Origin of the sequence: Pseudomonas sp. EA_105y_Pfl2_R69 (assembly GCF_963970915.1) — a bacterium.
Lineage (GTDB): Bacteria > Pseudomonadota > Gammaproteobacteria > Pseudomonadales > Pseudomonadaceae > Aquipseudomonas.
In genome coordinates, this window is the sequence record NZ_CAXAOO010000002.1 from 56336 (window position 1) to 168583 (window position 112248).

The following is a 112248-nucleotide window of genomic DNA, read 5'->3' on the forward strand; positions in this document are numbered from 1 at the left end:
AGACGTTTGCCAGCTTGTTCGATTTGCTGAACTGCATGTAAGGAATCCCGAATGGTGAAACGCCGCTGAATTACCCTGCAAAAGACTCGAACTGGCGGGCCTTGGCAGGGTGTAACGCCGGTGACAGACTGGGGTCGAATGATACGTGTCGGCCCGACCTTGGCAAAGGTACTGGTCGGGCTTTTTTGTGCTCGGCACATCCATGTGCTTCACCCCTTCGGGGCTGGCACGCCACTCTGCGGGCCGTTGCCACGCGACGTTAAACATCGCTTCCGGCGATTTTTATATATGAGGATTTTGTCCATGGACAAGCTGGAAAAACCCCTGGAAGCCTGGCGCGAAGAGCTTTCCGAGGAGCAGTTTCATGTGTGTCGCCTGGGCGGTACCGAGCGCGCCTTTACCGGCCAATACCACGACAGCAAGGTGCCGGGCATCTACCACTGCGCCTGCTGCGGCACCGAGCTGTTCGATTCGGCGGCCAAGTTCGACTCCGGCAGCGGCTGGCCCAGCTATTTTCAGCCGGTGAGCTCGGAGGCGATCGCCAGTCTGGACGATTTCAGCCATGGCATGCACCGCATCGAGGTCAAGTGCGCCAAGTGCGACGCGCACCTGGGCCATGTGTTTCCCGATGGCCCGGCACCGACGGGGCTGCGCTATTGCATCAACTCGGCATCGCTCAAGCTGGTACCCAAGGCTTAGCGTCATGGCACAGGCCTGCTATCAGCGGGCCTTATTGCACGGCAATTAAATTGCATACAATTTAATTGCTCGCTATTTTGTGTCCACTTCATTCCATCAAGGTAATCACCATGAGCAGCGAACTCTTCGATATTCCGGTCACCACCATCAAGGGCGAGCAGAAAACCCTGACCGACTTCGGCGGCAAGGCCATCCTGGTGGTCAATACCGCTAGCAAGTGCGGTTTCACCCCGCAGTACAAGGGCCTGGAAAACGTCTGGCAGCAGTACAAGGATCAGGGCCTGGTGGTGCTGGGCTTTCCCTGTAATCAGTTCGGCAAGCAGGAGCCGGGTGACGAAGGTGCTATTTCCGAGTTCTGCGAACTGAACTTCGGGGTTAGCTTTCCGCTGTTCAAGAAGGTCGACGTCAATGGCAGCGATGCCCATCCGCTGTTCGTCAAATTGAAGAAAAATGCGCCGGGCCTGCTTGGCAGCCAGGGCATCAAGTGGAACTTCACCAAGTTTCTGCTCAGCGCCGACGGCCAGGTGATCAAGCGTTTCGCCCCGACCACCAAGCCCGAAGACCTGACTGCCGAGATCGAAGCGCTGCTGAAATGACTCCGGCCAACCTGCAGGTGGACGAAGGGCTGCAGCTGGACAACCAGCTGTGCTTCAAACTCTATGCCGCCTCGCGGGCGGTGATACGTGCCTACAAGCCGATGCTCGATCGACTCGGCCTGACCTACCCGCAGTACCTGGCCATGCTGGTGTTGTGGGAGTGGCAGCAGCAGCCACCGGCGCAACCCACGGTCAAGGCTCTCGGCGAGCGTCTGCTACTCGACTCCGGCACCCTGACGCCTCTGCTCAAGCGTCTGGAGGCCCAGGGCCTGCTGCTGCGTCGGCGCTCGGCCAGCGATGAGCGTGAAATGCACCTGGGACTGACTGCGGCCGGTTGCGCCTTGCGTGAGCAAGTACTGCCGTTGAAGGAGCAACTGCTCTGCGAGCGCGGGGTCGATCCGCATGCGCTGGCGGCGTTGCGCGGTCAGGTGGGTGGGTTGCTCGAGCGGCTTATGCTATTGCCTTAGCGGGCCGTGGGTGCCACGGCACGGCGCGCAATAAGCGCTCAATTGACCCTGGCAGTCAGCCACTGGTCGAGCAGGGCGGCCAGATCTTCCTTGCGGAAGGGCTTGGCCAGGTAGTCGTTCATGCCGGCGGCGCGGCAGCGTTCACGCTCGTCGGAGAGCGCGTTGGCGGTCAAGGCGATGATCGGCAGGTGCTGGTGCTCGGGGTGCTGGCGAATATGGCGGGTGGTTTCATAGCCGTCCATGACCGGCATATTGCAGTCCATAAGTACCAGGTCGACCGGCTGTGTCTCCAGCACGGTGAGGGCTTCGCCGCCGTGATTGGCCAGCAACACCTCGCAGCCCAGCTTGCCGAGCATGCCCTTGGCGACCAACTGGTTGACCTGATTGTCCTCCACCAGCAGAACCCGTGCCTGGCGGCTGTTCTCCGGCTCGAGCGGTTGCTGTGTGGTGCTGGGCTCGTGTTGCCCCAGGTTGCGCCGCAGTGCTTGCAGCAAGACCTGGCGGGTCAGCGGGCGGGCCAGCTGTTCGATGGGGGCGAGGGCCTGGGCCTGGGCGCTGGAGAGAAAGTTGCCATAGGCGTTGACCAGCAGGATGGGCTGGCGATACGCCGTGCGCAGCTGCTGCAGGCGCTGCGGGCAGTCGCTGATCAGCAGGTCGGCGGCGTGACCCTCCAGTTTGGCGTCGGGATCCAGGTGCACATAATCCAGCCCCCAGGCCGGTAGCAGGCTCGCCAGTTGCTCGCTGAGGCCCGAGCTGGCGGGGCTGACGACCAGGGCGCGGCCCGTCAGTCGGGGCAGCTGCTCGGCGGTGGCTTGGGTGGGGAGTGGCAGATCCATGCAGAACTGGCTGCCGAAGCCCTCCTTGGTCTCCAGGCTCAATTGCCCCTGCATGGCTTCGCAGAGCCGTCGGGTCAGGGCCAGGCCCAGACCAGTGCCGCCGAATTGCCGGGTGATGCCGACCCCGGCCTGGGCGAAGGGGTGGAATATTCGCGTCTGGGCTTCCTCGGCGATACCGATACCGGTGTCTCGGACGACGATCCGCACCCCCTGTGGCAGTGCGCTGACGCTGATGTCGACACGGCCGAAGCGGGTGAATTTGAGAGCATTGGACAGCAGGTTGCTGACGATCTGCCGGACCCGGGTCGGGTCGCCCAGAAGCAGGGTGGGAAGCTGTGGGTCAATCAGGCAGGTCAGCTCTACCCCGGGTGCGGCATTCTGCGAGAGCAGGTTGGCGGTGTCCTCGACCAGGCTGGCGAGGTCGAAGGGAATGCTTTCCAGTTCGAGCTGGCCGGCCTCGAATTTCGACAGGTCGAGGATGTCGTTGAGCAACTCCACCAGCACCTTGCCGGAGTCGTGGGCAATCGACAGTTGCTGGCGTTGCTCGTTGTTCAGCGGGCCATCCATGGACAGGGCGAGCATGCCCAGCAGGCCGTTGAGTGGGGTACGGATTTCGTGGCTCATATTGGCCAGAAAGGCCGAGCGCGCCTGGGCCATGTCCAAGGCGGTGCGGCGCGCCTGTTCGAGCTCGCGGTTGGAGTCGAGCAGCCGGGTGTTGGTGGCTTCCAGTTCGGCGGTGCGCGCCGATACCACGTCTTCCAGCTGCGCCAGGTACTGGGTCAGGCGGCTTTCGGCCTGTTCGCGCTGTTCGATCTCGCTGGCAATGCTGCTCAGCTGACGGTTGGTCACGTCGACCAGCACGCCGATTTCGTCGCGCTCGTGGTTGGGCGGATAAGGCAGCTTGCGGGTCTTGGGGCTGCGTAGATCGCGTTCGCTGAGGGCACTGATAAAGCTAGTCAGCGGTTTGGTCAGCATGAAATAGAACAGCACCAGCAGGATCAGCGAGAGCAGCAGGCTGCGGGCGAAGCCGGTCAGCAGAGTGAGTAGCGAGCGGCGCAGGAAGTGGCTGCCGAAGGCATAGGTGTCCACTTCCAGGCTCAGGCTGCCGAGGGCCTCGGTGGGGGAGTGGCTGACGAACAGGGCGGTCTCGAAGTGCCGGCGTGGTCCGAACATGAAGTCGCTGAGCATCCGGTAGCGGCTTTGCATGGCGGGACGATTGACCGTGGCCAGGGTCAGCTGGTTGTTGTCGATGATCTCGGCGCTGATGACAGCCGGCGAACGCAGCAGGCCCAGCACCAGCTCCTGGGCCAGCTCGGCGTCTATGTTGTAGGCGATCCGCGCGGCCGGGTTATGGCTGATCTCCAGCAGCGCATTAATCTCGCGATTGATGGAGGCATCTTCGCTGGCATAATCGATGCCGACCTGCAGCACGCTGAGCACTGTGCCGAGGATAAACGCCACCAACACGGTCAGGCCGGCCTGCTTGAATGACAGGCGTTGGGTGAGCGCTATATCCATATGGGCGGGTCGTTCTCGTGTGAATCGCCTGCCAAGCATAGCCCATCTGTTTTACCTGACGGCAGCCCCCGGGCGGCCCTGAATATTCTGGAGTGTGTCGTGGATTCCCGTTTAAGCACTTTTTTACAGGGAGCCGAGCAGCTGATGCTCAGGCTCGAGCCTTGGTTGCCGGTGCAGCGCAGTGCAATCGACTGGCAGCAGAGTCTGGCTGCCCGCTGGCAGCGCGAAGGGCGCGGTGGTTATCTGCAGCCGCTTAAGGTCAGCCTCGACCTGCACCTGAGCGATCTGATCGGGGTGGATCGCCAGTGCGAGCAGCTGGCGCGCAATACCCGGCAATTTATCCGTGGCCTGCCGGCCAATCACGCGCTGCTCTGGGGCGCGCGTGGTACGGGCAAGTCGTCCCTGGTGCGGGCGCTGCTGGCCGAACAGGCAGTGGCGGGGCTGCGCCTGATCGAGATCGAGCGCGATCATCTGGCCGACCTGCCACGGGTGGTCGAGCAGCTGGCTGGATTGCCGCAGCGTTTCGTGCTGTTTTGCGACGATCTCTCGTTTGAGGCCGGCGAGGGCGATTACCGCATGCTGAAAACCGTGCTGGATGGCTCCCTGGAGCGCGCCCCGGACAATGTCCTGCTGTACGCCACCTCCAACCGCCGCCATCTGCTACCGGAGAAGGAAAGCGACAATGCAAACTGGCAGCGGGTCGATGGCGAACTGCATCCCAATGAGGCGGTAGAGGACAAGATTGCGCTCTCCGATCGCTTCGGCCTGTGGCTGTCCTTCTATCCCTTTACCCAGGCGCATTTCCTTGCCGTGGTGCGCCACTGGGTCGAGGTGCACGCTGTACAGGCCGGGCTGAGCTGGGAGTGGAACGAGGCCCTGGAAAAGGCCGCCATACGTTGGGCGCTGGGGCGCGGTAATCGCAATGGTCGCTGCGCCTATCAGTTCGCCCGGGACTGGGTCGGCCTGCAACTGCTGAGTCAAGACGATGATTGATCTGCAACAGAGCGGCCGGGGGCTCGATGGCTACCCGCTACTATTCGCGCAACTGCAGGCGTTACTGGCCGATGAGCGCGACTTTATTGCCAACGCCGCGCAGTTTTCCGCGTTCCTGTTTCAGGAACTGGCCGATCTGAACTGGGCCGGCTTTTACCTGGCCCGGGGTGAGGAATTGGTCCTGGGGCCCTTTCAGGGGCGAGTGGCCTGCGTGCGGATCCCCTTCGGTCGTGGGGTGTGCGGCGTGACGGCGGCCACTGGGCAGAGCCAGCGGGTTGAGGATGTGCATGCTTTTGCCGGGCATATCGCCTGCGACAGCGCCACCGCCAGCGAGCTGGTGCTGCCGCTGATCAAGGCTGGACGGCTGATCGGCGTACTCGACCTGGACAGCCCCAGGCCGGCGCGCTTTTCGGTTCAGGATCAGGTCGCTATCGAGCGCTTGGCTGAGATATTCCTGCAGCTGACGGACTGCTGAGCCGTCAGCTGGATGGGTGGCGGTTGCGTCCGAGTGGCCTTAGGCCTTGCTGGCCATCTTGGCCAGGGTGCGCTGCTCGCCGGGGAGGATTTTCTGCAGCGATGGCCGCGCCTTGATCCGGCCATGGAAGGCGGTCAGGTTGGGCCAGCGCCGGGCGTCCAGTTGCTCGTCGCCGTGTTCCATGTTGATCAGCTGGCAGGCCAGCGCCAGGTCGGCCAGGGTCAGGCTGTCGCCGACCAGGAACTGGGCGCTGCCCAGGCTTTGCTCGAGGTAGTCGAAGTGTGCCGGCAGTTTCTCGCTGAGGGCTTTTTGCACTGCCTGCTCGTCGCAGGGTTGCCCCATGCTGGGTTTCAGGGCGCGATTACGGAACAGGGTAAAGGTGCACAGAGGCCCCAGTTCGTAGTCGGCGTATTTCTCCAGCCAGCGCACCCGGGCGCGCTGCTCGGCGCTCTGCCCGAGCAGTGGCGGTAACTGCGGGTACTTATCCTCGATGTACTGGCAGATCACGCTGGAATCGGCGAGGCTGAAATCGCCATCCTTGAGTGCCGGAATCCGTCCCAGGGGGCTGAGCTCGCGGTACCAGTCCGGTTGGCCGAAGGGCAGGATAATTTCCAGCTGATAGTCCAGGGCTTTTTCGTCCAGCAGCAGCCTTACTTTACGCACGTAGGGCGACAGCGGGGCACCGTAAAGCGTCAGGCTCATAGCGGATCTCGTCTAGGTTTGGAGGCGGGCAGCAGTGAACGTGCCGGCTGCGACCTCAGTCGTAGATATTCTTTTTCTTCCAGTCTTCTTCGCTTTCCAGTGATTCCAGGCCCTGGTTCAGTTCACTGGCCTGAGCGTCAGCGGGCTGGGTCTTGTCCAGCACCATGGTATTGGCACGTGCCAGTTGCTCCTCGAATTTCTTCAACTCGTTCTGATAGCGGGCGGGATCGTTCTGTTTACGCAGGTATTGCGCGCCGCGTTCGAAGGCCAGGCGCGCCTGGCCCGGCTGGCCTTGCTGCAGCGCCTGCTGGCCGAGGTTGCTGAAGAATTCGATATGCACCTGGGTGAGCATATGGCGAACTTCTTTCAGCCAGTGTTTGGCTTCGTTGGCTGGTAGCAGGCCTTCCTGAGCCGAGCGGGTCATCTGGCCGTGGAGGTTTTCCAGCTGGTAGCGGATTTCCTTGGCCTTGGCCTCGGAGTGGATCTGCTGCGGCGGATTGTTGACCGGTATCGATTCGCCGAGGGCGATCAGTTTGCGCAGCTCGTCGGTGCGCGTCTTGAGTGCGCTGCTGTTCTTGTCCAGTGGCAGCAGGCGTTCGCCGAAGTGCAGTTGCAGGCGGCTGAGCAGGAGTTTCAGGGCGGGCGTCATCAGCTGGCCGGGCAGGGTTTCCGCCAGGTCCTGGCTGCGCCGCAGGCGATCGCTGAGGTCGGCCTTGAGACGGGCCTTCTCCAGTTTGTTGTTCTCGACCATATGATTGATGTAGGCGATGGCCATCAAGAGGGCGATGCCGGCGACAATCATTATGGTAATCACGAGTGGGGACATGGGTGCAGCCTCTCGAACACCGGTTTTTCGTTCGAGTGTAGTGCGTTAGCCCTGAGGCTGATAGAGCGGCATCATATTCAGGACTGAAGTCGTTGATTTATAAAATTTTTTACAGAGAGGTTGACGATCCCTGCAAGGCTCCATAGAATGCGCGCCACTTCGTAGCGCAATGCCTTAGGGCCTAGCCTGCGAAAGCCGGAATAAAGTGGTGTATATTCCGGGCAGTGTCCCCTTCGTCTAGTGGCCTAGGACACCGCCCTTTCACGGCGGTAACAGGGGTTCGAGTCCCCTAGGGGACGCCACTTCTTCAAGAAGTGGGTTGTTATAAAGCGGGAATAGCTCAGTTGGTAGAGCACGACCTTGCCAAGGTCGGGGTCGCGAGTTCGAGTCTCGTTTCCCGCTCCAGATTCAGGGCATCTGCTTCGGCAGGTGGCCGACAAGTTCCAAGGTCCCCTTCGTCTAGTGGCCTAGGACACCGCCCTTTCACGGCGGTAACAGGGGTTCGAGTCCCCTAGGGGACGCCATTTTTAGTACCAAGCTGTATTGCGGGAATAGCTCAGTTGGTAGAGCACGACCTTGCCAAGGTCGGGGTCGCGAGTTCGAGTCTCGTTTCCCGCTCCATATAGACGAAAACGCCGCTCATTGAGCGGCGTTTTTGTTTCTGCTGTTTCTTGCGCCCAGACAAGGCTATATCGCCAATCGGTGTGGTGCCCTGATGCTGCGGTGGTCTTATGTAGGGTGCGCTGTGCGCACCAAGAACCCGCGATCTGGGCTGGTGTGCACAGCCGACCATTGCCGAGTCTATTGGCAGGGCATCCCGAAAAAACCTGGTGCAACACCTAGCCGGTAAATAGCCACTCCATCCCTAGAACGTTCTACCGTCGAGGCCCGGGCCCTCGTGCCGCTGCCCCGGCCCCTCTCCGTGATCGCTACTGTCAGGCGCGCATGCGGCGGAGCTCCCCGTTCAGGGCTTTGATAATCGTGTAGCACATCACCAGCATCACGATGGAGAATGGAATCGCCGTGGCGGTCACTCCCGCCTGAAGTGCCGACAGTCCGCCACCGATAAGCAGTACGATCGCAATCAACCCTTCCACCGTTGCCCAGAACATGCGTTGGGGGCGGGGGGCATCTATCTTGCCGCCAGCCGTGATGGTATCGACCACCAGGGAGCCGGAGTCGGAGGAGGTGACGAAGAAGGTCAAGGCCAGAATGATTGCACAAGTCGAGGTCAGGCCTGGCAGTGGCAGCTCATTCAGCATACCGAACACCGACAACTCGGGGCGGTAATTGTCGATGACATAGTCCTTGACCAGACTGGTGCCGGGGTCGGCATAGAGTTGATCCAGTGCGATGCCGCCAAAAACACCCATCCAGATAAAAATGAACAGGCTGGGAATCAGCAGCACGCAGATCACGAACTCCCTGACCGTGCGCCCGCGCGACACTCGGGCGATGAACATCCCGACGAACGGTGCCCAACTGATCCACCAGGCCCAATAGAAGACGGTCCAGCCTTGTCGATAGGAGTCATCGTCGCGACCGAAAGGGACCGACAGGGGAATCAACTCTCTTGTATAGGTCACCAGACCAGTCCAGAACCCGTTCAGGCCTACGAGGGTGGGGCCGGCGAACAGTACAAACAAGAAGAACAGCACGGCCATGAACATGTTGATCTCGGAGAGCTTCTTCACTCCTCCATCGAGCCCGCGCCACACCGATACCAGTGCCACGGCCGTCACCAGCACGATCACGATGACCTGTGTGGTGGTGGAGACGGCCAGGCCGAAGACGAAATTCATCCCCGCATTGGCCTGTTGTGCCCCCAGCCCTAGTGCCGTGGCAAGCCCAAACAGGGTAGAGAAGACTGCGAGAATATCGATCACATCGCCCCACCAGCCCCAGACGCGGTCGCCAAGAACCGGAAAGAACACCGAGCGAATGGAAAAGGGCAGCCCCTTGTTATAGGTGAACAGGGACAGTGCCAAGGCCATGACCACATAGACCGCCCAGCCGTGGATGCCCCAATGAAGAAAGGTGCCGGCCAGCCCCATGGCGCTGGCTTGCGCGATAGCCTCCGGGTTCAGCGTGCCATCAGCCCCGAAAGGCGACGGCACGCCCAGAGGCAGGGAAACGTTGGCATGGTAGACCGGCTCCAGAACGCTGAAGAACAGCAGGCCGATACCGATGCCAGCGGTGAACAGCATGGCGAACCAGGACAGATAGCCATAATCCGGTCGGGCATCGGGCCCGCCCAGCCTGACCGACCCGTGGGGCAGCACAATGAGCACCAGAGAGAACAGGACGAAGATATTCACCACGATAATGAAATACCAGTCCAGAGTGCCTGTTGAGAAGCTGACGATGGCCTGGAAGATGCTGCTCGCTCTCTCGGGAAACGCCAGGGTGAGTACGATGAAAATAATAGAAGCGAGTGCCGATATGGCAAAGACCCGGTTGTGGATATCGAAGCCTATGGGGCCCAGTGTCCCCTTAATATTGTCTTGGCCGATCGTGTAATCCGTTTCCATGTCGCTGGCGAAAGACGCCGATTTTTTTGGGAAGCTCATGGGCTTTTTATCCTACATATTTAAGTCTGGGAAATCGGAGATGCTTTTCAACCAGTAGTTCTTATGGACACGGTCCGGTCGAGTGCTGAAATGAGGCCTGCCGCTTTCAGTGAAGGACTTTTGGGGCGTTGTTTGGAGCGTAGCATCGCCTCCCAGCTCTGGCCGGAGTCGCCCCTGGCTGTGTGAAAACAGCGAACTGCGGTCCTCCAGAGCTGCGCGCTTGCCCCCTATTACAGGTCGATGATTTCCCGCTCGGTCATGCGTTTGATGTGTTCCTCGCTGTCCTCGCGCAGCGACTTGAGAAGCCCCAGCATCATGGCCAGCAGCACGAAGGTGAAGGGCAGTGCGCCGGCGACCGATGCCGCCTGCAGCGACTTCTTGTCCTCTGTGGAGCTTCAGTTTCACCTTCCTCAGTCCGGCACTGGAAATATCCCTCCATCCGCCCTGATGGGGGTACTGCTCGTTGGGTATCGGGCGTTTCCTGAGTGAGAACGTTGTTTCGGATTAGGGCAGGAATTCTGTTGTTGCAATCGTTCTGGCGCAGGGCAGGTAGGTAGTGCCATTGGTTTTTTTTATGTCTACAGGTGCTACGAAAGTGATGATGCCCAGCGCTGTCAGGCGCTGTAAACCGGGCGTGGGCTAATGAGTAGGATTAGATTTACTAATGTCGTGGTGAGCGATGCGACTGGCGCGGAGGGGGGCGCACTGTGTTGTACTGGTCGTTGCTGTTTTAGATTTTATGGCCAGGATTTAGTCCGCAAGAGCATCTCGGTTTTCCGAGGCGCAAACACGTCTATCTACCTTCCTGTTCGTAGCGGCCCGCTGTATCTGAGCCTGGTAACGGATGTCTACTCTCGAAAGATCGTTGGCCACCATGTACACGAAGGCATGCATGCTGAATCTGTAGCAACGGCCTTCAAGCAGGCACTTCGAAGGCGCTGCCGGAGCCATACCTTGGTTCATCACTCGGATCGTGGCATCCAATACTGTTCAGCGCTTTACCAGTCGCTGCATGAGCGCCATGGCGTCAGGTGTTCAATGACCGATGGGTACGATTGCTACCAGAACGCGCTAGCTGAGCGAATCAACGGAGTCCTCAAAAACGAGCTGCTATTGAGTGGCCCAGAAGACCTGAGACAAGCCCGGGAGATGGTGGGAGAGGCGGTGCTGATTTACAACACGGAGCGGCCTCACATGGCCCTGAAAAACAAAACGCCCGATGCTGTGCATCGGGCGTTTTGAGGTCTGTCGGCCTACCTGAAAAGGTGTAAACCTATTTCAGGACTAGACACTATCTATACCGTGATCCAGCTATGGTGGCGATACGAAGTCCAGCCCAGGCGCGTCGCGCTCCAGTTCGGCCTGCTCGACCAACCATGACCAGAACGCCTCGGCATGGGCGGACATGTATTGATGGGCAGGGCGGGCCAGGTAAAAAGCCTCCGAAGTCGGGACGCGCTGCGCGAAGGGGGCCACCAGGTGCCCGCTGGCAATCATCCCGGCGACCAGGGAAGTGCGCCCTAGTGCCAGTCCATGGCCAAGCGTCGCCATTTCCAGCGCCGTGATCAGAGTGTCGAACTGCATGCCTTGGGAGGGGTCGACGTGGTGGAAACCGGTTTGATTGAGCCAGTAGCCCCAGCCCTCCTCGTAACCGATCACATGCAGCAGGGTGTAGGCCTCCAGCGCTTCAGGCGACTCGGGCGGCTTCTCGCCATTGCTCAGCCGCGGGCTGCACACCGGGAACAGTTCGTCCCAGGTCAGGCGGCTGGACTTCAAGCCTGGCCAGACGCCCTGGCCGTAGCGGATCTCCAAGTCTGCATCCTTGCTCCGCTCATCCCGCCAGATATTGCTGGTGAAGCGCAGGCCGACCTCGGGATAACGCGCGCGAAAGCGGGCGAGCCTGGGTGCGAGCCAGGTGGTGAAGAACACCAGGTTGACCCGCACCGTCAGCAGGCGCTTGCGCCCCTGGCCGAATAGTTCGTCCGTCGCAGCCGCGAGGCGCTCGACGGCTTCGTGCACCACCGGCATATAGGCCTGGCCGGCTTCAGTCAGCTCGAGGCCCCGCGGTAGACGCTTGAACAGGCCGACCCCAAGTTGCGATTCCAGCCCCTTGACTTGCTGACTGATCGCCGCCTGAGTGAGATTCAGCTCGGTTGCCGCCTGGGTGAAATTCAGGTGGCGAGCCGAGGCTTCAAACGATCGCAGCCAGTTCAAGGGGGGAAGCCTTTTTTTCATCGTAAACACTCGGATTCAGTTCCCTGCGACTTCCGTGTCATTTATCAATTGGCCCAACTCAGCGGCGGCCTCGCGTAGCAGCGGAGTATATGTCAGCAACTCGTCCAGGCTCTTGCTGATCAACGGCGCGTGCGCGAACAGGCAGGCGAACAGCCTTCCGTCGCGGCCGGTGATCGGTACGGCGCAGGCCACCAGGCCATCGACGAACTCTTCATTGTCGGTGCCCAGGTCGTCTGCTCGCGTTTTCAGCACGGCGGCTTCAAGAGCAGCAGTGCAGGTCAGGGTATTGCGTGCATAGCGACGCAACGGCAGGTTGTTGATGATGCGCTGGCGCCGCTCCCTGGGCAGTGAGCCGAGGTAGAGTTTGCCGCTGGCGGTGCACCAGATCGGCGTATGGCTGCCGACCGGCAGGTGTATCTGCAACGGCCGTTCGCTCTGCACCCGGTCGTAATAAATCATCTCGCAGCCATTGGGGATGGCGATGCCACAGGTCTCGCCGATCTCTGCGGTCAGGCGCTTGAGGATGGCCTGGCGCGGCGCCTTGAAGCGCCCGCTGTACAGCACGCCCAGGGCGATATCGAACATGCGGTCGCCCGGCACGATGAGGCCGCGCATATTGATCTGTACGTAGCCGTCGCCTTCGAGCTGGCTGAGCAGGCGATGGATGCTGGGCTTGGGGATATCCAGCTGATAGGCGAGGTCGGCCGGCGACAGGGGGCGCCCGGCCCTGGACACCGCCTCGATGATCTCCAGCACCCGGCCGATCGAAGAGCCTTTCTCTCGCGTTGTGGTGTTCACGTGCTGTCTCCACTGTATGACGGGCAAGTGCTGAGCAGAACGGAAAAGGCCACGCCCCTTGCGTGGACGTGGCCTCTGCCCTGCAGCAGTTGCTGGCTGCAGCTTACTTCATCGTCGGCATGGAGAACGAGACGCCCTCGCGCACCCCGGCCGACGGCCAGCGCTGGGTGATGGTCTTGCGCTTGGTGTAGAAGCGCACGGCGTCCGGGCCGTAGGCGTGCAGATCACCGAACAGCGAACGCTTCCAGCCGCCGAAGCTGTGGTAGGCGACCGGCACCGGCAGCGGCACGTTGATGCCGACCATACCGACCTTGATGTGGTCGGAGAAGTAGCGCGCCGCCTCGCCGTCACGGGTGAAGATGCAAGTGCCGTTGCCATACTCATGGGCATCAATTAGATCCATGGCTTCGCGCATGCTGTTGACGCGCACCACCTGCAGCACCGGGCCGAAGATTTCTTCCTGGTAGCTGAGCATCTCCGGGTTTACGTTGTCGATCAGCGTGCCGCCGACGAAGAAGCCGTTCTCGTGCCCGGCCACCTGCGGATTGCGGCCGTCGACCACGATCCGGGCACCTTGCTCCTCGGCGCTGTCGATATAGCCAACCACCTTCTGCTGATGGGCCTTGGTGATCACCGGGCCGAAGTCGTTGCTCTTCTCCGAGTAAGCACCAACCTTGAGCGACTGCATGGCCTGCTGCATCTTCTCGATCAGCGCATCGGCGGCCGCATCGCCCACGGCGACGGCCACCGACAGCGCCATGCAGCGCTCGCCGGAGGAGCCAAAGGCGGCACCCAGCAGCTGGTTGACCGCGTTGTCCATGTCGGCATCGGGCATCACGATGGCGTGGTTCTTCGCCCCGCCCAAGGCCTGGCAGCGCTTGCCGTTGGCATTGGCGGTCTTGTAGATGTACTCGGCGATCGGCGTCGAGCCGACGAAGCTGACGGCCTGGATGCGTTCGTCGCTGAGCAGCACGTCCACCGCTTCCTTGTCGCCGTTGACCACGTTCATCACGCCATCGGGTAGACCGGCTTCCTGCAGCAGCTGGGCGATGAACAGGGTGGAGCTGGGGTCACGTTCGGACGGCTTGAGGATGAAGCAGTTGCCGCAGACGATGGCCATGGGGAACATCCACAGCGGTACCATCGCCGGGAAGTTGAACGGGGTGATGCCGGCGACCACGCCCAGCGGCTGGAACTCGCTCCAGGAGTCGATGTTGGGGCCGACGTTCTTGCTGTGCTCGCCCTTGAGCAGCTCGGGGGCACCGCAGGCGTATTCGACGTTCTCGATGCCGCGCTGCAGCTCGCCCAGGGCGTCGTGGGAAATCTTGCCATGTTCTTCGCCGATCATCTGCGCGATGCGCTCGGCGTTCTGTTCGAGCAGCTCCTTGAAGCGGAACATCACCCGCGCGCGCTTGATCGGCGGGGTGTTGCGCCACTCGGGGAAGGCGGCTTCGGCGGCGGCGATGGCCTGCTCGACGGTGGCCCTGGAGGCCAGCGCCACCTGCTTGGAAACCTCGCCGGTGGAGGGGTTGTACACGTCCTGCAGGCGCGCGGCGTCGCAGACGATCTGGCCGTTGATCAGGTGTCCTACTGTGTTCATCGCAACTGTTCCTCGATAAGTGTTTCAGGCGGCGGGTTCGCCACCGCTAGTGGCTGATAGAAAGGGGCTTACCAGAGCTGCTTGTACAGCTCGACGATCTCTTCGGCGCTTGGCACGCGCGGGTTGTTGTTCGGCGAACCGGAGGCCAAGGCCTGTTCGGCCATGACCTGCAGCTGGTCGAAGAACTGTTGTCGGTCGATGCCGAACTGCGCAGGCGTCGGTACCTGCAGCTCATCGTTGAGGGCGCGCAGCTCGGCGAGCAGCTTGGCGTTGGCTTCCTCGGTGCTGTCCTGAGCACTGGCCACGCCCATGGCGCGGGCACAGTCGGCATAACGCGCGGCGGCGGCCGGGATGGAGAACTCGGTGACGCTGGGCAGCAGCATGGCGTTGGACAGGCCGTGGGGCACATGGAAGTGCGCGCCGATGGGACGACTCATGCCATGCACCAGCGCCACCGAGGCATTGGAGAAGGCCACCCCTGCCAGGGTCGAGCCGAGCATCATCGCCTCGCGGGCGGCCTTGTCCGCACCGTCGTGGTAGGCGCGGCGCAGGTTCGGGCCGATCAGGCGCATGGCCGCCAGGGCCTGGCAATCGCTGTACAGGCTGGCCTTCTTGCTGACGTAGGCCTCCATGGCGTGGGTCAGGGCATCGATGCCGGTGTCGGCGGTGATACGCGACGGCAGGCTGAGAGTCAGGCTGAAATCGATCAGCGCCGCCACCGGCATAAAGCCGATGCCGACGCAGAGCATTTTCTCGTCGGTCTTCTCGTCGGCGATGATGGTCACCCGGGTCACCTCCGAGCCGGTGCCGGCGGTGGTGGGCACGGCGATGATTGGCAAACCGGCCTCGGTGACGATGCGCGGGAACTTGTAGTCGCGCATCTCGCCGCCATGCTTGGCGAGAATGGCGATGGCCTTGGCACTGTCGATCGGGCTGCCGCCGCCGAGGGCGATGATGCAGTCGTAGTCACCGCTACGGGCCTTCTCCACGCCGGCCTGGATCGAGGCCACGGTCGGCTCCGGCACCGTCTCGTCGAACACTTCGGCCTTGATGTCCTGGCTGGCGAGGCGCGCCTGGATGGCGGCGGCGTAGCCCAGCTTGACCATCATCTTGTCGGTGATGATCAGCGGCCGTTGGCAACCGAGGTTGGCCAGTACGACGGGAATGTCCTGACTGGCGTTCTCGCCAATCTGCATGATGCGGGGGAGGATCACTTGAGTAGACATGGCGACTCCACTATTTCCAGATGACAAGCAGCGGGGCATGCGTGCTGCACGCCCATGCTGGTTTGTTGAGTAAGGGGGCTGCCGCGAAGCTGAACTCGCGGCCCGGTGCAATTCAGATGCCGCTGGTCTCGATTACCGGGGCCTGGCGGGAAGCCGCTGGCCCGGGTGCCGTTGTAGCCGCAGCCGGAACGACGGCATGACCATCCCTGGGTTCTTGACTCAGGGCCTTGTAGAAGCCGTAGGTGGCCAGTAGCGCCACCACCGAGAACGGCAAGGCCGCCACGATCGAGGCTGTCTGCAGGGCCTTGAGCCCGCCGGCAAACAACAGCACCGCAGCCACGGCACCGATGGCCATGCCCCAGAACACCCGGTAGCGAGCCGGCGGGTGCTCATCGCCCATGCAGATCAGGGTGCAGATCACCAGGGTCGCCGAGTCGGCCGAGGTGACGAAGTAGGTCACCAGCATGATGGTGCAGATGCCCGACATCAGCAGGGTCAGCCACTGGCCCAGATCCATAAACTCGATGGTCTTGAACAGCGCCATGGTGATGTCTTCATTGACCGCCGCGGTCACGCCACCGGCACCGAACAGCTCGATGAAGATCGCGCTGTTGCCGAAGATGGTGATCCAGAAGGCGGACAGTACGGTGGGTGCGATCAGCACGCCGAGGACGAACTCGCGAATGGTGCGGCCCTTGGAGATGCGCGCGATGAACATGCCAACGAAGGGAGCCCAGGCGATCCACCAGCCCCAGTAGAAGATGGTCCACCAGCCCTGCCACTGACCTTTAGGATCGGGGTCGACCCAGAAACCCAACTGCACGGCATTGGCCAGGTAGTCGCCCATATTGGACGCAAATGCGCCGAGCAAGTAGGCCGTAGGACCGAACACCACGAACAGCGTCAGGATCACGATGGTCAGGTGCATATTCAGCTCGCTGAGCAGGCGAATGCCCTTTTTCACACCACTGAGTACCGAGGCGGTAGCAATCACCGAGATCACCGCAATCAGGATCACTTGATTGGTGATCGATACCTCAACCCCCATCAGGTACTGCAGCCCCGCGTTCATCTGCTGGGCACCCAAGCCAAGGGATGTGGCAATACCGAACACGGTGCCGAACACCGCCAGCAGATCGGCCGCATGCCCCCACGGGCCATAGATGCGCTCGCCCAGCAGCGGATAGAGACTGGAGCGAATCGACAGCGGCAGGCCCTTGCGGTAGGCGAAGTACGCCAGCATCAGGCCAAATACGGCAAACAAGCCCCAGCCATGCAGCCCCCAGTGGAAGATCGAGATACGCATGGCCACTTGCGCCGCTTCTGCGGTCAGCTTCTGCTCTTCGCCGAAAAATGGCGTGCCCTGAAAGTGATAGATGGGTTCGGCAATACTCCAGAACAGGATGCCGATGCCGATGCCAGCACCAAACAGCATGGAAAACCAAGAGAAATTGCTGAACTCCGGCCTGTCGCCATCATTGCCCAAGCGGATACTGCCAAATCGACTGAAACTCAACCACACCGCGAAGAATAGAAAAAAACTCATCACGCCGATGTAGTACCACGCCAAGTTAGAAGCAATAAAGCCTTTCGCCGCGCTGTAGATGCCTCCCGCATATTCGGGATCCATCACGGTAAACAGGACAAAGGCAATAACCAATAGCGCCGCGCCGATTGACATGATCGGATGGGCACCAGCGAGCAAGCCGCCAGCGGGCATGCCTTTTATTCTATTAGTCATTATCTGTCCCTCTGCATGAGCGACTTAGGGCAAACTTTTTTATATTTGTTTTCATCTTTCACCTTTCAGCTGTTGGTTAACCCTCGGGCCAGTGAGGGTTAAGTTGACCCTGTGAGAAAAACTAACCTCGACATGGGGGATAGCCTTATCCACACGAGCGCCGACTCCGCATGAGCGGGCGGCGCAGGTGGCTCTTATTAGCTGCGCCAACAGTATCGTTCAGCAGTCGAAACCCATGAAAACGATACGAAACCTATTGTTATGAAGATAGAAATCGATGAGAAGCAATAAATTGCCAGCCTATGCCCCGCTATTTTTTATGGCTCGACCAGCCAAACCGATACCTGGCCACAGCCACTGGAACCGCAGGCAAGTAATTCTTCGCCGGCCATTCGCCTAACCAAGCGGGGGGTTATGCAGCCATAAGGAAAAGCCCGTCTAAGACCAATTTTTTATTGCTGGCTGCGCTATTTTTTCATTTCTAGAATCGGCATCAACGAAGTCGATCAGGCCGCGCTCGACAGCCAGCCGATTTGTTTCACTGCGAATAGACAAGGGCAAGGCAAAGGTCCCGTGCAAATCAAAGTACTTCGGCCAGGCGTTCAGGCTCACCCATGGTGAACCGGGAGCTGGGCAATAAATTACAAACTAAACAATTCCACTCGGCTGTTTAACTGCAACCGACTGGATCGCTCTCAGAGGGATAAACTGCAATGAACAACAACAATCAATTGCCTTTAGTTGGTGTCCGCGTCGTCGACTTCGGTCAGCAGATCGCCGGTCCGGCCGTGGCCATGACCCTGGCTGACCTGGGCGCCACCGTGGTGCACATCGATCCGCCCGAAGGCCCGCAGTGGGACCATCCGGCCAATGCCGTGCTCAACCGCAACAAGAGCTGCCTGCGCCTGGACCTCAAGAGCGAAACCGGGCTGGCCCAGGCCCTGGCACTGATCGACCAGGCCGACATCGCCATCGAGAGCTTCCGCCCCGGGGTCATGCAGCGGTTGGGCATCGACTTTGCCAAGCTGCGCGAGGCCCGCCCCGAGCTGATCACCCTGTCGGTGCCAGGCTTCGCCAGCAACGACGAGCTGCGCCGCGACTGGAAGGCCACCGAGGCTGTGGTCGCCGCCACCGCCGGTGCCTTCACCGACATGGGCTTCAACCGCGTGCTGCTGGGCCTGAACCCGAGCTTCTCGCCGCTGCCGCTGGGCTCGGCCTACGCCACCACCCTGGCCGCCGCCTCCGTCGCCCTGGCCCTGCAGGCCCGCGAACGCACCGGCCGTGGCGATGCCATCGAAGTACCGGTGATCTCCGCCCTGATGGAAGGCCTGTCGTACAACTCCTACGTCATCGAAGGCCTGCCCGAGCGCTACAAGACCATGCGCGAGCTGGAGATCGAGCACCGCAAGGCCAACAACATCGCAATGGACCTCAGCTACGCCGATCTGCAGGAGTACTTGGACCCGTTCTACCGCACCTACCAGTGCGCGGACGGGCGTATGTTCTATTGCGTCTGTCCCTCGCACCGCAACCATGCCAAGCGCGCCCTGATCGCGCTGGGCATCTACGACGAACTGGTCGCCGAAGGCTTGCCGGAAGTCAACGACCTGCATGCACCTATCAGCGAGTGGGACGGTGAAACCTCCATCGGTGTCTACCCGCTGCCGAAGAAGTGGGCCGATATCATCTCGGCGAAGATGAAGCAGGCCTTTCTGACCAAGACTTCCGAAGAGTGGGGCAGGGTCTTTGGCGAAGGCCAGATTCCCGGTGCGCCTCACCGTACCACCCAGGAGTGGATCAACCATGAGCACACCAACGCCGCGGGCCTGATCGTCGAAGTCGATGACCCGGAGTACGGCCTGATGAAGCAGCCCGGCCCGTTCGCCTGGCTGGAAGAGTGCGCCGCGCAGATGATCACGCCACGCCCGCGCCGCAACGTCAGCTTCGAGCAGGCCCTGGCCGAGCTGAGCGCAGTGGCCGCCGCACACCCGGCCACCTATCCGCTCGGCGCCGCTGTACGGCCCGCCAGCAACGCCGGCTGGCTCGACGGCCTGCGTATCCTCGACCTGACCAACGTGATCGCCGGCCCGCACTCCACCGCGTTTCTCGCCCGCTTCGGTGCCGAGGTGATCAAGCTCGACCCGGTCAAGCCGCTGTACGATCCGCTGATTGGCACCCTGTTCACCTTCCAGACGGGCATGGGCAAGCGTAGCGCCTTGGTCGACATCATGAGCGAGGAGGGCCGTGAGGTATTCAACCGCCTGGTGCGTTCGGTGGACATGGTGGTGATCAACGCCCCCGAGCGTCAGCTCAAGTCCCTGGGGCTGGACCACGCCAGCCTGCAGGCGGTCAACCCGGGCGTACTGTTCTGCCGTCTCGATTGCCTGGGCGGCCCTCTGCCCGGCCCGAAGACCGACTACATCGGCTACGACGACATCATCCAGGCGCACAGCGGGATCATGAGCCGTTTCGGCGGGCCGGAAACCCCGGAAGAGCACGCCCACCTCGGCACTCTGGACGTCAACTGCGGCTTCGCCGCCGGCCTGGGCATGGCGGTGTCGATCTACCACAAGCTCAAGACCGGTCAGCCGACCCGTTCGCGCACCTCGCTGTCGGCCGTCACCAACTTGGCGCAGCTGTCGTTTGCCTTCGACTACGCCGGCCGCGCGCCCTTCAACGAGCCATCCGGCCGTGAAGTCCTGGGCCACAACGCGCTGTCGCACTTCTATAAAACAGCCGAGGGCTGGCTCTACCTTGACTCCAAGGCGTCCGAACTGCCCCAGCTGGAGCGGGTCGAGGGGCTGGAAGGCATCAGCCAGGCCGCGGATGTCGGCGCCTTCCTGAAGAGCGCACTGCAGGCCGCACCGGCTGCTTACTGGGCAGAGAAGCTGCAGGCCGCCGATATCGCCGCCGCCGTTCCGCAGTCCATCGAATCGCTGCGCGAGCAGTACAGCCGTGAGGGCGATGGTAGCGTGGGTATTGACAAGGGCAGTTTCGCCTTCTCGATCCACCACAACCACCCAAGTGGCCACTGCCTGACCCAGATCGACCACCTGGCGATCCGCCCGGCCGAGGCCAGCATCAAGGCTGTTTCCCTGCCTGAGCGCTGGGGGCATTCCACCCGCGAAGTCCTGGCCGATGCCGGTTACAGCGCGGCGCAGATCGAGTCGATGATCGAGCGCAACATCGCCAGCTTCGGCTGGGCCAAGGAGTTCCTGCCCAGCTAGATTCAAAGCTTGTAAAATCGGGGTTTGTAAAAAATAGCGCAACAGCGCAACGGGTATGTGGCGGCGATCGCAGTAAGCGAGCGTGTTTCACAAACGCTCAATCCCCTGCATAGCGGGCGGGACCTAGGTCTCGCCCGTTTTGTTTGAGTCGTCAAGAATAACGCCCGTCCAGAATCGGTCGAGCACGTAGGGGGGATGTCGATCATCGCTCGCCCGCAAAACACTCTGCGAATCATCGTCTCGGGGCTTGGTTTTATTAAAAAAGCCCGCCGGTTATGCCGAGCGGGCTTTTGTGTTTCCGGCTGCCGCTTAGTGCTTGCTGCCTTGGGCGGGCATGGCCAGCAACTGCTTTTCCTGATTCCAGTCGAAGGGTTCGTCGTTCTCCTGGGCGTAGAAGCGCCGCTCCTCGAGGGCCTGGTACATCTCGATTTCTTCGTCGGGCATAAAGTGCAGGCAGTCGCCACCGAAGAACCACAGCAGGTCGCGGGGGACCAGGTGGGCGATCTGCGGGTAACGCTGGAAGATCTGGCTGATCAGGTCCTGGCCCAGGTAGAGGCTGGCTTCCGGATCGCTGGGCAGGTCGGCGAGCAGTTCGTCGTAGCGCTCCAGATACATGGCGTGGCTGTCATCGAGAATCTGCTCGGCTTCGCCCAGGGCGACCAGAATGGTGCGCAAATGGTTGAGCAGGGCGAGGTGGTGGTCGATGTGGGCGTTGGCCATGGGGCAATCCTGTAGGTAAAACGGGCGCGCAAGTATAAGGCTCGCGTCGCCCGCTGTCCTGTCGGCCTGCTTAGCGGACCTTGCCGGTACCCAGCGTCAACTCCTCCTTGGCGAAATCGTCGACATCGATCACCACTCGGCGCGCCGCCTCGGCCTGCTGCAGCGCGTGGCCTTCTTCGTCGCTCAATACCCCGGCGCTAACCGCGGCTTCGATCAGGCTTTGCCCTGGCAGCGGCTGTACCTGGTCCGCCTTGACGGCTTTGTGCAGCTTTTTCTGCAGCGGTTGTACCTCGCGCAGCAGGTTCATGGCGTATTGCAGGGCACCCACCGGGTCCTGTTCGGCTTGCGGGCGGTAGCAGCCTTCGAGCAGTTCCTCCAGGGCCGGGTCGCCGCTGTTGCGGCCGATGATCTCGGCGATCTGTGCGTCCAGTTCGTCGCTGGGGCCTTTATGGCGACGGCCGAAGGGCAGGACCAGCACGCGCAGGACGCAGCCAAGGATTTTGTTGGGGAAGTTGCCGAGCAGCTCTTCCAGTGCCTGTTCGGCCTTGCTCAGGCTTTCTTCCACGGCCCAGCGCAGCAGGGGCTGGGAATGCTCCGGGTAGCCCAGGTCGTGGTAGCGCTTGAGCGCCGCCGAGGCCAGATACAGGTGGCTGAGGACATCGCCCAGGCGCGCGGACAGGCGCTCGCGGCGTTTCAGTTCGCCGCCCAGCAGCATCATGCTGGTGTCGGCGAGCAGGGCGAAGGCCGCGGCCAGACGATTGAGGGCGCGGAAGTAGGGACGGCTGATACGGTCCCCCGGCACCTGGCTGAAGACGCCCAGGCCGAGGCTGAGCACCAGGCTGCTGGCGGCGTTGCTGACGGCGAAGCCGATATGTTGCAGCAGCAGTTGGTCGAACTCCTGCAGCGCCTGGTCCTGGTCTTCGCGGCCGGCCAGGGCCATTTCCTTGAGTACATAGGGGTGGCAGCGAATCGCCCCCTGACCAAAGATCATCAGGTTGCGCGAAAGGATATTGGCCCCCTCCACGGTGATAAAGATCGGCGCACCCTGCCAGGAGCGGGCCAGGTAGTTGTTGGGGCCCATGACGATGCCCTTGCCGCCGTGCACGTCCATGGCGTGACTGATGCAGTCGCGGCCGCGTTCGGTCAGGTGGTACTTGAGGATCGCCGAGAGCACCGAGGGCTTCTCGCCCAGGTCCACAGCGCCCGCGGTGAGAATGCGCGCGCTGTCCATCAGCCAGGCGTTGCCGCCGATACGCGCCAGGGCTTCCTGGATGCCTTCGAAGGCGGATAGCGGGACGTTGAACTGCTCGCGGATCTGGCTGTACTGGCCGGTGGTCAGGCTGGTGAACTTGGCCGCGCCAGTGCCGACTGCCGGCAATGAGATGGAACGACCCACGGACAGGCAGTTCATCAGCATCATCCAGCCCTTGCCGAGCATTTCCTGGCCGCCGATCAGGTAATCCAGCGGGATAAACACATCCTTGCCGGCGTTCGGGCCGTTCATAAAGGCTGCGCCGAGGGGCAGGTGGCGGCGGCCGATCTCGACTCCAGGCGTTTCGGTGGGTACCAGGGCCAGGCTGATGCCGAGGTCTTCCTCCTCGCCGAGCAGATGCTCGGGGTCATAGGCCTTGAAGGCCAGGCCGAGCAGGGTGGCGACCGGGCCGAGGGTGATATAGCGCTTCTCCCAGTTCAGGCGCAGGCCGATGACTTCCTCGCCTTGCCATTGGCCTTTGCAGATGATCCCGGTATCCGGCATGGCACCGGCGTCGGAGCCGGCCAGGGGGCCGGTGAGGGCGAAGCAGGGGATGTCCTCGCCGCGGGCCAGACGCGGCAGGTAGTGGTCACGTTGCGCGTCGGTGCCGTAGTGCAGCAGCAGCTCGGCAGGACCCAGGGAGTTGGGCACCATCACGGTGGACGCCAGGTCGCCGGAACGGGTGGCCAATTTCATCGCCACCTGGGAGTGGGCGTAGGCGGAAAAGCCCTTGCCGCCGTATTGCTTGGGGATGATCAGGGCGAAGAAGCCATGGCTCTTGATGTGCGCCCAGGCTTCGCCGGGCAGGTCCATCTGCTGGCCGATCTGCCAGTCGCTGACCATGGCGCAGAGGTCTTCGGTGGGGCCGTCGATAAAGGCCTGTTCTTCTTCGCTGAGTTGCGCCTTGGGGTAGGCGAGCAGGGTGTCCCAATTCGGTCGGCCGCTGAACAGTTCGCCGTCCCACCAGACTGTGCCGGCTTCGATGGCATCGCGTTCGGTGGCCGACATCGGTGGCAGCACCCGCTTGAACCAGGCGAACAGCGGTGCGCTGAACAGGCGGCGGCGCTGTTCCGGCAGGGCCAGGGGCAGGGCCACGGCCAGCAGGACCAGCCAGAGCACGGCCATCAGCCAGACGGGGGCATGACTGAAGATACCCATCAGCAGCAGGTAGCCGGCTGTTACACCGAGGGCGGTCCAGGGCGGCGTTCGGCGATGGGCCAGATAGGCCACGCCAAGGACCAGAACGAGTAACCAGATAACGAGCATGAGAATCCTCCGTGATGACAAGGTGCCGAATAACACCTTAGCAAGCTTAGTCGCCGAGTGTGGCGACAAGAGCGGTGAGCTTGGCCGAATCGTCGTGACATGGGCACGATCAGCCGTCTTAGACTGCAGTCACAGTCATGGAGGAAGTCTGATGCGTGAGTACCTCGAGCCCGGCCGCTTCATCGATAGTGACCACCCTGCGCTGGTGGAGTTCGCCGAAAATACCCGGGGTGCCAGTCGCGACCCGCGCCAGCAGGCGATCAGTCTGTATTTGGCGGTGCGCGATCGGATTCGCTACAACCCCTATGTATTCAGTCGTGATCCCGAGAGCCTGAAGGCCAGTCAGGCGTTGCTGGCGGGGGAGAGCTACTGTGTGCCCAAGGCCAATCTGTTGGCCGCCTGTGCCCGGCATTGCGGCATCCCGGCGCGTATCGGCCTGGCCGATGTGCGCAACCACCTGGCCACTGCGCGCCTGCTCGAGTTGCTGCGCAGCGAGGTGTTCGCCATGCACGGCTACACCGAACTGTACCTCGATGGGCGTTGGGTCAAGGCCACGCCGGCCTTCAACGAGGCGCTATGCCGGGTGTTTGGGGTTGCTCCGCTGGAGTTCGATGGCCTGACGGACAGCGTATTTCACCCCTTCAACCAGAAGGGCGAGCGTTATATGGAGTACCTGCACGACCATGGCCAGTTTGCCGATGTGCCGGAGCAGTTGTTCTTCGGCCATCTCGCGAGCTGCTACCCGCACCTGTTCGCCGACGGTGCGCCAGCGCTGATGGGAGATTTTCAGGCGGAGGCCGGTACCTGAGCCGACAAGGTTTCGCACGGTTTCCGATTGCGCCTGTGGCCTGTCGGGGTCACGGGCGTGCGGCTTGCCGGCAGCCTCTGGGGCGTTGTATTGATGGCTTCGATAGACACCATCGAGACAGCGGGGTTTTTTCTTTCCCTGACGCTGTTAGGCTGCGGCCCAGTCATTAACTTGGCCACAGCCTCGGGTTTTGCCGTGAAAGGGCTGCGGCGGCCACCGTGCAGACGCTAGACTTGGCTGGGCCATGCGCTGGCGTCGGGGCGCGGCTTCTTCTCGAATTATCTTCTTATCGGGTGCGCGCATTTTTATGAGTACCGCTCTGTCCATTCGCCAGTTGAGCAAGACCTATGGCAACGGCTTTCAGGCCCTGCACGGCATCGACCTGGATGTCGCCGAGGGCGACTTCTTCGCCTTGCTCGGCCCCAACGGTGCCGGCAAGTCAACCACCATCGGCATTCTTTCCACCCTGGTGACCAAGTCCAGCGGTACGGTCAATGTGTTCGGCCATGATCTGGACAAGCAGCCTTCGGCGCTCAAGCGTTGCCTGGGCGTGGTGCCGCAGGAATTCAACTTCAACCAGTTCGAGAAGGCCTTCGACATCGTCGTGACCCAGGCTGGCTACTACGGCATCCCCGCACGCATCGCCAAGGAACGCGCCGAGCAGTACCTCAACCAGCTCGGCCTGTGGGGCAAGCACAATGTGCCGTCGCGCGAGTTGTCCGGCGGCATGAAGCGCCGCCTGATGATCGCCCGCGCCCTGGTCCATCAGCCGCGCCTGCTGATTCTCGACGAGCCCACCGCGGGGGTCGATATCGAGTTGCGCCGCTCGATGTGGAGCTTTCTCACCGAGCTCAACCAGCAGGGCATCACCATTATTCTCACCACTCACTATTTGGAAGAGGCCGAGCAGCTGTGCCGCAACATCGGCATCATCGACCACGGCCGGATCGTCGAAAACACCAGCATGAAGACGCTGTTGAAGACCCTGCATGTGGAGACCTTCCTGCTCGACCTCAAGGAGTCCCTGTTGGTGCCGCCGCAGCTGATCGGCTACCCCGCGCAACTGCTCGACCATCACACCCTGGAGGTGCAGGTGGACAAGGCGCAGGGCATCACCGAGCTGTTCCACCAGTTGGCCCGGCAGAATGTCGAGGTGCTCAGCCTGCGTAACAAGACCAATCGTCTGGAGGAGCTCTTCGTCTCCCTGGTCGAGAAGAACCTGGTCAAGGAGGCGGTATGAGCACGGCTTATCTGAATAGCGAATTCGCCGCCAACATGGTGGCCCTGCGTACCATTGTTTACCGCGAAATCCGCCGCTTCACCCGCATCTGGCCGCAAACCCTGCTGCCGCCAGCGATCACCATGGTTTTGTACTTCGTCATCTTCGGCAACCTGATCGGCCGGCAGATCGGCGATATGGGCGGCTTCAGCTATATGGAGTACATCGTGCCGGGGCTGATCATGATGTCGGTGATCACCAACTCCTACGGCAACGTGGTGTCGAGCTTCTTCGGCAGCAAGTTCCAGCGCTCCATCGAGGAATTGATGGTGTCGCCGGTGTCACCGCATATCATCCTTACCGGCTATGTGATCGGTGGCGTACTGCGCGGCTTGGCGGTGGGATTTATCGTCACGCTGCTGTCGCTGTTCTTCACCAAGCTGCAGGTCCATCACCTGGGTATCACCGTGCTGGTGGTGCTGCTGACCGCGACCATCTTCTCCCTCGGTGGCTTCGTCAACGCGGTGTTCGCGCGCAACTTCGACGATATCTCGATCATCCCGACCTTCGTCCTGACACCGCTGACCTACCTGGGCGGGGTGTTCTATTCGATCAGCCTGCTGCCGCCGTTCTGGCAGACCCTGTCGCTGGTCAACCCGGTGCTGCATATGGTCAACGCCTTCCGTTACGGCATCCTCGGCGTCTCGGATATCCGCATCGGCGTGGCCGTCGGCTTTATGCTGGTGGCCACCGCGCTGCTGTATGGCGTATGCATCCGTCTGCTGGTGAGTGGTCGCGGTATGCGCCAGTAACGTGGGCTGTCCGGGGGGCTGTTCTCGTCTGATTGCGAGCGTGAATGCAACGGCAACAGACCCTAATATAGGGAAACATGTTTAACGGCTGATTGTCGCGGCCCCGCCGTTAGACTTGGCCTCTACAAGACAATAGGGGTCGTATATGTTTTCCCGTCCGCAGGCGTTTCTCTGCTCGGTCCTGTGGCTGCTCGTTGCGGCCGCTGCGCCGGTATTGGCCAATCAGGGCCCCCTGGTTGAAGTGGTGCAGGCAGAAAAAACCCTGGTGCGCGACGAGTTGATTACCTTCGGCTCCCTGCGTTCGGACGAGTCGGTGATGATCCGTCCGGAAATCCCCGGCCGCCTGGCGGCCCTGCATTTTCGCGAAGGGCAGAGCGTCGAAGCCGGTGCCTTGCTGATCAGCCTGGACGATGCCATTGCCCGCGCGGAGCTGGCCCAGGCCCAGGCCAATCTGTCTCTGGCGGAAAAAAGTCATCAGCGTGTGCAGATGCTGTTCAAGCGCGGTGCCAGCAATGCCCAAGCGCTGGATGAAGCCAGTGCCCAGCAGCAAGCCGCCCGCGCCAGCCTGGCGTTGGCCCAGGCGCGCCTGGACAAGACCCGGATCCATGCACCCCACGACGGGGTTCTGGGTCTGCGCCATGTCAGCCCGGGCGATTATCTGGAGGCGGGCCAGGATATCGTCAACCTGGAGGTGCTCGATCCGCTCAAGGTCGACTTCCGCATTCCGCAGAAGGCGGTCAGCCAGATTCGCCTTCGGCAAACCATCGAAGTCAGCCTCGACGCCTACCCGGGCGAGCGCTTCAGGGGCGCGATCTACGCCATCAATCCGCGTCTGGATGAAGCCGGACGCAGCCAGGCGGTGCGTGCCCATATCGATAATGCCGATGGTCGTTTGAGCCCCGGGCAGTTCGTCAAGGTGTTGGTGATTCTTGCCGAACGCCCCGATGCCCTGGTGATCCCCGAGGAGGCGGTGATGCCGGTAGGCGAGCAATTGCTGGTCAACCTGGTGGTGGACGGCAAGGTCGAGCTGCGCGAGGTCAGGCTGGGCAAGCGCATGGACGGTAAGGTCGAGGTGCGCGAAGGCCTGCTCGGAGACGAAGTCCTGATCAGCGCCGGCTGGCAGAAGGTGCGCGCGGGCATGGCGGTACGCAGCAAGGTGGTGGAGCCCGCACCATGACCCTGTCGGACATCTGCATCCGCCGGCCGGTGTTCGCCACCGTGCTGTCGCTGATCGTGGTGCTGCTCGGCCTGATGGCCTATCAGCGCCTGAGCGTGCGCGAATACCCCAACATCGACGTGCCGATCGTCACGGTCAATGTCAGCTATGCCGGGGCCAGCCCGGAGATCATGGAGTCCCAGGTCGCCCAACCGATCGAGGACGTGCTCTCGGGCATCGAGGGGCTGGATTTCGTCAGTTCCATCAGCCGTTCGGAAAACACCCAGATCACCGCCCAGTTCAAGCTGGGGGCCAACAGCGACGAAGCGGCCAACGATGTGCGCGACCGCCTCGGTCGGGTGCGCGGGCTGCTGCCGGACGAGGTCGACGAGCCCATCGTGCAGAAGGTCGAGGCCGATGCCCAACCGGTGATCTGGCTGGCGTCCTACAGCGAGCGCTACAACGCCATGGAGATCACCGATCTGCTGGAGCGGGTGATCAAGGACCGCCTGCAGACCATCCCCGGCGTCGCCGAGGTGCAGATCCGCGGCGGCCGCACCCTGGCCATGCGTATCTGGCTCGACCCGGAAAAGCTTGCCGCGCACAACCTCACGGTACAGGACGTGGAAGACGCCCTGCGCCAACAGAACGTGGAAATCCCGGCCGGGCGCATCGAGTCGCAAGAGCGCGAATTCACCGTGCTCTCGGAAACCGACCTGAATACCCCGGAGCAATTCAATCAGCTGATTCTCGATGACTCGCAGGGCTACCTGCTGCGCCTGGCCGATGTCGGTTATGCGGCGATAGGCCCGCAAAACGAGCGCAGCATCGTGCGCTTCAAAGGCCGCCCTGCGGTGTCCATGGGGGTGATCAAGCAGGCCACGGCCAACCCGCTGGATATCTCCGACGGCTTGAGCGCGGCCCTGCCGGAGGTGCGTACCCTGCTGCCGGACGGCATGAACCTGGTGGTGGCCCACGACAGCTCGCTGTTTATCCGCGAGTCGATCGACAACGTCTTCATCACCATCTGGGAAGCGGTGGCGCTGGTCATCCTGATCATCTTCATCTTCCTCCGTTCGCTGCGCGCTACCCTGATTCCGCTGGTGACCATCCCGGTGTCGCTGATCGGTGCCTTCGCCCTGATGAGCCTGATGGGCTTCACCATCAATACCCTGACCCTGCTGGCCATGGTGCTGGCCATCGGCCTGGTGGTGGACGACGCCATCGTCATGCTGGAGAACATCCACCGGCATATCGAGGAGGGCATGGCCCCGGTGCAGGCGGCGCTCAAGGGCAGCCGCGAGATCGCCTTCGCGGTGATCGCCATGACCCTGACCCTGGCCGCGGTGTTCACCCCCATCGGTTTTATGCAGGGCAGCACCGGTAAGCTGTTCACCGAGTTCGCCTGGACCCTGGCCGGTGCCGTGCTGGTCTCGGGTTTCGTCGCCCTGACCCTGACCCCGATGATGTGCGCAGTGCTGCTCAAACCGCACCAGGCCGGCGAGCGGCACAACCGGTTGTACAACCTGATCGAGGATTTTCTCAACGCCCTGACCCATGCCTACAAGCGCTTGCTGGCCCGTGCCCTGGCCGTCTGGTGGCTGGTGCTGGGGGTGCTGGTGCTAGCCCTGCTGGCCTGCCTGCTGCTGTTCGCCGGCCTGAAGTCGGAACTGGCACCCACCGAAGACACCAGCACCATCATCGGCGTGTTCAACGGCCCGGACGGTGCCACCATTGGCTACACCGGACGCTATGCGCGGCAGATCGAGGCGGCCTACGAGAGCATTCCGGAGACCAATCGCTATATGGTCATCGCCGGTTTTCCCACCGTGGCCCAGGGCATTTCCTTTATGAAGCTGGAAGACTGGGGCGATCGCTCGCGCAGCCAGTTCGAGATCCGCAACGAGCTGCTACCCAAGTTCCAGGAGATCGCCGGGGTGCGGGCCTTTCCGGTCAACCGGCCGCCGCTCGGGCAGAGCGCACGCAATCAGCCGGTCAATTTCGTGATCCGCTCCTCGCTGGAATATGCCGAGTTGCAGGGCTACGTCGATCAGCTGGTGGACGGCCTGCGCGACTATCCCGGCCTGGAAAGCCTGGACAGCGACCTCAAGCTCAATGCGCCGCAGCTCAAGGTGACGATCAACCGCGAACAGGCGGTGGCGGTCGGCACGGACGTGGCGACCATCGGCCGCAGCCTGGAAAGCCTGTTCGGTAGCCGCCAGGTGACCCGCTTCAAGCAGAACGGCGAGCAGTACGACGTGATGGTGCAGTTGCAGGACGTCGACCGCAGCAACCCGCAGGACCTCGACCGCGTCTATGTGCGCGGCCGCGACGACAGCATGGTGCAACTGTCCAACCTGATCGAGGTGCGCGAAACGGTGGCACCGCGCGAACTCAACCACTTCAACCAGTTGCGGGCGGTGACGGTGAGCGCCAACGTCGGTTCCGGCTACACCTTGGGCGAGGCCCTGGCACACCTGGAAATCACCGCGCGCGGGGTGTTTCCGGCCGAGACCCAGTACGACTACACCGGTACCTCGCGGGATTTCAAGGAGTCCAGCGCCGGTATCGGGCTGATCTTCGCCCTGGCCCTGGCCTTTATCTTTCTGGTGCTGGCGGCGCAGTTCGAGAGTTTCAGCGACCCACTGATCATCCTGTTCAGCGTGCCCCTGTCGATGGCCGGTGCCTTGCTGGCCCTGACCTTGTTCGGCGGCACCCTGAATATCTACTCGCAGATTGGCCTGGTGACCCTGATCGGCCTGATCACCAAGCACGGCATCCTCATCGTTGAATTCGCCAACGTGTTGCTGCGTCAGGGCCATGAACTGCGCGGCGCGGTGATAGACGCCTCGGTCCAGCGCCTGCGGCCGATCCTGATGACCACCGGGGCCATGGTGCTGGGCTCCTTGCCCCTGGCGATCGCCAGCGGTGCGGGGGCGGAAAGCCGTCAGCAGATCGGCCTGGTAATCGTCGGCGGCCTGCTGGTCGGCACTTTCTTCACCCTGTTCGTGATTCCGACCCTGTATCTGCTGCTGCGCCGCTGGCGGCCGCTTAAACAGCAGGAGTTGGAGGTCGCCGAGGCGTAGGGTGCGCCGTGCGAACCACTGCTGTCGCTTCAACCCAGACCGTAGGGTGGATGACGCTTTACCCATCCACCAGCGACGATGGTGGATGAAAAAGGCGTCATCCACCCTACAGGGTTGCGCCGCTGGCGGCCGTTCAAACTGCAGGAAGCGCAAATGGTAGCGTGGTAGGGGCGTAGGATGGGTATCGCGAAGCGATAGCCATGCCGCTCTGATGGGTTACGCCGCGCAGAACATGCTGTCTGCCTGGCACTATCCAAGCGGCTAACCCATCATACGGATTGGCGCCGCGTCAGCCGTAGGGTGGATGACGCTTCATCCATCCACCAACGACGATGGTGGATGAAAAGGCGTCAGCTACGTGCCCCGATCCACCCTACACAATCCTGGTAGCCGGTAAGCGGTGCGTCAGCTCACCTTAAGCACCAGCTTGCCGAAGTTCTCCCCGCTAAACAGCTTGAGCAGGGTTTCCGGGAAGGTCGTAAGGCCTTCGACTATATCTTCCTTGGACTTCAGCTTGCCGCTGGCCAGCCAGCTGCCCATCTCCGCAGCCGCTTCGGCGAAGCGCGGGGCGTAGGTCATCACCACCATGCCTTCCATGCGTGCACTGTTGACCAGCAGTTGCAGGTAATTGGCCGGACCTTTCATGGATTCCTTGTTGTTGTACTGGCTGATCGCGCCGCAGATCACCACCCGCGCCTTGAAGGCCAGACGCGTCAGCACGGCATCGAGGATGTCGCCGCCGACGTTGTCGAAATACACGTCCACGCCCTTCGGACATTCGCGTTTCAGCGCGGCATGCAGGTCTTCGTTCTTGTAGTCGATGGCACCGTCGAAGCCCAGTTCGTCGATCAGGAACTTGCACTTGTCCGCGCCGCCGGCGATGCCGACCACGCGGCAGCCCTTGAGCTTGGCGATCTGCCCGGCAATGCTGCCCACCGCGCCGGCCGCGCCGGAGATCACCACGGTTTCACCGGCCTTCGGCGCGCCGACATCGAGCAGGGCGAAGTAGGCGGTCATGCCGGTCATGCCCAGGGCAGACAGGTACAGCGGCAGTGGTGCGCGCTTGGGGTCGACCTTGTAGAAGCCCTTGGGTTCGCCGAGGAAGTAGTCCTGTACGCCCAGGGCACCGTTGACGTGGTCGCCGACGGCGAAGTCCGGGTGTTGCGAGGCGATCACCTGGCCGACGCCGAGGGCGCGCATCACTTCGCCGATGCCGACCGGCGGGATATAGGACTTGGCATCGTTCATCCAGCCGCGCATGGCCGGATCGAGGGACAGGTAGAGGTTTTTCACCAGGATCTGCCCGGGGCCGGGTTCGCCGATGGCGCTTTCCACATAGCTGAAGGTGTCGCGGCTGGGCAGGCCGATCGGGCGTTGGGCGAGGAGAAATTGGCGATTCAGGTTGGCAGTCATGGTCGTTACTCGGTGAGCGGAAAGACTTGTGATAGCCCCTGCTGGCCCGATGGGCAAGGTTTGCCCTTGGGCCGAATGGCGGTCAATCCATTAGGGTGATAGCGACCCCGGGATCTTAATCATTATTTTGCATGGAGCCATAACCGCTGCCCGAATAGTGCTGCCGCCCGGGGCGCTGCTCTGACTAGACTCGGCACAGACTTTCACGCCTTGCGAGGACACACAGATGAGTTTGAGCTTTTCCGGCCAGGTTGCCCTGGTCACCGGCGCTGCCGCCGGTATCGGCCGCGCGACGGCCCTGGCGTTCGCCAACGAAGGGATCAAGGTAGTGGTTTCCGATGTCGACGTGGCAGGCGGCGAGGGCACTGTCGAACTGATCCGTGCCGCCGGTGGCCAGGCCACTTTCGTACGTTGCGACGTGACCCGCGATGCCGAGGTCAAGGCGCTGATGGACGCCACGCTCGCCGCCTACGGCCGCCTGGACTATGCCTTCAACAATGCCGGCATCGAGATCGAGAAGGGCAAGCTGGCCGATGGCAGCGAGAGCGAGTTCGACGCCATCATGGGCGTCAACGTCAAGGGCGTGTGGCTGTGCATGAAGCACCAGATTCCGCTGCTGCTGGCCCAGGGCGGCGGTGCCATCGTCAACACCGCTTCGGTCGCCGGCCTCGGCGCGGCACCGAAGATGAGCATCTACGCCGCTTCCAAGCACGCGGTGATCGGCCTGACCAAGTCGGCGGCGGTGGAGTACGCGAAGAAGAAAATCCGCGTCAACGCGGTGTGCCCGGCGGTGATCGATACCGACATGTTCCGCCGCGCCTACGAGGCCGACCCGAAGAAGGCCGAGTTCGCCGCCGCCATGCACCCGGTCGGGCGCATCGGCAAGGTCGAGGAAATCGCCACCGCGGTGCTTTACCTGTGCTGCGATAACGCCGCCTTCACCACCGGCCAGGCTCTGGCGGTGGATGGCGGGGCGACGGCGATCTGATCGGTCAAGTTTGACACCCTGCACAAGGGCAGCGTCTAGCTGCCCTTGTGCAGGGTTATGTGCGCTCTATACGCTCGCAACGGTAGGGTGCGCCGTGCGCACCAAGAGCCCGCAGGTTGCGCGGGCGTGCGCGACCTTAGTGAATCGGTAGCTCAACCCCTTCGAACAACTCCTCCAGCTCGATCTTGGTATGGCACTGCACGGCCTTGGCCAGCACGTCGCGGGTCAGGTGCGGGGCGAACTTCTCGATAAAGTCGCACATAAAGCCGCGCAGGAAGGTGCCGCGGCGAAAGCCGATCTTGGTCACGCTAGCTTCGAACAGTTCGCTGGCATCCAGCACCACCAGGTCCGGGTCGAGTTTGGCGTCGACCGCCATCTTGGCCACGATGCCCACCCCCAGACCCAGGCGCACATAGGTCTTGATCACGTCGGCATCGGCGGCGGTGAACACCACCTTGGGCGTCAGGCCGCGATGGCTGAAGGCTTCGTCCAGTTTGGAGCGGCCGGTAAAGCCGAACACATAGGTGACGATGGAGTATTCGGCCAGGGCCTCCAGGGTCAGCTTCGGCAGTTTGCTCAGCGGATGCCCCTGAGGTACCACCACGCAGCGGTTCCAGCGGTAGCAGGGCATCATGATCAGGTCGTTGAACAGCTCCAGGCCTTCGGTGGCGATGGCGAAGTCGACGGTGCCGTCGGCGGCCATTTCGGCGATCTGCATCGGCGTGCCCTGGTGCATATGCAGGGCGACATCCGGGTATTGCTTGATAAAGCTGCTGATCACCGGGGGCAGGGCGTAGCGCGCCTGGGTATGGGTGGTGGCAATCGACAGGGTGCCTTTCTTCTCGTTGGAGAATTCCTGGGCAATCTGCTTGATGCTTTCGACCTTGCGCAGGATTTCCCCGGCGGTGTTGATGATCCGTTCGCCGGCCGGGGTCACCCGCGTCAGATGCTTGCCGCTGCGGGCAAAGACCTCCACGCCCAGTTCGTCCTCGAGCAGACGGATCTGTTTGCTGATGCCCGGTTGCGAGGTGTAGAGGCTCTGCGCTGTGGCGGATACGTTGAGGTCGTGATGCGCGACTTCCCAGATATAGCGCAGTTGCTGAAGCTTCATAAAAGTCCCTCAAAGCTGGTCGGGGCCGTTCAGGTTACCGGCGTGTTTTTATATAACCATATTAATGGTTCAAGCCTTAAATCTAGACCAGATATTTAAATGTGCCGTTTTATTCGCCTCGCACCTGTTGTTAACGCCCTGTCGGTAACCTCGGTGGTTCGTAGTGGCCTGCTATAGCTCTCCGCGGCTGCGGTGTTGCAGCATGGGCACCAGGTAAACCGGCGCTTCGGAGAGCTGCACCAGGCGCGAGGCCGTGCGCCCCAGCGGGATGTCCATATCCGTGCCGTGGCTGTGGCTACCCAGGACCAGCAGGTCCACCCCGAGCTGCTGCATCTGCTCGAGAATCACCAGTGGCGGGTCGCCTTGCACCACGCGTACCGCCTTGATCAGGTCGAGGTCCTGGCAGGTCTCGCCCACTTCGTCGCGAAACCCCTCCAGCACCCGCTGTTCGATACTGGCCATAACCGTACTCAGGCCATTCTTGCGCAGCTCCTTGAGCCTGGCCTCGTCGAGGTAGGTCTGCAGCACCGACTCGGCAAACAGGCCCATGGGTTCCACGGCATGGATCACATAGAGATTGGCATGGAAGGCACGGGTCAGCGCCAGGGCGTGCTGCAGTACATAGGGCGCATAAAGACCCAGATCGGTTGCATAGAGAATCGTGCGGATCATCCGGCCTCCTTGACTGCCTGAGGGGCGGGCCTGATTTGAGCTTAGCAGCGCCTTAGATAAGTCCAAGAAAGCGCCGCTATTGAGGACGAATGGTTATATACGCAGGGACGACTGTGTGAGGCCTTTGTAGGTAGCAGCGCTTAGAACGTGTTTACGATCTCGCGAGCTAGAGCCATACAAGGCGCTACGTTAGTAACAGCCTCCGGCTGGTCAAAACAGGCGAGGAAGCGGAGTTTACTGGTGTAAATGAGCATTACTCGTTTCACTCGCCCTTCGGGTCGCGCTGAAGCGCGTTAGTCGCAGGCGGCCTGCCGAGCCTGTTTTTAACGCAGTAGGGCCGACGCGCAGCAGATCGTAAGCATGTTCTTACGGTTGCGGTTCGTTACTGACGCCATGGGGCACATGGCCGGTGGCGACCACCTCGCGGGCCTTTTCGCAGTGGCCGGCCTGGTCATCGAAGAACACGTCGGCCCCGAAGGTCTCCAGGATCGCGGCTTTTTCCAGGCCGCCGAGGAAGAAGGACTCGTCCAGACGGATATTCCATTCGCGCAGGGTGCGGATCACTCGCTCGTGGGCCGGGGCCGAGCGGGCGGTGACCAGGGCGGTGCGAATCGGGCACTGCTCTTCCGGGAATTCCTGCTGCAGGCGGTGCAGGGCGGCGAGGAAGGGTTTGAACGGGCCGCCACCAAGCAGTTCGCGCGCCGACTGACGTTCGTGGCTCTGGAAGGCCTCCAGGCCGGCCTGCTGATAGACCCGCTCGGACTCGTCGGAAAACAGCACGGCGTCGCCGTCGAAGGCGATCCGCAGTTCGTTGCTGGCCGCGCGCCGGGCACCGCCGGAAAGAATGGTGGCCGCACCGAAACCGGCGACCAGGGCGCTGCGTACGTCTTCGGCGTGGGTGGAGAGAAACAGCTGACAACCGAATGCGGCCAGGTAGGGATCGGGGCTGCGGCCGCCGACAAAGGCGGCGCGGGAGATGCCGAGGCCATAATGCTGAATCGAGTTGAAGGCGCGCAGGCCGGTGTCGGCGCTGTTGCGCGAGACCAGGATCACCTCCACACGTTGTTGTTGCAGGGCCTTGTTGAGGCTCAGGAGTTTTTCCACCAGGGGAAAGGCGTCGCCCGGCGTGAGGATTTCGTCCTCGTGCTCGATCTGGTACTGGCGGTAGGCCTCGACGCCCTGGCTTTCATAGATGCGGTGGCTTTCGCTGAGGTCGAACAGCGCCCGCGAGGAAATCGCCAGCACCAGCTTGTCGCCTAATCCCTTGCTCATGGCGTTGTTCCTATCGCGGACGTTGTTCGAGAAAGCGCAGGGCCTGGTAGAGCATCTCGGTGCGCGGCATGGCGCAGCCCGCCTGTGCGGCGGCGGCCAGGGGCACGGCGTAGATGGCGTGCAGTTCCATGGGCCTGTGCAGGGCAAAGTCGTGGTACATGCTCGGCAGGTAGTCGGGCATACGGTCGGTGGCGGCCAGCAGCTTGCCGGCAAAGCCGGGTGGCAGTTGATGGCCACAGGCGGTGGCGGCGTCCACCACTTCCTGCATGATCGCCTCGATCAGCGTGCGACTGTCGGCATTGCCCATCAGCGCTGTGGTGTCGCTGCCCAGCAGCACGGCCAGGCCGTTGTAGGGCGCGTTCCACACCAGCTTCTGCCAGCGCGCCTGGTCCAGTTCGGCCATGGCGCTGGAGTCCAGGCCCGCCTGTTTGAACATCGCCACGCCGGTATCGAGGATTGCCTGGCGGCTCTCGGCCGCGCTGGCCGGCCCCGAGTGATAGCCCAGGTTGATCGCCCCCAGGGCCTGATGCTCGACCACCCCCGGGGCGCTGCGATGCACGCAGATATAGCAGAGGCCGCCGAGCAGATGCAGGCTGTCCGGCAGCAGCGGGCGCAGTTCCTCCTCAACCCCCAGGCCGTTCTGCAGCAGCACCACCTTGGCCCCGGGCGCGGCGGCCTGGGCGATAGCCGGGGCCAGTTCGGCATTGCTGGTGGTTTTCGCGCCCACCAGCAACCAGTCGCAGGCGGGCATCTCGGCGGCGCTGCGGTAGGCCTGCACCGGTTGCAGGCTCAGGGCACCGTGCACGGCGCTGTTCAGTTGCAGGCCCTGGCGGGCCACCGCATCGAATTCGCTGCGCAGCAGAAAGTGCACGTCGAAGCCGGCGCGGGCCAGCATCAGGCCATAGAAACCACCAATGGCACCGGCACCGATAATGCCGATACGGGGAGACGCATTCATCAAGCAAGCTCCTCAGTTGGGCGCGACAGGGGATTGTCCAGCGCCTGTGTTAAGTCGACGCAACGCAGCTGTATCTACGCTGTGCCATAAAAGTATCGCCAGCACATCCATGGCGGTCGGCTGTGTACCTCTCTGTACCGGCCTACGGCCCTTTAGTGGCAACTGGCACAGCCTATGCTGGTAAATACTCATGGTGAAGTAGTGGGCAGGTTCTGCAGCCGGTCATGGGTATCAAAAGCAGTCAGTTCCAGTGCGTTCACTATACTGTTTCATGTGGTATCAATTTGATGGCATTAGAGGTTGTTTGAGATGCGTCATTTTTTGCGTCATCCCAGTGATATGCCGGTTGAGTTGATTGTTCGCAAGCAGGCCCCCGTGCCGAAGCAGCGCCTGAACAATATCAGTCTCGGTGGTGTGGCATGCAATTCCAAACGGGCTTTTCGACGGGGTACTGCGGTGGAGTTGCGCATCCCGGTGTTTGGCGAGTATGCCCGCTATCCCGGCGTGGTGGCCTGGTGCCGCAAGCAGGTGGAGGGTTATCTGGTCGGTATCGCCTTTGTCGACGAGGACACCCTGTTCCGCGCGCGGATGGTCGAGCAGGTCTGTCAGATTGAGCATTACCGCCACCAGCGCGAGCTGGAGTTGGGCTGCGCTCTTAGCGCCGAGGTCATTGCTCAGGAATGGATCGCCCAGCATGCCGTGGAGTTCTCCCAGGCAAGTCTGAACAGCGATTTTTCCTCTCGGGGCGCTTAACAGGCGGTTGAAAATGTAGGCGAGGCCGCCGAGACAAGGCAAAAACAGGCGAGAAACGCAGCATAGCGAAGTAACAGCCAACGGCTGGCCCGAAGGGTGAGCGAAGCGAATCAAGCGGACTGGGCTCGCACGCGAGTTTACGAGCTGTAAATGAGCATTTCCCGCTTCACTCTCCCTACGGGCCGCGCTGAAGCGCGTTAGCCAAAATCGGCTTGCCGAGCTGTTTTTAACGGCGTATGGGCAACCTAGGTAGTTGTCAACGGCCGGTTAACGAGCTGAGGCCCATTGTCGAGTCAGCCCGTACGCGCTAAGGTTCGGCTTCCCCGCTGTGCTCCTATTGCTGTGCTCCGCCACACGGGGATCGCTGGCGGCCGGCACCCGTGACCTGATGACTCTGACTGATGAATAGCACGATGGCTGATTTACCGATTGATGACCTGAACGTTGCCTCCAACGAGACCCTGATAACCCCGGCCCAGCTCAAGCGTGAAATTCCGCTGACCGAGACTGCGCTGCACACGGTTGCCAGCGGTCGTGAGGTGATCCGCAATATCCTCGATGGCAAGGACCATCGCCTGTTTGTGGTGGTGGGGCCCTGCTCGATCCACGACATCAAGGCCGCCCACGAATATGCCGAGCGCCTCAAGGCCTTGGCCGCCGAGGTGTCGGACAGCCTGTATCTGGTCATGCGCGTGTATTTCGAGAAGCCACGGACCACGGTCGGCTGGAAAGGCCTGATCAACGACCCGTTCCTGGATGACTCGTTCAAGATTCAGGACGGTCTGCATATCGGCCGCCAGCTGCTGCGCGACCTGGCGGAAATGGGCCTGCCCACCGCCACCGAGGCCCTCGACCCGATCTCCCCGCAGTACCTGCAGGACCTGATCAGCTGGTCGGCGATCGGCGCGCGCACCACCGAATCCCAGACCCACCGCGAGATGGCCTCCGGCCTGTCCTCGGCGGTTGGCTTCAAGAATGGCACCGATGGCGGCCTGACCGTGGCCATCAACGCCCTGCAATCGGTTTCCAGCCCGCACCGTTTCCTCGGCATCAACCAGGAAGGTGGTGTCTCCATCGTCACCACCAAAGGCAATGCCTACGGTCACGTGGTGCTGCGCGGCGGCAACGGCAAGCCCAACTACGACTCGGTCAGTGTTGCCGTTTGTGAGCAGGAACTGACAAAAGCCGGCATACGCCCCAACATCATGGTCGATTGCAGCCACGCCAACTCCAACAAGGACCCGGCCCTGCAGCCGCTGGTGATGGACAACGTCGCCAACCAGATTCTCGAGGGCAACCAGTCCATCGTCGGTCTGATGGTGGAAAGCCACCTGGGTTGGGGCAACCAGTCGATTCCCAAGGACCTCAGCCAGCTCAAGTACGGCGTATCCGTGACCGATGCCTGCATCGACTGGGAAAGCACCGAGAAGACCCTGCGCAATATGCACGCCAAACTCAAGGACGTGCTGCCCAAGCGCCAGCGCGGCTGATTGCGTCAGCTGTAACAAAAACGGGCTTATGCGTTATGCATAAGCCCGTTTTTGTTGGCGATGTGCCAATAACCTGTTGTGCTCGGCTCTCGCCACTGAGTCTGAGATGGCCTGGGTCTGTAGGGTGCGCTGTGCGCACCAGTCACTTATTGCCTGTTTCGGTGCGCACCGCGCACCCTACTCATGGAGGCTTCTGCTCAAAACGTTCAGGCAATGAGCCCGCAGTCCGTAGGGTGGGTTGAGCGCAGCGATACCCATCAATCAGGCGTCCCGCTTGCCCCAGTTAAGAATCGCCAGGGTTAGCAAGCCTGCAACAATCCCCCAGAAGGCCGAGCCCACGCCGAACAGGGTCATGCCCGAGGCGGTCACCAGAAAGGTGATCAGCGCCGCTTCACGTTCATTGGGTTCGCTCATGGCCTGAGTCAGGCCGCCGATGATCGAGGCGAACAGCGCAAGCGCCGCGATGGACAGGATCAAGGCCTTGGGCAGCGCGCTGAACAGCGCGGCCAGGGTGGCTCCGAAAATCCCCGCGATACCGTAGAACAGCCCACACCAGATGGCCGCGGTGTAGCGCTTTTGCGGGTCTTCGTGGGCCTCGGGGCCGGCGCAGATCGCCGCGCTGATGGCTGCCATATGGATACCGTGGCTGCCGAAGGGGGCCAGCAGCATGGAGGTCAGGCCGGTTGTGGTGAGCAATGGGCTGGCTGGCACGTCATAGCCGTTGGCCCGCAGTACAGCCATGCCCGGCAGGTTCTGCGAGGCCATGGCGACGATAAACAGCGGAATGCCGATGCTGATCGCCGCGGCGAAGGAAAAGCTCGGCGTGGTCCATTCCGGCACGGCCAACTGCAACTCGAAGTGCTGAAAATTGAGCAGGCCGAAGAGCCCGGCCAGCACGCTGCCGACAATCAGTGCGCTCAGTACCGCATAGCGTGGCGACAGGCGTTTGCCGAACAGATAGGCCAGCAGCATGGCCACCACCAGCAGTGGTTGCTGCTCGGCGGCCACGCAGATTTCCAGGCCGATCTTGAACAGCACCCCGGCCAGCAGAGCGGCGGCGATGGAGGCGGGGATACGCCGCATCAGGCGGTCGAAGGTGCCGGTCAGGCCGATCAGCACGATCAGCGCCGAGGCGAAGATATAGGCACCGATGGCCTCGCTATAGGGCACCCCGGGCAGGCTGGTGATCAGCAGCGCCGCCCCCGGCGTGGACCAGGCGATCATCACCGGCGCGCGGTAGCGCAGCGACAGGCCGATGCTGGTCAGCGCCATGCCGATCGACAGCGCCCAGATCCATGAGGCGATCTGCCCGCTGCTCAGGCCGGCGGCCTGGCCGGCCTGGAACATCAGCACCAGGGAGCTGGTGTAGCCGGTAAGCATGGCGATAAAACCGGCCACTACCGCCGAAGTGGAGGTGTCTGCCAGTGGCCGTAAACGCGGTTGAGACAGGTCGTGCATCAGAGCAATCCGGTGTCGGCGAAGATGGGGTAGAGCGAGGCTACCAGCAGCAGGGCCATGCCGATATTGAACACGCGCAGGGCGCGGGCGTTGTTCAGCCAGTTGCGCAGCAGGCTGCCGGCCACCGTCCACAGACCCACGCTGGGGCAGTTGACCAGGGCGAAGAGTGCCGCAATCAGCAGCACATTGACCACGAAATTCTCCTGCGGGGTATAGGTGGTGATCGCGCCGATGGCCATGATCCAGGCCTTGGGGTTGACCCACTGGAAGGCCGCCGCCTGGAGGAAGGTAAAGGGCTTGCCCACCGGCTGCTCGCCATGTTGCGGCGCGCCGGAGCGGGCGATCTTCCAGGCCAGATACAGCAGGTAGGCCGCACCCAGGTAGCGCAGCAGGCTGTGCAGCAGTGGTACCTGCTCGAACAGCTGGCCGAGACCCAGGCCCACCGAGGCCACCAGCAGCATAAAGCCCAGGCTGATGCCGAACATATGCGGCAGGCTGCGGCGCAGACCGAAGTTCACCCCACTGGCCAGCAGCATCATATTGTTCGGTCCCGGCGTCACCGAGGTAACGAAGGCAAAGGCGATAAAGGCGATCAGCAGTTCGGTGGTCATGGCGGCGGCACTCGGGGTCAGTGCTGCTCAGCCTAAGGGGCGCGGGGCGGGGCGTCGCGGTACAGCGGGGCGGGCAATGGGCATAACAGTTTCAAAGTGTTTGCATAAAACACCGGTACAGTTTCTCTGGAGCAGCAATACAGTTGGCCTGCTAGTGACCGTAGGGTGCGCCGTGCGCACCAGCCATTACGCGTTATGGAGGCGTGCCGCGTTCTGAGTCCAGGCCCTTGCCGGCCAGCGCCTGGTTGACCTGGAGCCAGCCCTGCACCGCGTCGTCACCCACTTCGCCGAAGGCCCGCTGCAGCAGCCTGGCCTGTTCGCGGCGCAGTGCCTGTTCCAGCTTGGCTCCTTCGGCGCTAAAACCGAGCAGGCGTTTGCGCTTGTCGTCCGCGGCTGCCAGGCTCTGCACCAGGTCCATCTCCAGCAACTGGCGCAGCGGCGTGTTGAGCGCCTGCTTACTCACCCCCAGATAGCCCAACAGCTCTTTTATGCTCAGTCCCGGGTATTTGGCGATAAAGAACAGGATGCGGTGATGCACCCGCGACAGGCCGCGGCGCGCCAGCATTTCGTCGGCCTTGGCGGTAAACGCCTGGTAGCCGAAGAAGAAGGCTTCCATGGCGGTTTGCTGAGTGATTGTGCTTTTGAGATCCAGCATTAAGGTCAAGCCTATTGACGTATCTGCGGTGGTCGTCGTAGTTTCAGGCAAACAGAGTTTCGGTCAAACAGTTTGACCTATTTTTATTTGCCTTTGCTACCGGTGATCTCCATGGCCTTCTCCGAACGCGTCGCCCGCCTGAAAAGCTCCCTGATCCGTGAAATCCTCGCCGCGGCGCAGCGTCCGGAAGTCATGTCCTTTGCCGGCGGCCTGCCCGCCGAACCCATGTTGCCCAAGGTCGAGTGGGCCGAGATGCCGGCGAGCATGGGCCAGTACGGCATGAGCGAAGGCGAGCCGGCGCTGCGCGAGGCGATTGCCGCCGAGGCTCGCGCCCTGGGCGTGCCCTGCGATGCCAGCCAGGTGCTGATCGTCAGCGGTTCGCAGCAGACCCTCGATCTGGCCAGCAAGCTGTTTATCGATCCGGGCACCGAAGTGCTGCTCGAGGCACCGACCTACCTGGCCGCGCTACAGGCTTTCCAGCTGTTCGGTGCCGATTGCATCGCTGTGCCCCAGGAAGCCGATGGCCCGCAGATCGACGCCCTGCGCCAGCGCCTGGAGAACCACAAGCCGGCCTTCGCCTATCTGATTCCGACCTTCCAGAACCCCTCGGCGGTGCGCTACAGCGAGGCCAAACGCGATGCGGTGGCGGCGCTGCTCGACGAGTTCGGCGTGACCCTGATCGAAGACGAACCCTATCGCGAGCTGGTGTTCGACGAGGGCAGCGCCACGCCTATCGTCAGCCGCCTGCACAAGGCCAGCTGGATCTACACCGGCACTGTGTCCAAGACCCTGCTGCCGGGCCTGCGCGTCGGTTACCTGATCGCCACCCCGGATCTGTTCCCTTACCTGCTGCGCCTCAAGCAGTCGGCGGACCTGCACACCAACCGCATCGGCCAGTGGCAGGCGCTGCAGTGGCTGGGCAGCGAGAAATACCGCGGCCATCTGGCCGAGCTGCGCGATTTCTACCGCATCCGCCGCGATGCCATGCAGGCGGTGCTGGAGGAGCATTTCAGCGACCTGGCCGACTGGCAGGTGCCGCAGGGCGGATTGTTCTTCTGGCTGACCCTCAAGCAGCCGTTGGACACCCGCACCTTGCTGGCCCCGGCCCTGGCGCAGAACGTGGCCTTTATGCCGGGCGAGCCGTTCTTTATCGACCCCGACCAGCACCCGGGGCATTTGCGGCTTAACTTCAGCCACGTCGCCCCGGAGCGTCTGGGCGAAGGTCTCAAGCGTCTGGCCGAGGTCATTCGCCAGGCCCAGGCACTTTAGAGCGTTGATAAACCTGTAGGAGCCCGGGGGACGCCTAGTCCTTGCTGGCGATCGGCTGTGAGCGAAAGCATCGCCAGCAAGCTGGCTCCTACCAAGAGCAAATCGGTCGAGGAGGGCGATATGTACAAGGTCTATGGCGACTACCGGTCGGGCAACTGCTACAAGGTCAAGCTGATGCTGCATCTGCTGGGGCTGCCCTATGAGTGGATAGCGATGGATATCCTCAAGGGCGAAACCCAGAGCGAAGCCTTCCTGGCCAAGAACCCCAACGGCAAGATCCCGGTGCTGGAACTCGACGACGGCACCTGCCTGTGGGAGTCCAATGCCATCCTCAACTTCCTCGCCGACGGCAGCGAGTTTCTGCCCGGCGAGCCGCGCCTGCGCACCCAGGTGCTGCAGTGGCAGTTCTTCGAGCAGTACAGCCACGAGCCCTATGTCGCGGTGGCGCGCTTTATCCAGCTGTACCAGGGCCTGCCCGAGGCGCGCCGCGCTGAATATGAGGAATGCCATGTACGCGGCCACAAGGCGCTCAAGGTGATGGAGCAACAACTGCAGCGCACCTCCTATCTGGTCGGTGAGCAGTTCTCGATTGCCGATATCGCCCTGTACGCCTACACCCATGTGGCCGATGAGGGCGGCTTCGACCTGAGCGGCTACCCGGCCATTCGCAGCTGGCTGCAACGTGTGGCCAGTCATCCGCGTTATGTCGGCATGTTGGATTAACCGGCGCGGTTTGCCATCGCTTGCCAGGGCGTGGTGAAAAACACTTATCATTCAACGATCTATCTAAATGACTGGATCACCGAATGCCCACTGCTGTGCAGCGCTATAAGCGGCTTATTTCCGCTGCCCTGGCCCGCTACTTCCCGCATACCACCGCCTACCTGCGTGCCGAGCGCGAGGCGGCGGCGCAGCAAAAAGTGTCTGCTGCACTTTTGAACGCCCCTCAGCGACGGCCCGCCGCGCGGGCGAAAAAGGGCACGACCAGCGCCCGCAAGACCAAGGCGGGCGCTGCCGCCAAATCCGCCAAATCCGCCAAGACCCGCAGCAAGGCCAGCAAACCGCCGGCCGGGGGCATCTACGGCCCCGCGCTGATGGCGGTCGATGCCGCTCAGGTCCAGGCCATGCGTGCGCAAGTGGCCCGGGCGGTGGAGGCCGGGGTGGTCAGCGCTCCCTCGGACGAACAGTGGGCGATGATCCTCGGCAACCATCCCCTGACGCGGATCTTCGCCGGGGCCGGCTCGGGCAAATCCACCACCCTGGTGCTGCGCGTGGCCTTTATGCTCTGCCACCTGGGCATCGAGCCCCAGCGGCTGACGCTGATCTCCTTTACCAACGCCTCCTGCGCCGAATTGCGCGAGCGCCTGCTCAAGGTGCTGGGCTTCTTTGGCTACCCTTTCGATGACGCCCAGGCCCGGCAATGTGTGCGCACCTTCCATTCGGCCATGGGCACGATGGCCAAGACGCTGCTCGCTGGCCCGCGCTGGTTCGAGCAACTGGACGACAAACAGGCCGCCGGCCGCGAGCTGGACAACCCGCTGACGGCCTCGCGCCTGCGTCCGGCCCAGCAGCGCCTGCTCAAGCAGGCCTATCAGCAGTGCTACGCCGAGCAGCCCGGGTTTCGCGAGCGGGTGCACAGCCTGTTGCAGCTGCCCATGCCGCGGGACGACGGTAAGCGCCTGCCCAAGGCCCCGCTCGATGGCTTCAAGCTGCAGGGCGAATTTAGCCTTGTGCCGCTGTATGAGGCCTTCTACGCCCAGGCCGGTTTTATCGAAAGCATCGGTATCCGTATCGAGCGGATTCAGTCGCAGCAGCTGGCCTGCAGCGCCCGGGAGCGCTGCTTTGTCGAAGCCCTGATGCTGTTCTGGCAAAGCTTTGCCAGCTGCCTGCAGGCTGAGGGGCTGACGACCTTCAATGGCGCTTTCCAGCAGCTGACCGAGCGTCTCGGTGCGGGCGGGCAGGGCGTGCCGGCCGAGGCGCTGGCCCCGTTCGGCCACCTGCTGATCGACGAGTTTCAGGATATCTCGCCGCAGATCGTCCAGTGGCTGCAGGCCGTGCAACGGGCCCAGGCCGAGCAGGGCGTGGCGGTCAGCCTGATGGCCATCGGTGACGACTGGCAGTCGATCTATGGCTGGCGCGGCAGCTCGCCGGAGCTGTTTATCGACTTCGACCGGCACTTCCCCGGTAAGGGCCGGGCCAAGCCCAGCGCGGTGCTGACCCTGGCCACCAACTACCGCTCCATCGAGCCGATTATCCGCGACGCCGAGGCGGTGCTCGGTGGGGTGGTCTACAAACAGGGCAAACTCAGCCAGGCGAGCAAGGCCGTGCAGCCGGGCGATCACGGCGTGCGCCTGATCCAGCGCTTCGACAGCAAGACCCGTCTGCCGGAGCTGCTCAAGCAGATCCACGAGCAGTGCGCCCATGCGGCCGAACGCAACAGCCGCGAGCGCAACGCGGTGCTGCTGCTTAGCCGGCGCAACGAGCCGCTACAGGCCATCACCGCACAGCTGGACAAGAAACTGCCGGTCAAGGCCTACACCATCCACCGCGCCAAGGGCCTGCAGGCCGAAGTGGCGATCATCCTCGACGACTGCCTGCCGCCCGAACCGCACCCGCTGCGCAATGCGCTGTATGCCTACTCGGGCTTCTTCAACAACAGCTACGACCAGGCCATGCAGGACGAAAGCCTGCGCCTGGCCTACGTGGCGATCACCCGTGGCGTTAGCCGGGTGTTCTGGTACTGCCAGAAAACCCAGGGGGCGACACGGGTGTTGGCGGGGCGGGGGCGGTAGGCGAGCTGGGGGCTTACGACCCCATACAGGCAATGGTGCGGCAGTTAGCCCCAGCGCATGGTCGGCCGGTTGGTGATAGAACACGGGACCTGTACTGACTGGAAATAGAGATGAATTTCACTGAATACGGACATTCGGCGGGTAAGCCGGTCGTGTATTTCCACGGCGTACCCGGTTCGCCCATTGAAGCTTCGCTGTTCGATGGCCCCGCGCGGGAGCAGGGCTTGCGCGTGCTCTGCTTCGATCGGTTTGCTATCGATCAAGCCCTTATCGGCGCGCCCTACTACCAGCACATCGCACGCGCGATAAACGAGGCGGTCCAGGGGACTCCAGTCGACTTTATCGGTTTTTCCATGGGCAGCCACGTAGCACTGGAGACCCGTCGCTACTTGCCGAGGCAGGTGAAAAGCCTGCACCTGGTTTCAGCGGTAGCGCCCCTCGATCAAGGCGAGTTTCTGGATGGGATGGCTGGCAAGGCCGTCTTTTCCCTGGCCAAACACCATCCCACGTTGTTCCAGCTGCTTTCGCGGTGGCAGGCATTGCTGGCTGCACGAGTGCCTGGCGCACTGTTTCGCATGCTGTTCGCCAGTGCCGAGGGGCAGGACAGGGTTCTCGCCAGCCGGCCCGAGTTCAAGAGGTTCATCAGTACAATGCTGCAGGCGTGCTTCGCTCGGGGTGTCGGGGGATACATGAGGGATATCGATCAGTTCCTGGCCCCCTGGTCGGACGACATCTTTGACTGCGAGACCCGCGTTCATCTATGGCACGGTACTGACGACAACTGGTCGCCAATAGGCATGTCCGGTTATCTGGCCGAGTCTTTCCGGCAAACATCGGGCATCGAGCGAGCGGAAGGACTTTCCCATTACTCATGTCTTTACGACGCCGCACCGAAGATATGCCTGCGCTTGTCCGGCGGCTGAAGCACGGGCCTCCGCCAGGGCCATAAACGGACGCTCGCAAGCGCCCGTTTATGGCCAGTAGCGCTTAGATAAATGCCTGCCGAGCCACGCCGCGCGGGACGCGGTTTTTACCCGGCAGCTGCTCCAGGCGTTGCTGCCATTCGGCGCGAGGGCTCAGGGTAGGGGTCTGCTTCGCCATTTCAGCCGCTGCGAGGGCCGCCTTCGCGGCTTTTGCTTCGGCTCTAAGCTCAGCCAGGGTAGGGGTTTTGCGCACGGGTTCGGTCGCGCCCTTTTCAACGCTGCGAAGGCAGAGCTTGCATGAGACCTGGGTAACATCCTGGGTGCTGCTCAGGTTCGAGCCGGTGCGCCCGCATGCAACATTTTCCTGGGACGCGGAATAGTGAATGGCCAACGTGTTGTCTCCTGCATTTTCGGGCGCGGGATTTTACACGGCGTCGCTGAGGCTGCAAGCGGCTTGGCGTCAGCGAGGTCTGGATTACGCAGAATGTTTTGGTGAGAGATCGAAGCGGCCCTCGGCATATTCGGTGCGAATCAGGTCAGCCATTTCCTGTGGCAGACACGCGGAGTGGTGGCGGTCGCCGAGCCGCTGGAGCGGCGGCGACCTGTCGTAACAACAGCTGCATCCTCAGGTGTGTCCGCATTGTGTTGACCGTTTCCGCCCCTGAGCGGCCAGTCGCGACAGACAGGGTGTGGCCAGCGGTCAACGTCGAAAACAGCAATGCTCAAGAAGGGGTAGGTGGCCTACCTCATTCAAACTGCGTCGGTTGGTTGAGGTCATAGACCTAGCTGCGAAAGACTTGGATGGTCATCGGGGCGACGACCCAATGGCCAGCGGAACTTGCGTTCGGACTCCTGAATTGGCAGGTCATTGATACAGGCAAATCGATGGGCCATCAGGCCGTTCTCGGCAAACTCCCAGTTCTCATTGCCGTATGAGCGGAACCAGTTGCCCGAGTCGTCGTGCCATTCGTAGGCATACCGCACGGCAATTCGATTGTCGGTAAAGGCCCAAAGCTCCTTGATCAGGCGGTACTCAAGCTCCTTGCTCCATTTGCGCTGCAGAAATGCCTGCGCCTCCGCACGGCTCGTAACGAACTCCACGCGGTTGCGCCATGTGGTATCCGCGGTGTAAGCCAGGGCCACTTTTGCTGCATCGCGGCTGTTCCAGCCATCTTCGGCAAGGCGCACCTTCAAGGTTGCGGACTCTCGGGTAAAGGGTGGAACAGGTTGACGAATTTCAGGTGTAGACATGGCGGTTGCTCCCGTTTTTTGTGCAGTGCAGTTTTGAAGGAAAGTTGCTGTAGCCATTACAGGGGGGCTGAGGGCCGACGCCTGAGCAGATGCACAGCCAGTTGCGGCTCGCCTAGCACGCGCAAAAGGCGACGCAACAGGCCAGGTAACACGCGTTTTGTTGCGTACGTCTGATGCTCCGCTCCGGTTAGCAATTGTGGAAGCAGGTAATTTGCTTCCCACTGGCCAAACGAGTCGCGCGACTGTGAATGTATGGGCGACTCGCCACCCTCATTCGTGGCACCGGTGCTCCACTCGACAAGGGCAGCATTTTCCAAGGCGGTGAGCTTTTCTCGGCACATGTCGCGGCACCTCGCTAGAGATCAAGGATCAAGGGGCGAATACCGTCTTCCTGCTGCGCGGGGATGGCGCAGCAGATCAGGACCGTATCGTCATCCGGCATTTGTGCCGGTGGATTGGGGTAATGCACGTTGCCGCTGACCAGGCGCGTCTTGCAGGTGCCGCAAGAGCCGCCACGGCAGCTGAAGTCGGGGTTCAGGCCACGGTTTTCCGCCAGTTCCAGCAGGCTGCCGCTGTCCGGCGTCCAGCGCGCCTCCTTCGCCGAGGCAGCGAAGTAGACCGGGACAGGCGTGCTGGCGGCGGGTAGCTGAACAGGTGCGGCAAGCTGTTCGATCGTCAGACGCTGTAGCGTCGAGGGACCGAAGGCCTCGGCATGGATGCGCTCATCGACAATGTTCAGTCCACGCAGCCCGTCGTACATGGCCTGAAGAAAACCGCCGGGACCGCACAGGTAAAAGTCGTAGTCATCCAGCGGCAGCCGCGCCTTGACCTGGGCAAAGTCGAGACGGCCGGTAATTTCAAAGTCGCGGCCAACAACCGCCTCAGTACCTGGACTGCTTAATGCCCGGTGGATATGCAGGTGCTCGGTGTCGCGCTGCTGCAGCGTCTTGAGTTCGACCTGGAACGGCAGGTCCTCCAGGGTTCTGGCGCTCTGGAACAGATGGACATGGCGTTGCCGCTGATGTGGGTGATTCTGCGCGGCCAACTCCCTGAACATCGAGAGCAAGGGTGTGATGCCGACGCCCGCACCGATCAACACCACGGGGCGCTCGGTTTCCTCGGTCAGGGTGAAGCTGCCCATGGGCGGGCGCATCTCCAGCACATCCCCCACCTGCACATGGTTGTGCAGGTGATGCGAGGCTGACCCTTGCGCCTTGACGCTGATGCGGATGTGCCCGTCGGACGGCGCGCTGGAAACGCTATACGTACGAATCAGCGGTGCCTCAGCGCCACTTGGCGCTATGCGCACCGGCACGTGCTGCCCAGGGGTAAAAGCAACCGCAGCCTTATCCAGCGGCTGGATAACGAACGAGCGGATGTCCTTGCTCTCCTGCTGTACCTGCGTCACGCGCCATTGTTGCCACTGCCGGCGTTGCTCGTTCTGCCGCAACTTCTCGTCCGCGTCGGCCCAGCTGCCGGTGGCCAGGCTGGTCGGGGCGTAATCGTGAAACTCCCAGCGCAGCGATGTCGCCGCCGGGCGTAATACTGCCTGCTCGACATCGAAGGTCCAGAAGCGCTCGGCACTTTCGAATGCGGGGATCATTGGGCTGTCGAGAATCAGCTCGGTGCGACCAGTAAGTTGCAGGATGTCGCCAGTGGCGAAATCGACAAACAACAAGCCGGCGACAGGATTGGCCTGCAGGTTGCCCAAGGTGTTGAAGAACAGGTTGCCGGCGTAATCGGGAATGGTCAGCCGGTTGCCTTCGACTTTGACAAAGCCGGCGCGGCCACCGCGATGCGATACGTCCACCGAGCGATTGTGCGCGTTATGGTCGAAGTAGCTGGCGATAAAGAAGGTGTCGGCCGCACGAATCATCTCACTCGTGCGGGTATTCAGCGCCGTGAAATTCTGGCGTGCGGCGCGTTCCTTTGCCTGCTCAGGAACGCGGGTATACGACCTGGCCTGAATGTACTTGGGGCAGTTGCCATAGGAATGCTCGACGGCCACGGCGAGACCATCCGTAGACACTTGCTGAATAACCCCGTTGATACGATTGCGCCGCCGCGTATGCAGCTCAATACCCAGCAAGCCAATGCTCCGGCCAGGTTGCAGGCCGGCAGCGGCCGGGTCTTGCGCGTCGGGTTGTGCAGCCAGCAGCAACTGCTGCGGGTTTGCTGAGGTCACAAACCCTTCCGGCCCCTCAAGCAAAGTCGCCCAGGGCCGCTGTTGCTCATCGACCGCGCCGACCAGCATAAGGGGCAGTTGCTGGAAGAACTCACGGTGCTGGTCGGGCATGTAATCGCGGATGACCTTTTGCCCGATAACCTCCATCCGTTCGGACACACTGTAGATTTCCTGGAGCATTTTTTCCCCGGCATGCCAGGGCGAGCGACGGTGCTTGGGCAGGTGATCCATGGAACGCGCTCCTCGCGAGGGCTGCCGGGACCCCCGGCAGCATGTTGCGGGCTCAGTTGGTCTGCAGGCCGGCAGCGGTGCGCTGCATGGGTACGAAGCCAGGCAGTGCTTCCACCCGCTCCAGCCAGGCGCGCACATTCGGGTAAGCCTGCAGCGACAGATTGCCTTCCGGCGCATGGGCGATATAGCTGTAGTTGGCGACATCGGCGATGGTGGCGGTAGCGCCTGCCAGGAAAGGAGTGTTGGCCAGTTCGCCGTCCATCACCTTGAGCAGGGCGTGGGAGCGAGCGATCACCTCTTCGGCATTCAAGGGTGCACCAAACACCGTGATCAACCGGGCAGATGCCGGGCCGTAAGCCAGTTGGCCAGCGGCCACCGACAACCAACGTTGAATACGCGCGGCAGCAAGGGGCTCTTCAGCCAGCCAGGCACCATTGCCATACTTCTTCGCCAGATAAACCAGAATGGCGTTGGAGTCGCTGAGGATGGTGCCGTTGTCATCGATAACCGGCACCTGGCCGAAGGCGTTGATGGCGAGGAATTCAGGTTTCTTATGCGCCCCATTGGCCAGGTCGACAAACACCAGTTCGGTGGGCAGCTTTAACAGTGAGAGCATCAGTTCGACTCGATGGGCATGGCCGGAAAGCGGGTGGCGATACAGTTTGATGGCTGGCTGAGACATGGTGCGGCTCCGTATGGGGTCAGGGAAGTCAGCGCGGCGTCAAACCAGGTTGGCGGCTCTTGCGCTGGTCGGTCCATGCTGCACCCACTCGCGGTTAAGCAGAATCACCATGCAAAGCAATGCATAATTTCGTTTTCTAAAAGAATGCTGCTGCGCACAGGCGTGGCACTCGCGCAGTTTTAGCCAAGAAATGCGGGGTGGGCACGCAACCTTGGCGTGGCGAAGTCGACGAACGTGCGCACCCGCGCTTCAGCCCGGCGACCATCGCGGTAGATCAGCTGCGCGGGCAGGTTCTGGATTGCAAAGCGGCTCAATACAGGCTCGAGCAAGCCGCACTGCAATTCATGGTGCACCTCGTAGCTCATGCAGCGAATCAGACCCAGCCCCAGGGTCGCGGCATGGATGGCCGCACGCTGGGTCGTGCACCTCAGCACGGGCGCAGGTTTTACCAGGCGGGTGGAACCCTCGTAGCGAAAGCGCCATTGGTTTTCTTGGCCTGCTGCCGTGGTCAATACCATGCGGTGCGCTTTGAGGTCGTCGGGCGTCTGCGGCTGCCCCCACTCGGCCAGGTAAGCGGGAGAGCCGCAGACAATCGGTCGCACCATTCCCACCGGCATGGCGAACCCAGACGAATTTGGCAGATGGCCCACCACCAGGGCGACATCAATGCCATCTTCGAGCAGTTTGGGCACGCCTTCGTAAGCCCGGGTGGCCAGGCGCACGTCAGGAAAAGCGGCGAGATAGTCGAGCGCGATTGGCATGAATACCTGCTGATCCATCAGCATCGATATCGCTACGGTCAACTGCCCGCCAGGGCGCGCATGTAAGCCCGCGGCGGAGCGCTCGGCAGCGGCGGTTTGTTCGAGAATCTGCCGACAGCTGACGGCAAACTGTTCGCCGGCAGGGCTCAGGTCGACGCCGCGTGGTCCGCGTAGCAGCAGGGTGTTATTCAACCGTGCTTCCAGTGAGGCAATGGTGCGCATGATGGTCGCGGGCGAGAGGTTTAGCTGCCGCGCTGCCGCTGCGAGACTGCCGGTTTGCACCACGGCCTCGAACACCTGCATCTGACGATAGCGGCTCATCCGCTAAGCGCTCCCGACCCTTTGCAGTGCCGGGTCTTGCAGGAACCGGCTGGCACAAAAGTCGACAAAGGTGCGCACCCTGGCGGGTACCCGCACGTCGCCTTGATAGAGGATGTGTACCGGCAGTGCCGGTGCTTCGAAGGCATCGAGAATGATCTCCAGCTCCCCCTTCGCTACCAGCTCGGCCACCTGGTAAGACAGCACCCGCGTGAGCCCCCAACCCAGGCGCGCGGCATTGATCGCCGCCTGATTGGAGCTCACCATCAGTCGCGGCTTGGGGTGCAAAGTGATGCTGCCTGCTGGCAGGTTGAACTGCCAGTCGGTGAGCAGGCTGCTGGCCGAGGACATCGCGATGGGGGCCGTCATTATGTCTTCGGGCTCTTGCGGCCGACCAAAGCGCTCAAGAAAGGCCGGGGAGGCGCAGATGACCGGACGAATTTGCCCGACCTTGATGGCCTGCAGGCCGGTTTCTGGCAACGGCCCGATGCGTATGGCCACGTCCACGCCTTCGTCAACCATGTTCACCAGGCGATCCACCAGCAGGGCGTTGATTGTCACCTGCGGATGCGCCGACAAATACTCGGTAATCCGCGGAATCAGGTACAGCTCGCCGAACATCACCGGTGCCGTCACGGTAAGGTCGCCCCGGGCACGAATGCTGCTGCCGGTGGCCAACTCTTCGGCTTCGTCCAGATCCAGCAGGATACGCTTGCAGTCTTCTACATAGCGCCGGCCCGCTTCGGTCAGACGCAGGCTGCGCGTGCTGCGCGCCAGCAGCAAGGTGCCGAGGCGCTTCTCCAGGCCGGCAATCACACGGGTCACGCTGGGCGGCGACATGCCCATCAGCTTGGCACCAGCGGCAAAGCTTTCCGCTTCGGCAACCGCCAGCAGTACTTTCATCTCCTGAAACCTGTCCACGCTCACCGCCCAGCTTCGAGACTGACTTAGAAAATTGCTTAGCTTAAAGAGTTGCATAAAGAGCTACTAGCGTAGCCCTTGATCGCAGCCTACTACTGGCGCGTGGCGCTCAATCGGCCTGCTTGCTTCATGTTCACGCCTCCTGCTATGCAGGATTAAAGGCGTTGCTACCGCTTGCTTTGGGTCGACTCTGGTCCTTTATGACCGGCCGCTGTCGACCCGGAGCGGTCATACGGTGATTGAGGTCCCAGGCGTCAGCTACCGCACCTGAAGCCGTCGTTCATCGCTCCAAAGCCGGAGCCTCTCTCCGTTCGCCCAAGCCAGGGCGTCGTAGTACTTGTGCAGCAGCTCGGTAATGACGGCGGTGTCGTCGGTCATGGGGTTTCCTTGGGGTTGGCGGTGAGGACTGCATGGACGCGTGCTTGCAGCGCGGGCAGCACGTCTTGTTGGAACCAGGGGTTGCGCATCAGCCAGCGATTGTTGCGCGGGCTAGGGTGAGGCAGGGGGAGCGCTTGCGGCCAGTGCTCGCGCCAGGCTTCGACCACCCGGGTTAGCGGCGTCTTGCCAGTGCCGAGGTGGTAGTCCATGGCGTAGCTGCCCAGCACGATGACCAGCGACAGGCGCTCGAAATGCTGCATGAAGGCATCGCGCCAGGCGGGGGCGCACTCCGGGCGTGGCGGCAGGTCAGCGCTTTTGCCGGTGCCCGGATAACAGAAGCCCATGGGCAGAATGGCGATGCGGGTAGGGTCGTAGAAGGTGTCGCGATCCACGCCCAGCCAGGCGCGCAGACGCGAGCCGCTAGCGTCATCGAAGGGCACGCCCGAGTCGTTGGCCCGGGCCCCCGGTGCCTGGCCGGCGATGAGGATGGGCGCACTCGGGTGAAACTGGAAGACCGGCTGCACGCCGTGTGGCAGATGCGCTGCGCAGCGCGTGCAGGCGCGGACGTCGGTCAGAAAAGCGTCGAGTGTCGGCATGGCACGCTCCGAAAAGGGTGGCTCGCGCAGGACGGAGGTGCATCCTGCGCGAAGCGTAACCCGGCAGCAAGTCAGTGCTGGGTCAGTGTCGGATAGCCCTGGATGAATACCCGGTCGGTCTTGGCCGCCGGCACATGGCAGCCCATGCAGTCGGCTTCGTAGCTGACGGCGACATTCTTGGCGGGGGCGTCGGCCTTAAACAGCGCCCAGCCCCAGCCGTCGCCCCACAAGGGGTTGCTGGCGAAACGGCCTTTGGCGTCCTTGACCATCACAAACCACACGGCCGCATCGGAACCCCAAACCACAGGGTCGCCGGTGGTCATGGCGCTGGTTTCGAGCTTGCGGATCTCTTTCACCAGTGTGGCACCGTCCGGAAACTCGGCGGTCTTACGGTAGTGCTCGGCCGAGGCCTTTTCGGTGTACACATCATGCAAGCCACGAGCGGCGGATTTCTCGTCCAACACCGCATATGAGCCCAGATGAACGAAGTGTGTGCGGAAGTCTGTGGGGCGGCTGATGCCGCCCTGGCTGTCCACATAGGGCGAAAAGTCGCCGGCCATGGCGGCCAGCGGCAGGACGAGGGCGCTGGCGAGCAGCGCGCGAGTGAAGGCGATTTTCATCGTGTTCTCCTTTATGGCGATGGAGATCAGACGGCGACCACGGGGAAGTCCACCGTGGTGTCGGCGATGTGGTTGGTGTAGTTGGTGAGCGTGTTCAGCGCGACGTTGGCGATCACTTCCAGGATCAGGCCGTCGTCGAGCCCGGCGCGGCGGTAGTTGGCCATGACGTCGGCCGACACCACGCCGCGTTGCTCGACCAGCTCGCGGGCAAAGCTGGCGATTGCACCGTCAAGTGCGTTGGCGGCCTGGCCGGTGCGGGCCGCGGCGATGGCCTCTGCCGACAGTCCGGCACCTTTGCCGATCAGGGTGTGTGCGCTCAGGCAGTACTGGCAACGATTGGCTTGACCGGCAGCCAGCGCGACGATTTCGCGCTGACCAGCACTCAGGCGGCCGGTGCCCAGCGTTTCGGACAGGCCGAGGTAGCCGTTGAGCGCCGCCGGCGCGTGGGCCAGCGTGGCGAACAGGTTCGGCAGCATGCCGAGCTTGGCTTTGACGGCCTTGAGCGTGGAGGCGGTGGCGGCGTCAGCGGTGTCGAGGGTCAGGGGGGCAATATGGGTCATGTCTATCTCCGTAGTGGCTGAGGTGCAAGAGCACGTGAGACATGATCGTCCTTAGGCAGGTACGATAGGGTACATTAAGTATCAAATACGTAACCTATCGTCTTTTATGGAGGGTGCAATGGTGGATCGACTGGCCGGCTTGCTCCAGCACTACTCGCTCTCGGCGCGCGTTTTTCACAGCGGTGCCTTCTGCGGCCAGCATCATTACGCGGCACCCCATGGCTATATCCATCTGCTGCGACGCGGCCCGATTACGGCGCGTTCGCCCATACATGAAGATCTGCTGGTTACCGAGCCGAGCCTGTTGTTCTATCCGCGCGTGACGTCGCATCGTTTTGTCACCGCCCCCGGCGATACCGCCGAGCTGTTGTGCGCGGAGGTAGATCTGGGCGCTTCGACAGGCAATCCGTTAGCCATGGCCTTGCCGTCGATGCTGCTGATTCCGCTGGCGGACTTGCCCGGCCTCGGGCCGACGCTAGAGCTGCTGTTTGCCGAAGCCGAGCGCGATCAGTGCGGTCGGCAGGCCGCCATCGACCGCCTGTGCGAGTTGCTGCTGATCCAGTTGCTGCGCTATCTGATGGATAGCCGGCTCGGTGCCACAGGGCTGCTGGCGGGCCTGGCCGACCCGAAACTCGCGCGCGCCATCACCGCCATGCACGATGCACCGCAGACCGCGTGGTCGCTTGAGGCGCTGGCGGCGCAGGCGGGCATGTCACGCGCGCGCTTCGCCGCCGCGTTCAAGGACGCGGTTGGCGTCACGCCGGGCGACTATCTGGCCGACTGGCGGATGAACGTCAGTTGCACCCTGCTCAAGCAGGGGCGGCCGGTGGCGGTGGTGGCCGCCCGCGTCGGCTACGGCAGCCCGAACGCGCTGGCGCGCGCCTTCCGCGTGCGCATGGGCTGCGCCCCGCGCGACTGGCTAGCGCAGCAGCGCGGTGACGCGGCGCTCAGCGGTTCGTGAGATTGAGTTCGATTCGCCGGTTCTCGGCGTGTATTAAGGGTCAGAGTCGATTTTCAAGCAAGTCGACTCTGACCCCAATTACTCATCTTGTTCAGAGTGCTACGCCTAGGGCTGCGGTTAGCTTGGCAGGTGAAGCGACGACCTGGGTACCGAAGCGCTGTGCAAGCGGTTGAAGGACTCCGCACATATGCTTGTCAGCCCTGAAATACGACACGTAAGGGATGTATAGCGCGTGGATGACATCTACGAAATCACTGGCCTTCATCGCCCGCGGTCGTTCTCCAAATGACTTCTGCAGTGAGTCGTAGAACGCATTGATGCAGATGAAAATACCCGGGCAGCACTGCTCAATATTGCCTGCATCATCACAGCCAGGAGCTCCAGGTAAAAGGCGAACGAGCAACCGGTTGACGATATCGATCACTCCCTGCTTCTTAAGCTTCGCCCAGCGCTCCCCACTTACGCCTGCCATGACTGCAGCACGCTCGCTTTCCGGCAGCGCTTCGAGCTGCGCGCATAGGTTAGAAAGTGTTTGCTCGCAACTTTCAATAAGCTCTCGCGCAGGTCGCCTGACCCAGTCTCCAATAGCTCCCATTTTGTGGTGATGGTGGATGAACCACTGGGCCATGTAGCTGGGGTCTCTGAGGCTTTCCAAGAAAGCTTTGTCGGCCTCTTCTCGCGTCGCTTTCCCTAGGAGGTAGCGCTTAAGCACTGTCATATTCCGGGGACGCATTGGCGTTCGTTCAAGCAGCTCACTGTAATCCAGCTGTTGGCCACAGCGTTGTTCTATATCGCTACGAAAACGGCCATGCTTGTTTGTCGTGCCGGCCTTCAAGATCCTCCGCATTTTGCGGTTCATTCCGTGCTCATCCATCTGCTGCTGCAGCGCTCCTGCAACATCCAGTTCATCAATTGGGCTCATGAGTGCCCCCATGTCTGGAAACCACTCGCCATCACCAACCATTGCAGTGACAGACTGAGGGTCTTGCGTGGCCAAGCGGGCGAGTTCCGCCTTCATTAGCCGATCGAATGAGATCATTGTGTTACGACCGCAGAGTTCCACCATCAGTCTCGTCCGCTCAGATGCGGCAGAAGCGTACTGCTGATCCATCGGCGACATTTCTGAAATGTGTGCTCCCGAGAACACGAAGACGGCCTCACCGCGATTTTTTAATGCCCTCAGCGCCGCCAAATGCTGCGCATCCGGCCCATTGACCCCTGGCTTGCTAAGGTTGGAGTAGTCGCAGCTATCTAGGTAGATCAAAGGTGGTGTGCGAGTGTGCAATTGTCGATATCCCTATCCATTTTGGTTGATGAACGCATCTGCTAAAGCGGCACCAAGCATTGAAGGTATATGGCCCATTCAGGGTCTGCAAAAATCATGGAATTCGCTACCTTCTTTACCGATAACAAACAAACCGAACGCGCAAGTTTTACATGGCGCTCAAACTGTTCGGTGCAAAAGTGAATGGGCCACGATTTAATGACTGGCTGCTTCTGGCCGCTTTCTGCCCGTTACGACCATCTGCTCTACCCATCTCCAACCACAACCACCTTCCTTCAGCCCCTCAAATATCCCGAAACAGGTCATGGGCGTTCAGCAGGTCGTAGGCGATCTCCGGGTGTTTTTTCAGGCCGCGGCGGATGGCGGTGGGCAGCGCCTGGCGGGTTTTGCGGAAGAGGCGGGGGAGTTCGTCGATCTCGATCCGGATACCGCGCCTGCTGCGCACTTCGTTGAAGCCGGGGGCGACGGCCAGGCGGATGCCGAGCTGCTCGTGCATGCGCCGTTGCAGTTTTTCCAGCTCGCCCAGGCTCTGCAGGTTTTCCAGGCGCTCGAGCAGGCGTTTTTCCTCCTGGGGGCAGACGCAGGATGCGCAAGTCGTTGTCGGCGTATTCCAGTAACTGCACGCGGCCGCAATTGCAGGCTCCGTGCGGGCAGGCCTGCAGGCATCTGTGTGTGCACCTCACCTATAGCTGTAACGCCTGACGGATCTGCGAGAGCAGGGCCTGGTCCGCGGTGGGTTTGAGCAATGTACTGCTGGCGATGGCCTGACCCTGTGCATTTAGCAGGGTGACCCTGGTGTTGTGGCTGATTTCGCCATTGTCCAGTGCTCGGTACTTGATCTTCAGCGTTGCAGCCAAGGCCCGGGTTTGTCTCTCGTCGGCCGCCACCGCCAGGCGGAAGAAGCGTTCGTCGAGTTGGTGCATGTGGCTCATATGCGCCAATGAGGTCGGCGTATCATGCTGCGGGTTGAGACTGACCATCAGCACCTTGAGCGCGCCCGCTTCGGGTTTGAGTTCGGCGATGGTGCGCTGCAGGCTCTGCATCAGCACCGGGCAGGCCGACGCGCAATCGCCATAAAACATAGTGACCAGCAGTGGCTGTCCGGCCATCTCGCGCCAATCAAAATGCGTCCCCTGTGCATCGGTGAGGGGCATCGGCAAGCCATATAGGGAGTCGGCTGGCACGCTAGCCTGTGCAGTGTCGAGCGAACCTTCCTGCGCCCAGGGCAACATCCCGGGGACCACTAACAAGATGGTGGACAACAGGGCACCGTGCAGCGCCCGACGCAGACATTTGATTCTATTCATTGGGGATTCCTGATAAATGCGAGGCTGGGTCGCGCGCGCAGCGAAAACCCAGATAGTTGCCACCCTGGTTGGCCTCCATGGCGGCCAGCAGGGCCAGGCGGATCAATACCGCGTAGTTGTTCTTGTCGCCTAGCGACAGGGCCGCGCCACCGCAGAACGCCAACTGTTTCTGCTCGCCCTGAGTCCGGCTGTCGCTGCTGACAAACAGGCCATTGAAGTCCTCCACCCACTCCCAGGTCAGCTCGTGCAGATCATGGATGCCGTAGTAATTGGCCGGCTGCAGGCCTATGGCCTGGGGCGGCTGACTGGCTGGACGCGAATACCAGGCGAGAATTCGCGCCAGCCACAGCGAGTCCTCCCGCGCATCGGCGCGTAGTTCGTCGGCCGCAGCGGCAAATTCCCACTCGTACCAGGTGGGTAAACGCGCCTGCTCACTGGCGCAGAAGGCCTGGGCGGCATGCCAGCTGACCTGGGTTACCGGGGCGCGGCCCTGCAACGGTGCAAACGACAGCGGCCCGGCCCACAACGCCAGATAGTCCGCGCCGGCAAGCACCGCTGGCACTGCACCACGCCGCCATTGCGGATAAGCCTGGAGAAACCCCAGGTACTCGGCATTGCTCACCGGCGTGCTGCGCAGCCAGAATGGCTGGATGCTGGCCGGCGAGCTTTCACCATCGGCCGGCAATACGCTGCGGAATTCACCGCCTTCCAGCAACCGGTAGTCAGCTGTCCAGGCACTGGTGGCGAGGCCCGCGCAGCAGAACAGCACTGCGCGGGCGATCCAGATGCACCTCAACTTCTGCTTCACAACTTCTTAATCTGACGCATCTCACTGACCTGCTCCGGGGTCAGTACCGGCTTGCCCTGGTTCATTGCCACATTGATGTAATTGATCACTGCGGCCACGTCGTTGTCGTTCAGGTCCTGCGGCGGCATCACACCGTTGTAGTGCTCACCGTTGACCACCAACTTGCCACTGCGACCGTGCAGGACGATATAGGCCATCTCATAGGGCCGTTCCTGGAAGAAATCGGAGCTGGCCACCGGTGGGAACACCCCGGCCACCCCTGTGCCATCGGGCAAGTGACAGGCCGCACAAACCCGCTCGTAAACCGCCTTGCCACGCGCCATGGCGACATCGCCATTCGGTACCGGCGGTGCCTCGACCTTGGCTGCAGCCACAGCGCCTTTTGCCGCAGGCAGGGGCTTCTTCACACCCTGGCCGAAAATTTCCGGTTGCTCGGCCCCGCTGACCGCCAGCAGGCCTACCGCTCCCTTATTGAAGGCGCGGGTCAACGAGTGGTCGACCAGGGTCAGGTTACCCGGCACCTTCGGCACGAATTCGACGATGGTCGAACCGCCGGGCGGTACCAGAGTGGTCTGCACATTCTCCTGATAATGGCGGCCGCCATCGCCCTGCACGCGGTCGAAGATCGCGCCTATCACATGGAAGCTGGAGGTCAGGTTGGGACCGCCGACGCCGAAATACATCCGTACTTTTTCACCCACGTTGGCGGTCAGCGAGTTCTTGCCGGTCAAGGCACCATCGGCACCGTTAAGCAGCACATAGGTAGGCTTTTCATCGACCGCTTTCTGCATATCGAAATTCTGCAGGCCTTCGGCGCGGTAGGCACCCGTTGTATAGAAATCGCCCTGCATCACGTAGTACTCACGGTCAACCTTGGACATGCCCTCTTTTGGCTCGACCAGGATCATGCCGTACATGCCATTGGCCACATGCATGCCCACAGGTGCCGTGGCGCAGTGATAGACATACAACCCGGGTGCCAATGCCTTGAAGGTGAAGACTGCCTCATTGCCTGGGGCGATCAGGGTTTGCTCGGCACCGCCACCCGGGCCGCTGACGGCATGCAAATCGATATTGTGCGGCAGTTTGTTGCTGGCCAGATTCTGCAGATGCAATTCAACGGTATCGCCTTCACGTACACGAATCATCTTGCCTGGCACGGTGCCGCCAAATGTCCAGAACATGTAGCGCGTACCGGGCGCTATTTCTCTCTCGACCTCTTCCACGGTCAGATTGACCACCACCCGCGCCGGGCTTTTGCGCGTAATAGGTGCCGGCAGCGCCGGGGGGGCGACCAGTTCCTGGACAATCACCGGCAACTCCGCTGCGGCCGCGGCAACTGCCACTGTCGAGGTCAACGCCCAGGTGCAGGAAACCGCTGCACAGATTATTTTGGCTAGTTTGTAATTGAACCCTTTCATGTCCTGTCCTCATCCTTACCGGCAGAAGTATTGATAAATCCAGGCGAAATAGTTGCATGCCTAACGAATCATTGATTGACCATAATCAACGTCCTGAAAATCAGCTGAAATACTGATTCCAGAGAGGGGGGGAGAATGAGGGCGGAGCATTTTTCCGAACGCGATGCCTCCTCTGAATTCAGGGGGCAGTAGTTCCCGATGCCGATTTCCGGCAGCCGAACACGATGCGGTGGCCAGGGGCGTTCGGTCCAATGCCATAAATGGAGCAAGCCAGTCCGTTTGGCTGCGGACTGTATAAGGCCAGAACCATAATGGCGGATGGCATCGTTCCGGGAGGCGGTCGACTGTCAGGTAGCGCGGCTGCAGGGGGCGTTCTGTGCTAACCGCCAGGCCTGCTCTGGTGCTCAGCACTGGCAGATAGCGCTTGGGCTTCCTGCACACGCACCAGGGTGTCGAGGTGTTTTTTGGGTACTTTGCACTTACCGGCAGACCCCTCAAATATCCCGAAACAGGTCATGGGCGTTCAGCAGGTCGTAGGCGATCTCCGGGTGCTTTTCCAGGCCGCGGCGGATGGAGGTGGGCAGTGCCTGGCGGGTTTTGCGGCAGAGGCCGGGGAGTTCGTCGATCTCGATCTGGATGCCGCGCATGCTGCGCACTTCATTGAAGCCGGGGGCGACGGCCAGGCGGATGCCGAGTTGCTCGTACATGCGCCGTTGCAGTTTTTCCAGGTCGCCCAGGCTCTGCAGGTTTTCCAGACGATCAAGCAGGCGTTTTTCCTCCTGACGGGTCAGGCGCAGGATACGCAGGTCGCCGTCGGCGCTTTCCAGCAGCTGCTCGCGGCCGCAGTCGCAGGCTCCGGGCGGGCAGGGTTGGCGGATGGGTGGGTTGGTTGTCATGGGCTCCGATCATAGCCAGCCTGGCGGGTGTTTGCCCATGGGGTTGGCGGGATATGCCGATGTTCGGCTGGTGTCATCGGCTCATCTGCGGGGCCAGCGGCTGTGGGCAAATCAAGCCCAGGCGCTTGCCGGCCATGGACAAGTGGCCGAATCGATGGATAATCCGGCTAATCCAACTTTGTTCGAAGACAGCCCTATCGCCATGCGCACACTGCGAATTGCCCTGATCTGGATGCTGATGCTCGCCCTTCCGGCGCAGAGCATGGCTGCCATCGGCATGCAGTTATGCGCGTTGACCCAGGGCGACTCAAGCAGCCAGCAGATGGCGGCCCATCACCCGGCTGTCATGGCTCCCCAGGCCATGCAGGCCTCCGCCCATGGCGAACATCATGGCGGCGACAGTGCCGCCCCCTCCGGCACCTCCGTACAGCCCGCCGATAACAGCCTATGCAGCCTCTGCGCTTTTTGCGTAGGTGCGGTGGCGCTGAGTACGGTGGTTGCCAGCAATAGCCTGCCGCATGCCGTCGAGCCGTCCCTGGCGCGACTGGAGCGCTTTATCGGCTTTATCGCCGAGACCCCGGAAAGACCCCCCCGCCTGTTTCTCGCCTAAGCCAAACCGCGTTTTTACTCGCCCGCAGCCGTTGTTGCCGAGGCCAGTGTTAAACGCATTTAGCTACTAGCCGGTGCTGCCTGTGATATGCGGGCGCGCCGCTGCTCGCGAGATTATCAGATGATGCGTTTGTTTTTTGCCCGGCGGACGTTCGCCTGCCTGTGCTTGTTGGCGCTGCCGGTCAGCGCCTGGGCCGAGTTGCCCGACCCACTGGATGCCCAGGCCGCCGCGCCGGCTGTGCACTATCAATCACCGCTCAAGACCTACCAGGGCTTTAGCGAACAGCCGCTGCAGGATTGGCGCGAAGCCAATGAGCTGGTCGGCCGTATCGGCGGCTGGCGCACCTATGCCCAGGAGCCCTACGCCGAGGAAGTTTCGGCGCAGCAGCCCACCGAGCCGGCTGTCGAGCCGCCGGCCAAGCCAATGGAGCAGCACCATGGCCATCACTAAGGCGCGACGACTGAATGGCTTTTTGCGCCTGGCCGGGCTCTGTAGCCCCCTGTTGCTGGCCGGTTGTGCCGGCTTTAGCCAGGACGGCGGCTTTGCCACGGTCGAGCAGGCCAGCCAGGCGCAGCTGGACAAGCAGCTCACCTGGGTGAAAACCCCGGAGCAGCGCAGCCAGGTGGCCGAGCGGGTCGCCGAGCTGCTGGCCGAGCCGCTGACGGTGGATGCCGCAGTGCAGGTGGCGCTGTTGAATAACCCCGGCCTGCAGGCAAGTTTCGATCAGCTGGGTATCGGTGAGGCCGAACGGGTGCAGGCCGGACGCATCCCCAATCCGGGCTTTTCCTTCGGTCGTCTGGAGAAGGGCAGCGAGGTGGAATACGAGCGCGGCCTGCATATCAACCTGGCGCGGCTGATCGCCATGCCGCTGACCTCCGGCATGGAGGCCAAGCGCTTCGAGCAGGTGCAGCGGCAGACCAGTCTGGCGGTGTTCGAACTGGCCAGCCAGACCCGCAAGGCCTGGTACCGCGCGGTGGCGGCGCAGGAGAGCCTGGGCTTTATGGGCCAGGTGATGGAGTCGGCTGAAATCGCGGCCGAGTTGGCCAGGCGGCTGGCGGCGGTGGGTAACTACAGCGCCCTGCAGCGGGCCCAGGAGCAGAGCTTCTATGCCGATGCCGGGCTCAACCTGATCCGCGCCGAGCAGGCCCGGGTGCAGAGCCGCGAGCAACTGACCCGCCTGCTCGGCCTGTGGGGCGAGCAGCTCGGCTTCCAGTTGCCCACACGCCTGCCCGAATTGCCGGCCACGGCCGAGCAACTGGCGGATGTCGAGCGCCTGGCCATGACCCAGCGTCTGGATATCCAGGCCGTGCGCCTGGACGCCGAGCGTCTGGCCAAGAACCTGGGGCTGAGCAAGACCACGCGTTTTATCAACGTGCTGGAGCTGGGCGTGGTGAATAACCGCTCCAATGAGGAGCCGACCCAGCGCGGTTACGAGATCAGCGTCGAGCTGCCGCTGTTCGACTGGAGCGGGGCCAAGGTGGCCAGGGCCGAGGCGCAGTACCGGCAGATGCTCAACCGCGCCGCCGAAACGGCGATCAACGCGCGCTCGCAGGTGCGCGAGGCTTACCTGGGTTACCAGGCCAGCCATGACCTTGCCCGGCATTACCGCGACGAGGTGCTGCCGCTGCGCGCGCGCATCGCCGAGGAAAATGTTCTGCAGTACAACGGCATGTTTATCAGCACCTTCGAGCTGCTGGCCGATGCGCGCAAGCAGGTGCTGGCAGTGGATGGCTACCTGCAGGCGCAGCGCGACTTCTGGATCGCCAAGGCCGACCTGGATATGGCCCTGCTGGGTGCGCCCAGCCTGTCAGCGAGCACACCGGCCATGGCCGCCACCGACGAGCCCGCCGGGCACTGATCAAGGACAACTTCCCATGGTTTCACGACGTGATTTCTTTCTCGGTGCCAGCGCGGTTACTGCAGCTGTCGCCACCTCTGCGGTCAGTCGGGTATCCCTGGCCGGCATACCGGAGGCGGTGTCCCAGGGCAGCGCCGATACCCAGCCGCCGCTGCAACCGCCGAACGGCCGGCCCTATAACCCGGTGGTGACCCTCAACGGCTGGACCTTGCCGTGGCGCATGAACAACGGGGTCAAGGAGTTCCACCTGGTGGCCGAGCCAGTGGTGCGCGAGCTGGCACCCGGCTACAAGGCCCACCTGTGGGGCTATAACGGCCAGTCGCCGGGGCCGACCATCGAGGTGGTGGAGGGCGACCGGGTACGCATCTTTGTCACCAACAAGCTGCCCGAGCACACCAGCATTCACTGGCACGGCCAGCGCCTGCCCAATGGTATGGACGGCGTCTCGGGGCTGACCCAGCCGGCGATTCCGGTGGGCAAGACCTTCGTTTATGAGTTCGTCGCGCGCCGCCCCGGCACCTTTATGTACCACCCCCATGCCGACGAAATGACCCAGATGGCCATGGGCATGATGGGTTTCTGGGTCACCCACCCCAAGGAACACCACCCGCTGATCAGCGAGGTGGACCGCGATTTCTGCTTCCTGCTCAACGCCTACGACATCGAGCCCGGGGCAGCCACGCCGAAGATCATGACCATGCTCGACTTCAATCTGTGGACCTTCAACAGCCGCATCTTCCCCGGCATCGACCCGCTGGTGGTGCGCCAGAACGACAAGGTGCGCATCCGCGTCGGCAACCTGACCATGACCAACCACCCGATCCACCTGCATGGTCACGAGTTCGAGGTGACCGGTACCGATGGCGGGCCGACCTCGGCAGGCTCGCGCTGGCCGGAGGTGACCACGGATATCGCGGTGGGGCAGATGCGCCAGGTCGAGTTTCTCGCCGACGAGGAGGGCGACTGGGCCTTCCACTGCCACAAGAGCCACCACACCATGAACGCCATGGGCCACGACATTCCGACCCTGGTCGGTGTCGACCACCGCGACATGACCCGCAGGATCGCCAAGCTGATCCCCGATTACATGGTCATGGGCGAACGCGGCATGGCCGATATGGCGGAAATGCAGATGCCGCTGGCGGACAACACCGCGCCGATGATGACCGGCGACGGCCCCTTCGGCTCGGTGGAAATGGGCGGCATGTTTACCGTGCTCAAGGTGCGCAAGGACCAGCCCGCGGGCGACTACCGCGACCCTGGCTGGTTCAAGCACCCGGCTGGCACCGTGGCCTATGAATGGCAAGGAGACTTGGTCAGACCCGCGCGTTCGAGCGATGCCGGTGGGCAGTCGATGCCACTCAAGCAGCCGATCGGCGAGCCGGTTGAGGTGCAGGTGCGTAAACCTAGTAGCCATGCCGGCCATTGATAGGAACTGTAGTAGCGGTTGTTTTAAGGCATCGCAGGCAAGCCCGCTCCTACAGCGAATGTGCAGTTATTCGATATCGAGGACATACCCATGAGTTCACCGTTAAACCTTGCAGCCCTGGTGCTGGCCCTTAGCGCCTCGCTGAGCGTCGGCCCAGTGTTGGCCCATAGCGAATCCCATGCCAAGCCTCAGGCCCAGGAGGTGATCAAGGAGCAGAAGCCCTGGGGCATTGCCGGCGATCCCGAGCAGGTCAGCCGCACCATCGAGATCCGCATGAGCGATGCCATGCGCTTTACCCCCGACCGCCTCGAGGTCAAGCAGGGCGAAACCATTCGCCTGGTCCACCGCAATGGCGGCCAGGTGCTGCACGAGTTCGTCATCGGCACTCAGGACGATCTGGATAAGCACGCGGCGCTGATGGTCAAGTTCCCCGGTATGGAGCATGACGAGCCCTATATGGCCCACGTCGGACCGGGCAAGACCGGTGAGATCATCTGGACCTTCAACCGCGCCGGCGACTTCGACTTCGCCTGCCTGATCGCCGGCCATTACCAGGCGGGGATGGTCGGCAAGGTTCGGGTTGTGGCGGATTGAGAGTGCTGTCGCTAACCCGGACTCGCCTGTGCAGTGCGGACAATTGCGGCCGCGCAGTACCTGTGCGGGCCGATAAATGATCGGGGCGGTCGTATGGCCGCCTGACTTGAGGAGCAAGACCATGAAGCAACTACTGATCGCCTGCCTGTTGGGCAGCCTGGCGTTTGCGGTACAGGCCAGCGATGAACACGGCGGCCACGAGGCCGCGCAGACGACTGCCAGCATGAGCCAGGGCGAGGTGCGCAAGATCGATGCGGACCGGCAGAAGATCACCCTGCGCCACGGCCCTATTGCCAATATCGGCATGCCGCCGATGACCATGGTGTTCGACGTCAAGGACGCCGCGCTGCTCGAAGGGCTCGCGGTGGGCGACAAGGTCGGCTTTGTCGTCGAGCAGCAGGGCAGCCAGTTTGTCGTGACCGAGCTGCAGGGCGCGCAGTAACGCCGCCGTTGGCCGGGCCGCGGGCCGGTCCGGTTTGCTCTATGGGCCTGAGTGCGCGCCCTTAGGCCGTGTCTCTGCGTCCAAGGGCCGGCGCTTGAGTGTCGTATAGCCTGGGCTGCCTAGGGGGGCGCGCACACCAGGGGTTTATGGGCTGCGCCGGCGCGCACGGCGCACCCTACAGAGCCCTTCCGATACGCCCCAGATCTCATTTGACCAGGCATTTTTTGACCTGGTGCTCAATTTTGAGCGCCGGGACGGCGTTCGATCCCTAAATGGAGAACCGAAAGGACAGGCGCGAGTCACTGCTTATGGTCGCGTCCCCAGGGAGCCGTAGGGGGCAGTGGCAGATGCCATAGACGACCAGCACAACACAATCTATCCAAGGATGATTTCCCATGACGAAGAAGAACAATGTTCGTTGGGTTGTTGGTTCGCTCGCTTTAATAGCCTCCACCGCCGGTATTGCCGCCTCGCCCAGTGACAGCGAGCGCTTCAATGATTTCTGGACACCAGGCAAACCGCCGCTATCGGCGTGCAAATCGCCGCTGCTGGTGGGCACTCCGCTGGGCTTGCCCCACTGCATGCAGGCCAGCAAGGTGCTGACCCGTCTGCAAGCCCTGGAGGATATCGCCAGCCTCAATGGCGGCAACCGCGCCGCCGCGCAGCCGGGCTATCAGGCCTCGGTCGACTACGTGCGCAGCACCCTGGAGCGTGCCGGCTATACCGTCACCCTGCAGGCCTTCCCCTTCACCTCTTACGAGCCGATTGGCCCAGGCACCCTGAGCATGCTGCTGCCGACGCCGACCGACTACGTCTGGGACGAGGATTTCACCTACCTGTCGCAAACCGAAGCCGGCGATGTCAGCGCCGCCGTGGTGCCGGTGGATCTGATGCTCGGTGCCGGCAATACCTCCACCAGCGGTTGCGAGGCAGAGGATTTCGCCGGCTTCCCCAGTGGCTCCATCGCCCTGATCCAGCGTGGCACCTGCAGCTTTCAGCAGAAGGCCGAAAATGCCGCGGCGGCTGGTGCGGCGGGGGCGGTCATCTTCAATCAGGGCGACACCGAAGATCGCAAGGGCCTGATGAACGCGACCCTGGGCGATACCTATGCCGGCGGTATCCCGGTGTTGTTCAGCACTTATGAGGTCGGTGCCGATTGGGCGCAGACCGCAGGTGTGCAAGTGCGCATGGTGGCCGATGTCGAACGTAGCCGTACCGAAACCCATAACGTGATCGCCCAGACCCGGCGCGGCAACCCGAACAATGTGGTGATGGTCGGCGCGCACCTGGATTCGGTGGGCGAAGGTGCCGGCATCAACGACAACGGCTCGGGCAGCGCCGCGTTGCTGGAAATGGCGGTGCTGATGAGCAAGGCCCACCCGCTCAACCAGGTGCGGTTCGCCTGGTGGGGCGCGGAAGAGTCGGGGCTGGTCGGTTCCACCTACTACGCCAGCCAGTTGCCAGACGAGGAGAAGCAGCAGATCAGGGCCTACCTGAACTTCGACATGATCGCTTCGCCGAATTTCGGCAACTTTATCTATGATGGCGACGGTTCGGATTTCGGCCTGCAGGGCCCGCCCGGCTCGGCTGCCATCGAGCGTCTGCTGCAAGCCTACTTCGACCTGCGCGGCGCGCCGGGGGAGGGCACCGAGATCGACTTCCGCTCCGACTATGCGCAGTTCTTCGAGGAAGGCATCCCCTTTGGCGGCCTGTTTACCGGGGCCGAAGATCTGAAGAGCGAGGCGCAGGCGCAGAAATTCGGTGGTGCAGCCAACCAGCCATTCGACCCGTGTTATCACGATGCCTGCGACGACATCGGCAATATCAATATGGATGCGCTGGAGCTGCATGGCGACGCCATGGCCTTCGCCACCAGCTGGTTGTCGCTGTCGACCAAGGTCATCGACGATGAAATCGCCGCCGTCGAGCAGGCCCAGCAAGGCCGTGCCCTGCAGCGTCAGCAGTCGGTGCGCGATATCGAGCGTTGGGGCAAATACTTTATCAAGTAAGCCTGTGTAACGCTGCGCCAGGGGCAACCCCTGGCGCAGTCCTGGGCGTCAAGCGCTGGCGAAGCGCTCGTCCAGATAGGCGATGATCGCCTTGGACTCATACAGCCAGGTGCTCTGGCCGTTTTCTTCGATGCGCAAGCACGGCACCTTGATCTTGCCGCCTAATTGTTCCAACTCGCTACGCGCCTGGGCGTCGTTTTTCGCGTCGCGCAGGGCCACCGGCACATTCAGCTTGTGCAGGGTGCGGCGGGTTTTTACGCAGAACGGGCAGGCGTGGAACTGGTACAGTACGAGGTTGCTGGCGCTTTGCTCGACAGCCGCCTGGGTTTCAGCTGGACGTTTGAGTTTGGCCGGACGGCTGATCCAGTCGAGGAAGACGATCAACTGGCCGAGGCCGATGCGCAGTGCCTTGATAATCATGCTGGGGCAAACCTTGGGTCGATAAACAGGGGCGCGCAGCTTACCCGAGTTTTTCCGCCTTGGCCTGGCCCCGGGCCGAACGGCATAATCCGCGCTCGATTGCCGAACCCTGCCGAACCCTGCCGAGCCTGCGATGAAACCCGAAGACCTGTTATTGCTGGTAACCCGCGAGATGCCTTTCGGCAAACACAAGGGCCGTCTGCTCGCCGACCTGCCGGGTAACTACCTCAACTGGTTCGCCCGCGAAGGCTTCCCCCAGGGTGAGATCGGCCGGCTGCTAGCGTTGATGCAGGAGATCGACCACAACGGCCTGTCCGGTTTACTCGACCCGTTACGAACCAGGCCGCGGGTGCCGTTCAAGGGCCAGTAAGCCATGCGCAGCGGTCCGGTAGGGTGCGCTGTGCGCACCAGCCTAGGCGGCGGGCACCTTGGTGCGCGCGGCGCACCCTACGACAGCAGGCTTGCACGCATATGAGCGGCGCAGCCTGACGCCTTGCCGCAGCAGGGTGCAGTCAATAAAAAACCGGCGCATGGCCGGTTTCTTCTGCAGCGGCTCTGATCAGTTATTGACCAGGCTGAGGAACTCGCTGCGCGTTGCGGCATTTTCGCGGAACTCGCCGAGCATCACCGAGGTGACCATGGAGGAGTTCTGCTTCTCCACGCCGCGCATCATCATGCACATGTGCTGTGCCTCGATCACCACCGCCACACCCAGGGCACCAGTGACCTGCTGGATGGCCTCGGCGATCTGCCGGCTGAGGTTTTCCTGGATCTGCAGGCGGCGTGCGTACATGTCGACGATACGCGCGACCTTCGACAGGCCGAGCACCTTGCCGCTGGGGATATAGGCGACATGGGCCTTGCCGATAAACGGCAGCAGGTGGTGTTCGCACAGCGAGTACAACTCGATGTTCTTCACCAGCACCATCTCGCTGTTATCGGAGCTGAACAGCGCACCATTGGTGACTTCTTCGAGGGTCTGCTGATAGCCCTTGCACAGGTACTGCATGGCTTTGGCGGCGCGCTTGGGGGTGTCGAGCAGGCCTTCGCGGGTGGCGTCCTCGCCCAGTTGGCCGAGAATCGCGGTGTAGTTCTGTTCCAGGGACATGATCTTCCTGTGGCACTAGCGGATATATAGATGCGCAGGTTAGGGGGCCGTCGCGGGGCTGGCAAGTGCGGCAGCCGTCCGCTTACTCGTCGCGGCCGTCCATCATGGTGCGCTTGAGCATGACATAGACCGCCCCGGTACCGCCGTGCTTGGCCAGGCAGGAGGTGAAACCCAGTACCTGCGGGTGCTGGCGCAGCCAGGTGTTGACGTGGCTCTTGATCATCGGCTTGCGGCCGTCCATGCGTACCGCCTTGCCATGGGTGATGCGCACGCAGCGCACCTCCAGCCTGTTGGCCTCGGCGATAAACTCCCAGAGGGTGTCGCGGGCCTTTTCCACGGTCATGCCGTGCAGGTCGAGGCTGCCTTCGAAGCTGATCTGCCCCAGCTTGAGCTTGCGCATCTGGCCTTCCTGGACGCCGTTGGCGGCCCAGTACAGCGGGTCTTCGGCACCGACATCGATGACGAACTGGTCGGACAGACCATCGACCTTGACCGATTCCACGCGCGCCGTGGCGGCCTGGCGCAGAGTGGCCAGTTGCGCCCGGTTGGGTTTCGGTTTGCCGGTGTCGGCGCGATCGTGTTTGATCGGTTTGACGCCACGTAATTCGGCTTTAAAGAGAGAGAAGTCGTCGTCTTGCATCTGGGCCTCCGCGAAGGCCGCTAGTGTACCCAAGGTCCGGGCTTAAGTGCGGCTTGGATCGGCCCGCCATCAGTCGCGTTTCTTCATCAGGTGCGGGGCGATGCTCAGGTCGCCGGAGCGACGCAGGCGGCGGCGACAGCGCCGCCAGAGCATGATGGCGAAAAACAGCATAAGCAGCCCGATCGCCACAAAAGTCGCGGCGGCGGCAGGTGACTCGTTCAGCGGGCCGAGTGCGGCGGGCTGGCCGAGCAGTGTCGCGGCCCCGGCCATTGCCAGCAGTACGCCGAACATGCACAGCAGCGCCGCCAGCCCTGCACCTAGGCGCAAGCGCCAGTTACCGGAGCTGCGGGGCCGCAGGCGGCGAGCATCAAAGCCATCTGATGGTTTCATTGCGAATTCCTTAGAGGCTAACGCCGGTATGACCTGCTGCTACTGGCGTGGTTCAACTGGGGCGCGAGCGGCGTGCGGCTTGTGGGGCCGCCCGACCTCAGAGCAGGGCACTGGCGCGGGGGACCACCGCGGCAAAATTGTCCGCCAGGGCGATCATTTCGGCGCGGTGCATATCGGCGGCGCTGATCACCTGGCCGTCCAGGGTCGGCAGGTCGCGGGTGGCGCAGGCGCTATCGACCAGGGTGCAGCGATAGCCGTAATCCTTGGTGGCGCGCACCGTGGTGCTGATGCTGGAGTGGGTCATAAAGCCGCAAATGATCAGGTCCAGATGCCCCAGCTTCTGCAGGTGCTCGTGCAGATCGGTGCCGGAAAAGGCATTGGGCATGCGTTTTTCCACGATAAGTTCACCAGGCAGCGGCGCGGCCTCCGGCAGGTGATGGCCGCGGGGGCCTCGCGGGTCGAGCAGGCCATCGGGAATGCCCAGGTGCTTGACGTGGACGATGGCGCAGCCTTGAGCGCGGGCTGCCGCCAGCAGGATGGCGATTTCTTCCAGCGCAGCATCCAGCCCCGGCAGCTGCAGGACGCCGCTGCGATACTCCTCCTGAGCATCGATGATCAACAGGGTCGCATTGTTCAGGCTGGCAGGTGCATGGCTGCGGCCGGTCAGCGTGAACAGGGTTTGGGGGATGGACATGGCAGGGTACTCCTGGCTGGCATGGACGACTTCCTGCATTGTCCGCCTCTGGGCTGCTGCTGTGAACCTTTGCGGGACATTGCGCCAGAATCACCGTCCTGCTGACGACATGGGCAGGCGGCGGCAAACCGCGCGAGTCGTTACCGCGGGGGTGTTTGGCGCGGTGCGGCTGGCCTTGCGTATGGCCGAAGCGACGAGCAGAATCGAACCATTCCCGAGGATGGGGTGTCGTAGCGCAAAAGGAGTTGCCCAATGAGCCTGCTATCGCTGTTTTCCGAACATTTCTGGTTGTTGTTCGCCCTGGCGGTTTCCATCGCCGTGCTGCGCGAGTTAAGGCTCAAACGTGATGAACCGGCCCTGAGCGAACGTCGCCAGAAGCGCGGCTGAGCCGCGCCTGGAGCAAGCCCCGGCGCGGTCTCACCCGGCCGCCGTCAGTAAAGCCCAAGCAGCTCGAACTGCAGGTACCAGACGCCCAGCGAGCCGAAGAAGTTGACCAGAATGGCCGGTAGGAATTTCAGGTGCACGCCAAAGCTGTAGGTCTTGTCCAGGGACATGGCCATCACCCCGGCGGCCGAACCGACCACTGTCAGCGAACCGCCCACCCCCACCATCAGCGCGTTGAGCGCCCACTGCTCCAGACCCAGTTGCGGGTTGGACATCAGCGCCGCGGCTTCCACCGGCACGTTGTCCATTACCCCGGAGGCGACCCCGAGTACCAGGTTGACCGCAGTCGGGTCCATCACCTCGAACAGTCGGGAAATATACGACAGCCAGCCGACATGATTGAGGCAGGCCACCGAGGTGATGATGCCGATAAAGAACAGCAGGGCGTTCCATTCCACCTTCTGCAGTTGATCCTGCCAGGGCAGCTCGATGCCGCGCTGCATCAGCAGCCAGGCATACAGGGCGACAAAGCCCAGGCCGATGCCGATGGCGAACTCGATGCTGACTTTCAGCAGGATATTGCACAGCACCGCACCAACCACGGCGAAGAAACCGACAATCGCCAGGCCCGCGCCGCCCGGCTTGAGGCCGGTTTCCGTCTGGTCGGCCAGATGGATCAGGCTTTCGCCGTCCAGTTTGCGCAGATAGAACAGGTGCAGGGTGGCGGCGAACAGCAGCCAGCCGATCAGGGCCGAAGGAACCAGCAGCAACAGCCCGGCGATGCTGATCTTGCCGGCCAGCACCACCATCAGGCTGGTCGAGGTGCCGAGAAACCAGACCCCGCTGTTGGACGCCACGACGATATTGCACAGCGATATATGGGTGTAACGCTGGTTGGTGGAGATGCTCTTCACGGTTTTACCGAAGATCATCGCCGTGGTGATGTTGTTGAGAAAGGGCGAGAGCAGCGCTGACAGGGCTCCGGTGGCCCAGAACATGCCCTTGGCACCCAGTCCCTTGCGCATCAGGTAGCCGTTCAGGGCGGTGAATACGTTCCGCTCGTTGAGCAGTTCGACCACCATCCACATAAAGGCCATAAAGGCGATCAGGCCAAAGAGTTCTTCCTTGGTCTCATTCTGCGCATGGAGGAAATACTGGAAACCATTGGGGTCGTTGATCGCATAGTGGGCACCGATAACGATCAGACCGGACATCATGAACATCGCCGGTTTGAATTTATCCATTTCCAGTTGTGCTTCAAACACTATCAGCGTCATGCCAATCAGGAATATCGCCAACACGAGCAAGCCCGTGATCGAGAACGGATCTATGACCATTTTGTGGAGGTCTCGGAGGAGGGGGGGAGGGGTTGAGAAAGTGTTACAAATTATATCCCTGTCTCGCGGGCTTTGGCAGCGCTACCTGCGTGCCGCTGCGGCGTTTTCGTGCAGGAATGCGTCCTTGGGCTAGAATGCGCGATCTTTAGCCCCCGGAGACTGCTCCTGTGACCGCCACCCCCGTTCTCAACACCCGCCTGCGCACCGTGCGCGATTACATCCGCTGGGCGGTGAGCCGCTTTCAGGGCGAAGAGTTGTTTTTCGGCCACGGCACCGACAATGCCTGGGATGAGGCGCGCCAGCTGGTGCTGGGAGCCCTGCACCTGCCTTATGAAATAGCCGACAGCTACCTCGATTGCCGCCTGGAAGATGACGAGCACGCGCACCTGCATGAGTTGCTCAAACGGCGCATCGATGAGCGCGTGCCGACCGCCTACCTGCTGGGGGAGGCCTGGTTCTGCGGCCTGCCCTTTATCGTCGACGAACGCGTGCTGGTGCCGCGCTCGCCGATTGCCGAGTTGATCGAGCAGCATCTGCAGCCCTGGCTGGGCGAGGAACCCCAGCGCATCCTCGACCTCTGTACCGGCTCCGGCTGCATCGGCATCGCCTGCGCCTACGAGTTCCCGGAGGCCGAGGTGGTGCTTGGCGACCTGTCCTACGAGGCCCTGGAGGTGGCCAACCAGAATATCGAGCGCCATGAGCTGGATGCTCGGGTCTACACCGTGCAGGGCGACGGCTTTGCCGGACTGCCGGGTCAGCGCTTCGATCTGATCGTCTCCAATCCGCCCTATGTGGATGCCGAGGATTTCGCCGAGATGCCGGCCGAATACCAGCATGAACCGGCCCTGGGCCTGGCCTGTGGCGAGGATGGCCTGGACCTGGTGCGGCGCATGCTGGCCGAAGCGGCCGATCATCTGACCGAGCGGGGGCTGCTGATCGTCGAGGTAGGCAATAGCCAGGTGCATGTCGAGGCGCTGTACCCGGAGGTCGACTTCACCTGGCTGGAATTCGAGCGCGGCGGCCACGGCGTGTTCCTGCTCGCGGCCGCGCAATGCCGCGAGCACCAGGCGCTGTTTCGTTCCCGGGTCGACGGCTGATCGTTGAGCGAGCCCCGACGCAAACCACGACCGGGCTACGGTTGCGATACCTTCTGGATTACACCAAGGCTCCTAGGCGCGCAGGCCCAGGCGTTCGGCGCGGCGCAACCAGCCCTGGCGCTGTTCTTCGGAGGAGGGGCGGACCGGGGCGAATTCGGCCAGGCGGCGGGTCTTGATACCGCTGAAGCCGAGGATGGTGCGGGTCATCTGCCGGTGTGCCGGTGCGCCGTAGATCCAGCGGAAGTACCAGGGCGGGGTGTCCATGGTCACCAGCAGGTCGGCGGTGCGGCCGCTGAGCAGCTTGTCCCACAGCTGTGAGCGGTTACGGTACTTGAAGGCGAAACCGGGCAGAAAAGTGCGGTCGAAAAAGCCCTTGAGCAGTGCCGGTATGCCACCCCACCAGACCGGGTAGACGAACACCAGATGCTCGGCCCAATGGATCTGCCGCTGGGCTTCCAGCAGGTCCGGTTCCAGGGTCTGGCTCTGCTCGTAACCGTCGCGTAGCACCGGGTCGTAGCTCATCTCCCCCAGATTCAGATGGCGCACCACATGGCCTTTGCTGCGTGCGCCCTGGGCATAGGCTTCGCCCAGGGCGTGGCACAGGCTGGTGCTTTTCGGCGTGCCGAGAATCATCAGGATGCGCTTGCCATCGCCTTCCAGTGGCGTTGCGCCGCTCTTTGCTGCTTCACTCATGTTGACCCGCCTCCAGCATGTTTTCGGGACGCACCCAGGCGTCGAACTCTTCGTTGTTCAGGTAGCCGAGTTGCAGCGCGGCCTCACGCAGGGTGCTGCCCTCCTGATAAGCCTTCTTGGCGATTTCCGCGGCCTTGTCATAGCCGATATGCGGGTTCAGCGCGGTTACCAGCATCAGGCCGCGTTCCAGGTGCGCGGCCATCTGCGCGCTATCCGCTTGCAGGCCGGCGATGCAGTGCTGCTGGAAGTTGTGGCAGCCGTCGGCCAGCAGGCGTATCGATTGCAGCAGGTTATGGATGATCACCGGCTTGAATACATTGAGCTGCAGATGCCCCTGGCTGGCGGCAAAGGTGATGGTCGTGTCGTTGCCCAGCACCTGGCAGGCCAGCATCGACAGGGCTTCGCACTGGGTCGGGTTGACCTTGCCGGGCATGATCGAACTGCCCGGCTCGTTGGCCGGCAGGCGCACTTCGGCAAAGCCGGCGCGCGGTCCGGAGCCGAGCAGGCGCAGGTCATTGGCCAGCTTCATCAGCGCCACGGCAAGCACCTTCAGGGCCCCGGACAGTTGTACCAGGGGCTCGTGGCCGCTCAGGGCGGCAAACTTGTTCGCGGCGCTGACCAGTGGCAGGCCGCTCAGGGCCGCCAGTTCGGCCGCCATGGCCTCGGCAAAGCCCTGCGGCGAGTTGAGCCCGGTGCCGACCGCAGTGCCGCCCTGGGCCAGTTCGCAGACGCCCGGCAGGGCGGCGCGGATGGCGCTTTCCGCATAGGCCAGCTGGGCGACAAAGGCGGAGAGCTCCTGGCCGAAGGTGATAGGTGTGGCATCCATCATGTGGGTGCGCCCGGTCTTGACCAGCTTGGCATGCCGCTCGGCCTGTTCCTGCAGGCCGTCACGCAGCTCGCGAATGGCCGGCAGCAGCCGCTGCTGCAACGCCTGGGCGGTGGCGATATGCATGGCGGTGGGGAAGCTGTCGTTGGAGCTTTGCGCGCGATTGACGTGGTCGTTGGGGTGCACCGGGCTCTTGCCGCCGCGCACGCCGCCGGCCAGTTCGTTGGCGCGACCGGCGATGACTTCGTTGACGTTCATATTGCTTTGGGTGCCGCTGCCGGTTTGCCAGACCGCCAGGGGAAACTGTTCGTCGTGCTCGCCGGCGATCACCTCGTTGGCCGCCTGCTCGATCAGCCGGGCAATATCGGCGGGCAGCTCGCCGATGCGCTGATTGACCCGCGCCGCGGCCTTCTTGATCAGCGCCAGGGCATGCACCACGGCCAGGGGCATGCGCTCCTCGCCAATGGCGAAGTTGATCAGCGAGCGTTGGGTCTGTGCGCCCCAGTAGGCATTGGCGGGGACATCGATGGGGCCTAGGCTGTCAGTCTCTGTGCGGCTCATGGGGGGACTCTCCGGAGGATGGCGCAAGATTAGGCTATCGCGAAGGGGCAGAGGTTCCAATGCGCAGAGGATTACCAGCGGGCGTGGGTCTCGCCCAGCCAGCCCAGGGCGTTATTGACCGGAACGCGCTCGCCCTGCGGACCGCGCAGTACGCCCTGGTAATGACCAAACCATTGCCGGGTATCGGCATAGAAGGGGCCCAGTCGTCGGTAGGCCTGATGGCGCTGGCGCGGGGTGAAGGTCAGGCTGACGGCGTCGTCAGCGCTGCTGAGCTGCCAGGGTGCCAGCAGGTCGGGGGTGGTCGGGGCGATGCTGATCGGCGCATTGAGGTGCTGCAGTTCACCGCCAAACCACAGGGTGTTTTCCGTCAGGCCGCTGTGATCGGTCCAGCCGGCCCCGAAATTGCCGGCGATGCCGCCGGGGGCGGCGAAGGCCGCGCGGGTCCAATGGCTATTGAGCGGCCAGACGCCGCGGCCAAAGTCCAGGGCGGCGAAACTCTGGCCGCCGACACAGTTGTAGTGCTGCTTGCCCAGCTGCACGCTGCCATTGCAGGGCAGGCCCAGTTGCCGGCTGGTCGCATGAAAGCTGCGCGGGCCCAGCGGTACCACCAGGTTGACCGAGTCGAGGTGGGCCGGGCGCTGGATATCCAGGGCGACATGCAGCGCCTGTCCGCCAATATCCGGGGCGCTGACGGTTATCCGGGTACGCCCGGTATGTTCGGCGACCCGCAGCTGCAGGCGCGGATGATTGAATTCGTGGCTTTGCTGGGGGTGGTCCGGCAGGTGGCTGCCGATACCGAACAGGCGAAACTGGCTGAATTCGAAGGCCTGGCCGCTGTGCAGGTCAAGAAAGTAGGCGGCGGCATAGCCCAGGTAGTCGAGGTTCGCCTGGGTCAGCGAGAGCATCCAGTTCGGCGTGGTGATGCACCAGTGATTCCAGCGCTTGCGGCGGCCGTAGTGCCCGGGGATCGCACAGTCGATCAGTGGGCGTGGCGACCAGCCAATGGCCTGCGGATTGAGCTGGCCCAGGTTGCTGCAGAGCGGGATGGCCGCCAGGGCGGCTGGGAGGGTGAAACTGTTCATTTAACACGTCCATTGTGTACGGGCGTCAGGCAGTCGCCAATCGACCCGGCGTAGCAGGAAATGGCTGATCTGCCGAGCATGACCACTCGACAGCCGCTCCGGCAAGTACTGGCATTTTGGCCTTTAAACGGGCAGTGCGCCAGCGCACAGTCGCGTTGTGCGCTGCGCCACGCTTGAGTGCGCACGGTGCTTGGGCACAAAATGCGGGTTGTGGGGGTCCAACAGGGCTCTATCCTCTACCCAGGAGTTATCGATGTCACGTTTATCCGCCCTCTGTGCCGCACTGCTGCTGGCTTGCGCCAGTGCCCAGGTTTTCGCCGATGCGCGCAGCCATGCCGCCGATGCCGAGCGTTTTCTCCTGCTGGCTCGCGCCGACAAGCTGGCAGTCCCGGTTTATGGTCAGGTGCGGGACATGTTTGCCCAGCGCTTTGCCGAAAGTAAGGAAGCCTCGGGCAATCGGGCCCTGCTGGAAACCTACCAGGCCCAGGCCAATGCCGCGCTGGAGCAGGCAATCGGCTGGGACAAGCTCAAGCCGGACATGATCAAGCTGTACACCAGCAACTTCAACGAACAGGAAATGAAAGACCTGATCGCCTTCTACGAGTCACCCCTGGGCAAGAAGGTCCTGGAACAGATGCCGGTCCTGACCGCACAGTCGGCGCAGCTGACCCAGAGCAAGCTGGAAAACGCGGTGCCCAAGGTCAACCAGCTGCTGGCGGAGATGACCGCCAAGCTGACCCCCAAGACGCCGTGACGGGAGCGCCATGATGCCGAAAATCGATCTGTTGCAGGTGGCCTTTACCGCGCTGCAGCCCCAGCATCTCGAACTGCTGGATGAAAGCCATATGCACAGCCGTGGCCTGGAAACCCACTACAAGGCGGTGATCGTCAGCCAGCAGTTTGCCGGTTTGAATGCGGTCAAGCGCCATCAGAAGGCCTATGCCGCGGTCGGCGAGCTGATGGACCAGATCCATGCCCTGGCCCTGCACACCTACACCCCCGACGAATGGGCGGAGCAGGGCGTGGCTCCGGCTTCGCCGACCTGCAAGGGCGGCCACTGAGGCAATTCGCCCCTACACGGCGCTTCTCAAGGGCAGTAAACTGCGCATCCCGCCGGCCTAGCGCCGGCGGTTTTGTTTGTGGCCGCCATCCCAGGCGGCCACCCCCTGCGGGGCCGTCGCGGAGCGACGTCAAAAATTGCTCCAGACAATTTTTGTGGTCCGCCAGCTTATCAATTCGCTGCTGGCCACTTTTGTATCCCGGTCCGCCCTTTACGTGGGCGACTACTGAAGGACATGCACATGACTGACAAGATCGTTGTTGCCGCGCTGTATAAGTTCGTTTCCCTGCCCGATTACCAGGTCCTGCGCGAGCCCCTGTTGCAGGCCATGCTGGACAACGCCATCAAGGGCACCCTGCTGCTCGCCGAGGAAGGTATCAATGGCACCGTCTCCGGCTCGCGCGCCGGCATCGACGGCCTGCTGGCCTGGTTTGCCCGGGATGCGCGCCTGGCCGATATCGACCACAAGGAATCCTACTGCGACGAGCAGCCGTTCTATCGCACCAAGGTCAAGCTGAAGAAGGAAATCGTCACCCTCGGCGTGCCCGGCGTCGACCCGAACCAGAAGGTCGGCACCTATGTCGAACCCAGGGACTGGAATGCGCTGATCAGCGATCCCGAAGTGCTGCTGATCGATACGCGCAACGATTATGAAGTGTCGATTGGCACCTTCGAGGGTGCGGTCGACCCGAAAACCAAGTCGTTCCGCGAGTTCCCCGACTACATCAAGGCGCACTTCGACCCGGCCAAACACAAGAAGGTGGCGATGTTCTGCACCGGCGGTATTCGTTGCGAGAAGGCCTCCAGTTATATGCTCGGCGAAGGCTTTGCCGAGGTCTACCACCTCAAGGGCGGCATCCTCAAGTACCTGGAAGAAGTGCCCCAGGAACAGACCAAGTGGCAGGGCGACTGCTTCGTCTTCGATAACCGGGTGACCGTGCGCCATGACCTCTCCGAAGGCGATTACGACCAATGCCACGCCTGCCGCACCCCGGTATCGGTGGCGGACCGTCAGTCCGAGTTATTTACCCCCGGCGTCAGCTGCCCGCACTGCTGGGACTCGCTGCCGGAGAAGACCCGCGCCGGTGCCCGCGAGCGCCAACGCCAGATCGAACTGGCCAAGGCGCGCAATCAACCCCACCCGCTGGGCTATAACCCCCGACAATCGCGCGAGGCTTGAGCATGCACGCACGCCTGCTGTACGTGATGGACCCGATGTGTTCCTGGTGCTGGGGCTTTGCCCCGGTGCTCGAGTCCCTCGCCGAGCAGGCCGCGGCGGCAGGTGTCGGCCTGCAGCTGGTGCTTGGCGGCCTGCGCCGCGATGGCGTGGCTGTCGATGCGGCTGCGCGGGTGCGTTACCTGGGCTACTGGCAGGCGGTGAATGCCAGCACCGGTCAGCTGTTCAATTTCGATGCGGGCTTACCCGACGGCCTGGTGTACGACACCGAGCCTGCCTGCCGTGCCCTGGTCACCGCCCGCAGCCTGGCCCCTGAGCTGGTCTGGCCGCTGACTCAGTTGATCCAGCAGGCGTTCTATACCCAGGGCGTAGATGTCACCCGCGCCAGCGTGCTGGTGGAGTTGGCCGAGCGCGCCGGGATTCCGCGCATCGTCTTTGCCGAAGCCTTCGACAGTGTCGATCAGCGGCGCGCCACTGCGGCCGACTTCAGCTGGGTGCAGGATCTGGGCATTGCCGGTTTTCCCACCCTGCTGGCCGAGCGTAATGGTCAGCTGGCCTTGCTGACCAACGGCTACCAGGCCCTGGATACCCTGCAGCCCCTGCTCGCCAGCTGGCTGGAGCGCGCGACCCATGCCTGATCGCCTGAGCTGGGCAGAAATCCGCCGGCTGGCCCTGCACCATAAGAAAGCCCTGATTCTGGCCAATCTGGTGGCGCTCTTCGCCACCCTGTGCAGCGTGCCGATTCCGTTGCTGCTGCCGTTGCTGGTCGACGAGGTGCTGCTGCAGGACGGCGATGCGGCGCTCAAGGTGATGGACAACTTCCTGCCCGGCAGTTGGCAGACGGCGTCCGGCTATATCGGCCTGATGCTGGTGCTGACCCTGCTGCTGCGCGGCTCGGCGCTGATCTTCAACGTGTTGCAGGCCAAGTTGTTCGCCCGCCTGTCCAAGGACATCGTCTACCGCATCCGCATCCGCCTGATCGAACGGCTCAAGCGCATCTCCCTGGGCGAGTACGAAAGCCTCGGCGGCGGTACGGTGACGACTCATCTGGTCACCGACCTGGAGACCCTGGACAAGTTCGTCGGCGAGACCCTCAGTCGCTTTCTGGTGGCGGTGCTGACCCTGGCCGGCACCTCGGCCATCCTGATCTGGATGCACTGGCAGCTGGCGCTGCTGATCCTCTTGTTCAACCCCCTGGTGATCTACGCCACGGTGTTGCTGGGCAAGCGGGTCAAGCACCTGAAAAAACTCGAGAATGACAGCACCTCGAGCTTTACCCAGGCGCTGACCGAAACCCTGGATGCGATCCAGGAGATTCGCGCCAGCAACCGTCAGGGCTTCTTCCTCGGCCGCCTCGGCGGGCGGGCCCGGGAGGTGCGCGACCACGCCATGGCCTCGCAGTGGAAGACCGATGCGTCGAACCGCGCCAGCGGCCTGCTGTTCCAGTTCGGCATCGATGTGTTCCGCGCCGCGGCCATGCTCACCGTGCTGTTCTCCGACCTGTCGATCGGCCAGATGCTCGCGGTGTTCAGCTACCTGTGGTTTATGATCGGCCCGGTCGAGCAACTGCTCAGCCTGCAATACGCCTTCTATGCCGCTGGTGGCGCGCTGGCGCGGATCAACGAGCTGCTGGCGCGCCAGGACGAGCCGCACTACCCGGGGCGGATCGACCCGTTCAGGGGGCGCGAGACAGTGGGCATCGAAGTCAGCGGCCTGACCTTCGCCTACAACGACGAGCCGGTGCTCAACCAGCTCAACCTGAGCATCGCGCCGGGGGAGAAGGTAGCCATAGTCGGGGCCAGCGGCGGTGGCAAGAGCACCCTGGTGCAGCTGCTGCTCGGCCTCTACACGGCCCAGGCCGGCACCATTCGTTTCGGTGGCAGCAGCCAGGCGGAAATCGGCCTGGAGTGCGTACGCGAGCATGTTGCGGTGGTGTTGCAGCATCCGGCGCTGTTCAACGACACGGTGCGCGCCAACCTGTGCATGGGCCGCGAGCGCAGCGACGAAGGTTGCTGGCGTGCCCTGGAAATCGCCCAGCTGGCCGACACTATCCGAGCCTTGCCGCAGGGCCTGGACAGCATGGTCGGGCGCAGCGGCGTACGCCTGTCCGGTGGTCAGCGTCAGCGCCTGGCCATCGCCCGCATGGTCCTGGCCGAGCCGAAGGTGGTGATCCTCGACGAGGCCACCTCGGCTCTCGACGCCGCCACCGAATACGCCCTGCACCAGGCGCTCAACCAGTTCCTCAACGGTCGTACCACCCTGATCATCGCCCACCGCCTCAGCGCGGTGAAACAGGCCGACCGGGTGCTGGTGTTCGATGGTGGCAGCATCGCCGAAGACGGCGGTCACCAACAGCTGATCGCCGATGGCGGGCTGTACGCCAAGCTGTATGGGCATTTGCAGCACTGATCTGCGCTTGGCAACACGGTAGGGTGGATGACGCTTTTTTCATCCACCGCGAGACTCCGCCGTGTGGATGGGTGAAGCGTCATCCATCCTAGGGCTTCTTGTGAACACACTTTTTTCGCGGGCATTGCATAGACCTGGGCCCCTGCGGCCTTGCTTCTGGCAGTTAAATCAACCGCCTTGTAAATATTTCGTTACGCATGGCGGGTGTTTGCGGTCAGCAAACACGCTGTTTTCCTGGGCGTATTAAAAACTTGCCGAAAGCTCGGGCCTAACCCGGGCTGAGGCGGCTCGAGCCGGCTTGTCTGGCGGCCTGCGCTCGGTTGTTATGGGGTCAATCCACGCCGTTGCGACGACGCAGTGGTTGATCAAAACAACAACGAGGAGGCGCAATGAACGCCGTGAACAAGATCGAGCAGCACAACCCCATCGGCACCGACGGCTTCGAGTTCGTCGAATACACCGCGCCGACCCCGGAAGGCATCCAGCAGCTGCGTGAGCTGTTCACCGCCATGGGCTTTACCGAGACTGCCAAGCACCGCTCCAAGGAAGTCTGGCTGTTCCAGCAGAACGACATCAATTTCGTGCTCAATGGCAGCCCCACCGGGCATGTGCGCGAGTTCGGCCTGAAGCACGGCCCGAGTGCCTGCGCCATGGCCTTCCGGGTGGAGAACGCGGCCCAGGCCGCGGCTTATGTGGAGTCCCAGGGTGCCACGCTGGTGGGCAGCCACGCCAACTTCGGCGAGCTGAACATCCCCTGCGTCGAGGGCATCGGCGGCTCCTTGCTGTATCTGGTCGACCGTTTCGGCGACAAGAGCATCTACGACGTCGACTTCGAATATATCGAAGGGCGCACGCCGAACGACAACGCGGTCGGCCTGAAGGAACTCGATCACCTGACCCACAACGTCAAACGTGGGCAGATGGACGTATGGTCGGGCTTCTACGAGCGCATCGCCAACTTCCGCGAGATCCGTTACTTCGATATCGAAGGCAAACTCACCGGCCTGCTATCGCGCGCCATGACCGCGCCCTGCGGCAAGATCCGCATCCCGATCAACGAGTCGGCCGACGACAAGTCGCAGATCGAGGAATTTATCCGCGAATACCACGGCGAGGGCATCCAGCATATCGCCCTGAGCACCGAGGATATCTACGAGACGGTGCGCAAGCTGCGGGCCAATGGCGTGGACTTTATGCAAACCCCGGGCACCTACTACGACAAGGTCGACACCCGCGTGGCCGGTCATGGCGAGCCGACCGATGTGCTGCGCGAGCTGAATATCCTGATCGACGGCGCGCCGGGCGACGACGGCATCCTCCTGCAGATTTTCACCAATACTGTGATTGGCCCGATCTTCTTCGAGATCATCCAGCGCAAGGGCAATCAGGGCTTCGGCGAAGGCAACTTCAAGGCGTTGTTCGAGTCCATCGAGGAAGACCAGATCAAGCGCGGCGTAATCAAGGCCGAGTGAGTCGTAGGGTGGATGTCGCTGTTTACATCCACCAGGGAATACGAATAACCGGTGGATGGCCACCCCGTGGAAAACGCTTCGCGGTTTTCCACCCTACACATCTGGAGCTTCGAGATGAGCCGTAACTGGATCAGCTTTCCCCTGCGTGAAGGCGATTGCTCGCGCCAGGCGCACTGTGACTTTCCCGAAGGCACCTACGAGCGCGAGATGGGCCGCGAGGGCTTTTTCGGCCCCACCGCGCACCTGCATCACAGGCATCCGCCCACCGGCTGGATCGACTGGGAAGGGCCGCTACGCCCCCATGCGTTCAACTTCAACGAGATCGCCAGCGAGCGCGACTGCCCCCTGGCCGCGCCGCTGTGCCTGCAGAACAGCGATGTGAAGCTACGTATATGGAAAACCCACGGGGCCATGCGTCATCTGGTGCGTAACGCCGATGGCGATGACCTGCTGTTTATCCATGAGGGAGCCGGGCACTTCTACTGCGACTTCGGTCACCTGAGTTACCGCGACGGCGACTACCTGTTGATACCGCGTGGCACGGCCTGGCGTATCGAGGCCAGCGAGCCGACCTTTATGCTGCTGATCGAGAGCAGCGATGGGGCCTATCAACTGCCGGACAAGGGTCTGCTCGGGCCGCAGGCGATCTTCGATCCGGCGGTGCTCGATCATCCCAAGCTGGATGACGCCTTCAAGGCCCAGCAGGATGAAAATACCTGGCAGATCCGCATCAAACGGCGCGGTCAGATCAGCACCGTGACCTATCCCTACAACCCGCTGGATGTGGTCGGCTGGCATGGCGACAACACCGTGGTGCGTCTCAACTGGCGCGATATCCGTCCGCTGATGAGCCACCGCTATCATCTGCCGCCGTCGGCGCACACCACCTTCGTCGCCAATGGTTTTGTCATCTGCACCTTTACCCCGCGCCCGGTGGAGAGCGACCCCGGTGCGTTGAAGGTGCCGTTCTACCACAACAACGACGACTACGACGAAGTGCTGTTCTACCACCGTGGCAACTTCTTCAGCCGCGACAATATCGAGCAGGGCATGGTCACCCTGCATCCGTGTGGCTTCCCCCACGGCCCGCACCCCAAGGCGTTGAAAAAGGCGCAGGTCGACCCGGCCAGCTTTATCGATGAGGTGGCGGTGATGATCGATACCCGCCGCGCCCTGGAAGTCGGCGAAGCCGCCGCCGGGGTGGATGTCCCCGAATACGTGAACTCCTGGCGTGCGCCGGGTTTGAAGTAGGGGGCGTCGCGCGCCCGCAACCAGACAGCTATCTGTGGTGCGCATGGCGCACCCTACGAGGTTTGAGCATGAAACTCGCATCACTGAATCAGGGCCGCGACGGTATTCTCGTCGTGGTGTCCCGCGACCTCAGCCGCGCCACCCAGGTCCCGGCAATTGCCAGCACCTTTCAGGCCGCGCTGGATAACTGGGCGGTCAGCAAGCCCAAGCTGGAGGCGGTCTATCAGCGCCTCAACTATGGCCTGGAGGAGGATGCCTTCGCCTTCGAGCAGGCCGCCTGCCACAGCCCGTTGCCGCGCGCCTATCACTGGGCCGACGGCAGCGCCTACGTCAACCACGTGGAGCTGGTGCGCAAGGCCCGCGGTGCCGAGATTCCGGAAAGCTTCTGGCATGACCCGCTGATGTACCAGGGCGGTGCCGACAGCTTTATCGCGCCGCACAGCCCTATCCAGATGGCCGACGAGGCCTGGGGTATCGACCTTGAGGCCGAGGTGGCGGTGATTACCGACGACGTGCCAATGGGCGTCAGCGTGGCCGAGGCGGCCGGGCATATCCAGCTGCTGATGCTGGTCAACGATGTGTCGCTGCGCAACCTGATTCCCGGCGAGCTGGCCAAGGGCTTCGGCTTCTACCAGAGCAAGCCGTCATCCAGCTTCTCGCCAGTGGCGATTACCCCGGACGAACTGGGCGACACCTGGAAGGATGGCAAGGTGCATCGGCCGCTGGTCTCGCATATCAATGGCGCGCTGTTTGGCCAGCCGGATGCCGGGGTGGACATGACCTTCAACTTCCCGACCCTGGTGGCTCACGCCGCCAAGACTCGCCCGTTGGGCTGCGGCACCATCATCGGTTCCGGCACCGTGTCCAATTACGACCGCAGCGCCGGCTCCAGTTGCCTGGCGGAGAAGCGCATGCTGGAAATCATCGAGAGTGGCGAGGCGCAGACGCCGTTCCTCAAGTTCGGTGACCGGGTGCGTATCGAGATGTTCGATGCCGCAGGGCAAAGCCTGTTCGGCGCTATCGATCAGGCGGTAGAAAAGTACGAGGCGTGAATTCGTAGAATGGGTCGGGCCGCGCAGGCTCAACCTACGCGGCCCGCCCCATCCTACGGTCTATAAATCGTAGGGTGGATGTCGCTTTTCACATCCACCAGGGTGCTCAAATATTCGGTAGATGGCCACCCCGTGGAAAACGCTTCGCGGTTTTCCACCCTACGGCCACAGGACGTTCGGCATGTTGAAACTCTATTCCTACTGGCGCTCCAGCGCCGCCTACCGGGTGCGCATCGCCCTGAACCTCAAGGGCCTGGCGTACCAGCAGGTGCCCGTGCACCTGGTCAAGGATGGCGGCCAGCAGCACAGCGCCGACTACCAGGCGCTCAATCCGCAGCAACTGTTGCCGCTGCTGGTGGACGAAGGTAACGGCGGGGTGCGTATCGCCCAGTCGCTGGCCATTCTCGAGTACCTGGACGAGGTCTTCCCGGTGCCGGCGCTGCTGCCCGGAGATCCGGCGCAGCGCGCCCAGGTGCGCGCCTTGGCCCTGCATATCGCCTGCGATATCCACCCGCTGAACAATCTGCGGGTGTTGCAGTACCTGTCGGGCCCGCTGGGGCTGGACGATGCGGCCAGGGATGCCTGGTATCGGCACTGGGTGGACACCGGCCTGGCGGCCGTGGAAGCCGGGTTAGCAGGGTTCGGTGAGCGTCTGTCCCTGGGCGAGCGGCCCGGATATCTGGAGGCCTGCCTGATCCCGCAGCTGTATAATGCCCGCCGTTTTAACTGTGACCTCGATGCGTACCCACGCATTCTCGCCATGGCGGCGCGTTGCGAAACCCTCGAAGCCTTTGCTCAGGCGGCTCCGGAGGTGCAGCCCGACGCCCAGTGACCCCAGCCGGCTTCGCCGCCGCTAGGGTCAGGCGAAACCCGGCTTTCCCCAGGTCGGCGCAAAGCGTTGCGAGCAAAGGCTAGGCAAGGCGAAATCAGCTGAGGACGCGCAGTGTACGTCTGTACATGAGCAGTACTCGTTTTACTCGCCCTTCGGGTCGCGCTAAAGCGCGTTAGCCGCAAGCGGCTTACCGAGGCTGATTTCAACGCTGCATAGTCGAGCGCAGTAGCTTTAAGCCGATCTGGATGCCTTGCACTCCGCCGCGCCACAAGCACGGCGGGTTCCATTTCGTCACAGATAAAAACAAACAGGTGACGCATGACCCGTGAAAAACCGAAGAACCTCTGGCTCTCGCGCTGGGGCTTTATCCTCGCTGCAACCGGCTCCGCCGTGGGCCTGGGCAATATCTGGAAATTCCCCTATATCACCGGCGAATACGGCGGTGGTGCCTTCGTATTGATGTACCTGGCTTGCATCCTGGCCATCGGCATCCCGGTGATGATGACCGAGATCGCCATCGGCCGCCGCGGCCGTGGCAGCCCCATCGATGCCATCGGCCGGGTGGTGCGCGAGAACAACGGCAATCCGTTGTGGAAAGCCGTCGGCGGCATGGCCATGCTGGCCGGCTTTATGATCCTGTGTTTCTACGTGGTGGTGGCCGGCTGGGCCTTTGCCTACACGGTGAAAATGCTCGACGGCTCCCTGGCAGCCACCAGCGTGGAAGCACTCGGCGGCGTGTTCGAGGCGCATAACGCCAACCCCTGGCAGCTCGGCGGCTGGAGCGTGCTGGTGGCGCTGCTGACCTTGTGGATCGTGGCCAAGGGTGTGCAGAAGGGTATCGAGAGTGCGGTGCGCTGGATGATGCCGGGCCTGGCTCTGATGCTGCTGGTGCTGGTGGGCTATGCCTTTAGCAGTGGCGGCTTCCAGGCCGGCTTCGACTTCCTGTTCCACTTCGATGCCTCGAAGATCACTGGCGAGGCCTTGCTCGCGGCCCTGGGGCATGCCTTCTTCACCCTCAGCCTGGCCTCCGGGGCGATTCTCACCTACGGCTCCTATATCCCTGACGGCCAGTCGATTGCCCGCACCACCTTCGTCGTCGCCCTGTGCGACACCTGTGTGGCCCTGCTCGCCGGTCTTGCGATCTTCCCGATCATCTTCGCCAACGGCATGAGCCCGGGCGCGGGGCCGGGTCTGATCTTTATGAGCCTGCCGCTGGCCTTCCAGCAGATGCCGTTCGGCACCGTTTTCGGCGTGCTGTTCTTCGCCATGGTATCGATTGCCGCGCTGACCTCGGCTATTTCCATGATCGAAGCCACGGTGGCCTACCTGAACGAGAAGCACGGCATCAGCCGGCTTAAGTCCGCGGCCCTGGCCGGCGGCGTACTGCTGGTGATCAGCCTGCTGGCCATGCTCTCGTTCAACCTGATGGCCGGCTGGACGCCGCTGGGCAAGAACTTCTTCGACTGGCTGGACTACCTGACCTCGCGCTGGATGATGCCCCTGGGTGGGATCTTCCTGGTCTGCCTGGCGGGCTATGCCTTGCGCGACGAAATCATGCGCGACGAGCTTGACCTGCCGCCGCTGGGTTATGCGCTCTGGCTGTTTATGGTGCGTTATGTCAGCCCGGTGCTGATCATGGTGGTGTTCCTCCACGCCCTCGACTGGTTGCTGTTCGACCCGGTCGGCCAGTGGTACTGGATCGCCGGAGCCATCGGCCTGCTCACGGTGCTGGGCGAACTGCTGCGACCACGGGTGATGCCGGTACTGGCCGGGCGCTAAGAGGTTCTACGGCGGAAATGGAAAGGGGCATGACCTGGAGGTCGTGCCCCTTTTTTATGCTTGGGACGCCATTGCACGACTTGCGCCGATAAGTCCCCTCGGCCCTTTGGGGAGAGGGGGCTGACAACTAACGGCCAGCCGGCCATAGCCCTTTTCACTGTCATGGCTGTCGGCTGAGCATAACTGATGGCGATAAGCCGCCACCTGGGCCAGGGACGTGGCGGAAAATCGCCGATCCTGGCTGGCGCTGGCAAGCGGACGAGGCGAGGCGGACAGTCCCCGATTCGCTGCCAGCCAGCTGCGGCGCTGCCTGCAGAGCAGGTTGCGATTTTTGCCCGGGCTGGCGCAGGGGTTGCAGGGCGTTGTGGCTAAACTGCTTGCAGTCACTACCAGAGGCCGCCGTTGTCAGGCTGCGCCGATAATAAAAACGGAGTCATAGTCATGTCGTCTGCCGCCCGCCTGTTCGCCGATCTTGCCGTCGGGAAAAAACTCCTCTGTGGTTTCGGCCTGGTGCTGCTGCTGACGGTCGCGGTGACCGGCAGTGGTTTTCTGGCGGTACAAGCGGTGTTGCAGGGCCACGAGAATGTCGGGCGGCTGTCGGCGATCGATGGGCAGATTCTCCAGGCGCGGCGTTTCGAGCGGGATTTCGCCCTGCGCCAGAGCGACGAGGCGGCGGCGCAGATGCGTGCCCAGCTGGACAAGGTGGACGCGCTGCTGAGCCAGCAGCTGCAGGCCAGTGCGGCCCAGGACCGCGCCCGTCTGCAGGCTATGCAGCAGGCCATTGCCGATTACCGCCGTCAGTTCGATGGCTTTGTCCAGCAGCAGGGCAATGCGCGCCAGGCACGCATGACGATGCGCGAAGCGGCGGGGGAGGCACGCGACCAGTTCGATGTGATCGAACTGGACATGTACGACGCCGTGCGCGAACTGCGCCTGGCCGGCGACAAGCTGCGTGGCAGCGATCCGCTGACCCTGGCGGAAACCGCCTCGGGTCTGAGCAAGCGCATGCTCGATCTGCGTGGCCATGAAAGTCAGTTCATCATCGATGGCTCGGCCGCGTCCCTGGAGGAATGGACCTATATCAACGACGACCTGCAGACCGTCGCGCGCAGCCTGATGGTCTGGCTGGATGATGATCAGAAGCGCGCCATCGAAGCGGCGCTGCAGGCCCTGACCCAGTACCAGACGGCCTTCGCCAATTACCAACAAATGCGCGAACAGAGCCAGGCCAGCGAACTGGCCATGGTCGAGCAGGCGCAGGCCGTCCTGGCCCAGGCCGAGCAAGCCAAGGACAGCGAAGGCCTGGCGATGACCGTCGACAGCCGTCAGGCCCTGTTGCTGCTCGGGGCCATGGGGGCGGCGGCCGTGGTGCTGGGCATGCTGGCGACCCTGCTGATTTCCCGCTCCATCGTCGCCCCGCTGCAGCAGGCGGTGGCCTTTGCCCGGCGTATTGCCGAGGGCGATCTCAGTCAGGACCTGCCGCACAACCGTCGCGATGAGGTCGGCCAGTTGATGGCGGCCATGCAGGTCATGAGCCTCAGCCTGCGCACCCTGGTGGGGCGTATCGGCGGTGGCGTCAGCCAGATTGCCGCCGCCGCCGAACAGCTCTCGGCGATCACCGCGCAGACCAGTGTCGGGGTGCAGAACCAGAAGATGGAAACCGAGCAGACCGCCACCGCCATGCATGAAATGGCCGCCACCGTGCAGGAGGTGGCGCAGAACGCCGAGCAGGCCTCCCTGGCCGCCCGCGATGCGGATCGCGAGGCGCAGCAGGGCAACGGCGTGGTGCAACAGGCGGTCAGCCAGATCGGCAGCCTGGCCCGGGAGGTCGAGCAGTCGGCCGAAGCCATTGCCGCGCTGAATCAGGAAAGTGCGCGTATCGGCAGCGTGTTGGAGGTGATCCGCACTGTCGCCGAACAGACCAATCTGCTGGCCCTCAATGCCGCCATCGAAGCGGCCCGGGCCGGCGAGCAGGGCCGCGGCTTTGCCGTGGTGGCCGACGAGGTGCGTGCCCTGGCCAAGCGCGCCCAGGACTCCACCGAAGAGATCGAAAGCCTGATCGTCAGCCTGCAGTGCATGGCCAAGGGCGCGGTGGATAAGATGGAAAGCAGCCGCAACCTGACCCAGCGCACCGTGACCCTGGCCGCCGAAGCGGGCGATGCCCTGGGGCGGATCACCCTGGCGGTGAGCACCATCGAACAGATGAACCAGCAGATCGCCGCGGCCGCCGAAGAGCAGAGCGCGGTGGCGGAAACCATCAGCGAAAGCGTGACCCGGGTGCGCGATATCGGCGAGCAGAGCGCCAGTGCCAGCGAGCAGACCGCTGCCTCAAGTGCCGAACTGGCGCGCCTGGGGGTCGAGTTACAAGGCCTGGTCGCGCAGTTCCGCACCTGAGGCGAGCCGCGCGCATCGTCGCCCAGGATTCGCGCCTCCTCAGCAGTCGTCGCGGCCCTTGAGGCAGGTCTGGCGGGTGGCCCCGGGGCGGGGTTTTTCCAGTTCGCTGGCCCAGGCCACCAGCGGGACATCCAGTTCGGGTTGCCAGATACGCTGCCAGAGCACCTGCAGGTGGTAGAAGTCGACCATCGGGGCGGGCCAGCGATCAATCTGTTCGTGCACCTGCCACTTACCGTCCCGCAGAGTGGCGAAATTGAAGCGGAAGGGGTGCACCCCGGTCATGCCCAGGCGGATATCGGTGACCACCAGATGCTCGCCGATCTGGTCGTAGCGCAGCACCCCATCGGTAAACCAGGCCAGGCGCGTATGCGCCGCCGAGTCGGCCAGCGCCGCGGCCAGCCGCGTACCGCGGGGCAGGCGCTGGAGTTGCGGGGGCTCGCGGTCGAACCAGCCCACCAGGCTTTCGTGGTAATCCTCGCCCTCCAGCACCACCACCCGCCACAGCAGGCTGTTGAGCGGGGTCGGTGTGCTGAACAGGACATCGGCCTGGATGTCCTGACGGGCCAGTTCGGCTTCCACGCGCTGTTCGGCCATATATTTGCCGCCCAGGGTCGAGGCCAGATACAGGGTCGACAGCAGCAGGGCGATGGCCGGGGCCTTGGCCGTCTTGTCCCGCAGGCCATAGAACAGGCCCAGGGTCACGGCGATGCCCAACGGCAGGGTAAAGGCGGGGTCGATGATAAAGATGCTCGACCAGGCGCTGGGGGTCGGCATCAGCGGCCAGAACAGCTGGGTACCATAGCTGGTGAAGGCATCCAGCAGCGGGTGGGTGAGCAGTACCAGCCAGAGGGTGAAAAACAGCCGTTGCGCCGAATAGCCGGGGTTGTGCCTGACGCGGCGGGTCAGCCAGGTCAGCACCAGGGCCGCGGCGGTGAGGACGATCAGCGAATGGCTGAAGCCACGGTGGTAGGTCATGTCGGCCACGGCATCGCCGTAGTCGATGACCACATCCATATCCGGCAGGGTGCCGAGCATGGCTCCGTAGAGCAGGGCCTTGCGTCCTTGCCAGCGGCCGAGCAGGGTGCCCTGGATGCTGGCACCGAGCACGGCCTGGGTAATCGAATCCATCGCGCAGGTCTCAGGTGGGTCAGATCGCTAACTTAACCGAGCCTGGGCGAATTGGCCGTGGCTAATTTTCAAGCAAAGATTTCAGCGCGGTACCCGGCTGATGCAGGGCCTGTGGGCTTGAGGACGGTGCCAGGCCAGGTGCGTATTTGGCCGGGCGGATGATCAGGGTATGCTGGCGAGCCTTGTCGTTGGCGAAGTGCTCTCCATGCTGGTGATCTCCCATAGCGTCCATCTGCCGGATGCTGAAATCGAGCTGACCGCCATCCGCGCCCAGGGCGCGGGCGGGCAGAACGTCAACAAGGTGTCCAGTGCGATACATCTGCGCTTCGATATCCAGGCCTCCAGCTTGCCGCTGTTCTACAAGGAGCGCCTGCTGACGCTGCGCGACAGCCGTATCACCGCCGAAGGTGTGGTGATCATCAAGGCCCAGCAGTACCGCACCCAGGAGCAGAACCGCGCCGATGCCCTGGAGCGCCTGGCCGAGCTGATTCGCAGTGCCGGCAAAACCGAAAAAGCCCGCCGCCCGACCAAGCCGACCTTAGGCTCGAAAAAGCGTCGCCTTGAAGGCAAGACCAAGCGTGGGGCGATCAAGGCGGGCAGGGGCAAGGTGGATTTCTAAGTGGCGTATAGGGGTTGCCCGAGGTCGCGTGCTTGCGGCTGATTAATGCGGATAAATACGGTTTGTCGGCTTGGATATTTGACTAATATGCACGAATGAAAACGACTCTGGATGAACTACTGGCCTTCGTGCGCGTGGTGGACAGCGGCTCGATCAGCGCCGCCGCCGAACAACTGACGCAGACCGCTTCCGGCGTTAGCCGCGCGCTTAGCCGGCTGGAAGACAAGCTCGAGGTCACCCTGTTGCGCCGCACCACACGCCGCCTGGAGCTGACCGAGGAAGGCCAGGCCTTTCTCGCCCAGGCGCGCAAGATTCTCGATGCGGTGGAGGACGCCGAAGAGCAGATGAAAGTGCGCCGACAGCAGCCTGCCGGGCGCTTGCGGGTCAACGCCGCCGCGCCCTTTATGCTGCATGCTGTGGTACCGCTGGTGGCGGGCTTTCGCGCGCAGTACCCGGAGATCCAGCTGGAGCTGCACAGCAGCGACCAGATCATCGACCTGTTGGAGCAGCGCACCGATGTCGCCATCCGCATCGGCCCGCTGCGCGATTCCACCCTGCATGCGCGGCCGCTGGGTAGCAATTGCCTGCGCATTCTCGCCAGCCCGGCCTATCTAAAGGCCCATGGCACGCCGAAAAGCGTCGAGGCACTGAGCCGGCATAGCCTGCTCGGATTCACTCAGCCCGAGAGCCTCAACCAGTGGCCATTGCGCCATGCTCTGGGCGATTCCCTGAGCATCAACCCGAGCCTTAGCGCCTCCAGCGGGGAAACCCTGCGCCAACTGGCGTTGGCCGGGGCGGGAATCGTCTGCCTGGCGGACTTTATGACCGCCACCGACCGCGCCCGTGGCGCATTGGTGCAGATTCTGCTGGCGCACACGGTCGAGGTGCGCCAGCCGATCCATGCGGTGTACTACCGCAACACCGCGCTGGCCTCGCGCATCGCCTGTTTTCTCGACTACCTCGCTGGCCAGTTGGTCGAGGCCTAGCTTCAGGCCGCGGCTTCCGCGGCCAGCTCCTGGCGCGCATGACGCATCACCTGATAGGACGCGGTGACCGCCAGGCCGGCCATGATGCTGGCCACCAGCAGGTCCGGCCAGGCGCTGCCGGTGCCGAACACGCCGAGGGCGGCCAGCAGCACGGCGATATTGCCCAGGGCGTCGTTGCGCGAACACAGCCAGACGCTGCGCATATTGCTGTCGCCCTCGCGGTAGGCGTAGAGCAGGGCGGCCACGCCGACATTGGCCAGCAAGGCCAGGCTGCCGACCACGCCCATGGTGGGCGCATCCGGCACCTGGCCGCTGAGCAGGTGCCAGATCGCCGCGATCAGCACGCCGACGCCGAATACCAGCATGGACAGGGCCTTGAACAGCGAGGCCCTGGCGCGCAAGGTCAGACTCATGCCCAGCACCGCCAGGCTGATGCCGTAGTTGGCGGCGTCGCCGAGAAAGTCCAGCGAGTCCGCCAGCAGGGATACCGAACCGGCGCGCATGCCGGCAATAATTTCCACGCCGAACATGCTGAGGTTGACCACCAGGGCGACCCAGAGAATCTTGCGGTAGCGTGTGCTGGTGCGGGTGGTGTCGCAGTTCGATGCGCTGTTGCAGCAATTGACGCCCATTAGGCTTCTCCTGAAAAGGTATGGGCAGTACGCTAAACCCTGTAGTCACTACGGAGTCAAGCCATGGATAAGCCGCTGACCATCAGTGGGTTGAGCCGCGAAAGCGGGGTCAATCTGGAAACCATTCGGTTCTACGAGCGCAGCGAGCTGCTGCCGCCGCCCAGACGCAGCGCCGCGGGCTACCGCCATTACGACGAGGCCGATATACGCCGGCTGCGCTTTATCCGTCGCGGCCGCGAGCTGGGCTTCAGTCTGGAGGAAATCCGCACCTTGCTCGGCTTGGCCGCGCAGCCCCACAGCCCCTGTGCGCAAGCCGACCAGTTGGTGCAAGCGCACCTGCTGTCCATCGATGCACGGATTCGCGACCTGCAGAAGATGAAAGTCGAGCTGAGCAAGCTCGCCGGCTGCACCAGCGCCGAGGCCGAACATTGCCGATTGCTGGAGGCGCTTGACAGCCGCGAGTGCTGCAGCGCGGGAAGTGCTCGTGAGGGGGCACCGCCGTCCTAGCTGCGGTAGCCGTAATGTCGGGCAATCAGCTGGTCGATGGCGAGCACCCCCGGCCCCTTGGCGGCCAGCATCAGCAGCACGGCGGCCCAGACGCCATGGGTCGGGTAGGCGCCCGGGTAGACCAGCAGCTGAATGACCAGGGTCATGCCGAACAGGGCCAGGGCGGAGAAGCGCGTGGCCAAGCCGAGCAGGATCAGCAGCGGGAAAAGGTGCTCGGCGAAGGCGGCCAGCTGCGCGGCCAGTTCCGGCGGCAGCAGCGGCAGTTGGTACTCGTACTCGAACAGCGGCACGGCCGAGGCCGACAGCCTGGGCATGCCGAGTTCGAAGGTGCCGGAGACGATGTCGATGGCCAGGCCTTCGACCTTGGTCTGTCCCGATTTCCAGAAGGTCGCGGCAATCGCGAAGCGGCCGATGAAGGCGATCAGGCTGTAGGGGATCAGCTTGCACAGCTCGACCGCCCAAGCGATCAGGCGTACCGGCAGGCTGGCTTGGGACAGGGATGGTTCATGAGTCATGACAATGGCCTTGGTTGGCATAGGTGCAGTGAGTGATGGCCCCGGCCCGCAGCAGGTGGGCCAGGCAGTGGCCGAGGTCGAAGGCTGAGTCGCGCTCTTGGGCCTGTTGCACGGCTTGGACGAGCGGCAGGCCACGCAGCAGGCCGTCGATGAACAGCCTGTCGCTGCGCGCGATGCCGATCACCTCGACCCGCAAGCCGTTGCGCAGGACCAGGGCGCTCTGCGCCTGGTAGGGATCGACCTTGCTTATCTCGAGTACGCCCTGGTGGGCGGCCCATAGCGAGACCACCGCGAAGCTGGAATCGAGCAGGCCGACGGCCGGTTGCAACTGCAGGTGCAGTTCGCCGAGACGCTCCGGCGCAGCCAGGGCCGCGTGCAGTTTGTCGGGGTCCAGGGACGGCACGTCGGCGGCCTGGTAGGCGCGAACGCGCAACCACTCCAGGCGTGCCACGTCGGCCAGGTAGGGCAGGCTACTGGCGGGGCCGAAGCCCAGGATGAAGTCGGCCAGCTCGGCACCGTATTCGCCCAGCACGCGGGTGCGCGGTGGCGACTGGCGGACGAAGACGGCGGCCATGGCGCGAAAGAACTCCTCGCCCACCAGCTGTTGCACCACCGGGAAGCTGTCGGTCAGGGCATCGACCAGCGAGCTCAGTACATTATTGCGGTAGACGGCGAAGCGCGCCGCGGGATCCGAGCCGTTCCAGGCTGTCAGCTGCGCCGGGCAGGCCCGTTCGGGATCGAGCAGGGCAGCGACGAATTCGCCTTGGCTGTTCATGCGCGGGTCTGCTGCTGTGCGGGTGCGCTGGCGTCGAGCAGTGCCTGTGCCTGCTGCGCCTCGCGCAGCAGAACCTCCAGAGCGGGAATGTCGTTGTCGCGCTCGAGCAGGGTCGGGGTCGCGCCGAGTGATTGCAGCGCCTCGGCATAGAGCTGCCACACCGCAGCGTCGACCGGCGCGCCGTGGCTGTCGATAAGCAGGCGGTCGCCGGCCCCGTCGCGCTGTTCGGCGAAGCCGGCCAGGTGGATTTCGCCGACGGCGTGCAGCGGCAGGGCGTGCAGGTAGGTGCGGGCATCCCAGTGGTGGTTGACGCTCGACACATAGGCATTGTTGACGTCGAGCAGCAGGCCGCAGCCGCTGCGGCGCACCACCTCGCTGATGAACGCGGCCTCGTCCATGGTCGATTCGGCGAACTGCAGGTAGCTCGCCGGGTTTTCCAGCAGCAGCTGGCGCTGCAGGCGGCTCTGCACCTGGTCGATGTGTTCGCAGACGCGATCGAGGGTGGCGGTGTCATAGGCCACCGGCAGCAGGTCGTTGACGAACAGGTCGCCATGACTCGACCAGGCTAGATGTTCGGAGAAGGATTCGGGCTGGTAGCGCTCCAGCAGCCCGGCGATGCGTTCCAGGTGGTCGCGGTCCAGCGGCTGCTGTGCACCTATCGACAGGCCGACCCCGTGGATCGACAGCGGGTAACGTTCGCGAATCAGGCCGAGGTAATGATGGCTGGGGCCGCCGGCCACCAGGTAATTTTCGGCGTGCACTTCGAAGAAGCCCAGGGCGGGTTGGTCGTCGAGGATCCGTTGGTAGTGCTGCGACTTCAGGCCGATGCCGGCCCGGCTGGGAAGCCGGGCGCTGGCTGCGGGAGCGCGGAGGCTGAGGTCGTGGACTGGAAATGCGCTCATCATCCGTGCTCCCGTGGTCGATCAGGACTGCTTCGCTTCCTCGAAGGCTTCGAGCTGGCCAAAGCCGGTGGCCGAAGTCGGCGAAGCGGTCTGCTCGCAGGTGCCCTTGGGCACGAACTTCCAGGCGTTGCCCTGGTAGTCGATCTTCGAGGTGCCGGCGCAGGTGGTGCCGGGGCCGGCGGCGCAGTCGTTCTTGCCTTGCATGGCGACGCCGAAGCATTTCTCGCTGTCCGCTGCCTGGGCGGTGAGCGGCGCGCTGGACAGGGCCAGGGCAGTGCCCAGGGCAAGTGCCAGGCCGGCGGCGGAAGCGGTCAGGGTGGCGGTATCTTTCATTGTGGGTAGCTCCGTTGTGGTGATTAAAGCAGGTGCAGTGGTCAGGCTGCCGTTGTTACCCCTACAGACGAAGAAGAATAGGTGTTGTTACAAGGAGGGCGAGAAATAGCGCGGAAGATGCTCGGCCGTGACTTTTCGGCGGCCGGGTGAGGCTGCTGCCTAGCGGCGGCCCTGCAGGTAGCTGTCGTAGTCCGGGATGCGGTACTCATGGGCCTGCTCCAGCAGCGCGCTGCCGAGCATGTAGTCGGCGCTGCTTTCGTTGCAGGCCACGGGGATATTCCACACCGCCGCCACGCGCAGCAGCGCCTTGATATCCGGGTCGTGGGGCTGCTGTTCGAAGGGGTCCCAGAAGAACACCAGCATATCCACCCGCTGTTCGGCGATGCGCGCGCCCAGTTGCTGGTCGCCACCGAGCGGCCCGCTGATCATGCACTCGATCGGCAAGCCAAGGCGACGACCGAGCAACAGGCCGGTGGTGCCGGTGGCCAGCAGATGATGGCGTGCCAGCCTGTCGCGCTGGCGCTCGCTCCAGTCGAGGAGGAATTCCTTGCAGTGATCGTGGGCGACCAGGGCGATACGCTTGCGCGCGGGTAGGGTGGCGGTGGTAAAGCTGATACGGCTCATGCGGGGTTCCTGGATTTTGGCTGGGTAGCCCGGATGCAATCCGGGGAGGCGATTTCCCGGATTGCATCCGGGCTACGAGAGCTGTGTAGGGTGGATGGGTAAAGCGTCATCCACCCTACGATGCGGTGCTCATGACCCCCTAGATCCAAGCCTCACGCGCAAGCCTCTGGCCAATCACCGCGGGCAGGGGGCCTTCCCGTAGCTCGAATAAGCCTAGGCGCAATCCGGGATGGCAATGTCCCGGATGGTGCCGCGCTTATCCAGGCTACGATCCATAGGGTCGAGCGCAATAGCCTTCACTGGGCGCGGCATAGCGCCAGGCAGGTATCCAGCATGCGATTGGAGAAGCCCCATTCGTTGTCGTACCAGGCCATGACTTTCACCAGTCGGCCGCTGACCTTGGTGTGGTTGGCGTCGAAGATCGACGACAGCGGGTTGTGGTTGAAGTCGCAGGACACCAGCGGCAGGCTGTTGTAGCCCAGCACCGGTGAGGTGCTGCTGGCGTTCAGCAGCAGCTGGTTGATTTCCTCGCTGCTGGTGTCGCGCTTGACCTGCAGGGTCAGGTCGACCAGCGAGACATTGATCACCGGCACGCGCACGGCCATGCCGGTCAGTTTGCCGGCCAGTTCCGGCAGCACCAGACCGACCGCTTCGGCGGCACCGGTCTGGGTCGGAATCATCGACTGGGTCGCCGAGCGGGCGCGATAGGGGTCGCTGTGGTAGACGTCGGAGAGGTTCTGGTCGTTGGTGTAGGCGTGGATGGTGGTCATCAGGCCGTGTTCGATGCCCAGCTCGCGCTGCAGCACCTGGGCCACCGGGGCCAGGCAGTTGGTGGTGCAGGAGGCGTTGGAGATTATCTGCATGGACGAACGCAGGATGTCGTGATTGACGCCGTAGACGATGGTGGCGTCGGCCCCCTTGGCCGGTGCCGAGATGATCACCCTGCGTGCGCCGGCGGCGAGGTGGGCGGCGGCCTTGCTGCGTTCGGTGAATAGCCCGGTGCACTCGAAGACCACATCGACCCCGAGCGCCTGCCAGGGCAGTTCGGCCGGGTTGCGAATGGCGCTGACGGCGATACGATCACCATTGACCGTGAGGCTTTCGCCGTCGCTGTCGACGCTGCCGGCGAAGATCCCGTGCACGCTGTCGTACTTGAGCAGATGGGCATTGATCGCGCTGTCGCCCAGGTCATTGATGGCGACCACCTGCAGCTGTTGGCGGTAGTCTTGGCAGTAGAGGGCGCGAAGCACATTGCGGCCGATGCGGCCGAAGCCGTTGATGGCGATGCGGATAGTCATGGCTGAGGTCCATTCTTTATTTTGTTGTTGGAATTACAAGATTATTCCCGCAGGGATAGAAATCAAGTGTTTTAAGTGGCAGTATTTTTGTATTAAGTACAAAATATTGCCATCCACCAGCCTGGAGTCAACCACATGCATCCCCGCGTACTTGAGGTAACCGACCGTCTGATCGCCCGCAGCCGCGCCACGCGCGAGCCCTACCTGGCGATGATTCGCGCGGCGGCCAGCGAAGGTCCGCAGCGTGGCAAGCTGCAATGCGCCAATTTCGCCCACGGTGTGGCCGGCTGCGGCAGCGAGGACAAGCAGGCCCTGCGCCTGATGAATGCGGCCAACGTGGCGATTGTTTCTTCTTATAACGACATGCTCTCGGCTCACCAGCCCTATCAGGATTACCCGGAGCAGCTCAAACAGGCCCTGCGCGAAATCGGCTCGGTGGGCCAGTTCGCCGGCGGCGTGCCGGCCATGTGCGATGGCGTGACCCAGGGCGAGCCGGGCATGGAGCTGGGCATCGCTAGCCGCGAAGTGATCGCCATGGCTACCGCGGTGGCGCTGTCACACAACATGTTCGACGCCGCGCTGTACCTGGGGATCTGCGACAAGATCGTCCCCGGCCTGCTGATGGGCGCGCTGCGTTTCGGTCACCTGCCGAGCCTGTTCGTGCCGGCCGGGCCCATGCCGTCCGGCCTGTCGAACAAGGAAAAGGCCGACGTGCGCCAGCGCTATGCCGAGGGCAAGGCGACGCGCGACGAGCTGCTGGCCGCCGAGATGGCCGCCTACCACAGTCCTGGCACCTGCACCTTCTACGGCACCGCCAATACCAACCAGCTGTTGATGGAGGTGATGGGCCTGCACCTGCCGGGTGCGTCGTTTATCAACCCCAACACGCCGCTGCGCGATGCCCTGAGCCACGAGGCGGCGCAGCAGGTCACCCGCCTGACCAAGCAGAGCGGGCAATTTATGCCGCTGGGCGAAATCGTCGACGAGCGCTGCCTGGTCAATTCCATCATCGCCCTGAGCGCCACCGGCGGCTCCACCAATCACACCCTGCATATGCCGGCCATCGCCCGCGCCGCCGGGATTCAGCTGACCTGGCAGGACATGGCCGACCTGTCCGCCGTGACCCCGACCCTGGCCCACGTCTATCCCAACGGCAAAGCCGATATCAACCACTTCCAGGCGGCCGGCGGCATGGCCTTCCTGATTCGCGAGCTGCTCGATGCCGGGCTGCTGCACGAAAACGTCAACACCGTGGCCGGTCATGGTCTCTCGCGCTATACCCGCGAACCCTTCCTCGAGGACGGCCAGCTGGTCTGGCGCGACGGCCCGAGCAAGAGCCACGACGAAAGCGTGCTGCGTCCGGTGGCCAATCCCTTCTCCGCCGAGGGTGGCCTGCGTCTGATGCAGGGTAATCTCGGTCGCGGGGTGATGAAGGTCTCCGCCGTGGCCCTGGAGCACCAGCTGGTCGAGGCCCCGGCGCTGGTGTTCGAGGATCAGCAGCAGCTGGCCGATGCCTTCGCCGCCGGCGAGCTGGAGCGCGACTTCGTTGCGGTGATGCGCTTTCAGGGACCGCGCAGCAACGGCATGCCGGAGCTGCACAAGATGACCCCGTTTCTTGGTGTGCTGCAGGACCGCGGCTTCAAGGTGGCGCTGGTCACCGACGGGCGCATGTCCGGTGCCTCGGGCAAAATCCCGGCGGCCATCCATGTCTGCCCTGAAGCTTATGGCGGCGGGCCGCTGGCGCGGGTGCGCAACGGCGACCTGATTCGCCTCGACGGTCACACCGGCGAATTGTGCGTGTTGCTCAGTGATGCCGAGCTGGCTGCACGCGAGCCTGCGGTCGGTACCCTGGACAATGCTGTGGGCTGCGGCCGAGAGCTGTTCGCCTTTATGCGCCAATCCTTCAGCTCGGCGGAGCAGGGGGCTAGCGCCTTCACCACCAGCCTGGAGTCGCTGCAGTGAAACTGGCCCTGGTCGGTGATATCGGCGGTACCAACGCGCGCTTCGCCCTGTGGCGCAACGAGCAACTGGAGTCCGTGCGGGTGCTGGCCACCGCCGATTTCCCGGGGCCGGAGGCGGCGATCCAGGCTTATCTGGCCGAGCTGGAGCTGCCCCTAGGTGCGGTGGATTCGGTATGCCTGGCCTGCGCCGGGCCGGTCAGCGGCGACCTGTTTCGCTTTACCAACAACCACTGGCGCATCAGCCGGACGGCGTTCTGCCGCGAGCTGCAGGTGCGCGAGTTGCTGCTGGTCAACGATTTTTCCGCCATGGCCCTGGGCATGACCCGCTTGCGCGATGACGAACGCTTGCAGGTCTGCCCCGGTACGCCTGAACGCGAGCGGCCCTGTGTGGTGATCGGCCCGGGCACTGGCCTCGGCGTCGGCACGCTGCTGGCCCTGGCCGATGGCAGCTGGTTGGCCTTGCCCGGCGAGGGCGGGCATGTCGACCTGCCGATCGGTACCCCGCGCGAGGCCGAGCTCTGGCAGCAACTGTATCGCCAGCTCGGCCATGTGCGCGCCGAGGACGTGCTCAGCGGCAGCGGCCTGCTGCTGCTCTATGGGGCTATGTGCGCGCTGGATGGGCATGCGGCGCGTTTGAATTCGCCGGCCGAAGTCACGGCCGCGGCGCTGGCCGGCGACGCGGTGGCGGTGGCGGTGCTGGAGCAGTTCTGCGTCTGGCTCGGTCGCGCCGCCGGCAACAACGTGCTGAGCCTGGGCGCGCGCGGCGGGGTGTATATAGTCGGCGGTGTGGTGCCGCGCTTTGCCGAATTCTTTCTGGCCAGCGGGTTTGCCAAAAGCTTCAGTGACAAAGGTTGCATGAGTGATTACTTTGCCGGCATCCCGGTATGGCTGGTGACCGCCGAATACCCGGGGTTGATGGGCGCGGGCGTGGCCTTGCAGCAGGCGATGGCGTAGGGTGCGCGGGGCCGCCTAGGCCGTGCGCACCGCCTGCGATTATTGGTGCGCGCGGCGCACCCTACGGGTTGAGCGCCTGTTACCCCAATGACAATAAGGACGGCGGACCATGAGCCAGCCCGGTAAATCCATTCTGCTGGTCGACGACGACCAGGAAATTCGCGAGCTGCTGCAGACCTACCTGAGCCGCGCCGGTTTCCAGGTGCGCACGGTCGGCGATGGTGCCGGCTTTCGCCAGGGCCTGTGCGCCGAGACGGCGGACCTGGTGATCCTCGATGTGATGCTGCCCGACGAGGATGGCTTCAGCCTGTGTCGCTGGGTGCGCGAGCATCAGCGTTTCGCTCAGGTGCCGATCATCATGCTCACCGCCAGTTCCGATGAGACCGACCGGGTTATCGGCCTGGAGCTGGGTGCCGACGACTATCTGGGCAAACCCTTCAGCCCGCGTGAGCTGCTGGCGCGGATCAAGGCGCTGCTGCGCCGTGCGCATTTCACCCAGGAGCGTGGCAGCGAGGTGCTGGCCTTCGACGAGTGGCGCCTGGATATGGTCAGTCACCGCCTGTTCCATGCCGACGGCGAGGAGGTGATCCTCTCCGGTGCCGACTTCGCCCTGCTCAAGCTGTTTCTCGATCATCCGCAGCAGATCCTCGACCGCGACACCATCGGCAACGCCACCCGTGGTCGCGAGGTGATGCCGCTGGAGCGCATCGTCGACATGGCGGTCAGCCGCCTGCGTCAGCGTCTGCGCGATACCGAAAAACCGGCGCGCTTGATTCGGACCGTGCGCGGCAGCGGCTACCAGTTGGCCGCGGCGGTTGGTCCCTATGTCGGCGATTAACCTGCGCAAGTGGTTGCCGGTGCCGCGCTCGCTGCTCGGGCGCATGCTGCTGCTGACCCTGCTGGTGGTGCTGCTGGCCCAGGCCCTGTCCAGCCTGATCTGGGTCTCGCAGCTGCGCGCCAGTCAGGTCGAAGGCCTGTTGACCAGCTCGCGCAGCCTGGCCCAGTCGATGGCCGCCAGCGTCAGCTACTTTCGCTCGCTACCGCTGGGCTACCGACCGCTGGTGCTCGATCAGTTGCGCAATATGGGCGGCACGCGCTTCTTCGTCTCGCTCAACGACAAGCCCTTGGAGATGCGCGTGCTGCCGCAGACGCCGCGCAAGCGTGCGGTGCTCGAGGCGGTGGATGAAACCCTGCGCGAACGCCTGGGCAGCGGCCTGGACATCTCCCTGCAGTTCGTCAGCCCGGAGGATCTGCGTATCTTCAACAGCGGTTTGAAACTCGACGAACTGCCGCGCTCCTGGGCGCACTATGCGCTGAGCCTGGAGCCGCTCAATCCGCCGGTGCTGGTCACCCAGATCCAGATCGCCCCGGGCGAGTGGCTGTATCTCGCCTCTCTGATGCCCGAGCCTTACGTCAGCCTGGAGCAGCAGGGCCTGCCGGCCCAGCAGCTGTGGTTTATCATCCTCACCAGCAGTTTCCTGCTGCTGTTTATCGGCATCCTGGTGCACTGGCAGAGCCGGCCGCTCAAGCGTCTGGCGGTGGCGGCGCGGGAAATGTCCCTGGGCAGCGAGGTCGAGCCGCTGGCCGAGGCGGGCGGTAGCGAAGTGGTGGAGGTCAGTCGCGCCTTCAACGCCATGCGCGAGCGCATCAGCCGCTACCTGCGCGAACGCAGCCAGCTGTTCAGTGCTATTTCCCATGATCTGCGCACCCCCATCACCCGCCTGCGTCTGCGCGTCGAACTGCTCGACGACGAGGCCGTGCAAGCCAAGTTCAGCCGCGACCTGGACGAGCTGGAGATGCTGGTCAAGGGCGCATTGCAATGCGTCAAGGACACCGACATTCACGAGAACATCGAGCCGGTCGACCTCAATCAGCTGCTCAATTACGTGGTCGAGCCCTACCTGGCACCGGCCGGCAATGGCCGGGTGACCCTGGATGGTCAGGCGTGCGCGGCCTATCCCGGCAAACCCCTGGCGCTCAAGCGCTGCATCGGCAACCTGGTGGACAACGCCCTGAAGTACGGGCAGAACGCCCACCTACATATCGAGGACGATGCCGCCGCCTTCGTCCTGCACGTCGACGACGAGGGGCCGGGGGTGCCCGAGCAGCGTCTGGAGCAGGTGTTCGAGCCGCATTTCCGCCTGGCCGGGCAGCAGCAGGGCTACGGCCTGGGCCTGGGCATCGCGCGCAATATCGCCCACAGCCATGGCGGCGAGGTGAGCCTGCGCAACCTGCGCGAGGGCGGTCTGCGGGTGACCCTCAGTTTGCCGCGTTGATGAGGGCTTCGGCGCGCGCCATGAATTCCCATATCGCTGTATACGCGGTGCGCACAGCGCACCCTGCGGGGCTGCGGGGTGTGCTTTGTAACCATCCCGTGACCTTTGCGCATCCCTTCGTTACCCGCCGGGCAATCACCCTTGGTTAGACTCGATTCCAGCGCAAGCACCAGACTTGCCCGTGAATAACAACAATAAAGGTACTACTGCTCATGAATGCGATCTCCCGCCTGGCTACTGCTATCTCCCTCGTCTCCCTGCTGCCGCTGGCTGCCCATGCCGGCGAAGTCGAAGTGCTGCACTGGTGGACCTCCGGTGGCGAAAAGCGCGCCGCCGATACCCTGCAAAAACTGGTCGAAGACAAGGGCCACACCTGGAAGGACTTCGCCGTCGCCGGTGGCGGTGGTGAAGCGGCCATGACCGTACTGAAAACCCGCGCGGTGTCCGGCAACCCGCCTGCCGCCGCACAGATCAAGGGCCCGGACATTCAGGAGTGGGGCGAGCTGGGTCTGCTCGCCGACCTCAATCAGGTGGCCGAGCAGAATGGCTGGGACGAGCTGCTGCCGCCCCAGGTGATCGAGGTGATGCAGTTCGGTGGCGACTACGTGGCCGTGCCGGTCAATGTGCACCGGGTCAACTGGCTGTGGATCAACCCCGAGGTGTTCGCCAAGGCCGGTGCCACGCCGCCGACCACCCTCGACGAATTCTTCGCCGCCGCGGAAAAACTCCAGGCCGCCGGCTTTATGCCCCTGGCCCACGGCGGTCAGCCCTGGCAGGACAGCACCGTGTTCGAAGACCTGGCCCTGGCCGTGCTCGGCCCGGATGACTTCCGCAAGGCCTTCGTTGACCTGGATGAGTCGGTGCTGACCAGCGCCAAGATGGTCGAGGTGTTCGCCGCCCTGCAGAAGCTGCGCGGCTATGTCGATGCCAATGCCGCCGGGCGCGACTGGAACAGTGCTACCGCCATGGTCATCAATGGCAAGGCCGGCATGCAGATCATGGGCGACTGGGCCAAGAGCGAGTGGACCGCCGCGGGCAAGATTGCCGGCAAGGACTACCAGTGCCTGCCGTTCCCCGGCACCCAGGGCAGCTTCGCCTACAACATCGATTCCCTGGCCATGTTCCGCCTGAGTGACGCGGAAAACCGCAAGGCCCAGGAAGACCTGGCGCGCACCGTGATGGAGCCGGAGTTCCAGCAGTTCTTCAACCAGAACAAAGGCTCCATCCCGGTTCGCCTGGACCAGGACATGAGCAGCTTCGACGCCTGCGCCCAACAGTCCATGGCCGACTTCAAGGAAGCCGCCGGCAACGGTGGCCTGCAGCCGAGCCTAGCCCACGGCATGGCCGCCTCCAGCTATGTGCAGGGCGCGGTGTTCGACGTGGTGACCAACTTCTTCAACGACACCAAGGCCGACCCGCAGAAGGCTGCCCAGCAGCTGGCCGCGGCCATCCAGGCCGTGCAGTAGAGCCAGCCCGGTCGCCGGTTCGCCGGCGGCCCATTTTCCCAGCGATTCCAGGGTGCCCATACGGGTGCCGGGGTTTCGTGCGCTCGATAAACGCCCTCACTCCGGGCTCCTGTCCCGGAGAACGAGGGGAGACAAGCCCAACCCAGGAGCCCTGTCATGAGTTCAATCGCGGTTTTCACCAAGGCCTCACCGCTGGATGCGCTGCAACGCTGGCTGCCCAAGCTGGTGTTGGCTCCGAGCATGCTGATCATTCTGGTTGGCTTCTACGGTTACATCCTCTGGACCTTTGTCCTGTCGTTTACCAGCTCGCGCTTTATGCCCAGCTACAAGTGGGTCGGCCTGCAGCAGTACGAGCGTCTGCTGGACAACGACCGCTGGTGGGTGGCGAGCCAGAACCTGATGGTCTTCGGCGGCCTGTTTATTGGCATCAGCCTGGTGCTCGGCGTGCTGCTGGCGGTGCTGCTGGATCAGCGCATCCGCCGCGAAGGCTTTATCCGCACCATCTTTCTGTATCCCATGGCGCTGTCGATGATCGTCACCGGTACCGCCTGGAAGTGGCTGCTCAACCCCGGCCTGGGCATCGACAAGATGCTCCGCGACTGGGGCTGGGAAGGTTTTCGCTTCGACTGGCTGGTGGACCCGGATCGGGTCGTCTACTGCCTGGTGATCGCCGCGGTCTGGCAGGCCTCGGGCTTCGTCATGGCCTTGTTCTTGGCGGGCTTGAGAGGGGTGGATCAGTCGATTATCCGCGCCGCCCAGGTCGACGGGGCCAGCCTGCCGAATATCTACCTGCGCATCGTTCTGCCGAGCCTGGGCCCGGTGTTCTTCAGCTCGCTGATGATCCTCGCCCATATCGCGATCAAGAGCTTCGACCTGGTCGCCTCGATGACCGCCGGCGGCCCCGGCTACGCCTCCGATCTGCCGGCGATGTTTATGTACGCCCACACCTTTACCCGCGGTCAGATGGGCCTCGGCGCGGCGAGCGCGATCCTCATGCTCGGCGCGGTGCTGGCGATCCTGGTGCCCTACCTGTATTCCGAACTGCGAGGCAAACGCCATGACTAAGCCTGCTCTTAGCCTGAGCCGCGTGGCCATCTACGCCACCCTGCTGGCCGCCTGCGCGGTCTACCTGATCCCGCTGATCATCATGCTGCTGACCAGCTTCAAGAGCCCGGAAGACATCCGCACCGGCAACCTGTTGTCCTGGCCGGAGGTGTTTACCGCCATCGGCTGGCTCAAGGCCTGGGACGGCGTCGGCGGCTACTTCTGGAACTCGGTGAAGATCACCATCCCGGCGGTGCTGATCTCCACCGTGATAGGCGCATTGAACGGTTATGTGCTGGCCATGTGGCGCTTTCGCGGTTCGCAGCTGTTCTTCGGCCTGCTGCTGTTCGGCTGCTTCCTGCCGTTCCAGGTGGTGCTGCTGCCGGCGTCCTTCACCCTCGGCCAGCTCGGCCTGGCCAACACCACCAGCGGCCTGGTGCTGATCCATGTGGTCTATGGCATGGCCTTTACCACGCTGTTCTTTCGCAACTACTACGTGAGCATCCCGGATGCCCTGGTACGGGCCGCTAGGCTGGATGGCGCGGGCTTCTTCACCATCTTCGGCAAGATCCTGCTGCCCATGTCGACGCCGATCATCATGGTCTGCCTGATCTGGCAGTTCACCCAGATCTGGAACGACTTCCTGTTCGGCGTGGTGTTCGCCAGCGGCGATACCCAGCCGATCACCGTGGCCCTGAACAACCTGGTCAACACCAGCACCGGGGCCAAGGAATACAACGTCGACATGGCCGCGGCGATGATCGCCGGGCTGCCAACCCTGGTGGTGTACATCCTGGCTGGCAAATATTTCCTGCGCGGGCTAACAGCCGGCGCGGTCAAAGGTTAGGAGAACGATTATGGCAACCCTCGAACTGCGTAACGTCAACAAGTCCTACGGCAGCGGCCTGGCGGACACCCTGAAGAACATCGAGATATCCATCGACTCCGGCGAGTTCCTGATTCTGGTCGGACCCTCCGGCTGCGGTAAGTCGACCCTGATGAACTGCATCGCCGGCCTGGAGGACATCAGCGGCGGGGCGATCCTGGTCGACGATCAGGACATCAGCGGCATGAGCCCGAAGGACCGCGACATCGCCATGGTCTTTCAGTCCTATGCGCTGTACCCGACCATGACCGTGAAGGACAACATCGCCTTCGGCCTGAAGATGCGCAAGATGGCCCCGGCCGAGATCGAAGCGGAAGTGGCGCGGGTGGCCAAGCTGCTGCAGATCGAGCATCTGCTTAACCGCAAGCCCGGCCAGCTCTCCGGCGGCCAGCAGCAGCGCGTGGCCATGGGCCGGGCGCTGGCGCGGCGGCCGAAGATCTACCTGTTCGACGAGCCGCTGTCCAACCTCGACGCCAAGTTGCGGGTGGAGATGCGCACCGAAATCAAACTGATGCACCAGCGCCTGAAGACCACCACGGTCTATGTCACCCACGACCAGATCGAGGCCATGACCCTGGGCGACAAGGTGGCTGTGATGAAGGACGGCATCATCCAGCAGTTCGGCAGCCCCCGCGAGATCTACAACGATCCGGCCAACCTGTTCGTGGCCAGCTTTATCGGTTCGCCGCCGATGAACTTCATTCCCCTGCGCCTGCAGCGCCGCGACGGTCAGCTGCTAGCGCTGCTCGACTCGGGCCAGGCCCGTTGCGAGCTGCCGCTTGGAGCGATGGAGGCGGGTTTCGAGAACCGCGAGGTGATCCTCGGCATCCGTCCCGAGCAGATCCTTCTGGCCACGGCCGAAAGCCGCAATCAATCGTCGATTCGTGCCGAGGTCGAGGTCGTCGAACCCACCGGGCCGGATACCCTGGTGTTCGTCGAGCTGAACCAGACCAAGGTCTGCTGCCGCCTGGCTCCGGACGATGCGCCGCAGGTGGGGCAGACCCTGGAGTTGCAGTTCGATCCAGGCAAGGTGCTGCTGTTCGACGCCCAGAGCGGCGAGCGCCTGCTGCCGGGAAAGTCGCAGCCGCTTGAGCACAAGGTGGCGCAGTTGAAGATCGGCTGAGTGCCCGGGCGCGCTGGGCCGCTTAGGCCGTGCGCAGCGCTGTCCGGGCCGCTTCGGCGGCTAATGCAAGTAATCAGCAATCCTTCTGTCATTCGGCCTCAACCTGCGGTGCGCGCAGCGCACCCTACAGGGCGGCTGAGCACGCAAAAGGTTGCACAGAATCCGCCACTGCGGCGGTTAACCGCAGGACTTCACACAATAAAAACAATTAGGAGCAGCTATGAAGATCGGTCTCAACATGCCCTCGCCGCGTATCGCCGCTGGTGCCCCTTACCTGCTTGCCCTGGCCATGGCGGCACCGCAGGTGCAGGCCCTGGAGTTTTCCGGGTACGTGCGCAGCGGTGCCGGTGGTTCGTCCGAGGGCGGCACTCAATCGTGCTTTCAGTTGCCCGGGGCGCAGAGCAAATACCGCCTGGGTAACGAGTGCGAACACTATATGGAGTTGGACCTGCGCCAGGACCTGCTGAGCCTGGACGACGGTTCGGTGGTCAGCGTCGAGGGCATGGCGCAGCTGTACAACGCTTACGGTCATACGCCGAAATTCACCGGCGATTACGGTTTTGCGCGGATGAACCAGATGTATGCCGAGTGGAGCAAGGTGCCGGCGCTCAATGGCGGCTCGCTGTGGGCCGGGCGGCGCTTCTACAAGCGCAACGACATCCATATCAGCGACTTCTACTACTGGAACCAGAGCGGTACCGGGGCCGGTATCGAGGACTTCGAACTGGGCGGGCTGAAATACAGCTACGCCTTCTCGCGCAAGGACAGCTACTTCCAGCAACCCTATATCAACCGCCACGACTTCAACGTCGCCGGCTTCAAGCCCAATCCGGGCGGCGAGCTGGAGTTCGGCCTGAGCTTTATCGACAAGCCCGACAGCACCGATGCCCACAGCGGCTGGGCGCTGACCGCGCAGCACAAGCAGAGCGATTTTCTCGGCGGCAGCAATACCCTGGCCCTGCAGTACGGCCAGGGCCCCGGCACCGGCCTGGGCTATACCGGCGATGTGACCCTGGATGACGACAACAAGAGCTATCGCCTGGTGGAAATCTACAACTGGCAGGTCACTCCACGCTGGGGCGGCCAGGCGCAGTTCGTCTACCAGAAGGATGTGCGCGAAGGTGGCGACGACCAGAACTGGCTGTCGGTGGGTGGGCGTACCAGTTATGCCTTTACCGAGCAGTTCAAGCTGGTCGGCGAGCTGGGCTTTGATCAGGTCGATGCCACTGACGGCACGCGCAAGCTGACCAAGTTCACCGTGGCACCGACCTGGTCGCCCGCCGGTCAGGACTTCTGGGCACGCCCGGAAATTCGCCTGTACTACACCTATGCCAGCTGGAACGAGGCGGCGCAGCGTGCGGCCAGTCTGCAGTCGGCGGGTTCGGCGCTGTCCGACAGCGGTGCCTTCGACAATGCCCGGCATGGCTCCAACTTCGGCGTACAGGTCGAATACTGGTGGTAACCACCGGGAGCGTGGCGCTGTGAGGCCGGGGCGGTTCGATGCTACCGGTTAAACCACGGCGCGTGCCTGCGCCGCCTACAACCCGGCCAGGGGCTGCTGCAGAGCACCCCCTGGCCGGGTTGTTTGTGCCGTATGCCGGGCAAGGCCTGCGCTGGGTGACCCATCAGGAGCGCGAGCTGCTGTTGATCGAGCATTCGCGTTTTCAGGCGGCATTCAGTCGTCAGGGCGGCCAGCTCCTGCATTTCCAGCCGCGCGGCCAGCGTCCCTGGCTCTGGTGCGCCAGCCACTGGCAGCGCGGCGGGGCGATTCGCGGTGGGGTGCCGGTGTGCTGGCCCTGGTTTGGCCGGCATCCCGGCGAGAGCGGCTGGCCATCCCATGGTTGGGCGCGGCTCAGCGACTGGGAGCTGCTGGATTGTACGGTGGACGAGCAGGGCGTGCGCCTGCGCTGGCAACTGCATCTGTGCGACTGGCAGGTGATCCTGGAGGCCGAGTTGGGCGACGGCATGCATCTACGCCTGCGCAGCAGCCATCAGGACAGCGAACCCTGCCAGCTGAGTCATGCCCTGCATGCCTACTGGTGCGTCAGCGATGTGGTGCGGGTGACCCTGCTTGGCCTGGACGGTGCCCATGGCCATGACCTGCTCAGGCGCGCCGCCTGCCAGCAGCACGGCGCGTTGCGCGTCGAGGACGGCTGCCACCGCATCTTTCGCCATGGCGGGCTCCTGCAACTGCAGGATCTGGCCTGGCAGCGCAGCCTGTCGATCGATACCCGGGGCGCGGCCA

At 63.0% G+C, this 112248-nt stretch carries 105 protein-coding genes, 4 tRNA genes and 3 pseudogenes (2 of these 112 only partly in view); 59 read left to right on the forward strand and 53 right to left on the reverse strand.

The window, feature by feature from the left end; all coding sequences use genetic code 11:
• A protein-coding gene (locus AACY13_RS06125; protein ID WP_339460104.1) for a pyridoxal phosphate-dependent aminotransferase crosses the window boundary here: on the reverse strand, positions 1–37 show its 5' portion. It extends 1175 nt beyond the left edge of the window; the window shows 37 of its 1212 coding nt (coding positions 1–37); the start codon lies at positions 35–37; its stop codon lies beyond the left edge, outside the window.
• A gap of 266 nt (positions 38–303) precedes the next feature.
• On the opposite strand from AACY13_RS06125, the gene msrB reads away from it, so the two are divergent.
• The 3 genes from msrB to AACY13_RS06140 all read left to right on the forward strand — a co-directional run bounded on the left by msrB (position 304) and on the right by AACY13_RS06140 (position 1762).
• Entirely contained in the window at positions 304–699 is a 396-nt protein-coding gene (gene msrB / locus AACY13_RS06130) for a peptide-methionine (R)-S-oxide reductase MsrB (protein WP_339460106.1), read from the forward strand.
• Positions 700–809: 110 nt separating this feature from the next.
• Positions 810–1295 (forward strand): glutathione peroxidase, encoded by a 486-nt coding sequence (locus tag AACY13_RS06135; protein ID WP_339460107.1) that lies wholly within the window; start codon positions 810–812, stop codon positions 1293–1295.
• Positions 1292–1762: a MarR family winged helix-turn-helix transcriptional regulator gene (locus AACY13_RS06140; RefSeq protein WP_339460109.1), complete on the forward strand. Its 471-nt coding sequence runs from the start codon at positions 1292–1294 to the stop codon at positions 1760–1762. The genes AACY13_RS06135 and AACY13_RS06140 overlap by 4 nt, the downstream gene beginning before the upstream one ends.
• A gap of 38 nt (positions 1763–1800) precedes the next feature.
• Here the strand turns inward: AACY13_RS06140 and AACY13_RS06145 are convergent, their stop codons facing one another.
• A complete protein-coding gene (locus AACY13_RS06145) occupies positions 1801–4116 on the reverse strand; it encodes a hybrid sensor histidine kinase/response regulator (RefSeq protein ID WP_339460110.1) in 2316 nt (771 codons plus the stop codon).
• Positions 4117–4215: 99 nt separating this feature from the next.
• Between AACY13_RS06145 and AACY13_RS06150 the strand changes: the two genes are divergently transcribed.
• Both AACY13_RS06150 and AACY13_RS06155 read left to right on the forward strand, forming a co-directional pair.
• Positions 4216–5109 (forward strand): ATP-binding protein, encoded by an 894-nt coding sequence (locus tag AACY13_RS06150; protein WP_339460112.1) that lies wholly within the window; start codon positions 4216–4218, stop codon positions 5107–5109.
• Entirely contained in the window at positions 5102–5584 is a 483-nt protein-coding gene (locus AACY13_RS06155) for a GAF domain-containing protein (RefSeq protein ID WP_339460113.1), read from the forward strand. Before AACY13_RS06150 ends, AACY13_RS06155 begins: the two co-directional genes overlap by 8 nt.
• A gap of 39 nt (positions 5585–5623) precedes the next feature.
• On the opposite strand, the gene AACY13_RS06160 is transcribed toward AACY13_RS06155, so the two are convergent.
• Positions 5624–6286: a glutathione S-transferase family protein gene (locus tag AACY13_RS06160; RefSeq protein WP_339460115.1), complete on the reverse strand. Its 663-nt coding sequence runs from the start codon at positions 6284–6286 to the stop codon at positions 5624–5626.
• 55 nt (positions 6287–6341) lie between these two features.
• On the reverse strand, positions 6342–7112 hold the full coding sequence (locus AACY13_RS06165) for a hypothetical protein (RefSeq protein WP_339460116.1): 771 nt from the start codon (positions 7110–7112) through the stop codon (positions 6342–6344).
• A 226-nt stretch (positions 7113–7338) separates the two neighbouring features.
• Between AACY13_RS06165 and AACY13_RS06170 the strand changes: the two genes are divergently transcribed.
• From AACY13_RS06170 to AACY13_RS06185, 4 genes are all read left to right on the forward strand, one after another.
• Positions 7339–7414 (forward strand) — tRNA-Glu (locus AACY13_RS06170).
• Between the two features lie 27 nt (positions 7415–7441).
• Positions 7442–7517 (forward strand) — tRNA-Gly (locus AACY13_RS06175).
• Positions 7518–7560: 43 nt separating this feature from the next.
• Positions 7561–7636: transfer RNA gene (locus AACY13_RS06180), tRNA-Glu, on the forward strand.
• 21 nt (positions 7637–7657) lie between these two features.
• Positions 7658–7733, forward strand: a tRNA-Gly gene (locus AACY13_RS06185).
• A 314-nt stretch (positions 7734–8047) separates the two neighbouring features.
• Here the strand turns inward: AACY13_RS06185 and AACY13_RS06190 are convergent.
• On the reverse strand, positions 8048–9682 hold the full coding sequence (locus tag AACY13_RS06190; RefSeq protein ID WP_339460117.1) for a BCCT family transporter: 1635 nt from the start codon (positions 9680–9682) through the stop codon (positions 8048–8050).
• 798 nt (positions 9683–10480) lie between these two features.
• Here AACY13_RS06190 and AACY13_RS06195 point away from each other — a divergent pair.
• A pseudogene (locus AACY13_RS06195) lies at positions 10481–10924 on the forward strand (IS3 family transposase); the annotation flags it as partial.
• A 69-nt stretch (positions 10925–10993) separates the two neighbouring features.
• Here the strand turns inward: AACY13_RS06195 and gcvA are convergent.
• The 6 genes from gcvA to AACY13_RS06225 all read right to left on the reverse strand — a co-directional run bounded on the left by gcvA (position 10994) and on the right by AACY13_RS06225 (position 17894).
• Positions 10994–11917: a transcriptional regulator GcvA gene (gene gcvA, locus AACY13_RS06200; protein ID WP_339460119.1), complete on the reverse strand. Its 924-nt coding sequence runs from the start codon at positions 11915–11917 to the stop codon at positions 10994–10996.
• Positions 11918–11932: 15 nt separating this feature from the next.
• Positions 11933–12715, reverse strand: coding sequence for an IclR family transcriptional regulator (locus tag AACY13_RS06205; RefSeq protein WP_339460121.1), 783 nt, complete (start codon positions 12713–12715; stop codon positions 11933–11935).
• Between the two features lie 103 nt (positions 12716–12818).
• On the reverse strand, positions 12819–14315 hold the full coding sequence (locus AACY13_RS06210; RefSeq protein WP_339460122.1) for a CoA-acylating methylmalonate-semialdehyde dehydrogenase: 1497 nt from the start codon (positions 14313–14315) through the stop codon (positions 12819–12821).
• 68 nt (positions 14316–14383) lie between these two features.
• The gene (locus AACY13_RS06215; protein WP_339460123.1) at positions 14384–15541 is read right to left on the reverse strand and encodes an iron-containing alcohol dehydrogenase; all 1158 of its coding nucleotides are present in this window, start codon (positions 15539–15541) and stop codon (positions 14384–14386) included.
• 112 nt (positions 15542–15653) lie between these two features.
• The gene (locus tag AACY13_RS06220; protein ID WP_339460125.1) at positions 15654–17282 is read right to left on the reverse strand and encodes a BCCT family transporter; all 1629 of its coding nucleotides are present in this window, start codon (positions 17280–17282) and stop codon (positions 15654–15656) included.
• Positions 17283–17720: 438 nt separating this feature from the next.
• Complete coding sequence (locus AACY13_RS06225; RefSeq protein ID WP_339460127.1) at positions 17721–17894, reverse strand: hypothetical protein; 174 nt, start codon at positions 17892–17894, stop codon at positions 17721–17723.
• A 101-nt stretch (positions 17895–17995) separates the two neighbouring features.
• On the opposite strand from AACY13_RS06225, the gene AACY13_RS06230 reads away from it, so the two are divergent.
• Positions 17996–20509, forward strand: a complete 2514-nt coding sequence (locus AACY13_RS06230; protein WP_339460129.1) for a CoA transferase — start codon at positions 17996–17998, stop codon at positions 20507–20509.
• A 309-nt stretch (positions 20510–20818) separates the two neighbouring features.
• Here the strand turns inward: AACY13_RS06230 and AACY13_RS06235 are convergent, their stop codons facing one another.
• Both AACY13_RS06235 and AACY13_RS06240 read right to left on the reverse strand, forming a co-directional pair.
• A complete protein-coding gene (locus tag AACY13_RS06235; RefSeq protein ID WP_339460131.1) occupies positions 20819–21229 on the reverse strand; it encodes a PA2817 family protein in 411 nt (136 codons plus the stop codon).
• Positions 21230–21299: 70 nt separating this feature from the next.
• Positions 21300–23747 carry an acyl-CoA dehydrogenase gene (locus AACY13_RS06240; RefSeq protein WP_339460132.1) on the reverse strand — a complete coding sequence of 816 codons (2448 nt, stop codon included), beginning with the start codon at positions 23745–23747 and terminating at the stop codon, positions 21300–21302.
• Between the two features lie 151 nt (positions 23748–23898).
• Here AACY13_RS06240 and AACY13_RS06245 point away from each other — a divergent pair, with 151 nt between their 5' ends.
• The 5 genes from AACY13_RS06245 (at position 23899) to AACY13_RS06265 (ending at position 30828) form a co-directional block, all read left to right on the forward strand.
• Complete coding sequence (locus AACY13_RS06245; RefSeq protein WP_339460133.1) at positions 23899–24555, forward strand: transglutaminase-like domain-containing protein; 657 nt, start codon at positions 23899–23901, stop codon at positions 24553–24555.
• Between the two features lie 307 nt (positions 24556–24862).
• Positions 24863–25795: an ABC transporter ATP-binding protein gene (locus tag AACY13_RS06250; RefSeq protein ID WP_339460134.1), complete on the forward strand. Its 933-nt coding sequence runs from the start codon at positions 24863–24865 to the stop codon at positions 25793–25795.
• 11 nt (positions 25796–25806) lie between these two features.
• The gene (locus tag AACY13_RS06255; RefSeq protein ID WP_339460938.1) at positions 25807–26586 is read left to right on the forward strand and encodes an ABC transporter permease; all 780 of its coding nucleotides are present in this window, start codon (positions 25807–25809) and stop codon (positions 26584–26586) included.
• 145 nt (positions 26587–26731) lie between these two features.
• Positions 26732–27763, forward strand: coding sequence for an efflux RND transporter periplasmic adaptor subunit (locus tag AACY13_RS06260; protein ID WP_339460136.1), 1032 nt, complete (start codon positions 26732–26734; stop codon positions 27761–27763).
• On the forward strand, positions 27760–30828 hold the full coding sequence (locus AACY13_RS06265; protein WP_339460137.1) for an efflux RND transporter permease subunit: 3069 nt from the start codon (positions 27760–27762) through the stop codon (positions 30826–30828). Before AACY13_RS06260 ends, AACY13_RS06265 begins: the two co-directional genes overlap by 4 nt.
• 405 nt (positions 30829–31233) lie before the next feature.
• Here AACY13_RS06265 and AACY13_RS06270 read toward each other — a convergent pair whose 3' ends face one another.
• Positions 31234–32241 (reverse strand): NADP-dependent oxidoreductase, encoded by a 1008-nt coding sequence (locus tag AACY13_RS06270; protein ID WP_339460139.1) that lies wholly within the window; start codon positions 32239–32241, stop codon positions 31234–31236.
• Positions 32242–32467: 226 nt separating this feature from the next.
• Here AACY13_RS06270 and AACY13_RS06275 point away from each other — a divergent pair, with 226 nt between their 5' ends.
• On the forward strand, positions 32468–33229 hold the full coding sequence (locus tag AACY13_RS06275; RefSeq protein ID WP_339460140.1) for an SDR family oxidoreductase: 762 nt from the start codon (positions 32468–32470) through the stop codon (positions 33227–33229).
• A gap of 136 nt (positions 33230–33365) precedes the next feature.
• Here AACY13_RS06275 and cysB read toward each other — a convergent pair whose 3' ends face one another.
• The 4 genes from cysB to AACY13_RS06295 form a co-directional block, all read right to left on the reverse strand.
• Entirely contained in the window at positions 33366–34340 is a 975-nt protein-coding gene (gene cysB, locus AACY13_RS06280; protein ID WP_339460141.1) for an HTH-type transcriptional regulator CysB, read from the reverse strand.
• 171 nt (positions 34341–34511) lie between these two features.
• Positions 34512–35012, reverse strand: coding sequence for a universal stress protein (locus AACY13_RS06285; RefSeq protein ID WP_339460142.1), 501 nt, complete (start codon positions 35010–35012; stop codon positions 34512–34514).
• A 366-nt stretch (positions 35013–35378) separates the two neighbouring features.
• Complete coding sequence (locus AACY13_RS06290; protein WP_339460143.1) at positions 35379–36284, reverse strand: 5'-nucleotidase; 906 nt, start codon at positions 36282–36284, stop codon at positions 35379–35381.
• Between the two features lie 10 nt (positions 36285–36294).
• Positions 36295–37242 carry a putative 2-dehydropantoate 2-reductase gene (locus tag AACY13_RS06295; protein WP_339460144.1) on the reverse strand — a complete coding sequence of 316 codons (948 nt, stop codon included), beginning with the start codon at positions 37240–37242 and terminating at the stop codon, positions 36295–36297.
• A 309-nt stretch (positions 37243–37551) separates the two neighbouring features.
• Between AACY13_RS06295 and AACY13_RS06300 the strand changes: the two genes are divergently transcribed.
• Both AACY13_RS06300 and AACY13_RS06305 read left to right on the forward strand, forming a co-directional pair.
• Positions 37552–37995, forward strand: a complete 444-nt coding sequence (locus tag AACY13_RS06300) for a PilZ domain-containing protein (protein ID WP_339460145.1) — start codon at positions 37552–37554, stop codon at positions 37993–37995.
• Between the two features lie 413 nt (positions 37996–38408).
• On the forward strand, positions 38409–39485 hold the full coding sequence (locus AACY13_RS06305; protein WP_339460147.1) for a 3-deoxy-7-phosphoheptulonate synthase: 1077 nt from the start codon (positions 38409–38411) through the stop codon (positions 39483–39485).
• Between the two features lie 261 nt (positions 39486–39746).
• Here AACY13_RS06305 and AACY13_RS06310 read toward each other — a convergent pair whose 3' ends face one another.
• The 3 genes from AACY13_RS06310 to AACY13_RS06320 form a co-directional block, all read right to left on the reverse strand.
• Entirely contained in the window at positions 39747–40943 is a 1197-nt protein-coding gene (locus AACY13_RS06310) for a benzoate/H(+) symporter BenE family transporter (RefSeq protein ID WP_339460148.1), read from the reverse strand.
• Entirely contained in the window at positions 40943–41554 is a 612-nt protein-coding gene (locus AACY13_RS06315) for a LysE family translocator (protein WP_339460149.1), read from the reverse strand. Before AACY13_RS06315 ends, AACY13_RS06310 begins: the two co-directional genes overlap by 1 nt.
• A gap of 193 nt (positions 41555–41747) precedes the next feature.
• Entirely contained in the window at positions 41748–42209 is a 462-nt protein-coding gene (locus AACY13_RS06320) for a MarR family winged helix-turn-helix transcriptional regulator (RefSeq protein ID WP_339460151.1), read from the reverse strand.
• Positions 42210–42320: 111 nt separating this feature from the next.
• Here AACY13_RS06320 and AACY13_RS06325 point away from each other — a divergent pair, with 111 nt between their 5' ends.
• The 4 genes from AACY13_RS06325 to AACY13_RS06340 all read left to right on the forward strand — a co-directional run bounded on the left by AACY13_RS06325 (position 42321) and on the right by AACY13_RS06340 (position 47193).
• On the forward strand, positions 42321–43478 hold the full coding sequence (locus AACY13_RS06325; RefSeq protein WP_339460152.1) for an aminotransferase-like domain-containing protein: 1158 nt from the start codon (positions 42321–42323) through the stop codon (positions 43476–43478).
• 120 nt (positions 43479–43598) lie between these two features.
• A complete protein-coding gene (locus AACY13_RS06330; RefSeq protein WP_339460940.1) occupies positions 43599–44201 on the forward strand; it encodes a glutathione S-transferase family protein in 603 nt (200 codons plus the stop codon).
• Between the two features lie 83 nt (positions 44202–44284).
• Positions 44285–46270 carry a DEAD/DEAH box helicase gene (locus AACY13_RS06335; protein ID WP_339460154.1) on the forward strand — a complete coding sequence of 662 codons (1986 nt, stop codon included), beginning with the start codon at positions 44285–44287 and terminating at the stop codon, positions 46268–46270.
• Between the two features lie 110 nt (positions 46271–46380).
• Positions 46381–47193 carry an alpha/beta fold hydrolase gene (locus AACY13_RS06340; protein WP_339460155.1) on the forward strand — a complete coding sequence of 271 codons (813 nt, stop codon included), beginning with the start codon at positions 46381–46383 and terminating at the stop codon, positions 47191–47193.
• 64 nt (positions 47194–47257) lie between these two features.
• Here the strand turns inward: AACY13_RS06340 and AACY13_RS06345 are convergent, their stop codons facing one another.
• The 9 genes from AACY13_RS06345 to AACY13_RS06385 all read right to left on the reverse strand — a co-directional run bounded on the left by AACY13_RS06345 (position 47258) and on the right by AACY13_RS06385 (position 55696).
• Positions 47258–47584, reverse strand: coding sequence for a hypothetical protein (locus AACY13_RS06345; RefSeq protein WP_339460156.1), 327 nt, complete (start codon positions 47582–47584; stop codon positions 47258–47260).
• 383 nt (positions 47585–47967) lie between these two features.
• Positions 47968–48444 carry a nuclear transport factor 2 family protein gene (locus tag AACY13_RS06350; protein ID WP_339460157.1) on the reverse strand — a complete coding sequence of 159 codons (477 nt, stop codon included), beginning with the start codon at positions 48442–48444 and terminating at the stop codon, positions 47968–47970.
• Between the two features lie 355 nt (positions 48445–48799).
• Positions 48800–50860: a pyridoxamine 5'-phosphate oxidase family protein gene (locus AACY13_RS06355; protein WP_339460159.1), complete on the reverse strand. Its 2061-nt coding sequence runs from the start codon at positions 50858–50860 to the stop codon at positions 48800–48802.
• 52 nt (positions 50861–50912) lie between these two features.
• Entirely contained in the window at positions 50913–51542 is a 630-nt protein-coding gene (locus AACY13_RS06360; protein ID WP_339460161.1) for a glutathione S-transferase family protein, read from the reverse strand.
• Between the two features lie 179 nt (positions 51543–51721).
• Positions 51722–52624 (reverse strand): LysR family transcriptional regulator, encoded by a 903-nt coding sequence (locus AACY13_RS06365; RefSeq protein WP_339460162.1) that lies wholly within the window; start codon positions 52622–52624, stop codon positions 51722–51724.
• 3 nt (positions 52625–52627) lie between these two features.
• Positions 52628–53524, reverse strand: coding sequence for a LysR family transcriptional regulator (locus AACY13_RS06370; protein ID WP_339460163.1), 897 nt, complete (start codon positions 53522–53524; stop codon positions 52628–52630).
• A 392-nt stretch (positions 53525–53916) separates the two neighbouring features.
• Entirely contained in the window at positions 53917–54516 is a 600-nt protein-coding gene (locus AACY13_RS06375) for a uracil-DNA glycosylase family protein (protein WP_339460164.1), read from the reverse strand.
• 71 nt (positions 54517–54587) lie between these two features.
• On the reverse strand, positions 54588–55136 hold the full coding sequence (locus AACY13_RS06380) for a cytochrome P460 family protein (RefSeq protein WP_339460166.1): 549 nt from the start codon (positions 55134–55136) through the stop codon (positions 54588–54590).
• 26 nt (positions 55137–55162) lie between these two features.
• The gene (locus tag AACY13_RS06385; RefSeq protein WP_339460167.1) at positions 55163–55696 is read right to left on the reverse strand and encodes a carboxymuconolactone decarboxylase family protein; all 534 of its coding nucleotides are present in this window, start codon (positions 55694–55696) and stop codon (positions 55163–55165) included.
• 118 nt (positions 55697–55814) lie between these two features.
• On the opposite strand from AACY13_RS06385, the gene AACY13_RS06390 reads away from it, so the two are divergent.
• A complete protein-coding gene (locus tag AACY13_RS06390) occupies positions 55815–56657 on the forward strand; it encodes a helix-turn-helix transcriptional regulator (RefSeq protein ID WP_339460169.1) in 843 nt (280 codons plus the stop codon).
• 91 nt (positions 56658–56748) lie between these two features.
• Here AACY13_RS06390 and AACY13_RS06395 read toward each other — a convergent pair whose 3' ends face one another.
• From AACY13_RS06395 to AACY13_RS06420, 6 genes and pseudogenes are all read right to left on the reverse strand, one after another.
• The gene (locus AACY13_RS06395; RefSeq protein WP_339460171.1) at positions 56749–57942 is read right to left on the reverse strand and encodes a hypothetical protein; all 1194 of its coding nucleotides are present in this window, start codon (positions 57940–57942) and stop codon (positions 56749–56751) included.
• A gap of 283 nt (positions 57943–58225) precedes the next feature.
• Positions 58226–58625 (reverse strand): annotated as a pseudogene (locus AACY13_RS06400) (hypothetical protein).
• Entirely contained in the window at positions 58626–59249 is a 624-nt protein-coding gene (locus AACY13_RS06405) for an SCO family protein (RefSeq protein WP_339460172.1), read from the reverse strand. It abuts the pseudogene before it with no gap.
• Positions 59242–60057, reverse strand: a complete 816-nt coding sequence (locus AACY13_RS06410; protein ID WP_339460174.1) for a formylglycine-generating enzyme family protein — start codon at positions 60055–60057, stop codon at positions 59242–59244. Before AACY13_RS06410 ends, AACY13_RS06405 begins: the two co-directional genes overlap by 8 nt.
• Positions 60054–61370 (reverse strand): copper-containing nitrite reductase, encoded by a 1317-nt coding sequence (gene nirK, locus AACY13_RS06415; RefSeq protein ID WP_339460176.1) that lies wholly within the window; start codon positions 61368–61370, stop codon positions 60054–60056. Before nirK ends, AACY13_RS06410 begins: the two co-directional genes overlap by 4 nt.
• A 602-nt stretch (positions 61371–61972) precedes the next feature.
• On the reverse strand, positions 61973–62374 hold the full coding sequence (locus AACY13_RS06420) for a hypothetical protein (RefSeq protein ID WP_339460178.1): 402 nt from the start codon (positions 62372–62374) through the stop codon (positions 61973–61975).
• Positions 62375–62576: 202 nt separating this feature from the next.
• Here AACY13_RS06420 and AACY13_RS06425 point away from each other — a divergent pair, with 202 nt between their 5' ends.
• The 7 genes from AACY13_RS06425 (at position 62577) to AACY13_RS06455 (ending at position 69316) form a co-directional block, all read left to right on the forward strand.
• Complete coding sequence (locus AACY13_RS06425; protein WP_339460179.1) at positions 62577–62984, forward strand: hypothetical protein; 408 nt, start codon at positions 62577–62579, stop codon at positions 62982–62984.
• A 120-nt stretch (positions 62985–63104) separates the two neighbouring features.
• On the forward strand, positions 63105–63434 hold the full coding sequence (locus tag AACY13_RS06430; protein ID WP_339460181.1) for a hypothetical protein: 330 nt from the start codon (positions 63105–63107) through the stop codon (positions 63432–63434).
• Positions 63421–64842: a TolC family protein gene (locus AACY13_RS06435; protein WP_339460182.1), complete on the forward strand. Its 1422-nt coding sequence runs from the start codon at positions 63421–63423 to the stop codon at positions 64840–64842. Before AACY13_RS06430 ends, AACY13_RS06435 begins: the two co-directional genes overlap by 14 nt.
• 16 nt (positions 64843–64858) lie before the next feature.
• Positions 64859–66271 carry a multicopper oxidase family protein gene (locus AACY13_RS06440; RefSeq protein ID WP_339460184.1) on the forward strand — a complete coding sequence of 471 codons (1413 nt, stop codon included), beginning with the start codon at positions 64859–64861 and terminating at the stop codon, positions 66269–66271.
• 90 nt (positions 66272–66361) lie between these two features.
• Positions 66362–66865: a cupredoxin domain-containing protein gene (locus AACY13_RS06445; protein ID WP_339460185.1), complete on the forward strand. Its 504-nt coding sequence runs from the start codon at positions 66362–66364 to the stop codon at positions 66863–66865.
• 121 nt (positions 66866–66986) lie between these two features.
• Complete coding sequence (locus AACY13_RS06450) at positions 66987–67307, forward strand: copper-binding protein (protein WP_339460187.1); 321 nt, start codon at positions 66987–66989, stop codon at positions 67305–67307.
• Between the two features lie 395 nt (positions 67308–67702).
• On the forward strand, positions 67703–69316 hold the full coding sequence (locus tag AACY13_RS06455) for a M28 family metallopeptidase (RefSeq protein WP_339460189.1): 1614 nt from the start codon (positions 67703–67705) through the stop codon (positions 69314–69316).
• Between the two features lie 48 nt (positions 69317–69364).
• On the opposite strand, the gene AACY13_RS06460 is transcribed toward AACY13_RS06455, so the two are convergent.
• Positions 69365–69736 (reverse strand): glutaredoxin family protein, encoded by a 372-nt coding sequence (locus tag AACY13_RS06460; RefSeq protein WP_339460190.1) that lies wholly within the window; start codon positions 69734–69736, stop codon positions 69365–69367.
• Positions 69737–69869: 133 nt separating this feature from the next.
• Here AACY13_RS06460 and AACY13_RS06465 point away from each other — a divergent pair, with 133 nt between their 5' ends.
• Positions 69870–70106, forward strand: a complete 237-nt coding sequence (locus tag AACY13_RS06465; RefSeq protein WP_339460192.1) for a DUF3820 family protein — start codon at positions 69870–69872, stop codon at positions 70104–70106.
• Positions 70107–70295: 189 nt separating this feature from the next.
• On the opposite strand, the gene folE is transcribed toward AACY13_RS06465, so the two are convergent.
• The 4 genes from folE to AACY13_RS06485 all read right to left on the reverse strand — a co-directional run bounded on the left by folE (position 70296) and on the right by AACY13_RS06485 (position 72568).
• On the reverse strand, positions 70296–70844 hold the full coding sequence (gene folE / locus AACY13_RS06470; protein ID WP_339460193.1) for a GTP cyclohydrolase I FolE: 549 nt from the start codon (positions 70842–70844) through the stop codon (positions 70296–70298).
• An 82-nt stretch (positions 70845–70926) separates the two neighbouring features.
• Positions 70927–71484, reverse strand: a complete 558-nt coding sequence (locus AACY13_RS06475) for a Smr/MutS family protein (RefSeq protein ID WP_339460195.1) — start codon at positions 71482–71484, stop codon at positions 70927–70929.
• Between the two features lie 69 nt (positions 71485–71553).
• The gene (locus tag AACY13_RS06480; protein ID WP_339460196.1) at positions 71554–71874 is read right to left on the reverse strand and encodes a hypothetical protein; all 321 of its coding nucleotides are present in this window, start codon (positions 71872–71874) and stop codon (positions 71554–71556) included.
• Positions 71875–71971: 97 nt separating this feature from the next.
• Complete coding sequence (locus AACY13_RS06485; RefSeq protein WP_339460198.1) at positions 71972–72568, reverse strand: cysteine hydrolase family protein; 597 nt, start codon at positions 72566–72568, stop codon at positions 71972–71974.
• 252 nt (positions 72569–72820) lie between these two features.
• Between AACY13_RS06485 and AACY13_RS06490 the strand changes: the two genes are divergently transcribed.
• Positions 72821–72955, forward strand: coding sequence for a hypothetical protein (locus tag AACY13_RS06490; protein ID WP_339460199.1), 135 nt, complete (start codon positions 72821–72823; stop codon positions 72953–72955).
• A 44-nt stretch (positions 72956–72999) separates the two neighbouring features.
• On the opposite strand, the gene nhaD is transcribed toward AACY13_RS06490, so the two are convergent.
• Positions 73000–74217 (reverse strand): sodium:proton antiporter NhaD, encoded by a 1218-nt coding sequence (gene nhaD / locus AACY13_RS06495; protein WP_339460200.1) that lies wholly within the window; start codon positions 74215–74217, stop codon positions 73000–73002.
• 239 nt (positions 74218–74456) lie between these two features.
• Between nhaD and prmB the strand changes: the two genes are divergently transcribed.
• Positions 74457–75386 carry a 50S ribosomal protein L3 N(5)-glutamine methyltransferase gene (gene prmB, locus AACY13_RS06500; RefSeq protein WP_339460201.1) on the forward strand — a complete coding sequence of 310 codons (930 nt, stop codon included), beginning with the start codon at positions 74457–74459 and terminating at the stop codon, positions 75384–75386.
• Between the two features lie 72 nt (positions 75387–75458).
• Here the strand turns inward: prmB and AACY13_RS06505 are convergent, their stop codons facing one another.
• The 3 genes from AACY13_RS06505 to AACY13_RS06515 all read right to left on the reverse strand — a co-directional run bounded on the left by AACY13_RS06505 (position 75459) and on the right by AACY13_RS06515 (position 78548).
• Positions 75459–76079 carry an NAD(P)H-dependent oxidoreductase gene (locus AACY13_RS06505; RefSeq protein WP_339460202.1) on the reverse strand — a complete coding sequence of 207 codons (621 nt, stop codon included), beginning with the start codon at positions 76077–76079 and terminating at the stop codon, positions 75459–75461.
• Positions 76072–77466 carry a class II fumarate hydratase gene (locus AACY13_RS06510; RefSeq protein WP_339460203.1) on the reverse strand — a complete coding sequence of 465 codons (1395 nt, stop codon included), beginning with the start codon at positions 77464–77466 and terminating at the stop codon, positions 76072–76074. Before AACY13_RS06510 ends, AACY13_RS06505 begins: the two co-directional genes overlap by 8 nt.
• 71 nt (positions 77467–77537) lie before the next feature.
• Positions 77538–78548: a DUF2804 domain-containing protein gene (locus tag AACY13_RS06515; protein WP_339460204.1), complete on the reverse strand. Its 1011-nt coding sequence runs from the start codon at positions 78546–78548 to the stop codon at positions 77538–77540.
• A 253-nt stretch (positions 78549–78801) separates the two neighbouring features.
• On the opposite strand from AACY13_RS06515, the gene AACY13_RS06520 reads away from it, so the two are divergent.
• The 12 genes and pseudogenes from AACY13_RS06520 to AACY13_RS22630 all read left to right on the forward strand — a co-directional run bounded on the left by AACY13_RS06520 (position 78802) and on the right by AACY13_RS22630 (position 91974).
• On the forward strand, positions 78802–79302 hold the full coding sequence (locus tag AACY13_RS06520; RefSeq protein WP_339460205.1) for a DUF2059 domain-containing protein: 501 nt from the start codon (positions 78802–78804) through the stop codon (positions 79300–79302).
• A 13-nt stretch (positions 79303–79315) separates the two neighbouring features.
• On the forward strand, positions 79316–79609 hold the full coding sequence (locus tag AACY13_RS06525; protein WP_339460207.1) for a BolA family protein: 294 nt from the start codon (positions 79316–79318) through the stop codon (positions 79607–79609).
• 240 nt (positions 79610–79849) lie between these two features.
• The gene (trhO, locus tag AACY13_RS06530) at positions 79850–80788 is read left to right on the forward strand and encodes an oxygen-dependent tRNA uridine(34) hydroxylase TrhO (protein WP_339460208.1); all 939 of its coding nucleotides are present in this window, start codon (positions 79850–79852) and stop codon (positions 80786–80788) included.
• 2 nt (positions 80789–80790) lie between these two features.
• On the forward strand, positions 80791–81423 hold the full coding sequence (locus AACY13_RS06535; RefSeq protein WP_339460210.1) for a DsbA family protein: 633 nt from the start codon (positions 80791–80793) through the stop codon (positions 81421–81423).
• On the forward strand, positions 81416–83194 hold the full coding sequence (locus tag AACY13_RS06540) for an ABC transporter ATP-binding protein (RefSeq protein WP_339460212.1): 1779 nt from the start codon (positions 81416–81418) through the stop codon (positions 83192–83194). Before AACY13_RS06535 ends, AACY13_RS06540 begins: the two co-directional genes overlap by 8 nt.
• 389 nt (positions 83195–83583) lie before the next feature.
• Positions 83584–84666 (forward strand): 4-hydroxyphenylpyruvate dioxygenase, encoded by a 1083-nt coding sequence (hppD, locus tag AACY13_RS06545; protein WP_339460214.1) that lies wholly within the window; start codon positions 83584–83586, stop codon positions 84664–84666.
• Positions 84667–84780: 114 nt separating this feature from the next.
• Positions 84781–85917 carry a homogentisate 1,2-dioxygenase gene (locus tag AACY13_RS06550; RefSeq protein ID WP_339460215.1) on the forward strand — a complete coding sequence of 379 codons (1137 nt, stop codon included), beginning with the start codon at positions 84781–84783 and terminating at the stop codon, positions 85915–85917.
• 68 nt (positions 85918–85985) lie between these two features.
• Positions 85986–86969 carry a fumarylacetoacetate hydrolase family protein gene (locus tag AACY13_RS06555; RefSeq protein WP_339460216.1) on the forward strand — a complete coding sequence of 328 codons (984 nt, stop codon included), beginning with the start codon at positions 85986–85988 and terminating at the stop codon, positions 86967–86969.
• A gap of 181 nt (positions 86970–87150) precedes the next feature.
• On the forward strand, positions 87151–87801 hold the full coding sequence (gene maiA, locus AACY13_RS06560; protein WP_339460218.1) for a maleylacetoacetate isomerase: 651 nt from the start codon (positions 87151–87153) through the stop codon (positions 87799–87801).
• A 318-nt stretch (positions 87802–88119) separates the two neighbouring features.
• Complete coding sequence (locus AACY13_RS06565; RefSeq protein ID WP_339460220.1) at positions 88120–89580, forward strand: sodium-dependent transporter; 1461 nt, start codon at positions 88120–88122, stop codon at positions 89578–89580.
• A gap of 1377 nt (positions 89581–90957) precedes the next feature.
• A pseudogene (locus AACY13_RS22625) lies at positions 90958–91116 on the forward strand (HAMP domain-containing protein); the annotation flags it as partial.
• 117 nt (positions 91117–91233) lie between these two features.
• Positions 91234–91974 (forward strand): methyl-accepting chemotaxis protein, encoded by a 741-nt coding sequence (locus tag AACY13_RS22630; RefSeq protein WP_445262549.1) that lies wholly within the window; start codon positions 91234–91236, stop codon positions 91972–91974.
• A gap of 39 nt (positions 91975–92013) precedes the next feature.
• Here AACY13_RS22630 and AACY13_RS06575 read toward each other — a convergent pair whose 3' ends face one another.
• Positions 92014–93102 (reverse strand): metal-dependent hydrolase, encoded by a 1089-nt coding sequence (locus tag AACY13_RS06575; protein ID WP_339460222.1) that lies wholly within the window; start codon positions 93100–93102, stop codon positions 92014–92016.
• Between the two features lie 205 nt (positions 93103–93307).
• Between AACY13_RS06575 and arfB the strand changes: the two genes are divergently transcribed.
• Together arfB and AACY13_RS06585 are read left to right on the forward strand one after the other, a co-directional pair.
• Positions 93308–93721 (forward strand): alternative ribosome rescue aminoacyl-tRNA hydrolase ArfB, encoded by a 414-nt coding sequence (arfB, locus tag AACY13_RS06580; RefSeq protein WP_339460941.1) that lies wholly within the window; start codon positions 93308–93310, stop codon positions 93719–93721.
• A gap of 95 nt (positions 93722–93816) precedes the next feature.
• Entirely contained in the window at positions 93817–94707 is an 891-nt protein-coding gene (locus AACY13_RS06585; protein ID WP_339460223.1) for a LysR substrate-binding domain-containing protein, read from the forward strand.
• A gap of 2 nt (positions 94708–94709) precedes the next feature.
• Here the strand turns inward: AACY13_RS06585 and AACY13_RS06590 are convergent, their stop codons facing one another.
• Positions 94710–95339, reverse strand: coding sequence for a cation transporter (locus AACY13_RS06590; RefSeq protein ID WP_339460225.1), 630 nt, complete (start codon positions 95337–95339; stop codon positions 94710–94712).
• A 63-nt stretch (positions 95340–95402) separates the two neighbouring features.
• On the opposite strand from AACY13_RS06590, the gene AACY13_RS06595 reads away from it, so the two are divergent.
• The gene (locus tag AACY13_RS06595; RefSeq protein WP_339460226.1) at positions 95403–95846 is read left to right on the forward strand and encodes a MerR family DNA-binding protein; all 444 of its coding nucleotides are present in this window, start codon (positions 95403–95405) and stop codon (positions 95844–95846) included.
• Here AACY13_RS06595 and AACY13_RS06600 read toward each other — a convergent pair.
• The 6 genes from AACY13_RS06600 to gap form a co-directional block, all read right to left on the reverse strand.
• Positions 95843–96361 (reverse strand): DoxX family protein, encoded by a 519-nt coding sequence (locus tag AACY13_RS06600; RefSeq protein ID WP_339460227.1) that lies wholly within the window; start codon positions 96359–96361, stop codon positions 95843–95845. The genes AACY13_RS06595 and AACY13_RS06600 overlap by 4 nt on opposite strands.
• The gene (locus AACY13_RS06605; protein ID WP_339460229.1) at positions 96351–97136 is read right to left on the reverse strand and encodes an HvfC/BufC N-terminal domain-containing protein; all 786 of its coding nucleotides are present in this window, start codon (positions 97134–97136) and stop codon (positions 96351–96353) included. The genes AACY13_RS06600 and AACY13_RS06605 overlap by 11 nt, the downstream gene beginning before the upstream one ends.
• Positions 97133–98038 (reverse strand): MNIO family bufferin maturase, encoded by a 906-nt coding sequence (gene bufB / locus AACY13_RS06610; protein WP_339460231.1) that lies wholly within the window; start codon positions 98036–98038, stop codon positions 97133–97135. The genes AACY13_RS06605 and bufB overlap by 4 nt, the downstream gene beginning before the upstream one ends.
• Positions 98039–98059: 21 nt before the next feature.
• Positions 98060–98371, reverse strand: coding sequence for a BufA1 family periplasmic bufferin-type metallophore (locus AACY13_RS06615; RefSeq protein ID WP_339460232.1), 312 nt, complete (start codon positions 98369–98371; stop codon positions 98060–98062).
• 159 nt (positions 98372–98530) lie between these two features.
• Entirely contained in the window at positions 98531–98995 is a 465-nt protein-coding gene (locus tag AACY13_RS06620; RefSeq protein ID WP_339460234.1) for a methylglyoxal synthase, read from the reverse strand.
• Positions 98996–99291: 296 nt separating this feature from the next.
• Complete coding sequence (gap, locus tag AACY13_RS06625) at positions 99292–100293, reverse strand: type I glyceraldehyde-3-phosphate dehydrogenase (protein WP_339460235.1); 1002 nt, start codon at positions 100291–100293, stop codon at positions 99292–99294.
• Positions 100294–100428: 135 nt separating this feature from the next.
• Between gap and edd the strand changes: the two genes are divergently transcribed.
• From edd to AACY13_RS06675, 10 genes are all read left to right on the forward strand, one after another.
• The gene (gene edd / locus AACY13_RS06630; RefSeq protein ID WP_339460237.1) at positions 100429–102255 is read left to right on the forward strand and encodes a phosphogluconate dehydratase; all 1827 of its coding nucleotides are present in this window, start codon (positions 100429–100431) and stop codon (positions 102253–102255) included.
• Positions 102252–103208, forward strand: a complete 957-nt coding sequence (locus AACY13_RS06635) for a glucokinase (RefSeq protein ID WP_339460238.1) — start codon at positions 102252–102254, stop codon at positions 103206–103208. The genes edd and AACY13_RS06635 overlap by 4 nt, the downstream gene beginning before the upstream one ends.
• A 109-nt stretch (positions 103209–103317) precedes the next feature.
• Positions 103318–104046, forward strand: coding sequence for a response regulator transcription factor (locus AACY13_RS06640; protein ID WP_339460240.1), 729 nt, complete (start codon positions 103318–103320; stop codon positions 104044–104046).
• Positions 104047–104065: 19 nt separating this feature from the next.
• Positions 104066–105484: an ATP-binding protein gene (locus AACY13_RS06645; RefSeq protein WP_445262550.1), complete on the forward strand. Its 1419-nt coding sequence runs from the start codon at positions 104066–104068 to the stop codon at positions 105482–105484.
• 212 nt (positions 105485–105696) lie between these two features.
• Positions 105697–106950: an ABC transporter substrate-binding protein gene (locus AACY13_RS06650; protein ID WP_339460243.1), complete on the forward strand. Its 1254-nt coding sequence runs from the start codon at positions 105697–105699 to the stop codon at positions 106948–106950.
• Between the two features lie 156 nt (positions 106951–107106).
• Positions 107107–108015, forward strand: a complete 909-nt coding sequence (locus AACY13_RS06655) for a carbohydrate ABC transporter permease (RefSeq protein ID WP_339460245.1) — start codon at positions 107107–107109, stop codon at positions 108013–108015.
• Positions 108008–108841: a carbohydrate ABC transporter permease gene (locus AACY13_RS06660; RefSeq protein WP_339460246.1), complete on the forward strand. Its 834-nt coding sequence runs from the start codon at positions 108008–108010 to the stop codon at positions 108839–108841. The genes AACY13_RS06655 and AACY13_RS06660 overlap by 8 nt, the downstream gene beginning before the upstream one ends.
• A gap of 10 nt (positions 108842–108851) precedes the next feature.
• Positions 108852–110003, forward strand: coding sequence for an ABC transporter ATP-binding protein (locus AACY13_RS06665; RefSeq protein ID WP_339460247.1), 1152 nt, complete (start codon positions 108852–108854; stop codon positions 110001–110003).
• Between the two features lie 238 nt (positions 110004–110241).
• Complete coding sequence (locus tag AACY13_RS06670; protein ID WP_445262551.1) at positions 110242–111465, forward strand: maltoporin; 1224 nt, start codon at positions 110242–110244, stop codon at positions 111463–111465.
• A 38-nt stretch (positions 111466–111503) separates the two neighbouring features.
• Positions 111504–112248, forward strand: the 5' portion of a protein-coding gene (locus tag AACY13_RS06675; RefSeq protein WP_445262537.1) for a D-hexose-6-phosphate mutarotase. The gene runs 161 nt beyond the window's last position; 745 of the gene's 906 nt are visible here — the first part of the coding sequence; the start codon lies at positions 111504–111506; its stop codon lies beyond the right edge, outside the window.

Bases quoted from the DNA above. Each gene is read 5' to 3' on its own strand.
- AACY13_RS06425 (WP_339460179.1), top strand. From the start codon at position 62,577: ATGCGCACACTGCGAATTGCCCTGATCTGGATGCTGATGCTCGCCCTT.
- AACY13_RS06370 (WP_339460163.1), bottom strand. From the start codon at position 53,524: ATGAAAGTACTGCTGGCGGTTGCCGAAGCGGAAAGCTTTGCCGCTGGT.
- AACY13_RS06245 (WP_339460133.1), top strand. From the start codon at position 23,899: ATGCGTGAGTACCTCGAGCCCGGCCGCTTCATCGATAGTGACCACCCT.
- AACY13_RS06660 (WP_339460246.1), top strand. From the start codon at position 108,008: ATGACTAAGCCTGCTCTTAGCCTGAGCCGCGTGGCCATCTACGCCACC.
- AACY13_RS06605 (WP_339460229.1), bottom strand. From the start codon at position 97,136: ATGAACAGCCAAGGCGAATTCGTCGCTGCCCTGCTCGATCCCGAACGG.
- AACY13_RS06380 (WP_339460166.1), bottom strand. From the start codon at position 55,136: ATGAAAATCGCCTTCACTCGCGCGCTGCTCGCCAGCGCCCTCGTCCTG.
- AACY13_RS06520 (WP_339460205.1), top strand. From the start codon at position 78,802: ATGTCACGTTTATCCGCCCTCTGTGCCGCACTGCTGCTGGCTTGCGCC.
- AACY13_RS06435 (WP_339460182.1), top strand. From the start codon at position 63,421: ATGGCCATCACTAAGGCGCGACGACTGAATGGCTTTTTGCGCCTGGCC.
- AACY13_RS06390 (WP_339460169.1), top strand. From the start codon at position 55,815: ATGGTGGATCGACTGGCCGGCTTGCTCCAGCACTACTCGCTCTCGGCG.
- AACY13_RS06310 (WP_339460148.1), bottom strand. From the start codon at position 40,943: ATGCACGACCTGTCTCAACCGCGTTTACGGCCACTGGCAGACACCTCC.
- msrB (WP_339460106.1), top strand. From the start codon at position 304: ATGGACAAGCTGGAAAAACCCCTGGAAGCCTGGCGCGAAGAGCTTTCC.
- AACY13_RS06325 (WP_339460152.1), top strand. From the start codon at position 42,321: ATGGCCTTCTCCGAACGCGTCGCCCGCCTGAAAAGCTCCCTGATCCGT.
- AACY13_RS06340 (WP_339460155.1), top strand. From the start codon at position 46,381: ATGAATTTCACTGAATACGGACATTCGGCGGGTAAGCCGGTCGTGTAT.
- AACY13_RS06475 (WP_339460195.1), bottom strand. From the start codon at position 71,484: ATGCAAGACGACGACTTCTCTCTCTTTAAAGCCGAATTACGTGGCGTC.
- bufB (WP_339460231.1), bottom strand. From the start codon at position 98,038: ATGAGCGCATTTCCAGTCCACGACCTCAGCCTCCGCGCTCCCGCAGCC.
- AACY13_RS06320 (WP_339460151.1), bottom strand. From the start codon at position 42,209: ATGCTGGATCTCAAAAGCACAATCACTCAGCAAACCGCCATGGAAGCC.
- AACY13_RS06315 (WP_339460149.1), bottom strand. From the start codon at position 41,554: ATGACCACCGAACTGCTGATCGCCTTTATCGCCTTTGCCTTCGTTACC.
- AACY13_RS06300 (WP_339460145.1), top strand. From the start codon at position 37,552: ATGCGTCATTTTTTGCGTCATCCCAGTGATATGCCGGTTGAGTTGATT.
- AACY13_RS06555 (WP_339460216.1), top strand. From the start codon at position 85,986: ATGAAACTCGCATCACTGAATCAGGGCCGCGACGGTATTCTCGTCGTG.
- AACY13_RS06260 (WP_339460136.1), top strand. From the start codon at position 26,732: ATGTTTTCCCGTCCGCAGGCGTTTCTCTGCTCGGTCCTGTGGCTGCTC.
- maiA (WP_339460218.1), top strand. From the start codon at position 87,151: ATGTTGAAACTCTATTCCTACTGGCGCTCCAGCGCCGCCTACCGGGTG.
- AACY13_RS06405 (WP_339460172.1), bottom strand. From the start codon at position 59,249: ATGAATAGAATCAAATGTCTGCGTCGGGCGCTGCACGGTGCCCTGTTG.
- gap (WP_339460235.1), bottom strand. From the start codon at position 100,293: ATGACTATCCGCATCGCCATCAACGGCTTCGGCCGCATCGGCCGCAAT.
- AACY13_RS06385 (WP_339460167.1), bottom strand. From the start codon at position 55,696: ATGACCCATATTGCCCCCCTGACCCTCGACACCGCTGACGCCGCCACC.
- AACY13_RS06650 (WP_339460243.1), top strand. From the start codon at position 105,697: ATGAATGCGATCTCCCGCCTGGCTACTGCTATCTCCCTCGTCTCCCTG.
- AACY13_RS06290 (WP_339460143.1), bottom strand. From the start codon at position 36,284: ATGAGCAAGGGATTAGGCGACAAGCTGGTGCTGGCGATTTCCTCGCGG.
- AACY13_RS06145 (WP_339460110.1), bottom strand. From the start codon at position 4,116: ATGGATATAGCGCTCACCCAACGCCTGTCATTCAAGCAGGCCGGCCTG.
- AACY13_RS06240 (WP_339460132.1), bottom strand. From the start codon at position 23,747: ATGCTCGTTATCTGGTTACTCGTTCTGGTCCTTGGCGTGGCCTATCTG.
- AACY13_RS06565 (WP_339460220.1), top strand. From the start codon at position 88,120: ATGACCCGTGAAAAACCGAAGAACCTCTGGCTCTCGCGCTGGGGCTTT.
- AACY13_RS06235 (WP_339460131.1), bottom strand. From the start codon at position 21,229: ATGGCCAACGCCCACATCGACCACCACCTCGCCCTGCTCAACCATTTG.
- folE (WP_339460193.1), bottom strand. From the start codon at position 70,844: ATGTCCCTGGAACAGAACTACACCGCGATTCTCGGCCAACTGGGCGAG.
- AACY13_RS06465 (WP_339460192.1), top strand. From the start codon at position 69,870: ATGAAACCCGAAGACCTGTTATTGCTGGTAACCCGCGAGATGCCTTTC.
- AACY13_RS06190 (WP_339460117.1), bottom strand. From the start codon at position 9,682: ATGAGCTTCCCAAAAAAATCGGCGTCTTTCGCCAGCGACATGGAAACG.
- AACY13_RS06440 (WP_339460184.1), top strand. From the start codon at position 64,859: ATGGTTTCACGACGTGATTTCTTTCTCGGTGCCAGCGCGGTTACTGCA.
- AACY13_RS06535 (WP_339460210.1), top strand. From the start codon at position 80,791: ATGCACGCACGCCTGCTGTACGTGATGGACCCGATGTGTTCCTGGTGC.
- cysB (WP_339460141.1), bottom strand. From the start codon at position 34,340: ATGAAGCTTCAGCAACTGCGCTATATCTGGGAAGTCGCGCATCACGAC.
- AACY13_RS06525 (WP_339460207.1), top strand. From the start codon at position 79,316: ATGCCGAAAATCGATCTGTTGCAGGTGGCCTTTACCGCGCTGCAGCCC.
- AACY13_RS06585 (WP_339460223.1), top strand. From the start codon at position 93,817: ATGAAAACGACTCTGGATGAACTACTGGCCTTCGTGCGCGTGGTGGAC.
- edd (WP_339460237.1), top strand. From the start codon at position 100,429: ATGCATCCCCGCGTACTTGAGGTAACCGACCGTCTGATCGCCCGCAGC.
- AACY13_RS06295 (WP_339460144.1), bottom strand. From the start codon at position 37,242: ATGAATGCGTCTCCCCGTATCGGCATTATCGGTGCCGGTGCCATTGGT.
- AACY13_RS06335 (WP_339460154.1), top strand. From the start codon at position 44,285: ATGCCCACTGCTGTGCAGCGCTATAAGCGGCTTATTTCCGCTGCCCTG.
- AACY13_RS06490 (WP_339460199.1), top strand. From the start codon at position 72,821: ATGAGCCTGCTATCGCTGTTTTCCGAACATTTCTGGTTGTTGTTCGCC.
- AACY13_RS06220 (WP_339460125.1), bottom strand. From the start codon at position 17,282: ATGACTAATAGAATAAAAGGCATGCCCGCTGGCGGCTTGCTCGCTGGT.
- AACY13_RS06510 (WP_339460203.1), bottom strand. From the start codon at position 77,466: ATGAGCCGCACAGAGACTGACAGCCTAGGCCCCATCGATGTCCCCGCC.
- AACY13_RS06430 (WP_339460181.1), top strand. From the start codon at position 63,105: ATGATGCGTTTGTTTTTTGCCCGGCGGACGTTCGCCTGCCTGTGCTTG.
- AACY13_RS22630 (WP_445262549.1), top strand. From the start codon at position 91,234: ATGGAAACCGAGCAGACCGCCACCGCCATGCATGAAATGGCCGCCACC.
- AACY13_RS06360 (WP_339460161.1), bottom strand. From the start codon at position 51,542: ATGTCTCAGCCAGCCATCAAACTGTATCGCCACCCGCTTTCCGGCCAT.
- AACY13_RS06355 (WP_339460159.1), bottom strand. From the start codon at position 50,860: ATGGATCACCTGCCCAAGCACCGTCGCTCGCCCTGGCATGCCGGGGAA.
- AACY13_RS06600 (WP_339460227.1), bottom strand. From the start codon at position 96,361: ATGACTCATGAACCATCCCTGTCCCAAGCCAGCCTGCCGGTACGCCTG.
- AACY13_RS06455 (WP_339460189.1), top strand. From the start codon at position 67,703: ATGACGAAGAAGAACAATGTTCGTTGGGTTGTTGGTTCGCTCGCTTTA.
- hppD (WP_339460214.1), top strand. From the start codon at position 83,584: ATGAACGCCGTGAACAAGATCGAGCAGCACAACCCCATCGGCACCGAC.
- AACY13_RS06420 (WP_339460178.1), bottom strand. From the start codon at position 62,374: ATGACAACCAACCCACCCATCCGCCAACCCTGCCCGCCCGGAGCCTGC.
- AACY13_RS06165 (WP_339460116.1), bottom strand. From the start codon at position 7,112: ATGTCCCCACTCGTGATTACCATAATGATTGTCGCCGGCATCGCCCTC.
- AACY13_RS06665 (WP_339460247.1), top strand. From the start codon at position 108,852: ATGGCAACCCTCGAACTGCGTAACGTCAACAAGTCCTACGGCAGCGGC.
- AACY13_RS06620 (WP_339460234.1), bottom strand. From the start codon at position 98,995: ATGAGCCGTATCAGCTTTACCACCGCCACCCTACCCGCGCGCAAGCGT.
- AACY13_RS06505 (WP_339460202.1), bottom strand. From the start codon at position 76,079: ATGAGTGAAGCAGCAAAGAGCGGCGCAACGCCACTGGAAGGCGATGGC.
- AACY13_RS06365 (WP_339460162.1), bottom strand. From the start codon at position 52,624: ATGAGCCGCTATCGTCAGATGCAGGTGTTCGAGGCCGTGGTGCAAACC.
- AACY13_RS06135 (WP_339460107.1), top strand. From the start codon at position 810: ATGAGCAGCGAACTCTTCGATATTCCGGTCACCACCATCAAGGGCGAG.
- AACY13_RS06270 (WP_339460139.1), bottom strand. From the start codon at position 32,241: ATGACTGCCAACCTGAATCGCCAATTTCTCCTCGCCCAACGCCCGATC.
- AACY13_RS06230 (WP_339460129.1), top strand. From the start codon at position 17,996: ATGAACAACAACAATCAATTGCCTTTAGTTGGTGTCCGCGTCGTCGAC.
- arfB (WP_339460941.1), top strand. From the start codon at position 93,308: ATGCTGGTGATCTCCCATAGCGTCCATCTGCCGGATGCTGAAATCGAG.
- AACY13_RS06590 (WP_339460225.1), bottom strand. From the start codon at position 95,339: ATGGGCGTCAATTGCTGCAACAGCGCATCGAACTGCGACACCACCCGC.
- AACY13_RS06595 (WP_339460226.1), top strand. From the start codon at position 95,403: ATGGATAAGCCGCTGACCATCAGTGGGTTGAGCCGCGAAAGCGGGGTC.
- AACY13_RS06160 (WP_339460115.1), bottom strand. From the start codon at position 6,286: ATGAGCCTGACGCTTTACGGTGCCCCGCTGTCGCCCTACGTGCGTAAA.
- AACY13_RS06615 (WP_339460232.1), bottom strand. From the start codon at position 98,371: ATGAAAGATACCGCCACCCTGACCGCTTCCGCCGCCGGCCTGGCACTT.
- AACY13_RS06640 (WP_339460240.1), top strand. From the start codon at position 103,318: ATGAGCCAGCCCGGTAAATCCATTCTGCTGGTCGACGACGACCAGGAA.
- AACY13_RS06285 (WP_339460142.1), bottom strand. From the start codon at position 35,012: ATGATCCGCACGATTCTCTATGCAACCGATCTGGGTCTTTATGCGCCC.
- AACY13_RS06375 (WP_339460164.1), bottom strand. From the start codon at position 54,516: ATGCCGACACTCGACGCTTTTCTGACCGACGTCCGCGCCTGCACGCGC.
- gcvA (WP_339460119.1), bottom strand. From the start codon at position 11,917: ATGAAAAAAAGGCTTCCCCCCTTGAACTGGCTGCGATCGTTTGAAGCC.
- trhO (WP_339460208.1), top strand. From the start codon at position 79,850: ATGACTGACAAGATCGTTGTTGCCGCGCTGTATAAGTTCGTTTCCCTG.
- AACY13_RS06140 (WP_339460109.1), top strand. From the start codon at position 1,292: ATGACTCCGGCCAACCTGCAGGTGGACGAAGGGCTGCAGCTGGACAAC.
- AACY13_RS06210 (WP_339460122.1), bottom strand. From the start codon at position 14,315: ATGAACACAGTAGGACACCTGATCAACGGCCAGATCGTCTGCGACGCC.
- AACY13_RS06655 (WP_339460245.1), top strand. From the start codon at position 107,107: ATGAGTTCAATCGCGGTTTTCACCAAGGCCTCACCGCTGGATGCGCTG.
- AACY13_RS06445 (WP_339460185.1), top strand. From the start codon at position 66,362: ATGAGTTCACCGTTAAACCTTGCAGCCCTGGTGCTGGCCCTTAGCGCC.
- AACY13_RS06515 (WP_339460204.1), bottom strand. From the start codon at position 78,548: ATGAACAGTTTCACCCTCCCAGCCGCCCTGGCGGCCATCCCGCTCTGC.
- AACY13_RS06485 (WP_339460198.1), bottom strand. From the start codon at position 72,568: ATGTCCATCCCCCAAACCCTGTTCACGCTGACCGGCCGCAGCCATGCA.
- AACY13_RS06575 (WP_339460222.1), bottom strand. From the start codon at position 93,102: ATGGATTCGATTACCCAGGCCGTGCTCGGTGCCAGCATCCAGGGCACC.
- AACY13_RS06550 (WP_339460215.1), top strand. From the start codon at position 84,781: ATGAGCCGTAACTGGATCAGCTTTCCCCTGCGTGAAGGCGATTGCTCG.
- AACY13_RS06460 (WP_339460190.1), bottom strand. From the start codon at position 69,736: ATGATTATCAAGGCACTGCGCATCGGCCTCGGCCAGTTGATCGTCTTC.
- AACY13_RS06275 (WP_339460140.1), top strand. From the start codon at position 32,468: ATGAGTTTGAGCTTTTCCGGCCAGGTTGCCCTGGTCACCGGCGCTGCC.
- AACY13_RS06265 (WP_339460137.1), top strand. From the start codon at position 27,760: ATGACCCTGTCGGACATCTGCATCCGCCGGCCGGTGTTCGCCACCGTG.
- AACY13_RS06330 (WP_339460940.1), top strand. From the start codon at position 43,599: ATGTACAAGGTCTATGGCGACTACCGGTCGGGCAACTGCTACAAGGTC.
- AACY13_RS06480 (WP_339460196.1), bottom strand. From the start codon at position 71,874: ATGAAACCATCAGATGGCTTTGATGCTCGCCGCCTGCGGCCCCGCAGC.
- AACY13_RS06250 (WP_339460134.1), top strand. From the start codon at position 24,863: ATGAGTACCGCTCTGTCCATTCGCCAGTTGAGCAAGACCTATGGCAAC.
- AACY13_RS06350 (WP_339460157.1), bottom strand. From the start codon at position 48,444: ATGTCTACACCTGAAATTCGTCAACCTGTTCCACCCTTTACCCGAGAG.
- AACY13_RS06305 (WP_339460147.1), top strand. From the start codon at position 38,409: ATGGCTGATTTACCGATTGATGACCTGAACGTTGCCTCCAACGAGACC.
- AACY13_RS06670 (WP_445262551.1), top strand. From the start codon at position 110,242: ATGCCCTCGCCGCGTATCGCCGCTGGTGCCCCTTACCTGCTTGCCCTG.
- AACY13_RS06155 (WP_339460113.1), top strand. From the start codon at position 5,102: ATGATTGATCTGCAACAGAGCGGCCGGGGGCTCGATGGCTACCCGCTA.
- AACY13_RS06540 (WP_339460212.1), top strand. From the start codon at position 81,416: ATGCCTGATCGCCTGAGCTGGGCAGAAATCCGCCGGCTGGCCCTGCAC.
- AACY13_RS06450 (WP_339460187.1), top strand. From the start codon at position 66,987: ATGAAGCAACTACTGATCGCCTGCCTGTTGGGCAGCCTGGCGTTTGCG.
- AACY13_RS06215 (WP_339460123.1), bottom strand. From the start codon at position 15,541: ATGTCTACTCAAGTGATCCTCCCCCGCATCATGCAGATTGGCGAGAAC.